Source organism: Halomonas denitrificans, assembly GCF_003056305.1.
GTDB classification, from domain to species: domain Bacteria; phylum Pseudomonadota; class Gammaproteobacteria; order Pseudomonadales; family Halomonadaceae; genus Halomonas; species Halomonas denitrificans.
Genome location: NZ_PYVX01000001.1, coordinates 675,366 through 787,282, shown reverse-complemented (window position 1 = coordinate 787,282; position 111,917 = coordinate 675,366). Strand labels below are relative to the sequence as shown.

The 111,917-nt window shown below is 69.2% G+C and carries 94 protein-coding genes, 8 tRNA genes and 1 riboswitch (2 of these 103 cut by a window edge); of the genes, 55 read left to right on the top strand and 47 right to left on the bottom strand.

Annotated elements, in window-relative coordinates:
- The 3 genes in view from C9F13_RS03525 to C9F13_RS03515 are tightly spaced (at most 8 nt apart) and all read right to left on the bottom strand, a layout consistent with a single transcriptional unit that may run on beyond the window.
- Positions 1-211 carry the 5' end (the start) of an MlaD family protein gene (locus tag C9F13_RS03525; protein ID WP_108444821.1) on the bottom strand. The gene continues 728 nt to the left of window position 1, outside the view, so only the first 211 of its 939 coding nucleotides appear in the window; its start codon is at positions 209-211; the stop codon falls past the left edge of the window.
- A gap of 2 nt (positions 212-213) precedes the next feature.
- Positions 214-1,026, bottom strand: a complete 813-nt coding sequence (locus tag C9F13_RS03520) for an ABC transporter ATP-binding protein (protein ID WP_108445341.1) — start codon at positions 1,024-1,026, stop codon at positions 214-216.
- Between the two features lie 8 nt (positions 1,027-1,034).
- Positions 1,035-2,195 (bottom strand): ABC transporter permease, encoded by a 1,161-nt coding sequence (locus C9F13_RS03515; protein ID WP_425432860.1) that lies wholly within the window; start codon positions 2,193-2,195, stop codon positions 1,035-1,037.
- 196 nt (positions 2,196-2,391) lie between these two features.
- On the opposite strand from C9F13_RS03515, the gene C9F13_RS03510 reads away from it, so the two are divergent.
- On the top strand, positions 2,392-3,945 hold the full coding sequence (locus C9F13_RS03510) for a phospholipase D family protein (protein ID WP_108444820.1): 1,554 nt from the start codon (positions 2,392-2,394) through the stop codon (positions 3,943-3,945).
- 25 nt (positions 3,946-3,970) lie between these two features.
- Here C9F13_RS03510 and C9F13_RS03505 read toward each other — a convergent pair whose 3' ends face one another.
- Positions 3,971-4,870, bottom strand: a complete 900-nt coding sequence (locus tag C9F13_RS03505) for an alpha/beta fold hydrolase (protein WP_108444819.1) — start codon at positions 4,868-4,870, stop codon at positions 3,971-3,973.
- Between the two features lie 227 nt (positions 4,871-5,097).
- On the opposite strand from C9F13_RS03505, the gene C9F13_RS03500 reads away from it, so the two are divergent.
- The 4 genes from C9F13_RS03500 (at position 5,098) to C9F13_RS03485 (ending at position 11,961) form a co-directional block, all read left to right on the top strand.
- A complete protein-coding gene (locus C9F13_RS03500; RefSeq protein ID WP_245888694.1) occupies positions 5,098-6,540 on the top strand; it encodes a TolC family outer membrane protein in 1,443 nt (480 codons plus the stop codon).
- A gap of 83 nt (positions 6,541-6,623) precedes the next feature.
- On the top strand, positions 6,624-7,877 hold the full coding sequence (locus C9F13_RS03495) for an efflux RND transporter periplasmic adaptor subunit (protein WP_108444818.1): 1,254 nt from the start codon (positions 6,624-6,626) through the stop codon (positions 7,875-7,877).
- Positions 7,874-11,065 carry an efflux RND transporter permease subunit gene (locus C9F13_RS03490; RefSeq protein ID WP_108444817.1) on the top strand — a complete coding sequence of 1,064 codons (3,192 nt, stop codon included), beginning with the start codon at positions 7,874-7,876 and terminating at the stop codon, positions 11,063-11,065. The genes C9F13_RS03495 and C9F13_RS03490 overlap by 4 nt, the downstream gene beginning before the upstream one ends.
- Before the next feature lie 209 nt (positions 11,066-11,274).
- Complete coding sequence (locus tag C9F13_RS03485) at positions 11,275-11,961, top strand: hypothetical protein (RefSeq protein WP_108444816.1); 687 nt, start codon at positions 11,275-11,277, stop codon at positions 11,959-11,961.
- Positions 11,962-11,979: 18 nt separating this feature from the next.
- Here the strand turns inward: C9F13_RS03485 and C9F13_RS03480 are convergent, their stop codons facing one another.
- Positions 11,980-12,603 carry a TetR family transcriptional regulator gene (locus C9F13_RS03480; protein ID WP_108444815.1) on the bottom strand — a complete coding sequence of 208 codons (624 nt, stop codon included), beginning with the start codon at positions 12,601-12,603 and terminating at the stop codon, positions 11,980-11,982.
- Positions 12,604-12,778: 175 nt separating this feature from the next.
- Here C9F13_RS03480 and C9F13_RS03475 point away from each other — a divergent pair, with 175 nt between their 5' ends.
- Complete coding sequence (locus tag C9F13_RS03475; RefSeq protein ID WP_108444814.1) at positions 12,779-13,810, top strand: succinylglutamate desuccinylase/aspartoacylase family protein; 1,032 nt, start codon at positions 12,779-12,781, stop codon at positions 13,808-13,810.
- A gap of 112 nt (positions 13,811-13,922) precedes the next feature.
- Here the strand turns inward: C9F13_RS03475 and dusA are convergent, their stop codons facing one another.
- Positions 13,923-14,918, bottom strand: coding sequence for a tRNA dihydrouridine(20/20a) synthase DusA (gene dusA / locus C9F13_RS03470; protein ID WP_108445338.1), 996 nt, complete (start codon positions 14,916-14,918; stop codon positions 13,923-13,925).
- Positions 14,919-15,080: 162 nt separating this feature from the next.
- Here dusA and C9F13_RS03465 point away from each other — a divergent pair, with 162 nt between their 5' ends.
- Complete coding sequence (locus C9F13_RS03465; protein WP_245888693.1) at positions 15,081-15,596, top strand: SOS response-associated peptidase; 516 nt, start codon at positions 15,081-15,083, stop codon at positions 15,594-15,596.
- 143 nt (positions 15,597-15,739) lie between these two features.
- On the opposite strand, the gene C9F13_RS03460 is transcribed toward C9F13_RS03465, so the two are convergent.
- Together C9F13_RS03460 and C9F13_RS03455 are read right to left on the bottom strand one after the other, a co-directional pair.
- A complete protein-coding gene (locus C9F13_RS03460; RefSeq protein WP_108444813.1) occupies positions 15,740-15,928 on the bottom strand; it encodes a hypothetical protein in 189 nt (62 codons plus the stop codon).
- A gap of 416 nt (positions 15,929-16,344) precedes the next feature.
- Positions 16,345-16,548: a cold-shock protein gene (locus C9F13_RS03455; protein WP_089847775.1), complete on the bottom strand. Its 204-nt coding sequence runs from the start codon at positions 16,546-16,548 to the stop codon at positions 16,345-16,347.
- Between the two features lie 304 nt (positions 16,549-16,852).
- On the opposite strand from C9F13_RS03455, the gene C9F13_RS03450 reads away from it, so the two are divergent.
- The 3 genes from C9F13_RS03450 (at position 16,853) to C9F13_RS03440 (ending at position 18,401) form a co-directional block, all read left to right on the top strand.
- Positions 16,853-17,092, top strand: a complete 240-nt coding sequence (locus C9F13_RS03450) for a hypothetical protein (protein WP_108444812.1) — start codon at positions 16,853-16,855, stop codon at positions 17,090-17,092.
- A 327-nt stretch (positions 17,093-17,419) separates the two neighbouring features.
- A complete protein-coding gene (locus C9F13_RS03445; RefSeq protein WP_108444811.1) occupies positions 17,420-17,743 on the top strand; it encodes a TraR/DksA family transcriptional regulator in 324 nt (107 codons plus the stop codon).
- 61 nt (positions 17,744-17,804) lie between these two features.
- Positions 17,805-18,401 (top strand): hypothetical protein, encoded by a 597-nt coding sequence (locus C9F13_RS03440; RefSeq protein WP_108444810.1) that lies wholly within the window; start codon positions 17,805-17,807, stop codon positions 18,399-18,401.
- A 4-nt stretch (positions 18,402-18,405) separates the two neighbouring features.
- Here the strand turns inward: C9F13_RS03440 and C9F13_RS03435 are convergent, their stop codons facing one another.
- Both C9F13_RS03435 and C9F13_RS03430 read right to left on the bottom strand, forming a co-directional pair.
- Complete coding sequence (locus C9F13_RS03435; RefSeq protein WP_108444809.1) at positions 18,406-18,993, bottom strand: helix-turn-helix domain-containing protein; 588 nt, start codon at positions 18,991-18,993, stop codon at positions 18,406-18,408.
- Positions 18,994-19,096: 103 nt separating this feature from the next.
- Positions 19,097-19,837: an SDR family NAD(P)-dependent oxidoreductase gene (locus tag C9F13_RS03430; protein WP_108444808.1), complete on the bottom strand. Its 741-nt coding sequence runs from the start codon at positions 19,835-19,837 to the stop codon at positions 19,097-19,099.
- Between the two features lie 158 nt (positions 19,838-19,995).
- On the opposite strand from C9F13_RS03430, the gene gltX reads away from it, so the two are divergent.
- From gltX to C9F13_RS03415, 3 genes are all read left to right on the top strand, one after another.
- Positions 19,996-21,477, top strand: coding sequence for a glutamate--tRNA ligase (gltX, locus tag C9F13_RS03425; protein WP_108444807.1), 1,482 nt, complete (start codon positions 19,996-19,998; stop codon positions 21,475-21,477).
- A gap of 57 nt (positions 21,478-21,534) precedes the next feature.
- A tRNA-Ala gene (locus tag C9F13_RS03420) sits at positions 21,535-21,610 on the top strand.
- A 38-nt stretch (positions 21,611-21,648) separates the two neighbouring features.
- Positions 21,649-21,724 (top strand) — tRNA-Glu (locus C9F13_RS03415).
- An 829-nt stretch (positions 21,725-22,553) separates the two neighbouring features.
- Here C9F13_RS03415 and gltA read toward each other — a convergent pair.
- Positions 22,554-23,840: a citrate synthase gene (gltA, locus tag C9F13_RS03410; RefSeq protein WP_108444806.1), complete on the bottom strand. Its 1,287-nt coding sequence runs from the start codon at positions 23,838-23,840 to the stop codon at positions 22,554-22,556.
- A 444-nt stretch (positions 23,841-24,284) separates the two neighbouring features.
- Here gltA and sdhC point away from each other — a divergent pair, with 444 nt between their 5' ends.
- The 9 genes from sdhC (at position 24,285) to sucD (ending at position 35,831) form a co-directional block, all read left to right on the top strand.
- The gene (gene sdhC / locus C9F13_RS03405; protein WP_211310892.1) at positions 24,285-24,662 is read left to right on the top strand and encodes a succinate dehydrogenase, cytochrome b556 subunit; all 378 of its coding nucleotides are present in this window, start codon (positions 24,285-24,287) and stop codon (positions 24,660-24,662) included.
- Entirely contained in the window at positions 24,656-25,003 is a 348-nt protein-coding gene (gene sdhD / locus C9F13_RS03400) for a succinate dehydrogenase, hydrophobic membrane anchor protein (protein ID WP_108444804.1), read from the top strand. Before sdhC ends, sdhD begins: the two co-directional genes overlap by 7 nt.
- A 3-nt stretch (positions 25,004-25,006) precedes the next feature.
- Complete coding sequence (gene sdhA / locus C9F13_RS03395) at positions 25,007-26,779, top strand: succinate dehydrogenase flavoprotein subunit (RefSeq protein WP_108444803.1); 1,773 nt, start codon at positions 25,007-25,009, stop codon at positions 26,777-26,779.
- Between the two features lie 12 nt (positions 26,780-26,791).
- On the top strand, positions 26,792-27,502 hold the full coding sequence (locus tag C9F13_RS03390) for a succinate dehydrogenase iron-sulfur subunit (protein ID WP_108444802.1): 711 nt from the start codon (positions 26,792-26,794) through the stop codon (positions 27,500-27,502).
- Positions 27,503-27,724: 222 nt separating this feature from the next.
- A complete protein-coding gene (locus C9F13_RS03385; RefSeq protein WP_108444801.1) occupies positions 27,725-30,553 on the top strand; it encodes a 2-oxoglutarate dehydrogenase E1 component in 2,829 nt (942 codons plus the stop codon).
- 42 nt (positions 30,554-30,595) lie between these two features.
- Positions 30,596-32,164 carry a 2-oxoglutarate dehydrogenase complex dihydrolipoyllysine-residue succinyltransferase gene (gene odhB / locus C9F13_RS03380; RefSeq protein WP_108444800.1) on the top strand — a complete coding sequence of 523 codons (1,569 nt, stop codon included), beginning with the start codon at positions 30,596-30,598 and terminating at the stop codon, positions 32,162-32,164.
- A gap of 49 nt (positions 32,165-32,213) precedes the next feature.
- On the top strand, positions 32,214-33,653 hold the full coding sequence (lpdA, locus tag C9F13_RS03375) for a dihydrolipoyl dehydrogenase (RefSeq protein WP_108444799.1): 1,440 nt from the start codon (positions 32,214-32,216) through the stop codon (positions 33,651-33,653).
- Positions 33,654-33,792: 139 nt separating this feature from the next.
- Positions 33,793-34,959 (top strand): ADP-forming succinate--CoA ligase subunit beta, encoded by a 1,167-nt coding sequence (gene sucC, locus C9F13_RS03370; protein WP_089847805.1) that lies wholly within the window; start codon positions 33,793-33,795, stop codon positions 34,957-34,959.
- Positions 34,959-35,831, top strand: a complete 873-nt coding sequence (sucD, locus tag C9F13_RS03365) for a succinate--CoA ligase subunit alpha (RefSeq protein WP_108444798.1) — start codon at positions 34,959-34,961, stop codon at positions 35,829-35,831. Before sucC ends, sucD begins: the two co-directional genes overlap by 1 nt.
- Before the next feature lie 68 nt (positions 35,832-35,899).
- Here the strand turns inward: sucD and C9F13_RS17755 are convergent, their stop codons facing one another.
- Complete coding sequence (locus C9F13_RS17755; RefSeq protein WP_157955159.1) at positions 35,900-38,098, bottom strand: cellulose binding domain-containing protein; 2,199 nt, start codon at positions 38,096-38,098, stop codon at positions 35,900-35,902.
- Positions 38,095-38,367, bottom strand: a complete 273-nt coding sequence (locus C9F13_RS17425) for a hypothetical protein (protein ID WP_157955158.1) — start codon at positions 38,365-38,367, stop codon at positions 38,095-38,097. The genes C9F13_RS17755 and C9F13_RS17425 overlap by 4 nt, the downstream gene beginning before the upstream one ends.
- A 59-nt stretch (positions 38,368-38,426) precedes the next feature.
- On the opposite strand from C9F13_RS17425, the gene C9F13_RS03355 reads away from it, so the two are divergent.
- Positions 38,427-40,163: a type I secretion system permease/ATPase gene (locus tag C9F13_RS03355; protein WP_170121122.1), complete on the top strand. Its 1,737-nt coding sequence runs from the start codon at positions 38,427-38,429 to the stop codon at positions 40,161-40,163.
- Entirely contained in the window at positions 40,160-41,482 is a 1,323-nt protein-coding gene (locus C9F13_RS03350; protein WP_108444797.1) for an HlyD family type I secretion periplasmic adaptor subunit, read from the top strand. Before C9F13_RS03355 ends, C9F13_RS03350 begins: the two co-directional genes overlap by 4 nt.
- 11 nt (positions 41,483-41,493) lie before the next feature.
- On the opposite strand, the gene gpgF is transcribed toward C9F13_RS03350, so the two are convergent.
- The 7 genes from gpgF to C9F13_RS03315 all read right to left on the bottom strand — a co-directional run bounded on the left by gpgF (position 41,494) and on the right by C9F13_RS03315 (position 49,170).
- Positions 41,494-42,522, bottom strand: coding sequence for a glucosaminyl phosphatidylglycerol flippase (gpgF, locus tag C9F13_RS03345; RefSeq protein ID WP_108444796.1), 1,029 nt, complete (start codon positions 42,520-42,522; stop codon positions 41,494-41,496).
- Positions 42,519-43,643, bottom strand: a complete 1,125-nt coding sequence (gene gpgS / locus C9F13_RS03340; protein ID WP_108444795.1) for an N-acetylglucosaminyl phosphatidylglycerol synthase — start codon at positions 43,641-43,643, stop codon at positions 42,519-42,521. Before gpgS ends, gpgF begins: the two co-directional genes overlap by 4 nt.
- Before the next feature lie 137 nt (positions 43,644-43,780).
- A complete protein-coding gene (locus C9F13_RS03335) occupies positions 43,781-45,721 on the bottom strand; it encodes an exoribonuclease II (RefSeq protein WP_108444794.1) in 1,941 nt (646 codons plus the stop codon).
- A gap of 131 nt (positions 45,722-45,852) precedes the next feature.
- Complete coding sequence (locus tag C9F13_RS03330; RefSeq protein ID WP_108444793.1) at positions 45,853-46,293, bottom strand: universal stress protein; 441 nt, start codon at positions 46,291-46,293, stop codon at positions 45,853-45,855.
- An 82-nt stretch (positions 46,294-46,375) separates the two neighbouring features.
- Complete coding sequence (locus C9F13_RS03325) at positions 46,376-47,449, bottom strand: TIGR01620 family protein (RefSeq protein ID WP_245888692.1); 1,074 nt, start codon at positions 47,447-47,449, stop codon at positions 46,376-46,378.
- The gene (locus tag C9F13_RS03320) at positions 47,446-48,840 is read right to left on the bottom strand and encodes a YcjX family GTP-binding protein (protein ID WP_108444791.1); all 1,395 of its coding nucleotides are present in this window, start codon (positions 48,838-48,840) and stop codon (positions 47,446-47,448) included. The genes C9F13_RS03325 and C9F13_RS03320 overlap by 4 nt, the downstream gene beginning before the upstream one ends.
- Positions 48,841-48,951: 111 nt before the next feature.
- Positions 48,952-49,170, bottom strand: coding sequence for a hypothetical protein (locus C9F13_RS03315; RefSeq protein ID WP_108444790.1), 219 nt, complete (start codon positions 49,168-49,170; stop codon positions 48,952-48,954).
- An 82-nt stretch (positions 49,171-49,252) separates the two neighbouring features.
- On the opposite strand from C9F13_RS03315, the gene C9F13_RS03310 reads away from it, so the two are divergent.
- From C9F13_RS03310 to C9F13_RS17420, 4 genes are all read left to right on the top strand, one after another.
- A complete protein-coding gene (locus tag C9F13_RS03310) occupies positions 49,253-49,801 on the top strand; it encodes a DUF924 family protein (protein ID WP_108444789.1) in 549 nt (182 codons plus the stop codon).
- A 112-nt stretch (positions 49,802-49,913) separates the two neighbouring features.
- Positions 49,914-50,156, top strand: coding sequence for a GlsB/YeaQ/YmgE family stress response membrane protein (locus tag C9F13_RS03305; RefSeq protein WP_108444788.1), 243 nt, complete (start codon positions 49,914-49,916; stop codon positions 50,154-50,156).
- Between the two features lie 93 nt (positions 50,157-50,249).
- Positions 50,250-51,317, top strand: coding sequence for an ion channel (locus tag C9F13_RS03300; RefSeq protein WP_108444787.1), 1,068 nt, complete (start codon positions 50,250-50,252; stop codon positions 51,315-51,317).
- A 173-nt stretch (positions 51,318-51,490) separates the two neighbouring features.
- Positions 51,491-51,634, top strand: a complete 144-nt coding sequence (locus C9F13_RS17420) for a hypothetical protein (RefSeq protein WP_157955157.1) — start codon at positions 51,491-51,493, stop codon at positions 51,632-51,634.
- Positions 51,635-51,652: 18 nt separating this feature from the next.
- On the opposite strand, the gene C9F13_RS03295 is transcribed toward C9F13_RS17420, so the two are convergent.
- From C9F13_RS03295 to C9F13_RS03285, 3 genes are all read right to left on the bottom strand, one after another.
- Positions 51,653-52,267, bottom strand: a complete 615-nt coding sequence (locus C9F13_RS03295; protein WP_108444786.1) for a hypothetical protein — start codon at positions 52,265-52,267, stop codon at positions 51,653-51,655.
- 363 nt (positions 52,268-52,630) lie between these two features.
- On the bottom strand, positions 52,631-53,923 hold the full coding sequence (gene gabT, locus C9F13_RS03290) for a 4-aminobutyrate--2-oxoglutarate transaminase (RefSeq protein WP_108444785.1): 1,293 nt from the start codon (positions 53,921-53,923) through the stop codon (positions 52,631-52,633).
- A 33-nt stretch (positions 53,924-53,956) separates the two neighbouring features.
- The gene (locus C9F13_RS03285; RefSeq protein WP_108444784.1) at positions 53,957-55,402 is read right to left on the bottom strand and encodes an NAD-dependent succinate-semialdehyde dehydrogenase; all 1,446 of its coding nucleotides are present in this window, start codon (positions 55,400-55,402) and stop codon (positions 53,957-53,959) included.
- Positions 55,403-55,605: 203 nt separating this feature from the next.
- Here C9F13_RS03285 and C9F13_RS03280 point away from each other — a divergent pair, with 203 nt between their 5' ends.
- The 3 genes from C9F13_RS03280 (at position 55,606) to C9F13_RS03270 (ending at position 60,160) form a co-directional block, all read left to right on the top strand.
- Complete coding sequence (locus C9F13_RS03280; protein ID WP_108444783.1) at positions 55,606-58,068, top strand: DUF1266 domain-containing protein; 2,463 nt, start codon at positions 55,606-55,608, stop codon at positions 58,066-58,068.
- A gap of 256 nt (positions 58,069-58,324) precedes the next feature.
- Positions 58,325-58,891, top strand: coding sequence for a C40 family peptidase (locus tag C9F13_RS03275; RefSeq protein ID WP_425432868.1), 567 nt, complete (start codon positions 58,325-58,327; stop codon positions 58,889-58,891).
- 9 nt (positions 58,892-58,900) lie between these two features.
- Positions 58,901-60,160, top strand: a complete 1,260-nt coding sequence (locus C9F13_RS03270) for an MFS transporter (protein ID WP_108444781.1) — start codon at positions 58,901-58,903, stop codon at positions 60,158-60,160.
- On the opposite strand, the gene msrA is transcribed toward C9F13_RS03270, so the two are convergent.
- Positions 60,082-60,714, bottom strand: coding sequence for a peptide-methionine (S)-S-oxide reductase MsrA (msrA, locus tag C9F13_RS03265; RefSeq protein WP_108444780.1), 633 nt, complete (start codon positions 60,712-60,714; stop codon positions 60,082-60,084). The two genes, C9F13_RS03270 and msrA, sit on opposite strands and share 79 nt — an antisense overlap.
- Positions 60,715-60,919: 205 nt before the next feature.
- Between msrA and C9F13_RS03260 the strand changes: the two genes are divergently transcribed.
- Positions 60,920-63,169 (top strand): FAD-dependent oxidoreductase, encoded by a 2,250-nt coding sequence (locus C9F13_RS03260; RefSeq protein WP_245888690.1) that lies wholly within the window; start codon positions 60,920-60,922, stop codon positions 63,167-63,169.
- On the top strand, positions 63,169-63,813 hold the full coding sequence (locus C9F13_RS03255) for a CDP-alcohol phosphatidyltransferase family protein (RefSeq protein WP_108444779.1): 645 nt from the start codon (positions 63,169-63,171) through the stop codon (positions 63,811-63,813). The genes C9F13_RS03260 and C9F13_RS03255 overlap by 1 nt, the downstream gene beginning before the upstream one ends.
- 117 nt (positions 63,814-63,930) lie before the next feature.
- On the opposite strand, the gene C9F13_RS03250 is transcribed toward C9F13_RS03255, so the two are convergent.
- Positions 63,931-64,413, bottom strand: a complete 483-nt coding sequence (locus C9F13_RS03250) for an FKBP-type peptidyl-prolyl cis-trans isomerase (protein WP_108444778.1) — start codon at positions 64,411-64,413, stop codon at positions 63,931-63,933.
- A 238-nt stretch (positions 64,414-64,651) separates the two neighbouring features.
- Between C9F13_RS03250 and C9F13_RS03245 the strand changes: the two genes are divergently transcribed.
- Positions 64,652-64,930 (top strand): hypothetical protein, encoded by a 279-nt coding sequence (locus C9F13_RS03245; protein ID WP_108444777.1) that lies wholly within the window; start codon positions 64,652-64,654, stop codon positions 64,928-64,930.
- A gap of 203 nt (positions 64,931-65,133) precedes the next feature.
- Here C9F13_RS03245 and C9F13_RS03240 read toward each other — a convergent pair whose 3' ends face one another.
- The 10 genes from C9F13_RS03240 to C9F13_RS03195 form a co-directional block, all read right to left on the bottom strand.
- The gene (locus tag C9F13_RS03240; RefSeq protein WP_108444776.1) at positions 65,134-65,601 is read right to left on the bottom strand and encodes an outer membrane lipoprotein; all 468 of its coding nucleotides are present in this window, start codon (positions 65,599-65,601) and stop codon (positions 65,134-65,136) included.
- Between the two features lie 268 nt (positions 65,602-65,869).
- Positions 65,870-67,468, bottom strand: a complete 1,599-nt coding sequence (locus C9F13_RS03235) for an isocitrate lyase (RefSeq protein ID WP_108444775.1) — start codon at positions 67,466-67,468, stop codon at positions 65,870-65,872.
- A 397-nt stretch (positions 67,469-67,865) separates the two neighbouring features.
- Positions 67,866-68,300: a GNAT family N-acetyltransferase gene (locus C9F13_RS03230; protein ID WP_108444774.1), complete on the bottom strand. Its 435-nt coding sequence runs from the start codon at positions 68,298-68,300 to the stop codon at positions 67,866-67,868.
- A 183-nt stretch (positions 68,301-68,483) separates the two neighbouring features.
- Positions 68,484-69,677, bottom strand: coding sequence for a cupin domain-containing protein (locus C9F13_RS03225; RefSeq protein WP_108444773.1), 1,194 nt, complete (start codon positions 69,675-69,677; stop codon positions 68,484-68,486).
- 84 nt (positions 69,678-69,761) lie between these two features.
- Positions 69,762-71,126 carry an adenylosuccinate lyase gene (purB, locus tag C9F13_RS03220; protein WP_108445336.1) on the bottom strand — a complete coding sequence of 455 codons (1,365 nt, stop codon included), beginning with the start codon at positions 71,124-71,126 and terminating at the stop codon, positions 69,762-69,764.
- A gap of 52 nt (positions 71,127-71,178) precedes the next feature.
- A complete protein-coding gene (gene hflD / locus C9F13_RS03215; RefSeq protein ID WP_108444772.1) occupies positions 71,179-71,820 on the bottom strand; it encodes a high frequency lysogenization protein HflD in 642 nt (213 codons plus the stop codon).
- On the bottom strand, positions 71,817-72,947 hold the full coding sequence (mnmA, locus tag C9F13_RS03210) for a tRNA 2-thiouridine(34) synthase MnmA (protein ID WP_108444771.1): 1,131 nt from the start codon (positions 72,945-72,947) through the stop codon (positions 71,817-71,819). Before mnmA ends, hflD begins: the two co-directional genes overlap by 4 nt.
- A 278-nt stretch (positions 72,948-73,225) precedes the next feature.
- Entirely contained in the window at positions 73,226-73,675 is a 450-nt protein-coding gene (locus C9F13_RS03205) for an NUDIX domain-containing protein (RefSeq protein ID WP_108444770.1), read from the bottom strand.
- A complete protein-coding gene (locus C9F13_RS03200) occupies positions 73,672-74,280 on the bottom strand; it encodes a pseudouridine synthase (RefSeq protein WP_425432858.1) in 609 nt (202 codons plus the stop codon). The genes C9F13_RS03205 and C9F13_RS03200 overlap by 4 nt, the downstream gene beginning before the upstream one ends.
- Before the next feature lie 140 nt (positions 74,281-74,420).
- Positions 74,421-76,658, bottom strand: a complete 2,238-nt coding sequence (locus tag C9F13_RS03195; protein WP_108444768.1) for an NADP-dependent isocitrate dehydrogenase — start codon at positions 76,656-76,658, stop codon at positions 74,421-74,423.
- A gap of 181 nt (positions 76,659-76,839) precedes the next feature.
- Here C9F13_RS03195 and icd point away from each other — a divergent pair, with 181 nt between their 5' ends.
- The 3 genes from icd (at position 76,840) to clpA (ending at position 81,088) form a co-directional block, all read left to right on the top strand.
- On the top strand, positions 76,840-78,096 hold the full coding sequence (gene icd, locus C9F13_RS03190; protein WP_108444767.1) for an NADP-dependent isocitrate dehydrogenase: 1,257 nt from the start codon (positions 76,840-76,842) through the stop codon (positions 78,094-78,096).
- A gap of 217 nt (positions 78,097-78,313) precedes the next feature.
- Positions 78,314-78,673, top strand: coding sequence for an ATP-dependent Clp protease adapter ClpS (clpS, locus tag C9F13_RS03185; protein ID WP_425432867.1), 360 nt, complete (start codon positions 78,314-78,316; stop codon positions 78,671-78,673).
- A 138-nt stretch (positions 78,674-78,811) separates the two neighbouring features.
- Positions 78,812-81,088 carry an ATP-dependent Clp protease ATP-binding subunit ClpA gene (clpA, locus tag C9F13_RS03180; RefSeq protein ID WP_108444766.1) on the top strand — a complete coding sequence of 759 codons (2,277 nt, stop codon included), beginning with the start codon at positions 78,812-78,814 and terminating at the stop codon, positions 81,086-81,088.
- A 143-nt stretch (positions 81,089-81,231) separates the two neighbouring features.
- Here the strand turns inward: clpA and infA are convergent, their stop codons facing one another.
- From infA to aat, 3 genes are all read right to left on the bottom strand, one after another.
- Positions 81,232-81,450, bottom strand: coding sequence for a translation initiation factor IF-1 (gene infA, locus C9F13_RS03175; RefSeq protein WP_040185975.1), 219 nt, complete (start codon positions 81,448-81,450; stop codon positions 81,232-81,234).
- A 135-nt stretch (positions 81,451-81,585) separates the two neighbouring features.
- Positions 81,586-82,326: an arginyltransferase gene (locus C9F13_RS03170; protein ID WP_108445334.1), complete on the bottom strand. Its 741-nt coding sequence runs from the start codon at positions 82,324-82,326 to the stop codon at positions 81,586-81,588.
- Between the two features lie 46 nt (positions 82,327-82,372).
- On the bottom strand, positions 82,373-83,107 hold the full coding sequence (aat, locus tag C9F13_RS03165) for a leucyl/phenylalanyl-tRNA--protein transferase (protein WP_108444765.1): 735 nt from the start codon (positions 83,105-83,107) through the stop codon (positions 82,373-82,375).
- 153 nt (positions 83,108-83,260) lie between these two features.
- Here aat and C9F13_RS03160 point away from each other — a divergent pair, with 153 nt between their 5' ends.
- Together C9F13_RS03160 and lolA are read left to right on the top strand one after the other, a co-directional pair.
- On the top strand, positions 83,261-86,482 hold the full coding sequence (locus tag C9F13_RS03160; protein WP_245888689.1) for a DNA translocase FtsK: 3,222 nt from the start codon (positions 83,261-83,263) through the stop codon (positions 86,480-86,482).
- Positions 86,483-86,597: 115 nt separating this feature from the next.
- Complete coding sequence (lolA, locus tag C9F13_RS03155) at positions 86,598-87,227, top strand: outer membrane lipoprotein periplasmic chaperone LolA (RefSeq protein WP_108444763.1); 630 nt, start codon at positions 86,598-86,600, stop codon at positions 87,225-87,227.
- A gap of 96 nt (positions 87,228-87,323) precedes the next feature.
- On the opposite strand, the gene C9F13_RS03150 is transcribed toward lolA, so the two are convergent.
- Complete coding sequence (locus C9F13_RS03150; protein ID WP_108444762.1) at positions 87,324-88,661, bottom strand: replication-associated recombination protein A; 1,338 nt, start codon at positions 88,659-88,661, stop codon at positions 87,324-87,326.
- A gap of 237 nt (positions 88,662-88,898) precedes the next feature.
- Between C9F13_RS03150 and C9F13_RS03145 the strand changes: the two genes are divergently transcribed.
- From C9F13_RS03145 to C9F13_RS03130, 4 genes are all read left to right on the top strand, one after another.
- On the top strand, positions 88,899-89,450 hold the full coding sequence (locus C9F13_RS03145; protein ID WP_108444761.1) for a hemerythrin domain-containing protein: 552 nt from the start codon (positions 88,899-88,901) through the stop codon (positions 89,448-89,450).
- A gap of 272 nt (positions 89,451-89,722) precedes the next feature.
- Complete coding sequence (gene murI / locus C9F13_RS03140) at positions 89,723-90,514, top strand: glutamate racemase (protein ID WP_108444760.1); 792 nt, start codon at positions 89,723-89,725, stop codon at positions 90,512-90,514.
- A 65-nt stretch (positions 90,515-90,579) separates the two neighbouring features.
- On the top strand, positions 90,580-91,686 hold the full coding sequence (trmA, locus tag C9F13_RS03135) for a tRNA (uridine(54)-C5)-methyltransferase TrmA (RefSeq protein ID WP_108444759.1): 1,107 nt from the start codon (positions 90,580-90,582) through the stop codon (positions 91,684-91,686).
- A 190-nt stretch (positions 91,687-91,876) separates the two neighbouring features.
- Positions 91,877-96,715 carry an NAD-glutamate dehydrogenase gene (locus tag C9F13_RS03130; RefSeq protein WP_108444758.1) on the top strand — a complete coding sequence of 1,613 codons (4,839 nt, stop codon included), beginning with the start codon at positions 91,877-91,879 and terminating at the stop codon, positions 96,713-96,715.
- A gap of 98 nt (positions 96,716-96,813) precedes the next feature.
- Here C9F13_RS03130 and mgtE read toward each other — a convergent pair whose 3' ends face one another.
- Positions 96,814-98,166, bottom strand: coding sequence for a magnesium transporter (gene mgtE, locus C9F13_RS03125; RefSeq protein WP_108444757.1), 1,353 nt, complete (start codon positions 98,164-98,166; stop codon positions 96,814-96,816).
- 253 nt (positions 98,167-98,419) lie between these two features.
- Here mgtE and C9F13_RS03120 point away from each other — a divergent pair, with 253 nt between their 5' ends.
- On the top strand, positions 98,420-99,445 hold the full coding sequence (locus C9F13_RS03120) for a quinone-dependent dihydroorotate dehydrogenase (protein WP_108444756.1): 1,026 nt from the start codon (positions 98,420-98,422) through the stop codon (positions 99,443-99,445).
- Positions 99,446-99,557: 112 nt separating this feature from the next.
- Here the strand turns inward: C9F13_RS03120 and rmf are convergent, their stop codons facing one another.
- The gene (gene rmf, locus C9F13_RS03115) at positions 99,558-99,764 is read right to left on the bottom strand and encodes a ribosome modulation factor (RefSeq protein ID WP_089847892.1); all 207 of its coding nucleotides are present in this window, start codon (positions 99,762-99,764) and stop codon (positions 99,558-99,560) included.
- 361 nt (positions 99,765-100,125) lie between these two features.
- Between rmf and rlmKL the strand changes: the two genes are divergently transcribed.
- Together rlmKL and C9F13_RS03105 are read left to right on the top strand one after the other, a co-directional pair.
- Complete coding sequence (rlmKL, locus tag C9F13_RS03110) at positions 100,126-102,357, top strand: bifunctional 23S rRNA (guanine(2069)-N(7))-methyltransferase RlmK/23S rRNA (guanine(2445)-N(2))-methyltransferase RlmL (protein WP_108444755.1); 2,232 nt, start codon at positions 100,126-100,128, stop codon at positions 102,355-102,357.
- Positions 102,354-102,713, top strand: a complete 360-nt coding sequence (locus C9F13_RS03105) for a glutaredoxin family protein (RefSeq protein WP_108444754.1) — start codon at positions 102,354-102,356, stop codon at positions 102,711-102,713. The genes rlmKL and C9F13_RS03105 overlap by 4 nt, the downstream gene beginning before the upstream one ends.
- An 18-nt stretch (positions 102,714-102,731) precedes the next feature.
- On the opposite strand, the gene C9F13_RS03100 is transcribed toward C9F13_RS03105, so the two are convergent.
- Complete coding sequence (locus C9F13_RS03100) at positions 102,732-103,013, bottom strand: hypothetical protein (protein WP_108444753.1); 282 nt, start codon at positions 103,011-103,013, stop codon at positions 102,732-102,734.
- Between the two features lie 117 nt (positions 103,014-103,130).
- On the opposite strand from C9F13_RS03100, the gene pdxB reads away from it, so the two are divergent.
- Positions 103,131-104,306 carry a 4-phosphoerythronate dehydrogenase PdxB gene (pdxB, locus tag C9F13_RS03095; protein WP_108444752.1) on the top strand — a complete coding sequence of 392 codons (1,176 nt, stop codon included), beginning with the start codon at positions 103,131-103,133 and terminating at the stop codon, positions 104,304-104,306.
- A gap of 81 nt (positions 104,307-104,387) precedes the next feature.
- Here pdxB and htpX read toward each other — a convergent pair whose 3' ends face one another.
- From htpX to msrB, 4 genes are all read right to left on the bottom strand, one after another.
- Positions 104,388-105,293 (bottom strand): protease HtpX, encoded by a 906-nt coding sequence (htpX, locus tag C9F13_RS03090; RefSeq protein ID WP_108444751.1) that lies wholly within the window; start codon positions 105,291-105,293, stop codon positions 104,388-104,390.
- A 113-nt stretch (positions 105,294-105,406) separates the two neighbouring features.
- The gene (locus C9F13_RS03085; protein ID WP_108444750.1) at positions 105,407-106,636 is read right to left on the bottom strand and encodes a pyridoxal phosphate-dependent aminotransferase; all 1,230 of its coding nucleotides are present in this window, start codon (positions 106,634-106,636) and stop codon (positions 105,407-105,409) included.
- A gap of 71 nt (positions 106,637-106,707) precedes the next feature.
- Positions 106,708-107,688 carry a ribosome biogenesis GTPase YlqF gene (gene ylqF / locus C9F13_RS03080; RefSeq protein WP_108444749.1) on the bottom strand — a complete coding sequence of 327 codons (981 nt, stop codon included), beginning with the start codon at positions 107,686-107,688 and terminating at the stop codon, positions 106,708-106,710.
- 92 nt (positions 107,689-107,780) lie between these two features.
- Entirely contained in the window at positions 107,781-108,182 is a 402-nt protein-coding gene (gene msrB, locus C9F13_RS03075) for a peptide-methionine (R)-S-oxide reductase MsrB (RefSeq protein ID WP_108444748.1), read from the bottom strand.
- Positions 108,183-108,376: 194 nt separating this feature from the next.
- On the opposite strand from msrB, the gene C9F13_RS03070 reads away from it, so the two are divergent.
- From C9F13_RS03070 to C9F13_RS03035, 8 genes are all read left to right on the top strand, one after another.
- A tRNA-Glu gene (locus C9F13_RS03070) sits at positions 108,377-108,452 on the top strand.
- Between the two features lie 24 nt (positions 108,453-108,476).
- A tRNA-Gly gene (locus C9F13_RS03065) sits at positions 108,477-108,551 on the top strand.
- Positions 108,552-108,593: 42 nt separating this feature from the next.
- Positions 108,594-108,669: transfer RNA gene (locus C9F13_RS03060), tRNA-Glu, on the top strand.
- Between the two features lie 39 nt (positions 108,670-108,708).
- Positions 108,709-108,783 (top strand) — tRNA-Gly (locus C9F13_RS03055).
- Between the two features lie 3 nt (positions 108,784-108,786).
- Positions 108,787-108,862 (top strand) — tRNA-Glu (locus tag C9F13_RS03050).
- A 27-nt stretch (positions 108,863-108,889) separates the two neighbouring features.
- A tRNA-Gly gene (locus C9F13_RS03045) sits at positions 108,890-108,964 on the top strand.
- A 178-nt stretch (positions 108,965-109,142) separates the two neighbouring features.
- Positions 109,143-109,236: riboswitch (TPP riboswitch) on the top strand.
- Positions 109,237-109,269: 33 nt separating this feature from the next.
- Complete coding sequence (locus tag C9F13_RS03040; RefSeq protein WP_108444747.1) at positions 109,270-110,046, top strand: 3-oxoacyl-ACP reductase; 777 nt, start codon at positions 109,270-109,272, stop codon at positions 110,044-110,046.
- Positions 110,046-111,365, top strand: coding sequence for an LLM class flavin-dependent oxidoreductase (locus tag C9F13_RS03035; RefSeq protein WP_108444746.1), 1,320 nt, complete (start codon positions 110,046-110,048; stop codon positions 111,363-111,365). Before C9F13_RS03040 ends, C9F13_RS03035 begins: the two co-directional genes overlap by 1 nt.
- Positions 111,366-111,437: 72 nt before the next feature.
- Here C9F13_RS03035 and C9F13_RS03030 read toward each other — a convergent pair whose 3' ends face one another.
- Positions 111,438-111,917 carry the 3' end of a sodium:solute symporter family transporter gene (locus C9F13_RS03030; RefSeq protein ID WP_108444745.1) on the bottom strand. Its footprint extends 963 nt past the window's final position, so the window shows 480 of its 1,443 coding nt (coding positions 964-1,443); the start codon falls outside the window, past its right edge; its stop codon occupies positions 111,438-111,440.

Here is a 111,917-nt window from a genome sequence, read left to right as displayed (position 1 = left end):
GCAGTCGCACCACGTCGCCGACCTCGATGCCGCTGTAGAGCACCGCACTGCCCTCGGAGAGGCCGCCGACGGCGCGGTTGAAGGCGATCTCGTACCAGGCGTAGTCGCGATCGACGCTCGACTTGCCGAGCCACAGGGCGAACAGCAGGGCGCTGCCCAGGGTGATCACCGTGAACAGCCCGATCAGCACGTGGTGGGCGCGGGGTTCCATGGTCAGGGCTCCTTCACCGGATGGGCCGCCCGCCGGGCGGCGCGGCCACGGGGGCCGTGGAAGTAGTCGTGGATCCAGGCGTCGTCGGTGGCCTCGACGGTGGCCAGGCGATCGGCGACCAGTACCCGCTTCTGCGCCAGCACGGCCACCCGGTCGCAGGCGGTATAGAGGGTGTCGAGGTCGTGGGTGACCAGGAAGACGCTCAGGCCCAGGGCGTCGCGCAGGGTCAGCAGCAGCCGGTCGAAGGCCGCCGCGCCGATCGGGTCGAGGCCCGCCGTCGGCTCGTCGAGGAACAGCACCTCCGGGTCCAGCGCGAGGGCGCGGGCCAGGGCAGCGCGCTTGATCATGCCGCCGGAGAGCGAGGCGGGGTACTGGCATGCGGCCTCGGCGGGAAGCCCGGCCAGGGCCAGCTTGACCCGGGCCAGGGCCTCGGCGTCGGCGCGGGGCAGCCCGGCATGCTCGATCAGCGGCACGGCGACGTTCTCCTCGAGGGTCAGCGAGGTGAAGAGCGCGCCGCGCTGGAAGAGCACCCCGAAGCGGCGCTCCAGTCGCGAACGCGCCGATGGGGAGAGCCGCTGGAGGTCCTCGCCGAAGACCTCGATGCGCCCCTCGGCCGGCCGCAGCAGGCCGACGATGCTGCGCAGCAGTACCGACTTGCCGGTGCCCGAGCCGCCCACTACGCCGAGGATCTCGCCGGGGTAGAGGTCGAGGTCGAGGGCCTCGTGGACGACGTGGCGGCCGAAGCGGTTGCAGAGCCCGCGCACGCGAATCAACGGCTCACCGTTACACGCCTCCTGAGGCCAGGATGTCTGCATCGATTCGCTCACCAACCCATCTCCATGAAGAAGAGAGCCGCCACGGCGTCGAGCAGGATCACCACGAAGATCGACTGCACCACGCTCGAGGTGGTGTGCTCGCCCACCGACTGCGCGCTGCCGCTCACCTTGAAGCCCTCCAGACAGCCGATCACCGCCACCAGGAAGGCGAACAGCGGCGCCTTGGCCAGGCCGACCAGGAAGTGGTTGAGGGGGATGTCGCGCTGCAGGATGGCGACGAACTGGAAGAGCGAGATGTCCAGCGCCAGGGCGCAGATCAGGGCGCCGCCGAGGATGCCGCTGAGCATGCCGACGAAGGTGAGGATCGGCAGCGTCAGCATCATCGCCAGCACCCGCGGCAGCACCAGCAGCTCGACCGGGTCGAGACCGAGGGTTCGCACCGCGTCGAGCTCCTCGTTGGCCTTCATGGCGCCGAGCTGCGCCGTGAAGGCGCTGGCGGTGCGCCCGGCGAGCAGGATGGCGGCCAGCAGCACGCCGAACTCGCGCAGGAAGGCGAAGGCGACCAGGTTGACCGTGTAGATGGTGGCGCCGAAGTCGCGGAGCACCGTGGCGCCGAGGAAGGCCACCACGGCGCCCACCAGGAAGGTCAGCAGGGCGACGATGGGCAGGGCGTTGAGGCCGGTCTGGTGCAGTTGGGCGACCACCGAGGTGAGGCGCCAGCGGCCCGGCCGCCAGGCGGTGGCGGCCAGGGTGGCGAGCACCAGGCCGATGAAGCCGAGCAGCTGGCGCTGCTGTTGGTAGAGACCCTCGACGCGCTGGCCGACCCGCGCCAGTCCCTCCCGCAGCGGCCGGCGGGGCGGGGACGCGGGGGCCGGGCGGTCGACCATGGCCTCGCCGAGCGTGCGCAGCAGGGCGCGGCGGGTCGCCGGTAGCTCCGGCGCCCAGTCGTCGATCGCGGCGAGACGCTCGGCGCCGGTCAGCTCCATCAGCAGCACCGCGCCGGCGGTGTCCAGGGCGGCCAGCGGCGAGAGGTCGAGCTCCCGGACGAACGGCTCGCGGCCCCTGGCCAGGCGCTCGACCTGGCGCTTGAGGCTCGCGTGGTGCGCAAGCGTCCAGTCGCCGCGGATGGCCAGGCGCTCGCCCTGGGCGTCGATCCGGCCGGGCTCGTCCACGGGCTTGGTCGCCGGGGCGGTCATCGGCTCGGGCATGGCAGCGGGGCGTTGGAGCGAGTCATGGTCTCCGATGGTATCAGGCCGTGAGGTGTTATATTAGCTTAACCCGTGTTTTGCTCGGTCGCCGGCCCTCCACGCGGTGACGACGGCGCGGCGAGCGGGTCCATGAGGCGTCGATCAACTACCATTATGGTCGCTCGCATGATTTCCACCGGCTGACAGGATCGACACGATGACCTCACCACACCCCTTGGCCCGCGTCCTCCTGTGGCTGGGCCTGCTGGCGCTGCTCGGCGGCTGTTCCCTGCCGGATCTGGAGGGACGGCTCGAATCCTCGGCGCTGGACGAGGCGCAGAGTCGCGACACCTCGCTGGGCGAGGCCCTGGCGCCCGCGGTCGACGCCCACCCCGGCCTGAGCGGCATCTATCCGCTGGACAAGCCCGTCGACGCCTTCGCGGCGCGCATGGTGATGGCGCATGCCGCCGAGCGCACCCTGGACGTCCAGTACTACATCTGGCACCCCGACACCACCGGCCTGCTGCTCTTCGAGGCCCTGCTCGAGGCCGCGGACCGCGGCGTGCGGGTGCGCCTGCTGCTCGACGACAGCGGCACCGGGGGGATCGATGAGGAGCTCGCCGCCCTCGCCAGCCACCCCAACATCCAGGTGCGGCTGTTCAACCCCTTCGTGGTGCGCACGCCCAAGTGGATCGGCTACCTGACCGACTTCTCCCGAGCCAACCGGCGGATGCACAACAAGTCCTTCACCGCCGACAACCAGGTCTCGGTCATCGGCGGGCGCAACATCGGCGACGAGTACTTCGGCGCCACGGGGGACGTGACCTTCTCGGACCTGGACGTGCTGGCCGTCGGCGAGGTGGTCGACGACGTCTCGCGCGATTTCGACCGCTACTGGAGCAGCGGCTCCTCCTATCCCGCCTCGAGCATCCTCCCGAGCGTCGGGCCGGAGGGGCGGGTCCGGCTCGAGCAGGCGGTGGCCGAGGCCATGCGCGACCCCGAGGCGGATGCCTACCTGACGGCCGTGAGCCAGACGGCGCTCGTGCAGAAGCTGCTGGCCAACGACCTCGGCCTGACCTGGGCGCCGGTGCGCATGCTCAGCGACGACCCGGCCAAGGGGCTCGGCGAGGCGAGCGGGCAGGGGCTGCTGAGCCATGACCTCACACTGATCTTCGACGACGCCGAGCGCACCGTCGCCCTGGTCTCTCCCTACTTCGTGCCGGCCAAGGCCGGCACCCAGGCCTTTAGCGACCTGGAGCGCGACGGGGTCGAGGTCGAGGTGCTGACCAACGCTCTGGAGGCCACCGACGTGGCCGCCGTGCATGCCGGCTACGCCAAGCGGCGCAAGGCGCTGCTCGAGGCGGGGGTCGAGCTCTGGGAGCTTAGGCGCGGCGCCCAGCACCAGGGGCGCAACCTGAGCGCGGGGCCGTTCGGCAGCTCAGGTGCGAGCCTGCACGCCAAGACCTTCTCCGTGGACGGCGAGCGCGTCTTCGTGGGGTCGTTCAACTTCGACCCGCGCTCGGCCAACCTGAACACCGAGCTTGGGTTCATCATCGAGGACCCGGAGCTCGCCCAGCGCATCGATGCCGCCTTCGACAAGGGGGTGCCGCAGAACGCCTACGAGGTGCGCCTGGACGCCGAGGGCGATCTCTACTGGCTGGAGCGTCGCGACGGCCAGGTGATTCGCCACGACGTGGAGCCCAATTCGGGGCCGCTGCGGCGCTTCGTGGTCTCGCTGATCTCGCTGCTGCCCGTCGACTGGCTGCTCTAGCGGCGTGGAGTTCGGCGCCGCGAGGCTAGCGCCCCAGGCGCGCCAGCAGGCGCTGCCACCAGGAAAAGCGCGCCGTCGCGGCGGCAGCGGGCGAGGAGGCCAGGAAGGCGGCGATGGGCGCGACCTGGTCGCGGCGATCGAGCATCGGCGCGTGCCCGCAGCCCGGCACCTCGTGGCTGACGAGCCCGGGCTGCGCCTCGGCCATGCGCGTCACGCTCTCGGCCTTGAGCAGCGGCGAGTGCCGGCCGCGCACGACCATCAGCGGGCAGCGGATCGCGGCCCAGTCGGCCCAGGTGTCGCGGGGCGTGTCATGGACGAATTGCTCGGCGATGCGTGGATCGAAGTGGTAGGTCCAGCTGCCGTCGGGCAGCCGGCGGGCGCTGCCCAGCGCCAGGCGGCGCCAGGCGTCGTCCCCGGCGATGCCGAAGCCGGTGTAGTGGCGCCTGAGCTCGGCCTCGAGCTCGCTGAAGTGGAGGAAGCGATGGGGTACGCCGAAGTAGCTGGCCAGCTCCGCCAGGCCCTCGGGCGCGAGCTCGGGGCCCACGTCGTTGAGCACCAGCCGTTCGATGCGTGCCGCGCTCTCCGGCTCGGCGGCCAGCAGCATGCCCAGCAGGCCGCCCATGGAGGTGCCGACCCAGGGCACGCGCTCGAGGCCGAAATGATCCATGACCGCGGCTGCTATGGTCATGTAATGGGCATATACGTAGTGGCAGGATGGCGTGGACGACCAGCTCGAGAGGCCGCGCCCCGGGGTGTCGGGGGCCAGGACCCGCCACTCGGGTCCGAGCTCCCGGGCGAAGTCGGCGAAGTCGCCGCCGTGGCGGGCCAGGCCGTGCCAGGCGATCAGGGTGCGGGGCGCCTCGGGGTGCCAGATCCGCACGGCGACCTCCAGCGTGTTCACCTTGACGAGTTCCAGGGCGTCCATGGGCGGGCTTCCTGAGCGGGGCCTGAGAGGGTGTCGACCGCGTCGCGGCCGGCCAGCGGGGGAGGCCGGCCCGGTGGCCCCGCCGATGGCGTTTGCTGCAAGGCAGCATAGCGGACGGCACCGTCCCGCGGCCAGTTTCCTTGGTCGTAGGCGAGGACGGTGGACTCGATCAACAAACATGCGACAATGTATGTAAATATCTTCATCACGACACCGAGGATCTACCGATGATGCGTCCCCGTTCCCTTCGCTGCACCGGCACGCGGCTCGCCCGCCGTGCGCTGCTGCCGGCTCTGGTGGCCGCGGCCTGCGCCACCCCGGTGCAGGCCGCGGACCTCCTGACCATCGCCCGCGATGCCATGCAGAACAACGCCGAGCTGGCCTCGGCCCGAGCCCAGACGAGCGGCGTCGAGGCGGGGCGGGACGTCCAGCAGGGCGACCTGCTGCCCCAGGTCGACGTCTCGGGCAACCTGACGCACAACCGCCAGTACGAGAGCCAGACTAGCGGGTTCCAGCCGGCCGGCGACGATGACTACAACGGCGCCAGCCTGACCCTGGAGGCGACCCAGGCGCTCTTCGATGCCCGCAACGCGCGGGAGGTCGACCGGGCCGAGCGCGAGATCGACCAGCAGCTCTACCGGCTGGCCGCCACCGAGCAGCAGGTGCTGATCGATGTCTCCACGGCCTACTTCGAGATCCTGCGCGCCTATGAGGTGCTCGAGGCGCGGCGCGCCCAGGAGCGGGCGATCGGCCGCCAGCTGGAGCAGGCCCGGGAGCAGTTCGAGGTGGGGCTGATCGCCATCACCGAGGTGGAGGAGGCCCAGGCGGCCTTCGACCAGGCGCGGGCCGAGCGCATCACCGCGCAGAGCAACCTGCAGGTCAGCTTCGAGGCCCTGGAGCGGCTGACCGGCCAGCGCTACGCCAGCATCGACTCGCTGGGCGAGGAGATTCCCATCGCGCCGCCCACCCCGAGCGATCGCGACCACTGGGTGGCGCTGGCCATGGAGAACAACCCACGGGTGCTGGCCAGCCAGGCCGGGGTCGAGGTCTCGCGCAGCGGAGTCGATATCGCCCGCGCGGATCGCCTGCCGACGGTCAACGCCTTCGCCAGCTACAACTACGCCGACGACGATCGGGACGCGATCGAGGGCCACACCTCGGCCAGCCAGGTGGGCGTCGGGGTCAACCTGCCGCTCTACACCGGCGGGCGCACCTCGGCCAGCATCCGCCAGAACACCTACCTGCTGGAGGCCAGCCAGTACGACTTCGAGTCCCAGCGTCGCGACACCGTCCAGCAGGTGCGCTCCTTCTATACCCAGGTCAGCAACGACGTCTCCACCGTGGAGGCGCGCGCCCAGGCGATCGTCTCCAACCAGAGCGCGCTGGACGCGACCCGCGCCGGCTACGAGGTGGGCACCCGTAACATCGTCGACGTGCTCAACGCCGAGCAGAACCTCTACAACGCCGTCGCCGAGCATGCCAGCGCCCGCTACGACTACGTGATCGACCTGCTGACCCTGCGCCAGCAGTCGGGGACCCTGGACGTGCCGGCGGTCGAGGAGGTGAACGCCTGGCTGGACGGCGGCAGCGTCTCCTTCACGCTGCCCGAGACGGCCGGATCGCGGGATGCGGTCATGGAGATCGGGGCGCCGCCGCGTCTCGAGGAGTAGCGATCGCTCCCGGAAAATTTACAAACATTCATGGATGAATGTAAAATTCATTCCCCCTCCGACGCGCCTAATGGAAAGCACCCATGACAACCTTCATCAAACGAGGCCGGGGCGGCCTGGTGGCCCTGGCCGCGGGCCTCGTACTCGCCGCCTGCGGCCAGCAAGAGACTCCCGAGCAGCAGGCGTCCGGCCAGAGTGACGCGCCCCCGACGCCCAAGCCGGTCATGGAGATGGCCCGCCAGGACCTGCCGCTCGCCAAGTCTTACCCCGCCAAGCTGCGCAGCGACGACGAGGTCACCCTGGTGGCCCGCGTCACCGGCTTCCTCGAGGAGCGCCACTTCGAGCCGGGCGATATGGTGGAGGAGGGCGAGAGCCTCTACTCCATCGAGCCGGACCTCTACGAGTCCGCCGTGGCCCAGCGCGAGGCCGACCTCGAGAGCGCCCGCGCCGAGCTCGCCCGCGCCCAGCGCGATGCCGCCCGCTTCCAGCAGCTGCTCAGCCAGAACTCGGTGAGCCGCCAGCAGGTCGACCAGGCCCAGGCCGACCTGAACGTGGCGCGCGCCTCGGTCTCCCAGGCCGAGGCGGCGCTGGCCAGCGCGCGCATCGACCTCGGCTATGCCGACGTGACCGCGCCGGTGGCCGGCATGATCGGGCTGAGCGAGGTCAACCTGGGCAACCTAGTGCAGCCGGGCACCCAGCTCGCCACCATCACGCCGCTGGACCCGCTGGAGGTTCGCTTCCAGCTGCCCCAGGAAGACGCCTTCGCGCTGCGTCAGCAGCTGCGCGACCAGCCCATCGATGCGATCACCGCCTGGCTCGACCTGCCGGGAGGCGTCGACGGCGCGGGCGAGCGCCTCGAGGGACACCTGGACTTCCTCGGCTCGCGAGTCGACGAGGCCACCAGCACCGTGCAGGCCACCGCGACCTTCGCCAATCCCGATGCCCGGGTGCTGCCCGGCCAGTTCGTCCGCGTGCACCTCGAGGGCATGAAGCGCTTCGACGTGATGGCGGTGCCTGAGATCGCGCTGACCCAGGGCCTCATGGGCCCCCAGGTCTTCGTGCTCGACGAGGAGAACAAGGCCCGGGCGCGCACCGTGCAGCTCGGCGAGATCGCCGGCCCCTGGCAGATCCTGCGCAGCGGCGTCGAGCCCGGCGAGCGGGTAGTGGTGGGCGACCCTGCCGGCCTGCAGCCCGGCACGACCATCGCGCCGCAGCCCTTCGAAGGCATCGGGCAGAACTCGGGAAAGCCCGCCGAGGAGGCCGCTGAGCAGGGTGAGCAGGGCGCAGAGGCGAGCGCCATGCCCACGGCCGACGCTGAGGGAGACGCCGGCCCATGAACTTCTCCAATTTCTTCATCAAGCGCCCGATCTTCGCGACGGTGCTGGCGATCATCCTGACGCTGATCGGGCTGATGAGCATGCGGGTGCTGCCCATCGAGCAGTACCCGAGCGTGGTGCCGCCCACGGTCTCGGTCAACGCCACCTTCCCCGGGGCCGACGCCGAGACCATGGCGCAGACCGTGGCGGCACCCCTCGCGGAAGCCATCAACGGCGTCGAGGACATGCTCTACATGACCTCGACCAGCGCCGACAACGGCTCGATGCAGCTGCAGGTGGCCTTCAATATCGGCACCGACGGCGACATCAACACCATCAACGTCAACAACCGGGTACAGGGCGCGCTGTCGCAGCTACCCGAGGCGGTGCAGGCCCAGGGCGTGACGGTGGAACTGAGCTCCAGCTCGATCCTGATGCTGGTGGCGCTGACCTCGCCGGACGAGGACTACGACCGCATCTACCTGCAGAACTACGCCACCCTCAACGTCCTGGACGAGCTGCGCCAGGTGCCGGGGGTCGGCGACGCCGAGGTGCTGGGTGGCGGCGAGTTCGCCATGCGCGTATGGATGGATCCGGACCGGCTGGCGCAGTACGACCTGACGCCCACCGAGGTCGCCGCGGCCATTCGCGCCCAGAACACCGAGGTGCCGGCGGGCAGCCTGGCCGCCACGCCGCAGTCACAGCCGCGCGCCTTCACCTACACCATCACCGCCGGGGGGCGCCTTTCCAGCGCTGACGACTTCCGCGAGATCTTCCTGCGTACCAACCCGGACGGCTCGGCGCTGCGCCTGGCCGACGTGGCGCGTATCGAGCTTGGCGCCTCGTTCTACGGTGTGGAGGCCCGGCTCAACGGCGGCACCATGGCGCCGATCATCATCAACCAGCAGCCCGGCGCCAACGCCCTGGAGACCGCCAAGGCAGTCGAGGACGTGATGGCGGAACTGGGGGACCGCTTCCCGCCGGGGCTCGAATATGTGGTGCCCTACGACACCACCCAGTTCATCGACGCCTCCGTGGAGACGGTCTTCCACACCTTCATCGAGGCCTTCCTGATCGTCGGCGTCATCCTGTTCATCTTCCTGCAGAACTGGCGCTTCACGGTGATCGCCATGTCGGTGGTGCCGGTCTCGGTGCTGGCCACCTTCGCTGGCTTCTACGCCTTCGGCTTCACCATCAACCTGCTGACGCTGTTCGCCCTGGTGCTCTCCATCGGCATCGTGGTGGACGACGCCATCCTGGTGGTGGAGAACGTCGAGCGGGTGCTCGGCGAGGACGAGGAGATCACCGTACGTCAGGCGACGATCCAGGCCATGAAGGAGGTTGGCGGGCCGGTCATCGCCACCTCGCTGATCATGGCGGCGGTGTTCGTTCCGGTGGCTTTCCTGGGCGGCTTCACCGGGCAGATCTACCAGCAGTTCGCGCTGACCATCGCCATCTCGGTGGGCTTCTCGGCGCTGATGGCGCTGACCTTCACCCCGGCGCTCTCGGCGATCTTCATCAAGCACGACCTGCACCGCCGGGAGACGACCCTGAGCCGCGCGCTGCGCACGCCGCTGCGCCTGTTCGATCGCCTGTTCGCGGGCATCACCGCGGTCTACATGTGGGTGGTCAAGAAGCTGGTGCGCTTCTGGGGGCTGGCGCTGCTGCTGACCGGCCTGGTAATGGGCGGCTCCTGGTGGCTCTATCAGGCCACGCCCTCGACCCTGGTGCCGGAGACCGACCAGGGGATCGTGCTCACCGCCGTGCAGCTGCCGGACTCCGCCTCGCTGTCGCGGACCCGGGAGTACATGGGTGAGCTCAGCGCGGCCATCGAGGAGATCCCGGGGGTGCGCTTCTCCTCGGCGGTGGCCGGCTACGACATCCTGTCGAGCTCGGTGAACACGGCCCGCGGGATCATGTTCGTGACCATGGACCCCTGGGCGGAGCGCGAGCTGACTGCCACCGACCTGATCGGTCGCATCATGCAGCTCGGCGCCCAGATCGAGGGCGGCTCGGCCATGGCCTTCAACATGCCGCCGATCATGGGGCTCTCGACCACCGGTGGCTTCACCGGCTACCTGCAGTCCTTCGAGGGCGCCTCGCCCCAGGAGCTCTTCCAGGCGTCGCTCAAGGTGATGCAGGCGGCCGGCGAGCATCCGGCGCTGAAGCAGGTGTTCACCACCTTCAACGTCAACGTGCCGTCCTTCCGCGCCGAGATCGACCAGCAGAAGGCGTTGAGCTACGGGGTCAGCCTGACCGACCTGAATGCCACCCTGTCCAATACCTTCGGCAACGGCTTCGTCAACTTCTTCAGCTATCAGAACCGCAACTTCCAGGTCTATCTGCAGAACCAGGAGGAGTTCCGCAAGACGCCCTCGGATGTCGCCAACGTCTTCGTGCGCGGCGGCAACGGCGAGCGCATCCCGCTCTCCGAGTTCGTGACCCTCGAACGCCAGACCGCACCGGCGGTGGTGACCCGCTTCGGCGTCTACACCGGCGCCCAGTTCCAGGGCGGCCCGGCGCCGGGCTACAGCTCGGGAGAGGCACTCGCCGCCATGGAGGAGATCGTCGCGGAAGAGCTCGGCGACGGCTGGGGCATGGGCTGGACCGGAACCGCCTACCAGGAGAGCCAGGCGGGCAGCGCGGCGACGCTGGCCATCGTCTTCGGCCTGCTGATGGTATTCCTGATCCTCGCCGCCCAGTACGAAAGCTGGTCGCTGCCGCTGGCGGTGCTGACCGCCACGCCCTTCGCCCTCTTGGGCGGGATCGGCGGCATCTTCCTGCGCGGCCTGGACACCAGCGTCTACGTGCAGATCGGCATCCTGGTGGTGGTGGGCCTGGCGGCCAAGAACGCGATCCTTATTGTCGAGTTCGCCGAGCTGCAGCGCCGGGAGATGGGCAAGTCGATCCGCGAGGCGGCGATCACGGCGGCGGAGCTGCGCTTCCGGCCGATCGTCATGACCTCCCTGGCGTTCATCTTCGGCACCCTGCCGCTGATGCTCGCCACCGGGGCGAGCGACACCAGCAGCCACCATATCGGCACCACGGTGGCGATCGGCATGGCCTCGGTGGCGATCCTCGGCAGCCTCTTCGTGCCGACCTTCTACGCGATGATCGCCGCGGTCTCCGCCCGGTTGCAGCGCACGCCGCAGCGGGACGACGACACGTCCGCAGAGACGGACGACGCCGCGCCGCGCGGCAACGCCTGATGCCGGCGTGAAAGGCGGGAGGCTAGGTCCCGCCGAACGCACAGGGGCGCCCCACGGGGCGCCCTTTTTTTACATCGATGACGACCGCCGTTTTTTATAAGGATGTGCGAATGCATCCTTGATTCGGATCAGGAACGGGCCCTCGCGATGGTCTAGGATGGGAGAAGAAGACTCATTCGTCGGCTAAGTATTATCGGGAGGTACGCCGCATGGATACCCTCATCGAGCTCGCCCTGAGCTTCCCCGTGGTGATCTTCGTCGCGCTGCTGGCGCTGGTCGCCGGCTACTGGCTGCTGGTGGCGCTGCGCCTGGCACCGGTCGAGCTCTTCGAGCACGACAGCCTGCGCAACGATACCCTGGCCAGCGCGCTGGTCTCGCTGGGGTTCATCGGCGTGCCGGTCTCGCTGTCGCTGACCCTGCTGATCGGCCTGGCGGGCCTGCTGACGCTGGTCGTGGAGCTCGCGGTGCTGCGCTGGCTGCCGCTGGGCTTCTTTCGCATCCCGCTGGGGATCCTGGTGATGTGGGGCGCATTCGCGCTGGCCTCACCGCTGGCGGCCTGGCTCTGCCAGCGACTGCATCGGCGGCTCCACCGGCGGCGCCCCGGCGGCCCGGAGCGCCTGCCGCGCTGCCTGCTCGGGGAGCCCGTGCGCCTCACCGCCGTGTCCGGCGACGAAGTGATGGCGGTGCTGGAGAGCGACCCGAGCCACGAGGTGCGCCTCGCCACCAAATCGGGTGACGCGCCACGGGTCGGGGAACATCGGGTGCTGGTGAAGTACCTGCCGCGAGACGGTCGCTACCGCGCCGTGCCCGAAGGCGACTACCTGGATGCCCGCACGCGACTCAGGCGGCTGCACCTGCTGCACGGCGCCAGCCAGCACAACGGTTCTTCGGCCTGAGGGGCCAGCACCTCGCGATCAGGCCGCCTTGGCCTGGTCGCGGCCGATCAGCGAAAGCTGGGCATCCACCAGGACCATGCCGCGCTCGTAGATGGAGTAGGCGTCGGGATCGCGCAGCCAGTCGTGGAAGAGGCCGCTGAGGATCGCCTGCACCAGGCGCGTGGCGATCTCGGGATCGAGCCCCTCCTTGAGCAGTCCCAGGCGGTGGGCATCGGCGAAGTAGCCGCCCAGCGCGTCCAGGCATTCGCCGGCCATCTCGGTCTGGATGGCGCAGGGATCGATATCGCCGAAGAATTCGCAGCGGTGGATCAGGATGGCGAGCACGCGCCGGTAGCGCGGCTGCTCGAGGCGCAGCAGGCTCTGCTGGAAGCCCAGGCGGACGGTCTCCAGCGGCGAGGCATGCGAGGCGCCGGTCTCCGCCACCAGCTCCTCGAAGGGCATGCGCACCCGGTCGAGCATGGCGCGAAAGAGGTCGGCCTTGTTCTTGAAGTGCCAGTAGACCGCGCCGCGGGTCAGGCCGGCGTGGCGGGCGATCTGTTCCAGCGAGGTACGAGCGACGCCATTATCGAAGAAGACCTCCTCGGCGGCGTCGAGCAGTGCCTCGCGAGTGGCTTCGGCTTCGGCCTTGGTGCGTCTGGCCATGGCGGGGCTCTCAAAGTGTCACGGTTTTCCATATTCTACCCGAGTGGCCCGCCTTTTACATTCATGTATGTATGGATATGTAATCGGCGGAGCGGGCCATCGGGCTCGTCTTCCACGGGCCAGGAGCGTATAAGAAACGCCTGAAAACACCGTTTCGTGATGCAAGGAGCGCCACATGGCCCGTTCCCCCTTCGAGATCGCCGGCACCAGGGTGGCGCCGGGATCGCGCACCCAGATCGACGTGCCCGTGGCGCGCCTCTATACCCACGCGCCGCTCTACATTCCCCTGGAGGTGGTGCATGGCCGGCAGTCGGGGCCGGTGCTGCTGGTCTGCGGCGGCATCCACGGCGACGAGATCAACGGCGTGGAGATCGTGCGCCGCCTGCTGCGCTCCAAGCAGCTCCAGGGGCTGCGCGGCACGCTGATCGGCGTGCCCATCGTCAACGTCTTCGGCTTCGTGCAGCACAGCCGCTACCTGCCGGATCGGCGCGACCTCAACCGCTGCTTCCCGGGCAGCGAGTCGGGCTCGCTGGGCGGCCGGGTGGCGGCGCTGTTCCGCGAGCAGATCGTCGATCAGGCCAGCCACATCATCGACCTGCACACCGGGGCGATCCATCGCACCAACCTGCCGCAGATCCGCGCCCAGCTCGTCCCCGGCGGCGAGACCGAGCGCATGGCCAACGCCTTCGGCGCGCCGGTGATCCTCAACGCCGACCTGCGCGAGGGCAGCCTGCGCCACTACGCGCAGAACCGCGGCATCCCGGTGCTCACCTACGAGGCGGGGGAGGCACTGCGCTTCGACCAGTGGGCGATCACCCCGGGGGTGAGGGGCGTGCTGCGGGTGATGCGCCGGCTCGGCATGCTGACCGGCGAGCATCGCCGCCGCCCGGTGCCGGCCGCCGAGGTGGCCAACGGCTCGAGCTGGGCGCGGGCGCCCATCGACGGCATCCTGCGCCCGAAGGTGCGCCTCGGCGCCCGGGTGGCCAAGGGCGAGCTGCTGGGGCGCGTGGCCGACCCCTTCGGCAACGCCGAGGGCGAGGTGCGCGCGGTGGCGGACGGCATCGTCATCGGCATGAGCCGACTGCCGCTGGCCAACGAGGGCGAGGCGCTCTTCCATATCGCCCGCTTCGACGCCATCGAGGAGGCCGAGAGCGCCATCGAGGACTTCCAGTCGAGCCTCGAGCCGCCCCCCGACGCACTCTACTGAGCGTCCCGGCCGCTCCTCTTCAATGTTGTGAGCCCCCATACGACCACGGCGCCGAGCGATCGGCGCCGTTTCGCGTTTCAGAGGGAGTGGCTCGGTGGCGAGGGCGGAGGCCTTAAGCCACCTCGGCCGTCTCGCATTCGGCGACCAGGCCCAGGGCGTCGTCGAAGACCTGCAGGCCCGCGCCCTCGCGATGGGCGTTCTCGGAGAGGTGGCGGCGGAACTTGCGCCCGCCCGGCTGGCCCTGGAAGAGGCCCAGCAGGTGACGGGTGACGTGGTTGAGCTTCGCCCCCTCGTCGAGGCGGCGGGCGATGTAGGGGCGCAGCGCGCGGGCCGCGGCGTGGCGGCTCTCGGCCGGGCCCGGCTCGCCGTAGAGGGCGGCGTCCACGCCGGCCAGCAGCCAGGGGTTCTGGTAGGCCTCGCGGCCGACCATCACGCTGTCGACGTGGTCGAGCTGCGCGCGGCACTCGTCCAGGGTCTTGATGCCGCCGTTGATGCCGATGTGCAGCTCGGGGCGGCTCGCCTTGAGGCGGTGCACCCGCGGGTAGTTGAGCGGCGGCACGTCGCGGTTCTCCTTGGGGGAGAGCCCCTCGAGCCACGCCTTGCGGGCGTGCACGATGAAGGTGTCGCAGCCGGCGTCGGCCACCGTGGCGATGAAGCGCGAGAGGTCGGCATCCTCGTCCTGGTCGTCGATGCCGATGCGGCACTTCACGGTGACCGGGATCGACACCGCCGCCTGCATGGCGCGCACGGCATCGGCGACCTTCTCCGGATGGCCCATCAGGCAGGCGCCGATCAAGTTGTTCTGCACCCGGTCGCTCGGGCAGCCGACGTTGAGGTTGACCTCGTCATAGCCCCACGCCTCGGCGATGGCCGCGCACTCGGCGAGCTCGCCGGCGTCGCTGCCGCCGAGCTGCAGGGCGAGGGGATGCTCGACCTCGTCATATCCCAGGAAACGCGAGCGCGGGCTGCCGTGCAGGATGGCGCCGGTGGTCACCATCTCGGTATAGAGCAGGGCGCGGCGTGTCAGGGTACGGGCGAACGCGCGGTAGTCGCGGGTCGTCCAGTCCATCATGGGGGCCACGGAGAAGGTGCGGTCGAGCGCTTGCATCGGCATCACGGGGGTGTCGGTCGGGATGGCGCATAGTCTACCAGCCCTGATCACTTTCTGCCCAACCCCGGGGCGATCGGCGGGCGCGCGCTTCGGGGGCAACGACACGGCAGGCTGCCGGCGGGTCTACAGTGAAGCAGAGTATCCGAATGCTGGTGATCCATGTGTGGTCGTTTCGCGCTCTACAGCGCCACGCCCCGGCTCTCCCGGGCCCTGCGCCTGCCGCTGGAGGCGGCCGGGGAAGTCGCGCCGCGCTACAACGTGGCGCCGGGCACCTGGATCACGGTGGTGCGTCATCCGAGCGATGACGCGCCGCTGTCGATGGACGAGGCGTGGTGGGGCTATCGGCCGCACTGGGCCAGGGAGGGCGCGCCGGAGCCGATCAACGCCACCGTCGAGAAGGTGGCCACCTCGAACTACTTCCGCGGGGCCTTCGCCCATCACCGCTGCCTCGTGCCGGCGGATGGCTGGTACGAGTGGCGGCCACTGGAGGGCAGTAAGCAGCCGTACTTCCTGTGCCGGGAAGATCGCGATCCGCTCTGGCTGGCGGGCATCTGGAGCGCTCGGCCGGACGGCAGGCCCGGCTGCGCCATCCTGACCGAGCCGGCCCGCGGCGTGGCGCACGAGATCCACGACCGCATGCCGGTGGTGCTGGACGAGACGAGCCTGGCGCCCTGACTCGACCCGCACCTGACCGACCGCGAGACGATTCGTGGAGTGGTGCATCATCTGGCGGCGGGGCGGATCATCCACTGGCCGGTGAGCCCGCGGGTGAACCGTCCCGATCAGGACGATGCGCAACTGATCGCGCCTCTCGACGCCTAGCCGATCCATTGCTCGTTGGCATGGCCACAGGCATGGCAGTGGATGTGGTAGCGCTTCTCCTCGAGCTTCCTCAGCGTGAACATCCTCCAGCGTGGTCCCTCCTCGGCGCGGATTTCGGAGGCCCCGCATGGGCACATCGTCACCCAGCGTCGCATCGGGGCCGGCATGATGGTGATCTCCGACATCGTCCAGTCCTCCCTGTTAGTCCCAACGGTACGCTCAGTGCCGGGGCGTGGATGTAGGCGATTGACGACGGGGGCTGTGCTGTAACGACGATGCCAACGGTGCGACGGGCGGACTGAAGGTCGGGTCCTGCCGGATGAACGGGCAGGGGCAAGCGAGGTTCAGGCAGGCTCCTTCGTCGTGTGCTTGGGCAAGCCAGGCGTCGCAATGGGGGGAGGGGCGAAGAGGGGGCTGCCGGTCAGGCGAGCCGGAGCCATGTGGACCGGCGTTGTCGTGCCAAGTCAGGCGGCCGGCCGCGGCCGGAGGAGAGAGGGTCGGCTCATGCGGGGGAATCGGACACGCAGAAACACCAAGGCCCGCGTCAGCGGGCCTTGATGCTCGTAGCCTTGCGGCTAGATGAGGTCTGTCTGATCGGAGATCAGATGGCTTCGATGTTGGAAGCCTGCAGGCCTTTCTTGCCCTGAACCACGTCGAAGGAGACCTGCTGGCCGTCCTGGAGGGACTTGAAGCCTTCAGCCTTGATTTCGGAGAAGTGGGCAAAGAGGTCATCGCCACCGTCGGTCGGGGTGATGAAGCCAAAGCCTTTTGCGTCGTTGAACCACTTAACAGTGCCAGTAGCCATGTCATGACTCCTTTCTTTGGCGCGATGCGCCGGATACGAAATTACCGGGTGTAGCCCCGAATGCTAGTGGGTAAAACAAGGGGATATAACCAGACAACCGAAAGGATTCGACTACTACTGACAATATGCATCTTGCTAACCAACTGGACACAAGGTGTCATGGTTGGCGGTCGGCGTCAACTCCCGTGGCGGCTCGCCGTGCAGTCGCCCGGCCGCCACGGGCCTGCCGGCCCTCGTGGGGCGAGTGTCGTCCATACTGGCCGTACGAAACCTCGATCGACATCCACGCACAGGAGGGGAAGCGATGAGCATCGATCTTACCGACCACCAGAGAGAGCTGCTGGCTCGTGTGCTGCAGCACGGCGGCGTGCTGGCCGCGCCCTTCGGCCATCCCGGCGACGACAGCCTGGAGGAGGCACTGCGGGAGGACATCGACGCCCTGGAGGCCGAGGGGCTGATCACGGTCGAGCGCCACCGGGGGAACGAGGCGCCCGATCGGCTGTCGTTGACCGAAGCGGGATACGACGCCCTGGACATGGCCTAGGGCGGAAGCCCGAAGATGCTCGACGCGCCGGGGCGTGATCCGCATCAGCGTCCGGGGCGGGAACGCTCTGCTATAAAGAAGGACTATCAAGGAAGGGCTATTAAGCAAGGGTCGATAAACAGGGTCGATCAACAAGGACCATCGAGCCGGGCCATCCGGCGGGCCATCCGGCGGGCCACCCATCGCGCTGCGCACGGCGAGCCCTCACGATGCCGGACGCCGAGCGGTGAGGGTGGCGACGCTCGGGGATAGGCCCGGACGATGGAAGCCGAGCGAGGCCGGCCGCCGAAGCCGGTGCGCTCACGACGCGAGGAAAGGAGAGCTGTCATGGCGGATCGCAAGCAGGAACTCGAAGCGTTGCGCGAGGAGCTGATCGAGCGGTTCGATCGCTACCAGGCCCACAAGGAGCAGAAGGGCGGTCCGCTGGACAAGGACACGGAGGACCAGTCGGCCGAGGTCGTGAATGACGAGGTCATCGAGGCCCTCCAGCAGGAGGCGGAAGACGAGCTGCGCCAGGTGCTGCATGCGCTGAAGCGCCTCGAGGCGGGGGAGGGCGACGCCTGCGAGCAGTGCGGCGAGCCCATCGGCGAGGGTCGGCTGCGGGCACTGCCCTACACGACGCTCTGCCGCGACTGCGCGGAGCGTTCATGAGCCTTCCTGTCAGGACCGGGAATGATAGTCTGGTCACTCATCGACGAGGCGGGAGGCGTGCATGACAGCGTGGTGTCGAGCGATCGGGGCAGGCGTGATGCTGATGTGGCTGGCGGGCTGCGGCGGCAGCGAGGAGGAGGCGGCGAGTGCGCCGGACGACCCGGAGCCGGTGGCCGAGATGGCGGAGCCGACTTCCGAGCCCGCGCCGGAGCCGACCCCCGCGGTGCCCCCCTTCGAGGAGCCGGTGACGATCGATGTCACCTCGCGCCTGGGCAGCGACCGGCGCCTGACGGTCGAGGGCGAGACCAACCTGCCCGCCGATACCCGCCTGCAGGTGCTGGTGGAGCGCGAGCTCAGCGGGGTGCGCTGGCGGGAGCGGGTGTCGGTGGCCGAGGGCGGCTTTGTGGCCGGGCCTTTCGGCCCCGGCAGCGGGTTGCCCGATGGCGACTACCTGGTGGTGGTCGAGGTGCAGGAGGGCAGCGTGCAGCCGGCAGCGGTGCGCGAGCGGCTGGGCGAGGAGAACGAGCACCTTCAGGGGCCGCTGGTCGAGCAGTCGCGTCACGGCCTGGGGCAGGTGGCCCGCTACACCAAGCGCTTCCTGATCGGCGATGAGACGCGCCGCACCCAGGATCGCGTGGAGGTGATGGAGATCGAGTAGCGGCTCAGAGCGGCTGGGCGCGCCAGTGCGCCACCAGCTTGCCGATCAGTCGGCAGCTGGGCGCGTAGGGGATGAGCTCATCGCTGTCCTGGCGCTGGAAGATCAGCTCCCCGGTGGGACCCTGGGTGACCCGCCGGATCGCCAGCTCGCCGTCGTCCTCGATCAGGTAGAGGCCGGGCTGGCGGAAGATGTCGCTGGTCGCGATGGCCACCAGGTCGCCCTCCATCAGGAAATCGAACGGCTCGCCCGGCGCGGGGGTTACCAGGTGGCAGTCGCCGTCCCAGCGCTGCCCGGGGACCATCTCGATCGGCAGCTCGATGACCCGCTGCTTGCCGTCCTGCCAGGGCAGCGGCAGCTGGCGGCGCAGGTAGAGCGGCGAGGCATGGGATCCCTCGTCCTCGAGCAGCCGCGACAGCGGACAGTTGAGCGCCTGGGCCAGGGCGACCAGGCGTTCATGGCCGATCTGCTTGATGGCGCCCGATTCCCAGTAGGAGATCGTGACGTCTGACACCCCGACCCTGCGTGCCAGGGCCGCCTTGTTGAGCTTGGCCTCCAGCCGAAGTTTCTTGATGCGCGGGCCGAGTGTTTCCATTACGTCATCCTATGGTCAAAAAGCGTCATGTGGATCTTCCAGGCTCGGGTTTTGCCGAGCAATAACGAGGATCAACGGTAATTCTGCCCTAATCCCCGCCGCGTCACCATGCCACCCGCTCGCCGGCCCAGTCGAGGAAGATGCCGCTCTGGTCGGGCGTGCAGGTCTCGAGCACGGTGAGCAGCCGCTCGGCCACGAAGGCCGGGGTGAACAGCTTGCCCTCGGGCACCCGGGCTTGGAAGGGCGCCGAGAGAGGCGTGTCCGTGGTGCCGGGATGCAGGCAGGCGATCGCCGCCTGGGGATTGAGGCGGCGCAGCTCCACGGCGGCGGTCTTCATCAGCATGTTATGGGCGGCCTTGCTGGCCCGGTAGGCGTACCAGCCGCCGAGTCGATTGTCGCCGATGGAGCCGACACGCGCCGAGAGGCTGGCGAACAGCGCCGGATGGCGCCCCTTGAGGTTCGGTTGCAGCGCCTTGAGCAGCAGCGCCGGGGTGATGGCGTTGACGTGGTAGAGCCGGGCCATGGCGTCGGCGTCCAGGTCGTCGAGCTTCTTCTCCGGGCCGATGCCCAGGCGTTCGTCGTGCAGCATGCCGATGGCGTTGAACACCAGGTGCACGGGGGCGCCGTCCAGGGCGCGGGCCAGGGCCGCGCCGTCCTCCTCGGTGGTCAGGTCCAGGGCGAGGGCGTCGACTCGGGGATCCGGGTGCGGATGGCCGCCGCGGCTGACGGCGATCACCCGGCCGGGGCGGCCGCTCTCGAGCAGGGCGTCCACCACGGCGCTGCCGATGCCGCCGGAGGCGCCGGTGACCACGGCGGTGAAGTCGTCGGGGAGTCGCGTGAGCATGGCATTCCTTGTTTGCCGGAGGTCGGGTTCAGCGTGGACCGCGCCGCCGGGGAATGATTCCCGGCCACGGCTGCCCGGCGCTGGCCAGGTGCGTATAATGCGGCCATTCGCCCGCCATGTCAGGGCGGCCTCCCTCCATCGACAGGACCTAGGACGACATGACCGTACGCACTCGCATCGCGCCGTCACCCACCGGCGACCCTCACGTGGGCACCGCCTATATCGCCCTGTTCAACCTCTGTTTCGCTCGCCAGCACGGCGGCCAGTTCATCCTGCGCATCGAGGACACCGACCGCGCGCGCTCGACGCCCGAGTCCGAACAGATGATCCTCGACTCCCTGAGCTGGCTGGGGCTCGAGTGGGACGAGGGCCCCGACGTCGGTGGCCCCCACGGCCCCTATCGCCAGAGCGAGCGCGGCGACATCTACGGCGAGTACGCCCGCCAGCTGATCGCCTCCGGCCACGCCTTCAAGTGCTACCGGACCAGCGAGGAGCTCGACGAGCTGCGCGAGGCGCGCAAGGCGGCCGGCATGCACCTGGCCCTGAAGCCCGCCGACCTGGCGCTTCCCGCCGAGGAACAGGCGCGTCGCGAGCAGGAGGGCTGGCCCTACGTGGTGCGCATGAACGTGCCCGCCAGCGGCACCTGCGTGGTCGAGGACATGCTGCGCGGGGTGATCGAGGTGGACTGGGCCCAGGTGGATGCCCAGGTGCTGCTCAAGTCCGATGGCATGCCGACCTACCACCTGGCCAACGTGGTCGACGATCACCTGATGGGCATCACCCACGTGCTGCGCGGCGAGGAGTGGATCAACTCGGCGCCCAAGCATCAGCTGCTCTATGAGTACTTCGGCTGGCAGATGCCGGTGCTCTGCCACATGCCTCTGCTGCGCAACCCGGACAAGTCGAAGCTCTCCAAGCGCAAGAACCCGACCTCCATCAACTACTATCGGCGCATGGGCTTCCTGCCCCAGGCGGTGACCAACTACCTCGGCCGCATGGGCTGGTCGATGCCCGACGAGCGCGAGAAGTTCAGCCTCGACGAGATGATGGCCCACTTCGACATCCAGCGGGTCTCGCTGGGCGGTCCGGTGTTCGACCTCGACAAGCTCACCTGGCTCAACGGCGTCTACATCCGCGAGGACCTCGACGACGCGGCGCTGCTCAAGGCGCTGATGGAGTGGGCCTTCAACGAGGAGTACGTCGGCCAGATCCTGCCCCAGGTGCGCCCCCGTGTGGAGACACTCTCCCAGGTGGCACCGCTGGCCGGGCACTTCTTCTCGGGCCTGCCCGCGATCGCGGAGGAGGATTTCGATGCGGTGAAGCTCTCCCGCGAGGAGCTGCTGAAGCTGCTGCAGTTCCTGGTGTGGCGCTTCGAGCTCGTGCCGGCCTGGCACAAGGTGGCGCTGCTTGGCGAGGTCAAGGCGCTGGCGGCGCACTTCGAGCTGAAGATGAAGGCCTTCCTGGCGCCGGTGTTCATCGCCGTCACCGGCTCCTCGTCGAGCACCTCGGTGATGGACGCCATGGCGATCCTGGGCTCCGACGTGACCCGGGCGCGGCTGCGCCACGCCATCGAGGTGCTGGGCGGCGTCTCCAAGAAGCAGGCCAAGCGCTTCGAGAAGGAATTTCGCGAACTCGCGTGATTTCCTGTTGACGAAGGCGGGGCTTATCAGTAACATACGCCCCGTCTTCGAGAGAACGGGGCCTTAGCTCAGCTGGGAGAGCGCGACACTGGCAGTGTCGAGGTCAGCGGTTCGATCCCGCTAGGCTCCACCATCGACTCAGATGGCAGTCATCTCTTCGCAAGACGTTGCGTCCCATTCGTCTAGTGGTCTAGGACACCGCCCTTTCACGGCGGTAACAGGGGTTCGAACCCCCTATGGGACGCCACCTCCGATCTTTCCCCCTTAATACTTTCTCATGACCAGCCGGCTATCTAGCCTGCCTGGCTACTTTCGTCGTGTCTGCCGTACCGGTTCCTTCCGGGTGGCGAATCGTGCCGATTTCGACGCGAAATCTCCTTGACTTGTCCACGTGGTCCGCCTAGGGCGACAGAGCTGTGCATAGGCGCGGTGCCAACCCGCTTGGTTGCTGGCTTTCTTATATAAGTCTTTTATTTCAATGACTTACAGTAGGTCAAAAATTGACCAATCTAAGGCGGTGCCGCTATTCATGGCGTTCCAGCGACCTTTTTGAGAGGTTGTGAACAGGGTTATCCACAGAATGTGTGGAAAACGGGCGACGCCCCGGTGGAGGCGCAAGTCGGAGGGGAAGTCAACCTGAAGTGATGAGAATTCTAGTTCTCTGGTATCAGGGTGGTGGGGCCCGCCGCGCACGCCGAGAAGCGTCGTCGCCTGCGGCAGGGGAGAGGTAGGGCTTGTTCCGTCGAGCGCCTGAGCGGGGTCTCTCGAGGCGCCCTGGGCGGCTCGCCTGCCGGAGGTCCGCTGTCGGCCCCGGGCGGCTTTCTCGGGGCTCTCCTGCCGGCCCTGTTGTGTCGGTGCCTGGCTATCTGCTGATGCCCAGTCGACGGGCTGGCGTGGCGCTCTTGCGCCCTGGTGGCGGGCGCGCCTCGGCGCGACACCTTGGCCGATGCGCGCTGCCCGCTGCCCGTGCATGGCGCGCCCGTCAGCGCTGTCGTGCGTTGGGCGCTACTTGCGCGCAATCAAAAAGGCCGCCCCTCGGGGCGGCCTCTTGCGGTGTCGACGGTAGCGCTCGCGGCTCAGCTGGCCGGGTAGTCGCGCTTGTCGTGACCGGTGTAGAGCTGGCGCGGGCGACCGATCTTGTAGCTATCGCTGAGCATCTCGTGCCAGTGGGAGATCCAGCCGATGGTGCGCGAGACGGCGAAGATCACGGTGAACATGTTCTTCGGGATGCCCATGGCCTTGAGGATGATGCCGGAGTAGAAGTCGACGTTCGGGTAGAGCTTGCGCTCGATGAAGTACTCGTCCTCCAAGGCGATCTGCTCCAGGCGCTTGGCGATCTTCAGCTGCGGGTCGTCGGCGAGGCCCAGTTCGGCCAGCACCTCGTCGCAGGTCTCCTTCATCACCTTGGCACGCGGATCGAAGTTGCGGTAGACACGGTGACCGAAGCCCATCAGCTTGAAGGGGTCGTTCTTGTCCTTCGCCTTGTCGATGAAGCGCTGGATGTTCTCCTCGGAGTCGTCGCCGATCTCGTCGAGCATGTTCAGCACGGCCTCGTTGGCGCCGCCGTGGGCCGGGCCCCAGAGCGCGGCGATGCCGGCGCTGATGCAGGCGAAGGGGTTGGCGCCGGTGGAGCCGGCCAGGCGCACCGTGGAGGTGGAGGCGTTCTGCTCGTGGTCGGCATGGAGCATGAAGATGCGGTCCATGGCCTTGGCGTAGACCGGGTTGATCCGGTACTCCTCGCACGGGTTGCTGAACATCATGTAGAGGAAGTTCTCTGCATAGGTCAGGTCGTTGCGGGGATAGTTGAACGGCTGGCCGACGTTGTACTTGTGGGACATCGCCGCGAGGGTTGGCATCTTGGCGATCAGGCGCACGGCGCTGATCTCGCGGTCTTCCTGCTTGGTGATGTCCAGATGGTCGTGATAGAAGGCGGCCAGGCCACCGACCACGCCACACAGGATCGACATCGGGTGAGCGTCGCGGCGGAAGCCCTTGAAGAAGTTGATGATCTGGTCGTGGACCATGGTGTGGTTGGTCACGCGCGACTTGAAGTCTTCGTATTGCGCGTCGTCGGGCAGCTCGCCGAACAGCAGGAGATAGCAGGTCTCGACGAAGTCGGAGTGCTTGGCCAGCTGGTCGATCGGGTAGCCGCGGTGCAGCAGCACGCCGTTGCCACCGTCGATGTAGGTGATCGCCGACTGGCAGGAAGAGGTGGCCATGAAGCCGGGGTCGTAAGTGAAGAGGCCTTGGGCGCCGAGGCCGCGGACGTCGATGACGTCGGGGCCCAGGGAGCCGGAGTAGATCGGCAGGTCAATCGGATTGTCCAGGCCGTCTACCGTCAATGTCGCTTTCCTGTCAGCCATAACTGGCCTCCTCTCGAGTTCATGGGGGGACGATATTGGGTTATTTCGCTGCAGGTGCCGGCGAAAAGGTTCGCCCACTATAGAAGCGTCCTCGAGATTGTCAATTCCACCATTAGGCGCCCATGGCTGTACATTTGCTATTATCTTGAAATAGATTTGTACAATAAATGGTGCCGTGCACCATTGTCAGGCGCGAGGGTTCCGGTCAACGCCCCGGACCCCGGGTCAGACCGCGCCAAGGCCGATAACTCGGCCTTCCACCATGGTCGACCCGGCCCTGGGTTCATTTGTCATGAAAGGGTGATGACCCTATAATCTCAGCGCGCGACTGGCAGGAGTCGGTGGTCGTGTCCAACTCGGCCACGATCGTGTCCCTTCCCGTAACCACCGCCCGCTCGGGCCTTGTCGGACGAAGAAGAGCGGGCCAAGAGAGTGTGTAGAGCCGTGAATAGCAAACGACCCGTAAATCTGGATCTGTCCACGATACAGTTCCCCCTTCCCGCCCTGACGTCGATCGCCCACCGCATCACCGGCGTCATCCTCTTCATCGGCCTGATCTTCGCCTTCTGGGCGCTGGACGCGTCACTGTCCTCGCCGGCCGGCTTCGCCGCCGTCAGCGATGCCCTGGCCCATAACTTCCTGGCCAAGCTGGTCGCCTGGGGCTTGCTCTCCGCGCTGGCCTTCCACTTCGTGGCCGGCATCAAGCACCTGCTGATGGACATGGATATCGGCGTGACCCTGGAGGGTGGCGTCAAGAAGGCACAGATCACCGTGGTGGTGAGTGCGGTCCTGATCATTCTGGCTGGAGTCTGGGTATGGTAACCAACATCACGAACTTCGGGCGCAGCGGCCTCTCCGACTGGCTGCTGCAGCGCGTCTCTGCCGTCATCCTGGCGCTCTACTCTCTCTTCATCGTCGGTTTCCTGCTGTTCAGCCCGGGCCTCGACTACGCGGCCTGGAGCGGTCTGTTCGCCCAGACCTGGATGCGCATCTTCTCGCTGCTGGCCTTCATCTCGCTGGCCGCCCACGCCTGGGTCGGGCTGTGGACCGTGACCACCGACTATCTCAAGCCGACCGGTATTCGCATCGGTACGCAGCTCATCATCATCCTGGCCATCTTCGTGTTCCTGGTCTGGGGCATCACCGTTCTGTGGGGAGCCTGATTCATGTCCAACATGCGTAGCCTGTCTTTCGACGCCATCATCATCGGCGGCGGCGGCGCCGGCCTGAGGGCCGCCCTGGAGCTGGCGAAGTCCGGCAAGAAGACCGCCGTGCTCTCCAAGGTCTTCCCGACCCGCTCGCACACCGTCTCCGCCCAGGGCGGCATCACCTGCGCCATCGCCTCCGCCGATCCGAACGACGACTGGCGCTGGCACATGTACGACACCGTCAAGGGCGGCGACTACATCGCCGACCAGGACGCCTCCGAGTACATGTGCTCCGAGGGCCCCAAGGCGGTCTTCGAGCTCGAGCACATGGGCCTGCCGTTCTCCCGCTTCGACAACGGCCGCATCTACCAGCGTCCGTTCGGCGGCCAGTCCAAGGACTTCGGCAAGGGCGGCCAGGCGGCACGCACCTGCGCCGCGGCCGACCGTACCGGTCACGCCCTGCTGCACACGCTCTACCAGAACAACCTGAAGAACAACACCACCTTCCTCAACGAGTGGTACGCCGTCGACCTGGTCAAGAACGCCAACGGCGACGTGGTGGGCTGCATCGCCATGGACATCGAGACCGGTGAAGTGGTGCACGTGAAGTCCAAGGCCACCGTCATGGCCACCGGCGGGGCCGGGCGCATCTTCGCCTCCACCACCAACGCCCTGATCAATACCGGCGACGGCATCGGCATGGCGCTGCGCGCCGGCTTCCCGATGCAGGACATGGAGATGTGGCAGTTCCACCCGACCGGCATCTACGGCGCAGGTACCCTGGTGACCGAGGGCTGCCGCGGCGAGGGTGGCTACCTGGTCAACAAGGACGGCGAGCGCTTCATGGAGCGCTACGCGCCCAACGCCAAGGACCTGGCCGGCCGCGACGTGGTCGCGCGCTCCATGGTCATGGAGATCCTCGAGGGCCGCGGCTGCGGCGAGAAGGGCGACCACGTCTACCTCAAGCTGGATCACCTCGGTGAGGAAGTCCTCGGCAAGCGCCTGCCCGGCATCGTCGAGCTCTCCAAGACCTTCGCCCACGTCGATCCGGCCAAGGAGCCGATCCCGGTGGTGCCGACCTGCCACTACATGATGGGCGGGATCCCGACCAACGTGCACGGCCAGGCGATCATGCAGGACGCCGACGGCAACGACCAGATCGTCAACGGCCTGTTCGCCTGCGGCGAGGCGGCCTGCGTGTCGGTCCACGGCGCCAACCGCCTGGGCGGCAACTCGCTGCTCGACCTGGTGGTCTTCGGTCGCGCGGCCGGCATGTTCATCGAGGGCGCACTCAACGAGGGCATCGAGTACCTCGAGGCCTCCGAGTCCGACGTCGAGTCGGCGATGAAGCGCATCACCCGCTGGAACGAGTCCGAGAGCGGCGAGACCGTGCCCGACCTCAAGCGCGAGCTGCAGGACATCATGCAGACCTCCTTCGGCGTGTTCCGCGAGGAGAAAAACATGGTCGAGGGCGTCAAGCGCCTGGAAGAGCTGCGCGCCCGGATCGACAACGCCTACCTGCCGGACAAGTCCAGCACCTTCAACACCGCGCGCGTCGAGGCGCTGGAGCTGGACAACCTGATGGAAGTGGCCGAAGCCACCGCCATCGCGGCCCTGGAGCGCAAGGAGAGCCGTGGCGCCCATTCCCGCTACGACTACCCGGATCGCGACGACGTCAACTGGCTGAAGCACTCGCTCTACTTCCCGGCCGAGAAGCGCCTGGGCAAGCGCGACGTCAACTTCGCGCCCAAGACCGTCGAGATGTTCGAGCCGAAAGTCCGCACCTACTAAGGGGGAGTCACGATGTCCAAGCTTCAGGTATCCCTGTACCGCTACAACCCGGAAACCGACTCCGCGCCCTTCATGCAGGAGTTCCAGGTCGACACCCAGGGTCGCGACCTGATGGTGCTCGACGTCCTGCACCTGGCCAAGGAGCAGGACAACGGCCTGGCCTACCGTCGCAGCTGCCGCGAGGGCGTGTGCGGCTCCGACGGCATGAACATGAACGGCAAGAACGGCCTGGCCTGCATCACCCCGCTCTCCGAGGTGGTCAAGGGCAACAAGCTGGTGCTGCGCCCGCTGCCGGGCCTGCCGGTCATCCGCGACCTGGTGGTCGACATGGGGCTGTTCTACAAGCAGTACGAGCGCATCCAGCCGTACCTGCAGAACGACGACCCGGCGCCGGCCATCGAGCGCCTGCAGTCGCCGGAAGAGCGTGACAAGCTCGACGGCCTCTACGAGTGCATCCTGTGCGCCTGCTGCTCGACCTCCTGCCCGTCGTTCTGGTGGAACCCGGACAAGTTCGTCGGTCCGGCCGGCCTGCTGCAGGCCTATCGCTTCCTCGCCGACTCGCGTGACGGCGCGACCCGCGAGCGCCTGGCCGAGCTCGAGGACCCGTTCTCCGTGTTCCGCTGCCGCGGGATCATGAACTGCGTCGCGGTCTGCCCGAAGGGGCTGAACCCGACCCGCGCGATCGGCAAGATTCGCGAGATGCTGCTGGCCGATGCCACTTAAATCGTGGCGTCCAGCTTGTTATCATGTGCACCGCTCTCGGGCTGCGGCAAGCTGCCGCAGCCGAGTCCGGTGCGGAGCGTGATGTAAAGAGCCGGTGCCCTGGGCACCGGCTCTTGACCATGGAATTCAGGATGCTCTTCCTCCGGCAGAGCATCAGCGATGTCGATACGGTCGAGTCGTGTCGGCGCCGATACCACCCCATCAGTGCAGGGTGACCAAGAGATGCAACAAGGCATAATGGAGTTGATGTGGCGCTCCTCCCACGTGAGTGGCGGCAATGCTCACTATGTGGAAGCGCTCTACGAGCAGTACCTCGATGACCCTTCCGCCGTTCCCGACGAATGGCGCCAGTACTTCGACGAGTTGCCGCGACCCGAGGGCGGGGCCAGCCAGGACGTTCCCCTCACCCCGGTTCGCGACCAGTTCTATCAGCTGGGCCAGCAGCGTCGTACTGCGCACGTCGCCGCCGAGAGCGGGGAGGGAAAGAAGCAGGTCAAGGTACTCCAGCTGATCAACGCCTACCGCTTCCGCGGGCACCAGAAGGCCGACATCGACCCCCTCGGCCTGCGCAGTCCCACCCCGGTTCCCGACCTCGATCTCTCCTTCCACCAGCTCTCCAAGGCGGACCTGGACACCGAGTTCCAGACCGGCTCCTTCTTCATGGGGCTGGACAAGGCGCCGCTGAAGGAGATCGTCGCGGCGCTGGAGCAGACCTACTGCCGTTCCATCGGCTGCGAGGTCATGCACATCGTCGACACCGAGGAGAAACGCTGGCTGCAGCAGCGCTTCGAGTCGGTGCGCAGCGCCCCGAACTTCAGCCCCGACGTGCGCAAGCACGTGCTCGAGCGGCTGACCGCCGCCGAGGGCCTGGAGAGCTACCTGGCCTCCAAGTACCCGGGCACCAAGCGCTTCGGCCTCGAGGGGGGCGAGTGCTTCATTCCGATGATGGACGAGCTGATCCAGCGCGCCGGCAGCTACGGCACCAAGGAAGTGGTCATCGGCATGGCCCACCGCGGGCGCCTCAACATGCTGGTCAACATCCTCGGCAAGAATCCCTCCGAGCTGATCGACGAGTTCGACGGCAAGAAGGTGATCGAGCGCGGCTCCGGTGACGTGAAGTACCACCAGGGCTTCAGCTCGAACGTCATGACCCCGGGGGGCGAGGTCCACCTGGCGCTGTCGTTCAACCCCTCCCACCTGGAGATCGTCGCGCCGGTGGTCGAGGGCTCGGTGCGGGCCCGCCAGGATCGCCGCAACGACCCGGTCGGCGACAAGGTGCTGCCGATCAACGTCCACGGCGACGCGGCCTTCGCCGGCCAGGGCGTGGTCATGGAGACCTTCCAGATGTCGCAGACCCGTGCCTACCGCACCGGCGGCACCCTGCACATCGTGATCAACAACCAGGTCGGCTTCACCACCTCGCACCCGCAGGACTCGCGCTCCACCGAGTACTGCACCGACATCGCGAAGATGGTCCAGGCGCCGATCTTCCACGTCAACGGCGACGACCCGGATGCCGTGCTGCACGCCACCCAGGTGGCGCTGGACTACCGCCAGCAGTTCAAGAAGGACGTGGTCATCGACCTGGTCTGCTATCGTCGCCGCGGCCACAACGAGGCCGACGAGCCGTCCGGCACCCAGCCGATGATGTACAGCAAGATCAAGGACCATCCGTCCTCGCGGACCCGCTACGTCGAGCGCCTGGTCAAGGAGGGGCTGCTCTCCGATGACGACGCCAAGGCGATGATGGAGAAGTACCGCGACGACCTGATGGCCGGCAACCATGTGGCCAACGCCCTGGTGCAGAAGCCCAACAAGTCGCTGTTCGTCGACTGGACGCCCTATCTGGGCCACGAGTGGAGCGGCCATGCCGACACCCGGGTCGAGATGAAGCGCCTGCAGCGCCTCGCCGGCAAGATGTGCGAGATCCCCGACGGCGTGACCGTGCAGCGCCAGGTGGCCAAGATCTACGAGGATCGCCGCAAGATGCAGGCCGGCGGCATGGCCATCAACTGGGGCTTCGCCGAGACGCTGGCCTACGCCACGCTGCTCGACGAGGGCCACCCGATCCGCCTCACCGGCCAGGACGTGGGTCGCGGCACCTTCTCCCACCGCCACGCGGTGGTGCACAACCAGAAGGACGGCAGCGTCCACGTGCCGCTGCAGCACATGGCCGACGGCCAGCCGCGCTTCACCATCCACGACTCCTTCCTCTCCGAGGAGGCGGTGCTGGCGTTCGAGTACGGCTACGCGACCACCGCGCCCAACGACCTGGTGATCTGGGAAGCCCAGTTCGGCGACTTCTTCAACGGCGCCCAGGTGGTGGTGGACCAGTTCATCTCCTCCGGCGAGACCAAGTGGGAGCGTCTCTGTGGCCTGACCATGCTGCTGCCCCACGGCTACGAGGGGCAGGGCCCCGAGCACTCCTCGGCCCGCCTGGAGCGCTTCCTGCAGATGTGCGCCGAGCACAACATGCAGGTCTGCGTGCCGACCACCCCGGCGCAGATCTTCCACCTGCTGCGCCGCCAGGTGATCCGTCCGCTGCGCAAGCCCTTGGTGGTGATGTCGCCCAAGAGCCTGCTGCGCCACAAGTCGGCGACCTCGAGCCTCGAGGAGCTGGCCGAGGGCAACTTCCAGATGGTGCTGCCCGACCAGGGCAACCTCGAGGCGCAGAAGGTCGAGCGCATCGTGCTGTGTGCCGGCAAGGTCTACTACGACCTGGCCAACTGGCGCGACGAGAACGCCCGCGACGACGTGGCCATCCTGCGCATCGAGCAGCTCTATCCCTTCCCCAAGGAGGAGCTCCTCGCCGCGATCCAGGACTACACCAACGTCACCGACGTGGTCTGGTGCCAGGAAGAGCCGCTCAACCAGGGCGCCTGGTACTCGAGCCAGCACCACATGCGGGCCGTGGCCGACCTGCTGCGCGACGGCCTGGGCGGCAAGCTCAAGTTCGCCGGTCGCCCGGCATCGGCGGCTCCCGCGGCGGGCTACATGTCCGTGCATACCGAACAGCAGCGCCAGCTGGTGGAAGACGCCTTCAATCTGTGAGGCGTCCCACCGGGACGAGAGAGAACATACAAGGGATACGACATGGCTACCGATATCAAGGCACCCACCTTTCCGGAATCCGTTGCCGAAGGCAGCGTGGCCGCCTGGCACAAGAAGCCCGGCGACAGCGTCGAGCGTGACGAGCTGATCGTCGAGATCGAGACCGACAAGGTGGTGCTCGAGGTCGTGGCTCCCGAGGCCGGCACCCTCTCCGAGGTGCTGGTGGAAGAGGGCGACACCGTGGAGTCCGAGCAGCTGCTGGGTCGCCTCGGCGCGGGTGAGGCCAAGGGCGAGACCCAGGACGAGACCAAGGACGAGGCGCCGGCTGACAGCCAGGACGCGCCGAAGCGCGAGGCCAAGGCCGAGGCGCCGGCCGCCGGCGGCAAGACCCACGAGGTCAAGGCCCCGACCTTCCCCGAGTCCATCCAGGAAGGCACCGTGGCCAGCTGGGCCAAGCAGGTCGGCGAGGAGGTCAAGCGCGACGAGGTGCTGGCCGAGATCGAGACCGACAAGGTGGTCCTCGAGGTCGTCGCCCCGGCCGACGGTGCGCTCACCGAGATCCAGGCCGAGGAGGGCAGCCAGGTGACCTCCGAGCAGGTGCTGGCCACCTTCACCGAGGGCGCCGGCGGCGGCTCCAAGCCGGCCACCACGGGCGAGGAGAAGCCGGCGGCCTCCGCCGATGACGGCGCCAGCGACGAGAAGGTCGGTGGCAAGATCCTCGCGCCGGCCGCCCGCAAGCTGGTCGCCGAGCATGACGTCGACGTCGAGAAGATCGAGGGTACCGGCAAGGGTGGCCGGATCCTCAAGGAGGACGTGCAGAGGGCCGTGAAGGACGGCAGTGCCAAGAAGGCGGCCAAGCCGGCCGGTGGTGCCCAGGCCGCCGCCGCGGCGGCCCCGGTCGTCGAGGGCGAGCGCCCCGAGAAGCGCGTGCCGATGAGCCGCCTGCGCCAGACCATCGCCAAGCGCCTGGTCCAGGCCCAGCAGACCGCCGCCATGCTCACCACCTACAACGAGGTGGACATGAGCGCGGTGATGGAGCTGCGCGCGCAGTACAAGGAGACCTTCCAGAAGGCCCACGACGTCAAGCTCGGCTTCATGGGCTTCTTCGTCAAGGCCGCCTCCGAGGCCCTCAAGCGCTTCCCGGACGTCAACGCCTCCATCGACGGCACCGACATCGTCTACCACGGCTACCAGGACATCGGCGTGGCGGTCTCCACCGACCGCGGCCTGGTCGTGCCGGTGCTGCGCGACACCGACAGCATGAAGATCGCCGACGTCGAGAAGGGCATCGTCGACTTCGGCAAGCGGGCCCGTGACGGCAAGCTCGGCATCGACGAGATGCAGGGCGGCACCTTCACCATCACCAACGGCGGCACCTTCGGCTCGCTGATGTCGACGCCGATCCTCAACCCGCCGCAGACCGCGATCCTGGGCATGCACAAGATCCAGGAGCGTCCGATGGCCGTGAACGGCAAGGTCGAGATCCGCCCGATGATGTACCTGGCCGTCTCCTACGATCACCGCATGATCGACGGCAAGGACGCGGTCCGCTTCCTGGTGACCATCAAGGAACTGCTCGAAGACCCGGCACGCCTGCTGCTCGACATCTGATTCGCGAAGCCGGCAACGTCTTCCAGCAACAAGCCACAAAGGAGCCAACATGGCTGACAAGTTTGATGTGATCGTGATCGGCGCGGGCCCCGGCGGCTACGTGGCCGCCATTCGTGCCGCCCAGATGGGCCTGAAGACCGCCTGCGTCGAGAAGTGGATCGGCAAGGAAGGCAAGGTCGTGCACGGCGGCACCTGCCTCAACGTGGGCTGCATCCCGTCCAAGGCGCTGCTCGAGGCCTCCCACAAGTTCGTCGAGGCCAAGCACGACTTCGACGACATGGGCATCCAGGCCGGTGACGTCACCATGGACGTCAAGAAGATGATGGCCCGCAAGGACAAGATCGTGAAGAACCTGACCGGCGGCATCTCCGGTCTGTTCAAGGCCAACGGCGTCACCGCCATCGAGGGCACCGGCAAGGTGACCGGCAACAAGCAGGTCGAGGTCACCGACCGCGACGGCAACGCGACCACCTACGAGGCCGACAACATCGTCGTGGCCGCCGGCTCCGTGCCGGTCGAGATCCCGCCGACCCCGCTGAAGGAAGGCCTGGTGGTCGATTCCACCGGCGCCTTGGAATTCCAGGAGACCCCGAAGCGCCTGGGCGTGATCGGCGCCGGCGTCATCGGCCTGGAGCTCGGCAGCGTGTGGAACCGCCTGGGCTCCGAGGTCACCGTGCTCGAGGCCATGGACAGCTTCCTGCCGATGGTCGACGGCCCCGTCGCCAAGGAGACCCAGAAGCTGCTCAAGAAGCAGGGCCTGGACATCAAGCTGGGCGCGCGCGTGACCGGCTCCGAGGTCAAGGGTGAGGAAGTCGTCGTCAAGTACGCCGACGCCGACGGCGACCAGGAGATCACCTTCGACAAGCTGATCGTCTGCGTCGGCCGCAAGCCCTACACCCAGGGCGTGATCGCCGACGGCGTGGGCGTCGACACCGACGAGCGCGGCTTCATCCACGTAGACGACCAGTGCCGCACCAGCGTGCCGGGCGTCTACGCCATCGGCGACTGCGTGCGCGGCCCGATGCTCGCGCACAAGGCCTCCGAAGAGGGCATCATGGTCGCCGACATCATCGCCGGCCATAAGGCCGAGATGAACTACGACGCCATCCCCAACGTCATCTACACCTTCCCCGAGGTGGCGTGGGTCGGCATGACCGAGCAGGACGCCAAGGCGGCCGGCATCGAGGTCAAGGTCGGCGCCTTCCCGTTCGCGGCCAGCGGCCGGGCCATGGCCAACAACGCCACCGAGGGCATGGCGCGCATCATCGCCGACGCCGAGACCGATCGCGTGCTGGGCGTGCACATCGTCGGCCAGCATGCCGGCGAGATGATCGCCCAGGGCGTCATCGCGCTCGAGTTCGGCTCCAGCGCCGAGGACCTGGCGCTGACCTGCTACGCGCACCCGACCATGTCGGAAGCGGTGCACGAGGCGGCGCTGGCCGTCGAGGGCCATGCCATCCACATGGCCAACCGCAAGAAGAAGAAGTAAGGACAACAAGCGCCACCGCCAGGTGGCGCATCGCTTCCGACCATGTATCGGAAGCGAACGGTGGTGACACGCTGCCCGCCACCCCGAGGCGTCGGGCCGTGTCACCGTTCGAGTCACATGCAACCAATGGCATGAATCGATGAACCTTCACGAGTATCAGAGCAAGCAGCTGTTTGCCGATTACGGCCTGCCGGTGTCCAAGGGCTTCGCCGTCGACACCCCCGAGGAGGCCGCCGAGGCCTGCAAGAAGATCGGTGGCGACATGTGGGTGGTCAAGGCCCAGGTCCACGCCGGTGGCCGCGGCAAGGCCGGTGGCGTCAAGCTGATCAAGGATCCGGAAGAGGCCAAGACCTTCGCCGAATCCTGGCTGGGCAAGAACCTGGTGACCTTCCAGACCGACGAGAAGGGTCAGCCCGTCACCAAGATCCTGGTCGAGACCTGCACCGACATCGCCAACGAGCTCTATCTCGGCGCCGTGGTCGATCGCGGCACCCAGCGCGTGGTCTTCATGGCCTCCACCGAAGGCGGCGTGGAGATCGAGAAGGTCGCGGAAGAGACCCCCGAGAAGATCCTCAAGGCCGAGATCGACCCGCTGGTCGGCGCGCAGCCCTACCAGGCGCGTGAACTGGCCTTCGCCCTGGGCCTCGAAGGCGCCCAGGTGAAGCAGTTCACCAAGATCTTCCTGGGCCTGTCCAAGCTGTTCCACGACAAGGACCTGGCGCTGCTCGAGATCAACCCGCTGGTGGTGACCGACGAAGGCAACCTGCACTGCCTCGACGCCAAGATCGGTCTGGACGGCAACGCCCTCTACCGTCATCCGGACCTGCAGGCGATGCGCGACCCGTCCCAGGAAGACGCGCGCGAAGCCGAGGCCGCGGCCTGGGACCTCAACTACGTGGCCCTGGACGGCAACATCGGCTGCATGGTCAACGGCGCCGGCCTGGCGATGGGCACCATGGACATCGTCAACCTGAACGGCGGCAGCCCGGCCAACTTCCTCGACGTGGGCGGCGGTGCCACCAAGGAGCGCGTGGCGGAAGCGTTCAAGATCATCCTGTCCGACGACAACGTCAAGGCCGTGCTGGTCAACATCTTCGGCGGCATCGTGCGCTGCGACATGATCGCCGAGGGCATCATCGGTGCCGTCGAGCAGGTCGGTGTCAACGTGCCGGTGGTGGTGCGTCTGGAAGGTAACAACGCCGAGCTGGGTGCCGAGAAACTGGCCTCCAGCGGTCTGAACATCATCGCTGCTACCAGCCTGACCGATGCGGCTCAGCAGGTCGTCAAGGCAGCGGAGGGCAAGTAATGAGCATCCTGATCGACAAGAACACCAAGGTCATCTGCCAGGGCTTCACCGGCGGACAGGGGACCTTCCATTCCGAGCAGGCGATCGCCTACGGCACCCAGATGGTCGGCGGCGTGACCCCGGGCAAGGGCGGCCAGGAGCACCTGGGCCTGCCGGTGTTCAACACCGTCAAGGAAGCCGTCGAGCAGACCGGCGCCGAGGCCAGCGTGATCTACGTGCCGGCCCCGTTCTGCAAGGATTCCATCCTGGAAGCCGCCAACGCCGGCATCAAGCTGATCGTCTGCATCACCGAGGGCATCCCGACCCTGGACATGCTCGACGTCAAGGTGAAGTGCGACGAGCTGGGCGTGCGCCTGATCGGCCCGAACTGCCCCGGCGTGATCACCCCGGGCGAGTGCAAGATCGGCATCATGCCGGGCCACATCCACAAGCCCGGCAAGGTCGGTATCGTGTCGCGCTCCGGCACCCTGACCTATGAAGCCGTCAAGCAGACCACCGATCACGGCTTCGGCCAGTCCACCTGCGTGGGCATCGGCGGCGACCCGATCCCGGGCTCCAACTTCATCGACATCCTCGAGATGTTCGAGAAGGACCCGGCGACCGAGGCGATCGTGATGATCGGCGAGATCGGCGGCACCGCCGAGGAAGAGGCCGCGGCCTACATCAAGGAGCACGTCTCCAAGCCGGTGGTCTCCTACATCGCCGGCGTGACCGCGCCTCCGGGCAAGCGCATGGGCCATGCCGGGGCGATCATCGCCGGCGGCAAGGGCACCGCGGACGAGAAGTTCGGCGCCCTCGAGGCGGCGGGCGTCAAGACCGTGCGTTCCCTGGCCGAGATCGGCGATGCCCTGAAGGTCGCCACCGGCTGGTAAGCCGCGACACCTTCAGCATCGAAAAGGGCACCCTCGGGTGCCCTTTTTCGTGGGCGCCCGGTGGCGTGTCAGCCGGCTATCTCCTCGACGCTGGTGTTGCCCAGCCCCAGGACCTGGACGTCCAGGGCCTCGCCCGAGGCGTCCTGGGCGCTCATCTCGGCGGGCAGGGCGTCTTCGCCGTACGCCTTGAAGGCAAAGCGCCAGCTCTCTCCCGGGGCGAGGGTCAGCTCGCCGTCGTCCCGGACCCGGTAGCCTTCGGACCCCTCGAGGAGATCGCCGTTCCACAGGGTCTCGATCTCGGCGGGCAGATCGAAGCCCAGCTCCGGGTCGATGATGTCGTCATCCGAGACGTTCTCGACGAAGAGCTCGGCCACGTAGCCCGAGGACCACTGGCTGGTGAGGTTGCCGCTGACCAGAAGCTCGGCGTCGTCGTCCAGCAGTGCCGGCCTTGCTCCCCCCTTGCCGAGGATCTCCAGGGGCTGGCCGTCCTCGGTGCGGGCCGCGAGGTGGGACGGTGGCGTCTCGTCCCCGTAGGCCTTGTAGGAGAAGCGCCAGCTCTCCCCGGCGGCGAGCACGCCGTCGCTGTCGTCCCGCACCCAGTAGCGGTCGGCCTCCCGGGTGACGTCGCCGTTCCACAGGGTGTCGATCGTGGCGTCCAGCGCGAAGCCTATCTCCGGGTTGAGGATGTCGTCTGCGGAGACGTTCTCGACGAACACCTCGGCGACATGGCCCGAGGACCAGCTGCTGGTGACCTGGCTGGTGATCTTCAGGGCCGGGTCGTCGCCGCCACCGCTGAGGATCTCCTCGGGGCGGGGCATCGCCATGGGTGTGCCCTGGAAGGCGTTCCCCGAGGCGAGATGCAGGGTGGTGCCGTCGCCGAAGACCGCGAACTCCATGTCGGTGAGGGTGTCGTGGCTGCCCTGGCCGGTGATGATGACTCCCTGCTCGGCGAACTGGATCTGGTGGTCCGCGTAGTCGCCGGTGTAGCGGGCCGTGTCGATGCCCTGGCCGCCGTCGAGCGTGTCGGTGCCGTCGTACCAGTCGTCGCCGGGCCCGCCCTGGAGGACGTCATCGCCGCGCCCTCCCGACAGGGTGTCGTGGCCCAGGCCGCCATGGAGGTAGACGCCGTCGTCGGAGCCCTGGACCTCGTCACCGCGCCGTGAGCCGATCAGGTAGTCGAAGACCACCTCGTTGGCCTCGGGATCGGTGGGGGCGCCGAAGCTCTCGCCGTCCCGGTTGACGTAGAGCGCCGCTGACAGGGCGTCGGCATCCGGGTCCCGGATGGAGCTCAGGACGCGGACGCTGTTGTCGTGATCGCGACCGCCGTGGAAGTTGATGTCGCGGTCGGTGGCGACGATCTGGACCTCGTTGCCCATCGAGGAGCGCCAGGAGGCGAAGACCAGGCTGTGGCGCATGCCGCTGTCCTCGAGCCCGGTGAATTGGCCGTCGTAGCTCTCGTGCAGCTCATAGGCATAGCCGTTGCCGCCGCTCCCCTTATTGAAGGCGCCATGGGCCTCGATGTTCTCGGCGACGGGGTCCAGGGTCTTGGAGAAGCGAAAGGCGGTGGAGGGACCGTCATGGACCTGGATATCCGCGAGGTCGCTGTTCACCGTGCCTTCCAGGTAGAGCGCCCGGTAGTGGGTCAGGTCGTCCTCGGTGTTCGAGAAATCGCCGGCATCGGCCTCGCCGAGCTCGAAGCCGACGCTGAAGCCCTTCAGGCCGACGTTGTCCACCGTGTCGAGCCGCTCCACCTCGGCCGTGCCCGACTGGAAATCGAAGCGGACACCGCGATCGAGGGTGACCTCGTTGCCCTCGATGGCGACGACCTTGGCCATGCTGGTGCGCAGTTCCGCGTTCTCCACCTTGCGCCAGCCGCTGTCGCCGATCTCGTCGAGGAAGGCATCGTCGTTGTCCTGCCAGATCCGCAGGGTGTCGCCGACGGCTATCTCCTGGGTGTCGTGCAGCGTCAGGCGTCGTGCGCCCTCTGCGGCGTCGGCGGCAAGCGCCCCGAGGTCGGTGTTCTCGCTGCCATCCACGTGGATCGCGTAGTCATCGTTTCGCGACAGGGCCGTGTCGGTGAAGGTCAGTCGCGTGTCGTCGCTCCCCGCGCCCACCAGGGAGACGTCGGAGCGGTCGATGGTGATGGCGTCGTCGAACCTGAAGTCGCCGGCGGCGAGCTTCACCGTCGTGTCGGGCGCCGCCTCACGGATCAAAGCCTCGAGTTCCTCGGCGGTGATGTTCGTGTCAACCTCGATGGTTGAGCTCATGCAATGCCTCCTTTGCGTCTTGATTCTGCGACACCATTTTCGGCCGATATCGCCGGATTTCCTGGGATGATTCTTCGAAAATCCGATTCAATGATGTCGTCGATCAGAGACGGTTTTGGCAGGTTGAAGATGGAGATGGTGGCGGTTAAGGTGCCGCACATTCCGTGATAAGACACGGCTTTTTCAGTGTTATACACGGCGTCGAAAGGCGTCAACGGCGCGCCGGCAATGCCCCGGAACAGGCGCGGGTGACGGTCGACGATCGGCATGTCGGAAGCAGGGAGGTGGCGGGATGCCGGGGCGCAACGCCTGGTGTCCGGATAGCGTTATGGCGTCTGACTCGAACACCACACTGCGGCGTGCGCTTGGCAGCTGTCGCGGCTCCCTGCTCTGGGTGGCCGGCTTCAGTTTGTGCCTCAACCTGCTGATGCTGACGCCGGCCCTCTACATGCTCCAGGTCTACGATCGTGTGATCACCACCGGCAGCGAGGAGACCCTGCTGCTGCTCACCTTGGTGGTGGTCTTCTTGTTCCTGGTGGTCGGCGGCCTGGAGTGGGTGCGGGCGGGCATCCTGGTCCGTCTCGGCAACCGCCTCGACGCCTGGGTCAACGAGCCGCTCCATGCGGCGATGTTCCGGCGGAGCCTTCGCCATCCGGGCGGACAGGCCGCCTGGCCGCTGGACGACCTGGCGACCCTGCGCCAGGGACTGGCCGGGGGAGGGCTGCTGGCCTTCTTCGATGTGGCCTGGGTGCCGGTCTATCTCGCCCTGCTGTATCTGTTCGATCCCTGGTTCGGCGCCTTTGCCAGCCTCGCCGGGGTCATCCTGGTGACGCTGGTCGTGGTCAGCGACAGGGCCACGCGGGGGCTGCTGGACGAAGCGGGACGCGAGCAGAGCCGGGCCCGGGAGCTGACCGCCGGCAACCTGCGCAATGCCGAGGCGCTCGAGGCGATGGGCATGCGCTCGAGCATCGCCGCCCCCTGGCTGGTGCGCCATCGGGCCAGCCTGTGGCTGCAGTCCCGGGCCAGCGACCGGGCGGCCATGCTCTCGAGCCTGACCCGGGCCCTGCGCCTGCTGCTGCAGTCGCTGATCCTGGGGCTCGGCGCCCTGCTGGTGATCGAGGAGCGCATCACCCCGGGGATGATGATCGCCGGCTCGATCCTGCTGGGCCGGGTGCTGTCGCCGGTGGATCAGCTGGTCGGCAGCTGGCGCGGCATCGTCGGGGCGCGCGCCGCCTACCGTCGCCTCGAGAGGGTGCTGCGCGATCAGCCGCCCGCGACGCCGGCCATGTCGCTGCCGCCGCCCGCGGGCCGGTTGGCCCTGGAGGCCGTGACAGCCGGCGCTCCCGGAGGGCAGCGGCCCGTGGTGACCGACATCGACCTGCGCCTCGAGCCCGGCGAGCAGCTCGGCATCATCGGCCCCAGCGCCTCGGGCAAGTCGACCCTGGCGCGGCTGGCGTTGGGCGTCTGGCCGGCCTGGGACGGCTGCGTGCGCCTGGATGGCGCGGATATCGCCCGCTGGGATCGCGAGGCGCTGGGCCCCCACCTCGGCTACCTGCCGCAGGACGTCGAGCTGTTCAGCGGCACCATCGGCGAGAACATCGCCCGCTTTGCCAGCGTCGATGGCGACCGGGTCATCGAGGCCGCCCGCCGCGCCGGCGTGCACGAGATGATCCTGCGGCTTCCTGATGGCTATGACACCCGCATCGAGGCGAGCGGCGGGGTGCTCTCCGCCGGTCAGCGCCAGCGCATCGGCCTGGCCCGTGCGCTCTACGGCAAGCCTGCCCTGGTCGTGCTGGACGAGCCCAACAGCAACCTCGATCATCGTGGCGAACGGGCCCTCGCCGGGGCCATGGACGCCCTGCGGCAGGAGGGCGTCACCCTGCTGGTCATCAGCCACCGCACGGGCGTGCTGCGCCGGGTCGACCGCCTGCTGGTGCTGGAGGGCGGACGCGTGCGGCTGTTCGGTCCGCGGGACCGCGTGCTGGCGCGAATGGCGGGACGCGATGGCGAGGGGAGCGCCCGAGAGGTCGCGCGGCGCCCGTCCGGCCAGGGAGAGCGCTCATGAGGCCCGCTTCGGCCGGCGCGTCTTCCCGGCGGCCGCCGGTCGGCGACCGTCGCCATCGCGGCCTTGGGCTGGTGCTGGTGCTGGTCTGCCTGGGCGGTTTCGGCGGCTTTGCCGTCACGGCCGAGCTCGCCGTCTCGGTCATCGCCCCGGGACGGGTCACGGTCGCCTCCGCCAAGAAGACGGTCCAGCACCTCGAGGGAGGCATCGTCCGGCGGCTCGAGGTCGAGGAGGGCGATCGCGTCGAGAAGGGCGAGCCGCTGCTGGTGCTGGATGACACCCGGGTCGAGTCGCGCCTGCAGATCGCCCGCTCCCAGTACCTGATCAACCGCGCGGCCGAGGCCCGCCTGATGGCCGAGCAGGCCGGCCAGGAGACGCTGCGCTTCCCCCCCGAGCTGCGCGATCCCGGGGAGGCGCGGCTGGAACAGCTGGTGGCGGTGCAGCGCGGCCTCTTCCATGCCCGCCGGGAGGCCCTCGACGGGGCCCTGGCCTCGCTGGACCAGCAGACGGAGCAGCTGCACCGGCGCATCGAGGGGCGCGAGTCGATGATCCGGGTCAGTCGCGAGCAGCTGGCCTCGCTGCGCGAGGATGCCGAGGCCTACCGCTCGCTGTTCAAGGACGGCCTGGGCGACAATCGCCGCCTGCGCGAGCTGGAGCGGGAGATCCTGCAGTACCAGGGTGAGATCGAGCAGCATCGCACCGAGATCGCCCGCCTGCGCTCCCGGATCAGCGAGAACGACCTGCAGAAGCGGGTGCGCGTCCAGGAGTTCCGCCAGGAGGTGGGGGAGCGGTTGCGCGAGACCCGGCGGCAGATCGCCGACGCCGAGGAGCGCCTGACGGCGCTGCGTGACCAGCGTCGCCGCACCACCCTCACGGCGCCGGTGGCGGGGACGGTGGTGGGGCTGGCGGTGCATACCCGGGGCGCGGTGATCGCGCCGGGCACCACGATCCTGGAGATCGTCCCCCGGGGCGAGGCCCTCGTCGTCGAGGCGCGGGTCGCCGACCGGGACGTCGATCATGTCTACCCGGGGCAGCCTGCCGAGATCCGCTTCAGCGCCTTCAACCGAGGGCGCTCGCGGGTCATCGAGGGCACCGTGCGGCGGGTCTCCGCCGACAGCTTCGTGGACGAGGCCACGGGGGAGCGCTACTACGAGGTGCGGGTTCGGGTGAGCGAGGACGAACGAAAGACGATGCCCGAGACGATGCGCCTGATGGCCGGCATGCCGGCCGAGGTCCACCTGCAGACCGCCAGCCGGACGCTGGCCAGCTACCTGGCCAAGCCGGTCACCGACATGCTGGCCCGGGCCCTGCGCGCCGACTGAGGCGCCCGGGATCAGGCCCTGCGCCGGGCATGACCCCGTCGCAGCGCGCGGCCGAGCAGGACCAGGAAGATCGGCGCCCCGGCGAGCAGGTAGAGGTGGTAGCTGACCAGGCGCCAGATCACCACGGCGGCGGCGGCCTGGTCGCGCGCCATCAGCGGCATCAGCAGGGCGCCGACGCTCAGCTCGGCGGTGCCGGCGCCGCCGGGCAGCACGCTGAACTGGCTGGCCGCCATGGCCAGCATCTGCACCACGAAGGTCCAGGCCCAGTCGTCCAGCGCCGCGCCCTGGCCGGCGATGCCGAGAACGGCCAGATAGAGCAGGCTGTAGCGCAGCAGCCAGTGCAGGCCGCAGAGCGCGAAGATCGCCGCCAGCACCCGCGGCGGCAGGCGCAGGGTGGCGATCAGGGTGCGGCGACCGCTCAGCAGCTGGCGGGCGATGCGACGCCGCCGCCCGGGGCCCGGCCAGGAGAGCCAGGGGCGGCCCCGCAGCAGCCAGGGCAGCCCGGCCAGTATCGCGCCCAGGCCGAGCAGCAGCAGGCCGAGGCCGAGCAGCGCGGCGCCGATCAGCGTGCGATGCGGCCAGTCGATGGCGCCGACCAGGGTCGCGACGACCAGCAGCGCGAGCATCAGGGCGAAGAACAGCAGGTCGCAGCACTGATCGACCAGGTAGATGGCCGAGGCCCGCGCCGGAGGATAGCCGCGCCGGGCCAGCAGCAGCAGGAAGGTGGCGGCACCGCCGGTCCCTCCCGGCGTGGCGCACAGCGCGAACTTGGCGGCCATCTCGAGGGCCAGGGCGCCACGCTGCCCCAGGCGCCCGGCGCGCCCCGCGAGCAGCAGCCGCCAGCGGGCGGCATTGAGGTTCCAGCACAGCACGGCGATGCCGACCATCAGGGCCAGCAGGGCGCCGGGGAAGTCGCCGAGCGCGCCGAGGGTTCCTCCGCCGCCCAGCCACCAGGGCACCAGCAGAGGTGCGAGCAGCGCCAGGCCCAGCAGGCCCAGGTGCCGCCAGCGCCAGGCGATCGCGGCGGCGGGCCCGGTCATGCCCGCTCGGCACGCCTGACGGTGGCACCGGGCACCCCGCCGACCAGGCCGGCGTAGTGACGGCACAGGTCGTCGATGACCTGCTCCCAGTGGAAGTGGCGCTCCACGTGGCGTCGCGCGTGGCGACCCATGGCGGGGGGATCGTTGAGGAAGAGCTCCCGCACGGCGCGGGCCATGTCGTCGGGGTCGCCGGGGCGGCAGAGAACCCCGGCCCCCAGCGGCACGTACTCCCTGAGCGCACCCGCCCGGGCCGCCACCACCGGCACGCCGCAGGCCATCGCCTCCTGGGCCACCAGGCCGAAGGTCTCGCGGGTGCCGGCATGCAGCATGGCATCGGCGCTGGCCAGTGCCCGGGCCACCTCGGTGGGAGGGCAGTAGCGGGGCACCACGCTGACGTTGCCGGGCGCCCGGCTCGGCATGCCGGGCCCCATCAGCAGCAGGTGATACGCCTCCCCCAGACGGGCCATGGTGGCCAGCAGCACGTCGACGTGCTTCTCCGGGGAGTGGCGCCCGGCGAAGACCAGCAGGCGCTGGCGGCCGTGCACGCCGAGCGCCCGGCGCAGCGCCGGGTCACGACGGCGGGGATGGAAGGCCTCCAGGTCGACGCCCAGCGGCTGCACCCGCACCCGCTCGACGCCCCAGTCGGCTAGGCGCTCCGCCATGGCGGTGCAGGGCGCCAGCACGCTGTCGAAGCGGCCGTAGAGCTCGCCCACGTAGCGCTGCAGGCGGCGGCGGACCGCGGCCCCGAAGCGGTCGCCCATCAGCCGCGGCAGATCGGAGTGGAAGAAGCCCACCGTGGGCACGCCCAGGGCCTGTCCGGCCTCCACGGCGGCCCAGGCGGTGACGTAGGGGTCGCCGGCCTCGATCAGGTCGGGGGCCATCGCCATCAGGGCATCGCGCCAGGGACGGCGGCGCAGCGGCAAGCGATAGCCCTGGCCGAGGGGAATTCGCGGGGCGGGGAGGGTATGCACCCCACCCAGGGCGCCGCGCTCGGCGCCGGGCACCAGCAGGCTGCCGCGCAGCCCCGGCCGGGCGGCCAGCACGCGCCGCTTGGCCTCGAGGTAGGTGCGCACCCCGCCGCTGGCGGGCGCGTGGAACATGGTGACGTCGACGATGTGCAAGGAGCCCTCCCGGCGCTGGCGTGCCCTGCCAGCCTAGGGCCCTCCTGCGACAGTTTTGCGACAGCGCAACGCAGCACGGCGACCCGAGGGTCGCCGTGCTGCGCGTCGCCTGGCGGGTCATGCCCGCCGGGAGGGGGTCAGACCGCGGGGCGGCCGACCAGCGAGCGGGTCTCCTCGCGGGCCTCGGTGAGCGCCACGCGGATGACGTCGCCGAGCTTGAAGCGCTCCTCGCCCTCGATCTGGATGCGGCCGTCCTTGTCGTCGATTGCCACCTTCTTGCGGTCGCTGTGCATCAGCGGTGCCGGGATGAAGGCGGTGGCGCCGTTGGCGGTCAGGCGCACCCGCATGCCGCCGCGGTTGATGGCGATGATCTCGGCCTCGAAGGTCTCGCCGGCCTCGGCCGCGGGCGTCAGGTAGCGCACGTAGAGCCAGTCCTTGACGTCGCGCTCGGCCATGCGGTTGAGCCGGCGACGCTCGGTGAGCTGCTCGGTCAGCGCCTGGCTGGCCTCGGCCGGAGCCTGCTCGCCCTTGAGCACCCGCTTGATCAGGCGGTGATTGACCATGTCGCCGTACTTGCGGATCGGCGAGGTCCAGGTGGCGTAGGCGGCCAGTCCCAAACCGAAGTGCGGGCCGGGCTGCGCGGACATGCTGGTGAAGCCCTGGAAGCGGCGCAGGCGGGCGTCGAGCCAGGCGTCGTCGCGGCCCTCGAGCTCACGCTTGAGCTCGGTGTAGCGGGAGAGCTCGGTGAGCTGCTCGTGCTCCACCTGGATGTCCTGCTCGGCCAGGAACTCCTGGGCGGCCTCGGCCTTCTCGGGCTCGAAGGCGCGATGCACGTTGAAGATGCCGTGACCGACGTGCTCGGCGAGCAGGTGCGCGCAGCAGGCGTTGGCGGCGATCATCGACTCCTCGATCATGCGGTTGGCGATGCGCCGATGTTCGGTGCGGATGTCCAGCACGTTGCCGGCCTCGTCCAGGTCGAAGACGAAGTCGGGGCGGTCCTTGAACACCAAGGCGTGGGCCGCGCGCCAGGCGCTGCGCGCCTCGGTCATGGCCGCGAGGGCCTTGAGCTGCTCGCCGATCGCTTCCTCCGGCGCCCAGTCGCCCTGGCCCTCGAGCCAGTCGGAGACCCGGTCGTAGGCTAGCTTGGCGTGGGAGCGGGCGGTGGCGGCGAAGAAGCGGTAGTCGCCGAGGCTGCCGTCGGCGCCGATCTCCAAGGTGCAGGCCAGCACCGGCCGGTCCTGGTCCTGCCACAGCGAGCAGAGGTCGTCGGCCAGCTGCTCGGGCAGCATGGTGACGTTCTGGCCCGGCAGGTAGACGGTGAAGGCGCGGGTGCGCGCCTCGAGGTCGGCGGCGTGCCCCTCCTCCACGTAGGCGGTGGGGTCGGCGATGGCCACGGTCAGCGACCAGCCGCCGTCCTCGCGGGGGCGGATGCGCAGGGCGTCATCCATGTCCCGGGTCTTCTCGCCGTCGATGGTGAAGAAGGGCTCGGCGGTCAGGTCCTCGCGCTCGAGGCCCTCGTCGCGCAGCGGCCAGTCGTCGCCGGCGTCCGGGCACTCCTGCTCCAGCGCGTGGCGCGCCAGGGTCACGCGCCACGGCACGGCGGGGTCGTCGGTCTTGGCCACCAGCTCGTCGATCTGGGTGAAGAAGGCGCGATCGTCGGGCTTGAGGGGGTGGCGCACCAGGCGGGCCACCACCCAGTCGCCGTCGGCGATGCTCGCCTCGTCGAGGCTGCGCTTGATGCGCGCCTTGAGCGGGGTGTTCATCGAGGGGTGATCCGGGATCACCGCCAGGCGACCGTCGCGCTTCTGCACGCGGGCGATGAAGCGCTCCATGCCGGTCTCGATCAGGGTATCGGGCTCCACCGACTTCTTGTCGCCCTCCTCGTGGAGGACGGCCGCGACGCGATCGCCGTGCAGCACCTGCTTCATGGCGGGGGGCGGCACGAAATAGGAGTCACCGTCGTCGGTCTCGAGGAAACCGAAGCCCCGGTCGGTGGCCTTGATCACGCCCTCGACGCGAGGGGTGTTGTCGCGGATCTGTTGCTTGAGCTGAGCAAGCGCCGAATTGTTCTGCAGCATGGTCACGATCGGTTGGCGAGTAGGGGGGCCACTATACGGATTCGTGCCCCCGCCGCCAAACGCCGTGGGGCGAGCCCACGGCGAATCAAGCGCTTGCGTCGAGCCCGCCGCGTGCGTCGCGCCGTGCTGCCTCAGCGCACGGTGATCACGCTGCAGTCGGCGGCGTGGCCGACCTTGTGGGAGACGCTGCCGACGATCAGTCCCTTGAGGTCGCCCAGGCCCCGGCTGCCCATGACGATGGCGTCGACGTCGCGCCGCCGCGCCTCGTCGAGGATGGTGCGGGTCGGGTCGCCCTGGGTGATCATCGTCTCGACGTGGCCGATGCCGGCGTCGCGGGCGGCCTGCTCGGCGCGGTCCATGACCTGGCGGCCGGCCGCCTCGAGTTCGGCCTCGGAGGCCTTGAGGTCGACGGCGCCGACGCCCCAGACCATCAGCGTCTCATGGGCGAGCCGCTCGGGGATATGCAGCAGGATCAGTGCCGCCTGCTCCTGCTGGGCCAGCTGGCAGGCCACGTCCAGGGCCTTCTTGGCGTGCTCGGAACCGTCGATGGGCACCAGAATGGAGTGGAACATGACGCGTACCTCCGGGCGAAGACGAGAGTGGGCTACCTACCGCTGAGCCTAGCCCTCTCTCGGAGGGGTGTCATGACCCGGATCAAGGATCGCGGGGCTTCTCCCCGGGGCGCGGTTCGCTGGCCTCCAGGCGCCTCAGCTGGCGCCACAGGTCGCGGCGCAGGTCGGCGAGGCGAGGCGCCTCGTCCGGGGCGAACGCGAGCGGGCGCGCCAGGCGCTGGGTGCGCAGCCCCAGCCGCGCGCCGAGCAGCCCGATGCCGAGCCCCTGGGCGGCGCGGGTCGAGAGCTTGCCGGCCAGGTTCATCGTCAGCATCTCCATGCTGGCCTCGCCGGCGATCTCGCTGGCGCCGGCGAAGGCCATCTGGTAGAGCACGCTGCGCAGCAGCCGCAGGCGCGCCGCGTAGCCGAGCTCTAGACCGTATAGCCGACACAGCCGGTCGACCATCGCCAGGTGACGCCAGGCCACCAGGGCCATGTCGACCAGGGTCAAGGGGCTCACCGCCACCATGATCGCCGTCTCGCCGGACATCCGCGAGATCAGCCGGCTCGCCTCGCGATCCCGGGGGGCGAGCAGGTGGTGGTCGAGCAGGGCCTGAACGTCGCGCCCGTCGTGGTGGGGCTCCCGGGCCGCCAGGAAGGCCTGCCAGTGGGGGTGGTCGTCGTCCAGGGCCAGGTCGCGCCGCAGCCGCTCGGCGAGTGCCTGCGCCTGGGTGGGGGTGGCCTCGGGCAGCGCGGCGAGGCGCTCGCGCAGCTTGGCGTGGCGGGTCAGGCGGCGCAGGCGAGCGAGCTCGCGCGTTAGCGCCGCGCCGCCGAGCCCGATGGCCAGCAGCAGCAGCAGGCTCCAGGCGCCGGCCAGCCAGTCGCCGCCGAGGCTCGCGGCATAGAGGGTGTGGCCGGCCTCCAGCGCGCCCAGGCCCAGGCTTCCGCCGAGCAGCGCGACGAGGCCCCAGCGGCGCTTGCGCGGGCGCATCAGGCCCGCCTCCAGTGCCTGCGTCTCCCGCCGCGCCTGGGGATCCGGCGCGGCCGGCGGTTGGCTCGGCGCCGCGTGATCGAACTGTCGGCCGGGTTGCGGGTCGGCGGGGGGCGCGTCGTCGTGGGCCTCGTCGAGGGAGAAGTGCTCCCCCGGGCGCGGGTCGGGCTCGCGGGGCGACATCATGGCAGCTTGTCTCCGATCAGCCAGTCCAGGGCGGCATCCATGCGGATGTGCGGTAGCGGCGTGCCGGGCTCCCGGGGCAGCGGGCGAAAGGCGGTGAAGGCGAAGCCCTGGCGGGACCAGAAGTCGGCCCGGGGCAGGCGCGCGGGCACCTCGCCGGGAAACAGCAGCCGCGACTCGCCGTCCAGCGTCGTGCCGCGCAGGGCCGGCGAGCGCTGTCCCTGGTGGTGGACTTCGCGGTTCTCGGTGGCGCGAATCGCCGCCAGCGACAGGGCGCGCACCGGCACATCGGCGAAGCGCAGGTCCTTGAGCGGCTCGGCCAGCAGCGCCTCGAGCAGGGCGACCAGGCGGCCATGCTGCTCCGGGGTGACGTGGTCGGCCTTGGTGGCAGCGATGGCCAGGCGGTCGATGCGCGGCGCGAAGAGGCGGGTGAGCAGGCTGCGCCGGCCGTAGTCGAAGCTCTGCATCAGCCGCGACAGCGCCCGGGAGAGATCCTCGAAGCGCTCGGCCCCGGCGTTGAGGGCGCCGAGCACGTCGACCAGCACGATCTGGCGATCGAAGCGCCGGAAGTGCTCGCGGTAGAAGGGGCGCACGATGTGCTGCTGGTAGTGGCGGAAGCGCCGCGCCAGGGTGGCGTAGAGGCTCTCGGCCGGCAGGGCGGCGAGGGCCTCGCGGTCGGCCTCGGCGATGCCGGGCAGCGGGAAGAACTGCAGCACGGGTGCGCCCTCGAGTTCGCCGGGCAGCAGGAAGCGCCCCGGCTGCAGGTCGGCGAAGCCGGCCTCGCGGGCGGCCTTGAGCCCGCTGGCGTAGCGCTCGGCGATCTCGGCCAGGCGAGCCTCGTCGACCTCCTCGGCGGGATCGAGGCCTTCCACCGCCGCCCGCCAGTCGGCGAACAGGGCGGCGCGCTCGCTGCCGCCGTCGTGGCGCTGGGTCTCGCTCCAGCTCAGGTAGTCGTGGTCCAGCAGCGGCAGGTCGAGCAGCCACTCGCCGGGATAGTCGAACAGGTCCAGGGTCAGCTGGCGGGTCTCGCCGCCGAGCAGGCCGCTGCGCGTGGGGCGATAGCGCAGGGTCAGGCGCAGCTCGCTGATGCCGCGGGTCGGTTCGGGCCAGCGCGGCGGCTGCGCGTCCAGGGCCGCCATGGCCTGGTCGTAGGGGAAGCGCGGCACGCCCAGGTCCTGCTGCTGGACCCGGCGGGCGCCGAGCAGCCGTCCCTCCCGGGCGGCCGGCATCAGGTCGAGGCGCGCCTCCAGGCCGGCGTGGCGGAGCTGGGTGACCAGCGAGGTGAGAAAGGCCGTCTTGCCCGCCCGCGACAGGCCGGTGACCGCCAGGCGCAGCTGGCGGTCGCGGCCGCGCTCGAGCAGGTCTTGGAGGTCACGGGGCAGGGAGGGGCGCATCGGGCATCCTGGCAGGTGATTGACGTCGCCCTAATGTGCGGGTCGCGACGGCGACTGACAAGGGACGGTGCGACGAAACGACGCCGCCCGGGGCGGGGCGGCATCGGCGGGCTAGCGCGGCGGCATCGACCCCACCGGGACCGGCTGGACCAGCCCGAACAGCTGCAGCAGCAAGGGGGTGGCGGCAATCACGAACCCCAGCACCGCCAGACCGCGACCGAGCACGCGCCGCTCCGGGCGCCGGGCCAGGGTCAGCCCCCCGATGCAGATCAGCAGGCCGAGGATGTTGAAGACATAACCGAGCATCTGCAGCAGTTCGAAGGTGGTCATGGGGCTCCCTTGTGGTGGGTGAGAAGGGGGACGGCTACCCTCTGATGGTATCAGCTTCGTCCCGGTGCATGAGGAGGATCCCATGGAGGAGCGTCGTCCCGAGACGGTGATCGACTTCTGGTTCGGGGAGCTCAAGCCCGCCCAGTGGTTTCGCAAGGACGCGGGCCTGGACGCCGAGATCGCGCGGCGCTTCGATCCGCTGCTGACGGCGGCCGGCCGCGGCGAGCTGTGGCAGTGGCGGGCCTCGGCCCGGGGGCGCCTGGCCGAGGTGATCGTGCTCGACCAGTTTCCGCGCCATATCCATCGCGGCTCAAGGCTGGCCTTCGCCTGGGACCCGCTGGCCCTGGTGCTGGCCCAGGAGGCCGTCGCCCACCAAGCGGACCGCCTGCTCGACGTGCCCTGGCGCGCCTTCCTCTTCATGCCCTACATGCACAGCGAGTCGCTCGTCATCCACGACGAGGCGCTGCGCCTGTTCGCCCAGCCAGGGCTCGAGGAGAACCTGCGCCACGAGCAGCGCCATCGTGACGTGCTCGAGCGCTTCGGTCGCTACCCCCATCGCAATGCCGCGCTGGGGCGCGACTCGACGCCCGCTGAGCGCGCCTTCCTCGACCGGCCCGGGTCGAGGTTCTAGCGGCCGAGTCCGACGGGACCGGCACGTCGGGCTTTTCTCTCGCGCGCCGCCGAGGCACCATCGAGTCCTCAAGACCGATCGGGTCATCCCGCAGAAAAAAGGAGCGTGTTCCATGGGTATCATCGCCTGGCTGATCATCGGGGGCCTGGCCGGATGGATCGCCGGTCATATCATGCGCGGCGGCGGCTTCGGCCTGCTCGGCAACATCGGCGTCGGCGTGGTCGGCGCGGTGGTCGGCGGCGGGCTCTTCAACCTGCTGGGCCTGCATGCCGGTGGCTTCGTCGGCTCGCTGGTCACCGCCATCGTCGGCGCCGTGGTGCTGCTGTGGGTCATCGCCAAGGTCAAGAAGGCCTGACGCGCCTGCCGCCCGGCCGGGTCTGCTCGAGGGACCCGCCTGGCGGGGTGATCAACATGGCCCTGCTCGGCGGGGCTATCGCAAGGGACCCGCATGTACGTACTGAAACGCCTCGGCGCCGTGCTGATCCGCGGCATCGCCGACATGGGCTGGGGGGTGCTCGGCCTGCTGCTGCTGGTCTATCTGCTGCTCGCCTGGATCGGCCTCACCCTGGCCGGCGAGACGGCGCTGGTCGCCTCGCCGACCGCCTTCCTCTACTACATGGTCGTCACCACCTCCACCGTCGGCTACGGGGACGCCTCCCCGGTGACGCGGGGCGGTCAGCTGATGGTCGTGTTCTTCATCATTCCGGTGGGGATCGGGCTCTTCGCCACCCTGCTGGGCAAGGCCTCCGCCTCGGTGATCTCGCAGTTCACTCGGCGCCTCAACGGGGAGCAATCGATCGTGCAGAAGGACCATATCGTCATCGTCGGCTACAACGCCTACACCGCGTCGCTGGTCGATCAGGTGCGCGAGGAGGCGCGGCCGGGGCAGGTGGTGGCGCTCTGCGTCGGCGCCGGCGCCCCGTCCCGCAACCCCTTTCTCGAGCAGGGCGTGGAGTACTTTCGCGCCGCCTCCCTGTCGGACGAGACGCTCTACGAGCGGGCGGCGGTCAAGGACGCCTCGCTGGTGGTGGTCGACGTCGAGGACGACAGCGAGACGAACCTCGTCTGCATGTACCTCTCGGCGCTGGTCGATGCGCGCTGCCGGATCACCGCCTACGTGAAGAACCAGATGGTGGGCCGGCTGCTCGAGACCCACTGTCCCACGGTGAACGTGATTCCCTCCCTGCACCAGCAGATGCTGGTCAAGGCCGCCGTCGATCCCGGCAGCGAGGAGGTCATGCGCCTGCTGGTCGATGCCGACCAGGCGCAGACCCAGTACTCGACCCGCCTGGCGGGACTCCCGGAGCCCGTGTCGGTGGCGCGGGTGACGAGCCGCCTGCGTGCCCGCTGCCGCGCCTCGCTGATCGCGATCCGCCAGGGCGAGGCGCCCTATCCGGTGCTCAACCCCGACGACGACGAGCTGCTGGCGACGGGGGACGAGGTCTTCTATATCGCCGGGCGCCGGATCTCCGCCGAGGAGATGGCCGATCACCTGGCCGCCGAGCCGTCGAGCTAGGCGAAGGGGCGGGAATCGCCCGCGCTGGCGGCGGTGCCTCCTGCGAAACCGAGACGGGGGAAGAATTATCTACGACCTAAGTCGTAGGAAAGCGGCCGGTTCGGGGTATAATGAAAAATGCTTCCATATATATTAACGATCACCGATGGGCCGGTTCGGCCCGGGAACCGCCAATGACCGCCTTGCCCCTGACCCCCGTGTGGAATCACCTCCTCTCCCCCCGCGCCCTGCGCATGGCGCGCCGCCGCCGTGCCGGCGAACGCGCCGCGAGCCTTCAGCGTCGCCACGCCGCGCTGAGGGCGGGCGTCGCCTGCTGATCGCCGGCGCGCCGGGCCTCACCCCTTGGGCGTGGGCAGGATGCGCCGGTAGCGATCCAGGCAGCGATCCAGCCAGTCGCCCTCCAGCACGACCTCGCCGGCCGCGGCGGGCAGCCGGACCTCGAGCAGGAAGAGGCCGTGACGCTCGCTGCCGGCCGCGGCCAGCTGGCGGCCGAGCCGCCCGGCGAGATCCGACGGAAGGGACTCGGCGCGCCGCCAGGTGAGCCGCAGGGCCCCTCGCTCGTCCAGGTACTGGAAGCGCGCCGCGTCCTTCAGCACCGCCATGCCCCCCTGCACCAGTCCCTGGGAGAGGCTCTCCAGGGTGCGATAGCCCGGGGCGCCGGCGGCCCGGCAGGCGTGGCCACCCTCCACGTAGCAGCGCTCCCGTTCATCGGGATCCTCCGGCCAGCGGCCGCCGCGGCGCCGCTCGGGCGTGGCCACGAAGGGCACCACCACCGGCACGGCCGGCGTGCCGTCGTCGAGCCTCGTCATTCGCTCGGCGAGCACCCCGTGGGGGAGCTGACCCTTCAGCCAGCGGTAGTCGCAGGCCTGCTGGATCCGGGCCCGGGCATCCTGGGCGGTGTGATGGGCGCCCTGCAGGGAGCGCAGCAGGGAGAGAGTTCTGAATAGCACGCCATGACCTCACGTTGGACGCCATCATCTTCCCGACCGGGCGGTGGCCTGGCAAGCGTCTCGTCCTCCAACGAGAGGCGCCGGGGACCGGTCGAAGGGGAGGTCCCATGCCAGGGGGGAGAAGCATCGCTTCGAACGGGCTGGCCATGGATGGCCAGCACCGGTCCTGCAAGCGGAGCGGGACGCGTGAGCGCCGCAGGGCATCGGTAGCGCCCAAGGAGGGGGTTACAGCGCCTCCCCGATGGTCCGACAGTTCGGGACCTGTCCCCGGATTAGCCTCGAGTGACGTGACTGGATTCGCCGGGCCCAACCAGCACCGCCCGGCTCAGGGCCGGGCGGTGAGGTCGGGCGGGGTCGCCGGGATCAGGCGGTGGCGGGCTGGCCGACCAGCTCCTTGAGGGACTCCTCGACGATGGCCAGGCCCTCTTCCAGGATCTCGTCCTCGATGGTCACCGGCATCAGGAAGCGGATGGTGTTGCCGTAGAGGCCGCAGGAGAGCAGGATCAGCCCCTTCTCGCGGGCCTTCTTGCACAGCGCGGCGGCGAGGTCGGCGTCCGGCGTGTGGGCGGCCTTGTCGGTGACCAGGTCGATGGCGGCCATGGCCCCCATGTTGCGACCGTTGTCGACGCAGTCGAAGTCCTGCTGCCACTGGGCGAAGCGCTTGGCCAGCTTGTCGCCGAGCGCCTGGCTCTTGCCGAGGATGTCCTCCTCCTCGAACACCTCGAGCACCGCCAGGGTCGCCGCGCAGGAGACCGGGCTGCCGGTGTAGGTGCCGCCCAGCGAGTTGCCGCCGGAGGCGTCCATGACCTTGTCGGTGCCGACCACGGCGGAGATCGGCATGCCGTCGGCCATGCTCTTGGCCATGGTGATGATGTCCGGCTCGACGCCGCTGTGCTCGATGGCAAACAGCTTGCCGGTGCGCCCGAAGCCGGACTGCACCTCGTCGATGATCATCAGAATGCCGTGCTCGTCGCAGATCTCGCGGATCGCCTTGAGGAAGCTCGCCGGCGCCGGGTAGAAGCCGCCCTCGCCGAGCACCGGCTCGAGCACGATGGCCGCGGTGTCCTTGGGGTTGGCGTCGGTCTTGAGCGCCATCTTCAGGCCGCGCAGGGCCTCGTCCTCGCTGACGCCGTGGTAGGGCACGGGGTAGGGCGCGCGGAAGACGTTGCCCGGCATGGTGCCGAAGTCGGTGGCGTAGGGGGCGACCTTGCCGTTCATCGCCATGGTCATGAAGGTACGGCCGTGGTAGCCGCCGTCGAAGCAGATGACGTTGTTCTTGCCGGTGGCCGCGCGGGCGACCTTGACCGCGTTCTCCAGGGCCTCGGCGCCGGAGTTGGCGAGCATCACCTTGGCATGGCCGCGCACCGGGGTGACCTGGCTGAGCTTCTCGGCCACCTTCACGTAGCCCTCGTAGGGCATCACGGTCTGGCAGGTGTGCATGACCTTGTCGAGCTGGTCCTTGACCGCCTGGACTACCTTGGGATGGCGATGGCCGATGTTGAGCACGCCGATGCCGCCGGCGAAGTCGATGATGCGGTTGCCGTCGGCATCCCAGATCAGGGCGTTCTCGGCGCGGTCGGCGAACTGGGTGGCCGGGCTCGCGGCACCGCTGGCCACGTAACGCTGCTTGAGGTCGTTGAGCTGTGCGTTGTTCATGGGTCCTGACTCCTTGTTAGACGCTGCGGGCGATCAGAGGCCGCCGACGCAGACGTATTTTAGTTCAGTGTACTCATCCAGGCCGTGGCGCGACCCTTCGCGTCCCAGGCCCGATTCCTTCACGCCACCGAAGGGGGCAAGCTCCGTGGAGAGAATGCCCTCGTTGATCGCCACCATGCCATACTCGAGCCCCTCCATCACATGCCAGATGCGACGATAGTCGCGGGCGTAGAAATAGGCGGCGAGGCCGAACTCGGTGGCGTTGGCCATGGCGATGGCCTCCTCGTCGGTCTCGAAGCGGAAGACCGGGGCCAGCGGGCCGAAGGTCTCCTCCCGTGCCACGCGCATCGCGTCGGTGACGTCGGCGATGATCGTCGGCTGGAAGAAGGTCCCGCCCAGGGCGTGGGGGGCGCCGCCGCACACCAGGCGTCCGCCCTTGTCGAGGGCGTCGGCGATGTGGGTCTGCACCTTGTCGACGGCGGCGGCGTTGATCAGCGGGCCCTGCACCACGCCCTCGTCGAGGCCGTTGCCCACCTGGAGCTCGGCGACCCGCGCGGCGAGCTTCTCGAGGAAGGCGTCATAGACCCCGGCCTGGACCAGCAGGCGGTTGGTGCACACGCAGGTCTGGCCCGAGTTGCGGAACTTGGAGGCCACGGCGCCCTCGACGGCGGCGTCCAGGTCGGCATCGTCGAAGACGATGAAGGGCGCGTTGCCGCCGAGCTCCATGGAGGCCTTCTTCACCGTGCCGGCACACTGGGCGAGCAGTTTCTTGCCGACCGGGGTGGAGCCGGTGAAGGAGATCTTGCGCACCCGCGGGTCGGTGGTCAGCACCTCGCCGATCTCGGCCGGGCGGGAGGCGGTGACCACGTTGATCACCCCGGCCGGGAAGCCGGCCTCCTCGGCGAGCCTGGCCAGCGCCAGGGCGGTCAGCGGCGTGGCCTCGGCGGGCTTGATCACCACCGGGCAGCCGGCGGCGAGCGCCGGGGCGCACTTGCGGGTGATCATGGCCAGCGGGAAGTTCCAGGGGGTGATGGCCGCCACCACGCCGATCGGCTCGCGGAACACCAGGATGCGCTTGTCCGCGCCATGGCCGGGCAGGGTCTCGCCGGCCACGCGCTTGGCCTCCTCGGCGTAGTACTCCACGAAGGCGGCGCCGTAGGCCACCTCGCCGCGGGACTCGGCGAGCGGCTTGCCCTGCTCGAGGGTCATCAGTCGCGCCAGGGCCTCCTGGTGCGCCATGATGCGATCGAACCAGCCGCGCAGCAGGGCGGCGCGCTCCTTGGCGGGCTTGGCGCGCCAGGCCGGCCAGGCGGCCGCGGCGGCGGCGACGGCCTCGCGGGCCTGCTCGCCGGTGAGGTCCGGAACCTCGGCGAGGTGCTCGCCGGTGGCGGGGTTGGTCACGGCGAAGCGGCGGTCGCCGTCACGCCACTGGCCGGCCACGAAGGCCTTGTCGATCAGCAGCTCGGGATGGGCAGACATCAGGGTTCCTCGTGTGTTGATCATCTTGTTTGACGAGTGTGCATTATTTAAAACATGTCGCCAAGCCCGCGTCCAGCGCGTTTTTCTCGCGCGACGCCGCCACGGCCATCGGCGCTGGCACGGCTTTCCGGTACACTATGCCGCCGACTTGCTGCGCTTGGCAGCACTGCACGTTCCTGTTCCGGATGATGGCGAGGTGAGCCTTGGTCGATCCCCTTAATGCCTGGTGGGCCCAGCAGCTGGTGCTGTGTGACTGGGCCTTCGCCCCCGATCCCCTCACGGTGGAGGCCGAGACGGCGGTCGCGCGCCTCGCGGCGCTGGGCGTCGTCGACCGCGGGGAACTGGGCTGGTGCCTGCTGGAGACCCTCGGCACCGGGGGCCACCCCGATCCGGCCCGGCTGCTGGCCGGCCTCGAGGTCATCGCCCTGGCCGGCGGCGCCGGCTGGCTGTCCGAGGCGCGCGCCCGCGGCTGGGCCCAGCGGCTGGCCGAGGAGATCTCCGCCCACCACGCCAGCCTCGACGCCTGGCTGTCGGCGCTGCTGCACGCTCGCAGTGCCGAGGGCTGGGTGCGCGGCGACGACGGCTTCTATGAGGCCTGCGAGGCGCTGGCGGCCCTCGAGCATGACGGCGCCGGGGTGACCTGGGAGATGCTGCAGGAGTGGCTCGCCCACCACCCCCGGGAGGCGGCGCTGTGGCCGGCGGCGCCCGAGCATCAGGTGTGGCGCCTGCGTGCCGCCTTCTCGCCGGTGCTCGAGCTCCCGGCCGGCGCCCAGGACTGGCAGCGGCTCGAGGCCTGGCTCGACGAGGCGTGGCAGATCCGCGATCGCGACGACCTGGTGCGCAGCCTGCTGTGGCTGGCCGCCCAGGGCGACCGCCATGGCTGGGACCTGGACGCCTCGCGCCTGCTCGAGGCGGACGGCGCGGCGCGCCGGCAGTGGCAGGACGCGCTGGACGGGGGCGAACGCGACTACGGCCGGGTGCTGCTCGGCTTCCTCGATCGCGGCGAGCCCCTGGAGTGGGCCGCCTGGGACTGGCTGCGGCTGGTCGACCTAGCCTGGGCCGGGGCCTGCCTGGGCTGGCTCGATGAACAGGAGGCCCAGGACTTCGCGCACCACGGCGCGGACCTGCTGCTGCGCCGCTACAGCGACTGGACGGCCCTGGCACGGGCCTACCAGCGCGGCCGCAGCCTGTTCGACGGGCGCAACCTGCTGCCCGCCCTCGAGGCCGACTGGTCGCTGCTGCTGCAGTCGCCGGTCAGCCCCTGGAAGACGCCCCTGCAGGGGCTGGTCGCCGAGGCGCTGATCGAGGAGTCGCGGGACGCCCTGCGCGGCTGGCGCCGCGATCCCCGCCACTGGGTGCTGGCGCTGGCGGCGGTACGCGAGCCCGAGTTCGCCGCCCGCCAGGGGGCGCTGCCCGCGCTGCCGGCAGCGCGGCGCGAGGAGGCGCGGCACTATCTGACCGAGACCCTCGACCTGCATGCCGACGAGGGCGTCGAGGCGCTCTCCCGCTACTGGCTGCCGGCCCAGGCCCATCACCTCAACCAGCTGGCCGCGGACGCCGCCCACGGGGCCCTGCCGGCGGCCGAGACCCCCTTCGGCCATGCGCTGCCCAAGGAGCTGGCCGGCCGCGACGGCCTGAAGCAGGCCAGCCGCCACGCCGCGACGATCCATATGGCCGAGAAGTTCGCCTTCCACCTGCAGATGGCCATGGACAGCGGCGCCTTCGATGCGACCCGCCTGGCCGCGCTGGCGCGCGCCCTGCAGGGCTCGCTGTGCCGCTTCTATCCCGACGCCCGGCGCCTGCTCAAGGCCTGGGCCCAGTGGGAGAGCCTGCTCCCCGAGCCCGAGCAGCCGCCGATGGTCGCCGAGATCCGCTGGCACCTGGAGGATCCCGGCAGCCTCTTCCACTGGCTCGACTGGCAGGGCGGGGAGTGGCGCGAGCCCGGGCCGCGGCCGACGCTCGCCCACTTCACGGCCATGGCGCTGGTCGGCCCGCTCAACAGCCCGGCCTGGAGCCTGCCCCAGCCGGAGAGCGAGCGCGAGTGCGCGGCGATCCGCGAGTGGGTCGACGGCCACTACGCCCTGCACGGCGCGGCCGAGCTCACCGAGTTCCTCGACTACCTGATCGAGGCGGGCGACCGCCAGGAGTACCAGATCAACTACGCCCCCTACACCCTCAATCGGGGACGGCTGGCCTCGGAGATCGCCATCCTCGAGAGCGACGAGTGCAGTGAGGAGGAGGGCGCCCACCTGCTGCGCCTGAAGCGGGTGCGGGACGATGAGGACGGTTGCAACGACGTCGACCTGGCGGCCTGGGACATCGCCCAGGCGGTGGACCTGGCCATCGCCGGCCGCCAGCTCGGCTGGCTCGAGCAGGGCGCCTTCCTGCGCCTGCTCGAGCGCGCCCACGCCCTGGCCAGCGAGCACTACGCGGGCTGGGAGGAGTATGCCCGGGGCCTGCACGCCGGCTTCTCCTTCTTCATGGGCGAGACCCCCGAGCGCGAGAGTTTCCTGGCCGGGTTCCGCCAGGCGCTGGTCTCCTGGCTCTCCGGCGCCCCCCCGCTGGCCGGCGCCTGGGCCAGCCTCGACTTCCCCGGGGCGCGACCGCGCCACTGGGCGCCGCTGCATATCGATACGCTGCCGGGCGATCATCGCACCCTCCACTGAGGGCTCGCCCTGCGCCGCGCCTTTGGTTTATAGTCGGCTCGGCGCCGCGTCGCGGCCGGGCCTTCCCCCCGCCGCGCGCCGCCGAGAGGCCGCTGTGGCAGTGTCCCCGATGCCTGGAACACTGCCACAGCGACAATCCGCAGGAGCCGAGGGGCGCACCGCATCGCAGAAGCGAAGGCGGCTCCAGGAACGAGGTCGTTGCAGGATGCTGGACACTCGCGCGTGTCGTGTGGGAACCCTTGGGGTCGCCTTGCTGCTGCTGGCCGGCTGTGCCGCGCCGGGGCCCAGCGATCCGCCGCCGGTGGGCGACTATTTCGCCCGTGACCTGCCGGGCCTGCCCGGTGGCCCCCGCATGTCACCGGTGGACAACCCCATCCTCGAGGCCCGTGGCCTTAGCCATCCGCCTCCGCGGCTGATCCGTCGCGCCCTGCTGGCGCAGCACGAGCGCTGGGTCGGCACCCCCTACCGGCTGGGCGGGGAGAGCCCCCGGGGCATCGACTGCTCGGCGCTGGTCCAGAACATCTTCAGCGACACCTTCCGCTTCGACCTGCCGCGCACCACCGGCGAGCAGGTGCACGAGGGGCTCGAGGTCGAGCGGGACGCCCTGCGCCCCGGGGACCTGGTGTTCTTCCGTCCCCCCGGCGCCTATCGCCACGTCGGCATCTACGTCGGCGAGGGGCGCTTCCTGCATGCCTCCACCTCCCGGGGCGTGATGATCTCCGATCTCGACAACCGCTACTGGCGCCGCTACTTCTGGCAGGCGCGCCGGACCCTGGAGCCGGTGCTGCTGGCCCAGCGTCTCGACGTCCCGGGCGAGGGCTGAGCGGGCGGCATGATCGCGGCGCGCACCCCCGCCTGGTGGCGCACCACCCTGGCGCTCTGCCTGGGCTCCTTCCTGGTCTTCATCAACCTCTACGCCCCCCAGCCGCTGCTGCCGGCGCTGCGCGACGCCTATGGCGTCTCGACGCTGGCCAGCAGCCTGATCATGTCCGTCGCCACCCTGGCGCTGGCCGCCTCGCTGCTGGTGTTCGGCCCGCTCTCCGACGCCATCGGCCGCGGCGCCATCATGCGCCTGACCCTGCTGGCGTCCGGCCTGCTCTCCCTCGCCCTGGCGATGGCGCCGAGCTTCGAGGCGCTGCTGGCGCTGCGGGCCCTGCAGGGGTTCGTGCTGGGCGGCCTACCGGCGGTGGCCATCGCCTGGATGGGCGATGAGTTCGAGCGCCCGGCGCTGCTCTCGGCGGTGGGGCTCTACATCGGCGCCAACTCCCTGGGCGGCATCGGCGGGCGGGTGGTCGGCGGCGCGGTGGCCGAGGTCGGCGGGGCCTCGGCGAGCTTCCTGGCGGTGGGGGCGGTGACGCTGGTCGGGCTGGCGCTGTTCTGGAGGCTGCTGCCGCCGGCCCGGGGCTTCACGCCGCGGCCCTTCGCATGGCGCGACGCCCTGGCCGACCTGGGCGCGCACCTGGCGACGCCGCGACTGCTCGGCGCCTACCTGCTCGGCGGTCTCAACTTCATGATCTTCATCAACCAGTACAGCTACCTCACCTTCCGCCTGGCCGAGGCGCCGTTCGGGCTGGGGGCGAAGCTCCTGGGGCTGATCTTCCTGACCTACCTGGGCGGGACGCTCGGCTCGTCGCTCTCGGGGCGCCTGGCCACGCGCTGGTCGCAGCCGGCGTGCATGATGCTGGGGATCGGGCTCCTCGCGCTCGGCACCGCCCTGACCCTGGCCGGGTCGCTTTCCTGGATCATTGCCGGGCTCTCGCTCAACGCCTTCGGCTTCTTCCTCGCCCACTCCATGGCCTCGAGCTGGGTGGGGCGCCACGCCCGCCGGGCGCGGGGCAGCGCCTCGGCGCTCTACCTGGTGTTCTACTACGGCGGGGCGAGCCTCGGCGGCCTGTGGCTCGAGCCGTTCTGGCGGGGCGCCGGCTGGCTCGGGGTGGCGCTGGGCTCGTGGCTGGTGCTGGGGATTACCCTGGCGCTCGCCGCCTGGCTGTGGCGAGGCGAGCGCCGGGAGGCTCAGGGTGCCGCGCTGGCGCTCGCCTCCTCGCCCCAGACCTCCTCGAGCCGGTCGTCGCGACCGCAGGCCGACTTGTAGAAGTTGTAGCGCACTCGGTTCTCTGCGTAGTAGTTCTGGTGGTACTCCTCGGCCGGGTAGAAGGCGTCGAAGTCGCTGATCTCGGTGGCGATCTCCCGATCGAAGCGCTCGGCGACGGCCGCCTTGCTGGCCTCGGCCAGGGCGCGCTGCTCGGCGTTCATGGGAAAGATGGCGCTGCGGTAGGAGGCGCCCTTGTCGCAGAACTGGCGATCCACCGCGAAGGGATCCACGTTGCGCCAGAACACGTAGAGCAGGGTCTCGTAGTCGACGCGCTCGGGGTCGTAGTCGACCTTGACCGCCTCGGCGTGGCCGGTGCCGCCGGCCACGACCTGCCGGTAGGTCGGGTTCTCGGTGTGGCCGCCGGTATAGCCCGAGGTGGTGGCGGTCACGCCCTCGACCTTGTCGTAGGCCTCTTCCACGCACCAGAAGCAGCCGCCGGCGAAGACCGCGCTGGCCGTCTCGGCGCTGGCCGGGGCGGGGCTTCCCAGCAGGAGGGCGGCCGGCAGGGCCAGCAGAGCCAGGGGCCGCAGGGGAAGGGAGGAGGGCAGATTCATGGGTGGCTCCGTTGGTGAGAGGTGTTAGATTGGAGGCTATCGATCGCTCAGGGTTCCGTACAAGCCCTGTTCAATAATATCCGCAGTGTAAGGGACCCCCGCGTTGCGGCGACAGAGTCGCGTGGCCGAGCCCGGCGCCCGTCCGGTACGGGCCCCCTCCGCCGTATCGACGTGACCCTGACACTCTCTCGACCAGGAGCCTCCCTTGACCCGACGACGCCTGATCCTCGCGGCCGTGATCGCCCTGCTGGTGGCGGCCTATTTCCTCACCGGTGCCGACGAGGTCCTGACGCTCAGCAACCTGCAGACCGAGCAGGCGCGCTTCCGGGCCTGGCTGGCCGATGACCCCCTGACCGTCGCCGGCGGCTTCTTCCTGATCTATGTGGTCATCACCGCGGTCTCGCTGCCCGGGGCGACCCTGCTGACGCTGCTCGGCGGGGCGCTGTTCGGGCTCGGCTGGGGGCTTCTGCTGATCTCGTTTGCCAGCAGCCTCGGGGCGACGCTTGCCGCGCTGATCGCCCGCACCCTGGCGCGCGAGCCGCTGGAACGGCGCTTCGCCACCCAGCTCGAGCGCATCAACACCGGCATCGAGCGCGAGGGGGCCTTCTACCTCTTCACCCTGCGGCTGATCCCGCTCTTTCCCTTCTTCGTGATCAACCTGGTGATGGGCCTGACCCGCATGCGGCTCACCACCTTCTACTGGGTCAGCCAGCTGGGCATGCTGCCCGGCACCGCGGTCTACGTGAACGCGGGCCGGGAACTCGGCCAGCTGGAGTCGCTGGCCGGCATCCTCTCGCCGGGCCTGATCGGCTCCTTCGTGCTGATCGGCCTCTTCCCCTGGCTGGCCCGGGGCCTGGTGGCCGTCGGCAAGCGCCGCCGGCTGGCCCGCCGCTTCGCGCGGCCGTCCCGCTTCGACCAGGACATCGTGGTGATCGGCGGCGGCTCGGCGGGGCTGGTGGCAAGCTACATCGCCGCAGCGGTGAAGGCGCGGGTGGCGCTGGTCGAGCGCGACCGGCTGGGCGGCGACTGCCTCAACACCGGCTGCGTGCCCTCCAAGGCCCTGATTCGCGCCGCCCGCCTCACCCGTGAGATCCGCGAGGCGCCGCGCTACGGCGTCACCGCCGGCGAGCCGGAGGTGGACTTCCGCGCGGTGATGGAGCACGTCCACCGGGCCATCCGCGAGGTGGAGCCCCACGACAGCCGCGAGCGCTACGAGGGGCTGGGCGTGGAGGTGATCGAGGCCGACGCCATCCTCGACGACCCCTGGCGGGTGCGCATCCGCCAGGGCGAGACCGAGCGGGTGATCACCACCCGCCACGTGATCATCGCCAGCGGGGCGCGTCCCCGGGTGCCGCCGCTGCCGGGGCTCGAGGCCATCGAGGTGCTCACCTCGGACAACCTCTGGCAGCTCGAGGCGCTGCCCGAGCGGCTGGTGGTGCTGGGCGGCGGCCCGATCGGCTGCGAGCTGGGCCAGAGCTTCGCCCGGCTGGGCAGCCGGGTGTCGATGGTGGAGATGGGCGAGCAGCTGCTGCCCCGGGAGGATCGCGACGTGGCCGGCGAGGTCGAGGCGCGGCTCGCCGAGGAGGGCGTCGCGGTGCGCCTCGCCACCCGGGCACGGCGGGTGCTGCCCGACGACCACGACGGCCACCTGCTGGAGGTCGAGCACCGGGACGAACACGGTGAGGCACACCTCGAGCGGCTGCCCTTCAGCCACCTGCTGGTGGCGGTGGGACGCCAGGCCAACGTCGAGGGGCTGGGCCTCGAGGCGCTGGGAGTCGAGACCCGCGCCGACGGCACCCTGGCCGTGGACGAGACGCTGCAGAGCGTGCTGCCCAACGTCTGGGCCTGCGGCGACGTGGCCGGTCCCTACCAGCTGACCCACGCCAGCGCCCACCAGGCCTGGCACGCCACGGTCAATGCGCTGTTCGGCGAGCTCAAGCGCTTTCGCGTGAGCTACCGGGCCCTGCCGGCGGTCACCTTCACCGAGCCCGAGGTGGCCCGCGTCGGCCTCAACGAGCGCGAGGCCAAGCGTCAGGGCGTGGCGGTCGAGGTGACCCGCTACCCGCTGAGCGAGCTGGACCGGGCCATCGCCGAGGGCCAGACCCAGGGCTTCATCAAGGTGCTGACCGTGCCCGGGCGCGATCGCCTGCTGGGGGCGACCATCGTCGGCCCGGGGGCGGGGGAGATGCTGGCCGAGTTCACCCTGGCGATGACCCAGGGCATCGGGCTCAACAAGCTGCTCGGGACTATCCACCCCTATCCGACCCACAGCGAGGCGGTGAAGGCGACGGCGGGCGTGTGGAAGAACGCCCACAAGCCTAAGCGCCTGCTGGGCTGGCTGGAGCGCTACTTCGCCTGGCGACGCGGCCAGGCGGAGGAGACCGCCGCCGAGCCGGCCGCCGATGACGCGGCCGCGCCCTCGGCCGAGCAGGCGACCGGGAAGGGGGGGCGGTAATGTTCGATCGCTGGACCATGCCCCTCACCCAGGCGCCGCTGACGCGCCTGGCCCAGGGCCTCGCGAGATGGCGGGTGCGCCCCGACCAGGTGACGGTAACGGCTTTCCTGGTCGGCATGCTGGCGCTGCCGCTGCTGGCCCTGGAGGCCTACCTGCCGGCGCTGGTCGTGATCCTGCTCAACCGGCTGGGCGACGGGCTCGATGGGGCGCTGGCCCGGCTCCTGGGCCGGGCCAGCGACGCCGGCGGCTTCCTCGACATCGGCCTGGACTTCGTCTTCTACGGCGCGGTGGTGCTCGGCTTCGCGCTGGCCGATCCGGCCGCCAACGCCCTGGCGGCGGCCCTGCTGCTGTTCGCCTTCATCGGCACGGGGACCTCCTTCCTGGCCTTCGCCATCATGGCCACCCGCCACGGCCTGGAGCGGCCGCGTTTCCAGCAGAAGGCCTTCTACTACCTGCACGGGCTGACCGAGGGCACGGAGACGGTGCTCGCCTTCGTGGTGTTCTGCCTCTTCCCCGAGCAGTTCGCGCTGCTCGCCACGCTGTTCGCGGCGGCCTGCCTGGTGACCACCGCCACCCGGCTGTGGGGCGGCCACCGCACCCTCAAGGCCTTCGAGGCGGAGGACAGGGAGTCGGTCGACCGCTAGGGTCGCGATCACAACGGGCGAGGGGCCGAAACGACGAAGGGGGCAGCCACTGGCTGCCCCCTTCGCGTCGTCTCATGCCGGATCCGCCGTCGGGCGAGGCATGATTCGGTGCCGCGATCAGTGCTCGTGACCGCCCTCACCGTGGACGTGGCCGTGCTCGACCTCTTCCTCGCTGGCCTCGCGGACTTCGGCGATCTCGACGTCGAAGTTCAGGGACTGGCCGGCGAGCGGGTGGTTGCCGTCGACGGTGACGGTGTCGCCCTCGACCTGGGTCACGGTGACCATCAGCGGGCCGCCCTGGGTCTGCGCCTGGAACTGCATGCCCGGCTCGACGCTCTCGACGCCCTGGAAGGCGTCACGCGGCACTTCCTGCACCAGCTGGGGCTGGATCTCGCCGTAGCCTTCTTCCGGAGCCACCTGTGCCTGGAGCTTGTCGCCCGCCGCGCGGCCTTCCAGTTGCTTCTCGAGGCCCGGAATGATGTTGCCGGCGCCGTGGAGGTAGGTCAGCGGCTCGCGGCCTTCCGAGCTGTCCAGCACTTCACCTGCGTCGTTGGTCAGGGTGTAGTGAAACGCGACAACGGAATTCTGCGCAATCTGCATTGATGAACCTTTCGGTGAGTGCATGTGGCTAACCATGGTAACGCGCCGATCAAGCGGCTGTCAGGGGCATCGAGGAAATTCAGGATGCGCCCGGCGAGCCTGAGCGGCATTCACCCTGGCGCGTTGACCGGCCCGCCGTCGGGTGACTTTCGGACTGTTGCGTGGTCTATCGGGCAGGGATACCCTTGCAGGTCACGATTTCTGCCCCTTTTCGTTCGCCCCTTTCCTGGAGAATGCCATGACCCCGATCCTGATCTGGCTGATTGCCTTCGCCGTCGTCCTGACGCTGCTGCTCAAGCGCTGGGATGCCTCGATCAACCGCGGGCTCGATGGGCTGCTGCCCGCCGTGCTGCGCAGCGAGGACGACCGCTGGGTCTGGTGTCCGGCGCTGGCGGTGCTGGTCGCCACCGCCGTGGTGCAGCCGGTCGACCTGCTGCTCACCCTGATCGTTATCGGCGTGCTGGCGCTGATCGGCGCCAAGCTGGCCTGCTGGGTCATGAACAAGGTGCAGCACTGAGGCCTGGCGCGGGCGAGGCGTTTCCGCCGAGGCGCTCGCCCGCACGGTCGAGTTGATGTAGCAGACCCGACGCAAGAAAAAAGGCCCGCGGAGCGCTCCGCGGGCCTTTTTCGTGCGGGTCTTGTCGTCCGGGCGTGGTCACCCTGGTCCGATGCCGGCCGGCCCGAGGCGTGGAGACCGGGCCGGCCGTGACGTGACCGTCCTCAGTAGGGGGCGACGCTGGCGCTGGCGCCGCTGCCGATGATGCGCACGCGCTGGCCCACCTGGAAGGCCTGGTCGGCCTTCTGGACGATGACCACGTTCTGGCCGTTGTCCTGGCGGATCTCGATCTCCCAGGCCGGGATCAGGTTGCTGGACTCCTCGAGCCGGGAGCCGGCCACGCTACCGGCGATCACCCCGGCCGCGGTGGCGAGGGTGCGGCCCGAGCCGCCGCCGACCTGGTTGCCCAGCAGGCCACCGATCACCGCGCCGCCGCCGGTGCCGATCAGCCCGCCGGCCCGGCTGTCGGCCTGGATCTGCACCCGACGCAGGGCGGTGATGGTGCCGAAGGTGACGGACTGGGCCGCCTTGGCCTGGTTGCCGCTGTAGACGTTGCCGGAGTAGGGCGCGGTGTTGGCGCAACCGGCCAGCGTCAGGACGCCCAGGGCGAGAACGGGAAGAAGGCGCTTCATGAGGAGATCTCCTTGATGTCCTTGAGGAACACTCGGCCGTGCGGGCAAGGCCATAGGTTAATGGACAGTGTTCGCTAATGAGTCTACCCACCGCGAGGGGGCTTGGCCAGGGGGCCGGCCGTGATGGTGGGAGTGTAGCGCCGGGGGAAGGCGAGCAGTATGCAAAGATTCGGGATGCAAAAGGGGAGGCCGTGATGGCCTCCCCGGAATCAGGGCCGAGCGGCGGCGATCGACCCGGGCGATGCTCCCGGCGATCGGCGCCGAGTCCTCAGCCGAACTGGTTCATGGTGTTGTCCTTGCCGCCGGCCTTCAGGGCCGCCTCGCCGTGGAAGAACTCCTTGTGGTCGTCGCCGATGTTGGAGCCGGCCATGTCCTGGTGCTTGACGGTGGCGATGCCCTCGCGGATCTCCTTGCGCTGCACGCCCGCCACGTAGGCCAGCATGCCCTCGTCGCCGAAGTAGCCCTTGGCCAGGTTGTCGGTGGACAGGGCCGCGGTGTGGTAGGTCGGCAGGGTGATGAGGTGGTGGAAGATGCCGGCCTCGCGGGCGCCGTCGCGCTGGAAGTTGCGGGTCCACTCGTCGGCAAGCTGGCCGAGCTCGGTCTCGTCGTACTTGGCGTTCATCAGGTCGGCGCGGTCGTAGGCGGAGACGTCCTTGCCCTCCTGCTCCCAGGCATCGAAGACCTGCTGGCGGAAGTTCAGGGTCCAGTTGAAGGACGGCGAGTTGTTGTAGACCAGCTTGGCCTCGGGGCAGACCTCGCGGATGCGGTCGACCATGCCCTTGATCTGGCCGACGTGGGGCTTCTCGGTCTCGATCCACAAGAGGTCGGCGCCGTTCTGCAGGCTGGTGATGCAGTCCAGCACCACGCGGTCCTCGCCGGTGCCCGGCTTGAACTGGTAGAGGCCGGAGGCCAGGCGCTTGACCTTGACCAGCTTGCCGTTCTGCTTGATCACCACGTCGCCGTTGTCGATGTCGGAGGCGCTGGCGATCTCGTCGCCGTCCAGGTAGCTGTTGTACTGGTCGCCCAGGTCGCCCGGCTCGTTGGTCACGGCGATCTTCTGGGTCAGGCCGGCGCCCAGGGAGTCGGTGCGGGCGACGATCACGCCCTCTTCGACGCCGAGCTCCAGGAAGGCGTAGCGCACGGCGTTGATCTTGGCGATGAAGTCCTCGTGGGGCACGGTGACCTTGCCGTCCTGGTGGCCGCACTGCTTCTCGTCGGAGACCTGGTTCTCGAGCTGGATGCAGCAGGCGCCCGCCTCGATCATCTTCTTGGCCAGCAGGTAGGTCGCCTCGGCGTTGCCGAAGCCGGCGTCGATGTCGGCGATGATCGGCACCACGTGGGTCTCGTGGTTGTCGATCTTGGCGATCAGCTCCTCGGCCCGCTGCTCGTCGCCGGCCTTCTTGGCCTCGTCCAGGTCGCGGAACAGGTGGTTCAGCTCCCAGGTGTCGGCCTGGCGCAGGAAGGTGTAGAGCTCCTCGATCAGCGAGGGCACGCTGGTCTTCTCGTGCATGGACTGGTCGGGCAGCGGGCCGAACTCGGAGCGCAGCGCGGCGACCATCCAGCCGGAGAGGTAGAGGTAGGAGCGCTTGGTGGTGTTGAAGTGCTTCTTGATGGAGATCAGCTTCTGCTGGCCGATGAAGCCGTGCCAGCAGCCCAGCGACTGGGTGTACTGGGAGCTGTCGGCGTCGTAGGCGGCCATGTCCTCGCGCATGATCTTCGCGGTGTAGCGGGCGATGTCGAGGCCGGTCTGAAAGCGGTTCTGAACCCGCATGCGGGCGGCGTGCTCAGGGTTGACGTTGTCCCACTTGCCCTGCTGGGCTTCGCGCAGTTGAGCCAGTGCCTTGAGTTCGTCTTTGAATGTCGTCATGGGGCCATCCTTCAGGTCGGAGTGGAAGCTCGCGATCGCAACGGTCCGCTGCTGCGTGTCGCCAAGGTCGTCGCCTGCTGCATCATTCGGCCAAGCCCGCTGATTCGGTAAAGCCTTATGCTGCACCTGCGAAGTGTCTTCAGGTTCCATCAGGACCGCGGGCTTGTCTCTACGGCCTTGGTCGAACCCTGGCGAGGGGGAAGGGAGGGGCTCATGCGCCGCTGTCGCCGCCGATCGACGGCCCTGCCTCCCTCGCCATGGCTTCCACTATGGCCCCGCATGACGGGCGTTCACCATTCCCCCTTGGGGGCAGGAGGGGTTGTAGCTCGACTACAGGAAGGCGGCGGGTACCGCCTTTCGTGTAGTCGAATGCCGGGAAGGGGATGGCGGGAGGGGCTCAATCCGCGAGCGGGAGCTGCATGTTGCGGTGCGGAATGCCGGCGTCGAGGAACTCGCCGCCCTGGGCCTCGAACCCCAGCCGCTCGTAGAAGGCCAGGGCATGGGTCTGGGCGGCGAGCTCCACTCGCGGATGGCCGTCGCGGCGGGCGGCCTCGATGGCGGCCCGCATCAGGGCCACTCCGACGCCGAGGCCGCGCGCCTCGGCGAGCACCGCCACCCGGCCGATGTGGGCGTCGGGCAGCAGGCGCGCGGTGCCGACCGGCCGGCCGTCCTGCAGGGCCAGAAAGTGGCGGCAGACGCCGTCGCGCCCGTCCCACTCCTCCTCGATGGGCACGCGTTGCTCCTCGATGAAGACGACCCGGCGGATCTCGGTGGCCTCGGGCCCGAGTCTCTCCCAGCTACCCTCGTGAATCTCCAGCTTGGCTTTTTGCATGTCATCCCTTCCCATGCTCGGGGCTGATCCGGCGGCAGGCCCCGGGGCGCCGGACCGTCGAGGAGGCGCCATGAATACTTCCCTGTAGGCTACCGACGCCATCCCTGGCGTAGGACCTCCTCTTCTGCCTGCCCCCGGCGCCCCTCGCGTGACACTAACGAACTGATGTCCACTTTCTACTTGCTACTGCTCTTCGAACTCGTCGGGCCAGGCGAGGCTGCCGGCGTCGCGCAGGGCGGCGAGCAGCGCGGGCGCCTCGTCGAAGGCCAGCAGCGACGCGTCCAGGGGGGCATCGGAGGCCAGGGCGCGGGCCAGCGACAGAGCGCACACCACGCCATCGCCGTCGGCGAACAGGGTCGCCCGGGTCTCGTCCAGGGCGCGCCAGGCGAAGCGCGAGCCGGGGCTGCGCACCAGGAGCTCGCCCTCCTGTAGTGCGGCGACAAGCTCCTCGGGCGCGGTCGGCGTCTCGGTGGGCACCAGCTGGTCGACGTACTTGGGCTGGGTCATCACCCGGCCGAACCACTGGGCCATCTGAACCGGGTCGTCGAGGGTCTCGAGGATCAGGGATCGCATGCGGGCCAGGGCGGCATCGTCGAGCTCGGCGGGGTCCGCCGGGGGCGCCATGCCGGCGTCGCCGTAGCGGATCGAGGCCGGCAGCTGCTCGCCGAGGTAGTCGGCGAAGGAGGTGATGGCCTCGTCCGCCGAGGGGGCGCGAAAGCCCACCGAGAGCGTCAGGCAGTCGTCGGACTGGCTGACGCCGTGGTGGGCCCAGGCGGGCGGCAGGTAGAGCATGTCGCCGGGCTCCAGCACCCAGTCCTGGCCGGCCTCGACCTCGAAGGTCTCAAGGATGCGCAGGTCGATGCCGTCGAGGATCGGGGCGTCGTCGGACACCTTGCCGCCGAGCTGCCAGCGGCGGGTGCCACGGCCCTGGAGCAGGAAGACGTCGTACTGGTCGACGTGGGGGCCGACGCTGCCGCCGGGGGGCGCGTAGCTGACCATGATGTCGTCGAGGCGCCAGCGCGGCAGGAAGGTGAAGTGCTCGAGCAGGGCGGCGACCTCGGGGACGTAGTGGTCCACGGCCTGCACCAGCAGGGTCCAGTCGCGCTCGGGGAGCCGGGCGAAGGTGGCCTCATCGAAGGGGCCGTGGCTGACCTGCCAGGGGCGCTCATTCCCCTTTGCATCGCGGCCATGCTCCTCGACCAGGCGGGCCTCGATGCCCTCCTCGCAGGCCAGGCCGGCGAGCTCCTCGGGGGCGAGGGGGCACTCGAAGTCGGGGAAGGCGCCGCGGATCAGCAGCGGCTTGCGCTGCCAGTGGTCGCGCAGGAAGTCGGCGGCAGAGAGGCCGCCGAGCAGGGTGAGGGGGTGATCTGGTGACATGGTCTCGCGCTCGCGAAGGGGTGAAACGGCGACAGGCGCCGTCGGGCGCCTGTCGGGATACTAGCATGTGGCTGGCTCGGCGCCTTACAGCTTGCGCGCCTGGGCCTCGGCGTTGCCGATGTAGCTGGCCGGGCTGAGCGCCTTGAGTTCGCTCTTCACCTCGGCGGGCAGCTCGAGGGTGTCGATGAAGGCGGCGAAGCCGGTCTGGTCGATGCGCTTGCCGCGGGTCAGCTCCTTGAGCTTCTCGTAGGGCTTCTCGATGCCGTAGCGGCGCATCACGGTCTGGATCGGCTCGGCGAGCACCTCCCAGCTGTTGTCGAGGTCCTCGGCCAGGCGCGCCGGGTTGGCCTCGAGCTTGGAGATGCCCTTGAGCGAGGCCTGGTAGGCGATCATGCCGTAGGCCAGGCCCACGCCGAGGTTACGCAGCACCGTGGAGTCGGTGAGGTCGCGCTGCCAGCGGGAGATCGGCAGCTTCTGGGCCAGGTGGCCGAGCACGGCGTTGGCGAGCCCCAGGTTGCCCTCGGAGTTCTCGAAGTCGATCGGGTTGACCTTGTGGGGCATGGTCGAGGAGCCGATCTCGCCGGCCACGGTCTTCTGCTTGAAGTAGCCCAGCGAGATGTAGCCCCAGACGTCGCGATCGAAGTCGATGAGGATGGTGTTGAAGCGGCACACCGCGTCGAACAGCTCGGCGATGTAGTCGTGGGGCTCGATCTGGGTGGTGTAGGGGTTGAAGGTCAGCCCCAGCCCCTCGACGAAGCGCTGGGCATTGGCCTCCCAGTCCACCTCGGGGTAGGTCGCGAGGTGGGCGTTGTAGTTGCCCACGGCGCCGTTGATCTTGCCGAAGATCTCGACCGCCTCGATCTGCTTGAGCTGGCGGCGCAGGCGGTAGGCGACGTTGGCCATCTCCTTGCCGAGGGTCGTCGGGCTCGCGGTCTGGCCGTGGGTGCGCGAGAGCATCGGCTGGGCGGCGTGCTCCTCGGCCAGGCGGGCGACCTCGTCGGCGACCCGGTGCATCATCGGCAGCAGCGCCTTGAGGCCGTCGGTCAGCATCACGCCGTGGGAGAGGTTGTTGATGTCCTCGCTGGTGCAGGCGAAGTGCACGAACTCGGTGACCGCATGCAGCTCCGGCTGGTCGGCGATCTTCTCCTTGATGAAGTACTCCACCGCCTTGACGTCGTGGTTGGTGGTGCGCTCGATCTCCTTGATGCGCTCGGCGTCGGCCAGGGAGAAGTCGCGCAGCAGGGCCTCGAGGTGCGCGGTGGCCTCGGCGGAGAGCCGCGGTACCTCGGTGATCTGCGGGTGCTCGGCGAGGCACTCGAGCCAGCGGATCTCGACGATGACCCGGGCGCGGATCAGGCCGAACTCGCTGAAGTGCTCGCGCAGGGCGGCGGCCTTGGACTCGTAGCGGCCGTCGACGGGAGAGAGGGCGGTGAGGGCGGAGAGGGGCAGGGGAGCGGCTTGCATGGGTCGGGTTCCGGTCACGGGGGTGGTAAAAAAAGGATCAGCCCAGCTGGTCCAGGGCTTTCTTCAGGGCGCCGCGCTGGAAGACCAGCTTCCAGCGCCGGCCCCCCTGCTGATGCCAGAGCAGGGCGAAGCGGATGCCGGCAAGCAGGATGGCGCGCACGCGCTCCGGCATCATGCGGCTCTGCAGCAGCGACGGGTCGCCCTGGACGACGATGCGCGTCTTGAGCGTCGAGAGCGTCTCCTGGTAGGCCTCGCCGAGGCTGGCGATGACGTTCTCATGGGTCTCGCCGAAGTGCTCGGCCTGACCCTGGATGCGGGTCAGGCGCGTCCCCAGGTCGTCCATCATGGCGTCGTTGCCGCGCAGCTGGTTCATCAGCATCAGCAGCGAGAAGCCGTAGCGCAGCACCACCGGGTTGACCTGCTTGCGGCCGACCACGCCCTCGAGCACCTCGAGGCCCTGGCGCAGATTGTTGGGGTGGCCGCCGTAGATCGCCTCGAAGCTCTCGGGGTTGGTGTCCAGGGTGGCGCGGATCAGGGTCTCCCAGGCGCGCTGGTCGACCTGGCCGGTGCGGGCCAGCTCGTCGACCAGGTGGGCGGCCTGGAAGACCCCGGCCAGCGCCAGGGCCTGGCGGGCGGCCGGGGTCTCGGGGGCGCGGTGGATCGGGGTCGAGGCGGTCATTGGCCGGGCTCCGTGGCGTTCCAGGTGGCGCGGATCACGCCGCCGCCCAGGCAGATCTCGCCGTCGTAGAGCACCAGCGACTGTCCCGGCGTCACGGCGCGCTCGGGGTCGTCGAAGCGCACTTCGACGCCGCCGTCCTCCCGGGTGCGGAAGGTGCAGGGCACGTCGGCCTGGCGGTAGCGGGTCTTGGCGGTGAGGCGGCCCTCGGCGGCGGGGGGCTCGCCGGCCACCCAGTCCATGGCCTCGGTGGCCAGGCTGTCGGTGTAGAGCAGCGGGTGGTGCTTGCCCTGCACGGCGACGAGCACGTTGCGCTCGAGGTCCTTGGCGGCCACGTACCAGGGTGCGTCGGGGTGGTTGGGCAGCCCGCCGATGCCGAGCCCCTGGCGCTGGCCCAGGGTGTAGTACATCAGGCCCATGTGCTCGCCGATCACCTCGCCCTCGGGCGTCTCGATCACGCCGGGCTGGGCGGGCAGGTACTGCTTGAGGAAGTCGCTGAAGCGGCGCTCGCCGATGAAGCAGATGCCGGTCGAGTCCTTCTTGCGCGCGGTGACCAGGCCGTGGCGCTCGGCGATGGCGCGCACCTCGGGCTTCTCGAGCTCGCCCACCGGGAAGAGGGTGCGCGCGATGGCGGCCTCCGGCACGGCGTGCAGGAAGTAGCTCTGGTCCTTGTTGGGATCGAGGCCCTTGAGCAGCCGCGGGCGTTCGTCGCCATCGAGACGGCCGCGGACCTGCCCTTCACGAACATAGTGGCCGGTGGCGATCTTCTCGGCGCCGAGCATCTCGGCGTACTCGAGGAACACCTTGAACTTGATCTCGCGGTTGCAGAGGATGTCCGGGTTCGGGGTGCGGCCCGCCTGGTACTCGGCCAGGAAGTGCTCGAAGACGTTGTCCCAGTACTCCGCGGCGAAGTTGGCGGTGTGCAGCCGGATGCCGAGCTTCTGGCAGACGGCCTCGGCATCCGCCAGGTCCTCCTTGGCGGTGCAGTACTCCGTGCCGTCGTCCTCGTCCCAGTTCTTCATGAACAGGCCTTCGACCTCGTACCCCTGCTCGAGCAGCAGCAGGGCGGACACGGAGGAGTCGACGCCGCCGGACATGCCGACGATCACCTTGCCTGTGGTGGCGGTCATGGGCGCCCTCGGAATCGGTGTGACGTAAATGGGGCGCGATTATACATGATGTCGGCGTCCGGCGCCGAGCCGGGTCTTGCAAGCGCCAGCGCTATCGCTCTCGGCTGATCCGTCGACAGGTCTGCGAGGGGGCGCTGTGAACCCTTCCCTGGGCGCTACCGACGCCATCCATGGCGTAGGACCCCCTCTTCGACCTGTCCCCGGCGCCCTAGTCAGCCCCAACGGCGATTGCCCTCTTCTAGAACGCAAGGGCCTGTGAGCTCCCTTGCCCCTTGCCCCTACCTTTCGTGAATCACGTCCATGGGATAGAAGCGGCTCGCCAGTGCATCGCGGATGCGCCGCATCACCAGCGGGCTTCTCAGGCGCCCCTCGCGCTCCAGCGCCTCGAGCTCCTCGAGGGTCAGCCAGTGCGCGGCGAGGATGGCAGGATCCAGCTCGTTGCCGAGGTGCGCCAGCGCCATGCCGAAGAAGCCGTGGCTGTGGAAGGTCGCGCCGTCCGGCGCGTGGTAGACGTACATGCCGAGGTAGTCGGTGATGCCGACCTGCCAGGCGGTCTCCTCGCGCAGCTCGCGCAGGGCGGCGTCGCGGACGCGCTCGCCGGGCTCGAGATGGCCGGCGGGCTGGTTGAACAGGGTCTCGGGCCCGCCGCGGTCCTCCTCGACGACGAGGAAGCGGCCGGCGCGTTCGACCACGGTGGCCACGGTGACGTAGGGCTGCCAGCGGCTCATCGCCTGCCTCCTTTTCCTCGGTGTCGCCGCCCCGCCGCGGGCTTGCGCGGGGCATGCAGGGTCTCGCGGCGCCACTCGCCGGGGGCCAGGTCGTCCAGCCGCCAGGGCCCGATGGCCATCCGCACCAGGCGCAGGGTGGGGTGGCCGACGTGGGCGGTCATGCGCCGCACCTGGCGGTTGCGCCCCTCGGTGATGGTCAGCTCCAGCCAGGTGGTGACCGGGTGGCGCCGGGCGTCCAGGGGCGGGTCGCGCTCGGGCAGGCCGCTCTCGGCCAGGCGACGCACCTTCGCCGGCCGGGTGCGCCCGTCCTTCAGCTCGACGCCGTCGCGCAGCGCCCGCAGGGCGTCATCGTCGGGGACGCCCTCGACCTGGACGCGATAGGTCTTCGGCTGCTTGTGGCGCGGGTGGCTGATGCGGTGGATCAGCTCGCCGTCGTCGCTGAGCAGCAGGAGCCCCTCGGAGTCGTAGTCGAGGCGGCCGGCCGGGTAGATGCCGGGCACGTCGATGGCGTCGGCCAGGGTGGCGCGGCGCTCTCCCTCGCCGCTCGCCCGGTCGGTGAACTGGGAGAGCATGCGGTAGGGCTTGTTCAGCAGGTAAAGGTTCATCGTAGCCATCCACTATACCGAGCGTCCGACACCACGCAATGCCCGGTGCCGTAACGCAGCGGCTCCCGTCCGCCAGGGGCGGACGGGAGCCGGAAGGACCGTCTCTAAAGGGCGGCGGGGCGCCGCCCTCGGGCGCTGCCTCAGGCCTGGGCGACCAGCGCCAGGGCCTCGTTCAGGGTCTTGCTGGGGCGCATGACGCCGCGTGCGAGCTCGGGGTCGGCATGGTAGTAGCCGCCGATGTCCACCGGATGGCCCTGCACGCCGTTGAGCTCCTCGAGGATGGTCGCCTCGTTGGCCGTCAGCGTCTCGGCCAGGCGGGCGAAGAGCCGCTTGAGCTCGGCATCCTCGTCCTGGGCGGCCAGGGCCTGGGCCCAGTAGAGGGCGAGGTAGAAGTGGCTGCCGCGGTTGTCCAGCTCGCCCGCCTTGCGGGAGGGCGACTTGTTCTGCTCGAGGAACTCGCCGGTGGCCTTGTCCAGGGCGTCGGCCAGCAGGGCCGCGCGGTCGTTGCCGAACTGCTTGGCGAGGTGCTCCAGGGAGGCGCCCATGGCGAGGAACTCGCCGAGGCTGTCCCAGCGCAGGTGGTTCTCCTCGATGAGCTGCTGCACGTGCTTGGGCGCGGAGCCGCCGGCGCCGGTCTCGAACATGCCGCCACCGGCCATCAGCGGCACGATGGAGAGCATCTTGGCACTGGTGCCGAGCTCCAGGATCGGGAACAGGTCGGTGAGGTAGTCGCGCAGGATGTTGCCGGTCACCGAGATGGTGTCGAGGCCGCGCACGACGCGCTCGAGGGTGTAGCGCATGGCCCGGACCTGGGACATGATCTTGATGTCGAGGCCCTCGGTGTCGTGCTCCGTGAGGTAGGCCTGGACCTTCTTGATCAGCTCGTTCTCGTGCGGGCGGTAGGGATCGAGCCAGAAGACGGCCGGCATGCCGGAGTCGCGGCAGCGCTCCACGGCGAGCTTCACCCAGTCGCGGATCGGCGCGTCCTTGACCTGGCACATGCGCCAGATATCACCCTCCTCGACGGTCTGGGAGAGCAGCACCTCGCCGGTCTCCAGGTCGGTGATGTTGGCGACGCCGTCCTCCGGGGCCTCGAAGGTCTTGTCGTGGGAGCCGTACTCCTCGGCCTTCTGGGCCATCAGGCCGACGTTGGGCACGGTGCCCATGGTGGCGGGATCGAAGGCGCCGTGCCACTTGCAGAAGTTGATCATCTCCTGGTAGATGCGGGCGAAGGTCGACTCCGGCATCACCGCCTTGACGTCCTTGAGGCGGCCGTCGGCGCCGTACATCTTGCCGCCGGCCCGGATCATGGCGGGCATCGAGGCGTCCACGATCACGTCGCTGGGCGAGTGGAAGTTGGTGATGCCGCGCGCCGAGTCCACCATCGCCAGTTCCGGCCGCTGGTCGTGGCAGGCGTGCAGGTCGCGGATGATCTCCTCGCGCTGGGTCTCGGGCAGGGTGTCGATCTTCTCGTAGAGGTTCGCCATGCCGTTGTTGACGTCGACGCCCAGCTCGTCGAACAGCGCGCCGTGCTTCTCGAAGGCGTCCTTGTAGAAGATCTTCACGCAGTGGCCGAAGACGATGGGGTGCGAGACCTTCATCATGGTCGCCTTGACGTGCAGGGAGAACATCACGCCGGTCTTGCGCGCGTCCTCGATCTCCCGCTCGTAGAAGTCGAGCAGCGCTTTCTTGCTCATGAACATGCTGTCGATGACCTCGCCTTCCTGCAGCGCGACCTCGGGCTTGAGCACATGGGTCTGGCCGCTCTTGGCGATCAGCTCCATCTTGACCTTGCGGGGGCGATCCAGGGTCATCGACTTCTCGCCATGGTAGAAGTCGCCGCCGTGCATGTGGGAAACGTGGCTGCGCGAGGCCTGGCTCCACTCGCCCATGTGGTGCGGGTACTTGCGGGCGTAGGCCTTGACCGCCTTCGGCGCGCGGCGGTCGGAGTTGCCCTCGCGCAGCACCGGGTTGACGGCGCTGCCCTTGACCTTGTCATAGCGCGCCTGGATATCGCGCTCCTCGTCGTTCTTCGGCTCGTACGGGTACTCCGGCAGGGCATAGCCCTGGCCCTGCAGCTCCCGGATGGCCTCGTGCAGCTGCGGCATGGAGGCGCTGATGTTGGGCAGCTTGATGATGTTGGCTTCCGGCGTCTTGGCCAGGGCGCCCAGTTCGGCCAGGTGGTCCTCGACGCGCTGGCCCTCGGCCAGGTAGTCGGGGAACTGCGAGAGGATGCGTGCCGCCAGGGAGATGTCGCGCGTTTCCACTTCGATGCCGGCTGCGTCGGTGAAGGCGTCGATGATCGGCAGCAGCGAGTGGGTCGCCAGCGCAGGCGCTTCATCGGTGAACGTGTAGATAATCTTCGGCGTTGTGGGCATGGGACGTTGATCTCTCTGGTCGCTGCGGTGGCATGGAGTGGGGGTGCCAGGCACGGGCGCCCCGGCGGATGGCGGCGAGTCTAGCAAGATTGTCGACAAGTGTCCCGCGAAGCTTACCCACGGTGAGGGTGAGTGCTACACTCCGGGCTCCACTGAACAGACCAACAAAGGGGAGTTCGCAATGGGGTTCAACAAGATCGTCGTTCCTGAGAGTGGCCAGAAGATCACCGCCAACGCCGACAACACCCTGAACGTGCCGAACAATCCGATCATCCCGTACATCGAGGGTGACGGCATCGGCGTCGACGTGACCCCGGCGATGATGATCGCCATCGATGCTGCCGTGGAGAAGGCCTACGGCGGCGAGCGCAAGATCCACTGGATGGAAGTCTACGCCGGCGAGAAGGCCACTCACGTCTACGATGCCGACACCTGGATGCCGGAGGAGACCCTGGAGGCGGTCAAGGATTACGTGGTCTCCATCAAGGGCCCGCTGACCACGCCGGTGGGCGGCGGCATCCGTTCCCTGAACGTCGCCCTGCGCCAGAAGCTCGACCTCTACGTCTGTCAGCGCCCGGTGCGCTGGTTCGAGGGCGTGCCGAGCCCGGTCAAGAAGCCGGGTGACGTCGACATGGTGATCTTCCGGGAGAACTCCGAGGACATCTACGCCGGCATCGAGTGGAAGGCCGGCACCCCGGAGGCCGACAAGGTCATCAAGTTCCTCCGCGAGGAGATGGGCGTCACCAACATCCGCTTCCCCGAGAACTGCGGCATCGGCGTCAAGCCGGTCTCCGTCGAGGGCACCAAGCGTCTGGTGCGCCAGGCCCTGCAGTACACCATCGACAACGACCGCGAGTCGCTGACCCTGGTGCACAAGGGCAACATCATGAAATTCACCGAGGGGTCCTTCAAGGACTGGGGCTACGAGCTCGCCAAGGAGGAGTTCGGTGCCGAGCTGCTCGACGGCGGTCCCTGGATGACCATGAAGAACCCCAAGACCGGCAAGGAGATCGTCATCAAGGACGTCATCGCCGATGCGATGCTGCAGCAGATCCTGCTGCGTCCGGCCGAGTATGACGTGATCGCCACCCTGAACCTCAACGGCGACTACCTCTCCGACGCCCTGGCGGCGGAAGTGGGCGGCATCGGCATCGCGCCGGGCGCCAACATCTCCGACACTACCGCCATGTTCGAGGCCACCCACGGCACCGCGCCCAAGTACGCCGGCCAGGACAAGGTCAACCCGGGCTCGCTGATCCTCTCCGCCGAGATGATGCTGCGCCACATGGGCTGGACCGAGGCCGCCGACCTGGTGCTCAAGGGCATGGAGAAGGCCATCTCCAAGGGCGAGGTCACCTACGACTTCCATCGCCTGATGGACGATGCCAAGCTGCTGAAGTGCTCCGAGTTCGGCCAGGCCGTCGCCGACAACATGTAATCGCGTTGCCGAACCCGGGGCCCCCGTCCGCCGCCAGGCGGGCGGGGGTCCTTTGCGTTCGGCTGTTCCCATCCCACCATGGTGATGAACCCTGCCGGCGCGGCGGCGTCCAAACACGGTTGAGATGATCGCCGCGCGCGGCTTGTCGAGATGGATAGTGGCTCTTATGTTCAGTAGAGACGATGAGATGATGGGGCGAGCGTGGCAGGCCTTCCCGATGGCCGGCATGACGCGACCCCCGGGGCCGGAAACCCCCGGCCCCGGGGGCGCCGAGCAAGAGGATGGCGACCTGGCGGTGCAGCCTGCCGACCCGGAGGTGGCGCGTCCCTCCATGTACAAGGTGGTGCTGCACAACGACGACTTCACCCCCATGGAGTTCGTGGTCGAGGTGCTGCAGACCTTCTTCCATATGGACAGCGAGACGGCGGTGCAGGTCATGCTGACCGTTCATACCCGCGGCAAGGCGACCTGTGGCGTCTTTACCCACGACATCGCGGAAACCAAAAGCCATCAGGTCAATCAATATGCAAGAGAGTGTCAGCATCCGCTGCTGTGCGACATCGAGGCAGCGGACTGAGCGGCATGGTCGAGGAGGGTGTGCGAGGGGTAAGCGTTGACGGGAGACTTGCAACGGTGCCGTTTGTACCCGAATGTTGATGATGCCGGACCATGAACGATCCGACGCGAAGCCCTGAGCGGCGAGAAGGGGACTGCCATGCTGAGTAAAGAACTTGAACTGACCCTGAACACGGCTTTCACCGTGGCTCGCTCCAAGCGCCACGAGTTCATGACCGTGGAGCACCTGCTGCTGGCGCTGCTCGACAATGCCTCGGCGGCGGACGTGCTGCGCGCCTGCGGGGCCAACCTCGACAAGCTGCGGTCCGACCTGCAGGACTTCATCAATTCCACCACGCCGCTGATTCCCGAGGACCAGTCCGATCGGGAGACGCAGCCGACCCTGGGCTTCCAGCGCGTGCTGCAGCGCGCGGTCTTCCACGTCCAGTCGTCCGGCAAGAGCGAGGTCACCGGCGCCAACGTGCTGGTGGCGATCTTCTCCGAGCAGGAGAGCCAGGCGGTCTACTTCCTCAAGCAGCAGAACGTGGCGCGGGTCGATGCCGTCAACTACATCGCCCACGGCATCTCCAAGGTGTCCGGCCACGGCCAGAGCCCGGCCTCGCCCTCGCCCGAGGCCGAGGAGGCCGAGGAGGGCGGCGCCGAGACGGGCTCTAACCCGCTGACCAGCTACGCCACCAACCTCAACGAGCAGGCGAGGATGGGCAAGATCGATCCGCTGATCGGTCGCGACCACGAGCTCGAGCGTGTGGTGCAGATCCTGGCACGGCGGCGCAAGAACAACCCGCTGCTGGTGGGCGAGGCCGGCGTCGGCAAGACCGCCATCGCCGAGGGGCTGGCCAAGCGCGTCGTCGAGGAGGACGTGCCCGAGGTGATCAGCGACGCCGTGGTCTACTCGCTGGACATGGGCGCGCTGCTGGCCGGCACCAAGTACCGCGGCGACTTCGAGAAGCGCCTCAAGAACCTGCTGGCCGAGCTGCGCAAGCAGCCCAACGCCATCCTGTTCATCGACGAGATCCACACGGTGATCGGCGCGGGTGCCGCCTCCGGCGGGGTGATGGATGCCTCCAACCTGCTCAAGCCGCTGCTCTCCTCGGGTGAGCTGCGCTGCATCGGCTCCACCACCTTCCAGGAGTATCGCGGCATCTTCGAGAAGGACCGCGCCCTGGCCCGGCGCTTCCAGAAGGTCGACGTGCTGGCGCCCTCGGTGGAGGACACCACGCGGATCCTCAAGGGGCTGCGTTCGCGCTTCGAGGAGCATCACCAGCTGAAGTACACCGACGCGGCCCTGGAGAGCGCGGCGCGGCTGTCGGACCGCTACATCAACGACCGTCACCTTCCCGACAAGGCCATCGACGTGATCGACGAGGCGGGTGCCCACCAGCGGCTGCTGCCGCCGGAGGTGCGCGTCGATACCATCGACGTGGATCAGGTCGAGGCGGTGGTCGCCTCCATCGCGCGGATTCCGCCGAAGAGCGTCTCCAGCTCCGATCGCAAGCTGCTGGCCAACATCGACCGCGACCTCAAGATGCTGGTGTTCGGCCAGGACGAGGCGATCGATAGCCTGGCCGCGGCGATCAAGCTGTCCCGGGCCGGCCTCAAGTCGCCGGACAAGCCGGTGGGCAGCTTCCTGTTCGCCGGCCCGACCGGGGTGGGCAAGACCGAGGTGGCCCGCCAGCTCTCGCACATCATGGGCATCGAGCTGGTGCGCTTCGACATGTCCGAGTACATGGAGCGCCACACCGTGTCACGGCTGATCGGCGCGCCTCCCGGCTACGTCGGCTACGACCAGGGCGGGCTGCTCACCGAAGCGATCACCAAGCAGCCCCACTGCGTGCTGCTGCTCGACGAGATCGAGAAGGCGCACCCCGAGGTCTTCAACCTGCTGCTGCAGGTGATGGATCACGGCCGCCTGACCGACAACAACGGCCGCGAGGCGGACTTCCGCCACGTGATCCTGATCATGACCTCCAATGCCGGGGTCGAGCAGGCCACGCGGCGCTCCATCGGCTTCCAGAGCCAGGACCACTCCACCGATGCCATGGAGGTGATCCGCAAGACCTTCTCGCCGGAGTTCCGCAACCGCCTGGACGGCATCATCCAGTTCCACGCCCTGCCCACCTCGGTGGTGCGCAACGTGGTGGACAAGTTCCTGGTGGAGCTCCAGGCGCAGCTCGACGAGAAGCGGGTCCAGCTGGACGTCGACGACACGGCGCGGGAGTGGCTGGCCGAGAAGGGCTACGATCCCGACATGGGGGCACGCCCGATGGCGCGCCTGATCCAGGAGAAGCTCAAGAAGCCGCTGGCCGAGCTGATCCTGTTCGGCGAACTCGCCGAGCACGGTGGCGTGGTGCACGTCAGCGTGGAGGACGGCGAGCTGCACCTGGCCACGGAGTCGGAGCTGGCCGACGCGCCCTGACGCGGGTCAGGATCGGCGACACCAGCACAGCGCCCTGTCTTCGGACGGGGCGTTGTTCGTTCGGGCAGGGAGCGAGAGGAGGTGGCGGACGCGAGGCGGCCGGCACTCGAGCGACGTCCGGGCCCTGGCGGCCCGATCGGCGCTCAGCGGGCGCGGTAGACGATACGGCCCTTGGACAGGTCGTAGGGGGTCAGCTCGACCTTGACCTTGTCGCCGGTCAGGATGCGGATGTAGTGCTTGCGCATCTTGCCGGAGATGTGGGCGGTCACCACGTGGCCGTTCTCGAGCTCGACGCGGAACATGGTGTTGGGAAGCGTATCGACGACGACGCCTTCCATTTCGATATGGTCTTCACGTGCCATATAGGCGGTTCCTCGCTGATGATGACAAAAAACAGGCGGCGCGATGTCACGGCCCGGCCACCCGTGTCGACAGGATAGCGCGATATTGTGCCGCATGCCGCCCGTCAAGGCAAAGGAACCCTGGCCCGCCGTCGCCTATCGCGTCGTGATCAGGCGTCGCCAGTGGCGACCGTCGAGCATCTCCAGCGGCTGGAAGGCCTGCTTGTAGGCCATCTTGCGGCACTCGCGGATCCAGTAGCCGAGATAGACGTGGGGGAGCCGCTGCTCGAGGGCGCGGCGCACCAGCCACAGCACGGCCAGGGTGCCCAGCGAGCGGCGCTCCAGATCCGGCGACGGATCGAAGAAGGTGTAGATGGCCGAGAGGCCGTGCTCGAGCTGGTCGAAGGCGGAGACCGCCACCAGCCGGCCGTCGAGGCGGAACTCCAGCAGCCGGGCGTAGGGCTGGTCGAGGGTCAGGAAGGTGCGGTACTGCTCGTGGCTCGGCGGGTACATGTCGCCATCGGCGTGGCGGGTCCTGACGTAGTGCGCATAGAGGGCGTAGTGCTCGGCATCGAAGAGCGCGGGGCGCACGTGCAGGCTGAGGTCGGCATTGCGGTTCATCAGCTTGCGCTGGGTGCGGCTCGGCGAGAACTCCTCCACCGGGATGCGCACCGAGATGCAGGCGTTGCAGGCGTCGCAGTGGGGGCGATAGAGGTGGCGGCCGCTGCGGCGAAAGCCGAGCAGCGCCAGGGCGTCGTACACGCCCGGTCCCGGCGCCTCCTGGGGGTCGAGAAACAGCGTGGTCGCCTCGCGCCCGGCCAGATAGCTGCAGGCGTGGGGCACGGTCAAGAAGAAGCGCAGGTCCCTGACCGGCTGTCGGGGGGCGTTGCTGCTCAAGGCGGCCATCTCCTCTGCATCGTGCTTCCGGGAGTCCCCGGCCCGGTCATCCTGCGGTGCCGATCGTCGTGAAGGACCAGGTGGGTGCCGGCGCGTTCGACGCGGCTTCCCGGCGGCCATGCACGGGCTCACCCAGCCACTGATCAAGATAGTCGATGAACTCGCGGCGGGCGATGTCCCGGGCGCCGAGGCTCGCCAGGTGATCGGTGTGCATCTGGCAGTCGATCAGCCGGCCGTCGCCGGCGGCCATGGCGCGGGCCAGCTGCACCAGGGCGACCTTGGAGGCGTCGGGCGCCCGGGAGAACATCGACTCGCCGAAGAACACCGGTCCCATGGCGATGCCGTAGAGGCCGCCGACCAGGGTGTCGTCATGCCACACCTCCACGGAGTGGGCCGCCCCCAGGGCGTGCAGCCGCGCGTAGGCCTCCCGCATTGCGTCGGTGATCCAGGTGCCAGGCTGGCCGTCGCGCGGCGCCGCGCAGGCCGCCATCACCGCTTCGAAGGCACGGTCGGCGGTGACGGTGAAGCCGGCGTTGCGCAGCCGCTTGGCCAGGCTTCGCCGCACGCGGATCTCGCCGGGTACCAGCACCATGCGGGGATCCGGGCTCCACCAGAGGATCGGCTGGTCGTCGCCGAACCAGGGAAAGATGCCGTGGCGATAGGCGGCCAGCAGCCAGGCCGGGGTCAGGGCGCCACCCGCGGCGAGCAGGCCGTCGGGGTCGCGCAGCGCGGACTCGACGGGGGGGAACCGGACGTCGTGGGCGGGGAGCCAGGGCAGCATGGGATCTCTTTCTCGTGGGCGGCCTGTCCAGTCTGCCGCGCCCCGGGACAGGGCTCAAGGCGTGCCGGCCCCTGTGATGGTGAGCGCTTGCTCGGTATGATTGATGCCCATGACATCCGCAACACGCCATGTGGGCGCAAGGGAGGTGGCCGCTTGAGTGTCAAGAAGAGGTCCTCGTCGCGTCGGGCGACGGCGGCGAATGCCAGGGAGACGGCCAAGCGCTTTGGCTTGCGGCTGCAGGGTGCGACCCGCGAGGGCGTGGTGATCCTGCTGCTGGCCGCCTGCGTGTTCCTGCTGCTGGCGCTCTACAGCTTTCGCAGGGACGACCCCGGCTGGTCGAGCAGCGGCCCGGAGACCGAGGTCGCCAACTGGATGGGCGCCATCGGCGCCTGGCTCGCTGACGTGCTCTATTCGCTGTTCGGCGTCAGCGCCCTGTGGTGGCCCGGCATGCTGGGATTCGCCGCCTGGTGGCTGATCCGCTCGCGTCAGGTGCGCTTCGAGTGGGATCCGACCGCCCTGGCGGTGCGCTGCGGGGGGCTGGTGCTGCTGCTGCTGGGCACCACCACCCTGGGCGCGCTGCACTTCTACCGTCCCGACGGTCCCTTGCCCTACTCGACGGGCGGCATCCTCGGCGAGGGGCTGGTCGGTGCGCTGCTGCCCCTGGTGGGGGCGGGCGGTACCGGCCTGCTCTCCGTGGCGGCCATGCTCTGCGGCTTCCCCCTGTTCACCGGGCTCTCCTGGTTGACGGTGATGGACGAACTGGGCCGGCGCAGCCTGCTGGGGTGGCGCTGGGTGGTCGACCGCTTCGGGCTGTCGCGGGAGCGACGCGCCGAGCGGCGCGATCCCGACCAGCAGGCCCGCGATAGCAAGGCTGCCGAGGCGCCGGCGAGCGACGCCGAGACCGAGGCGCGCGCCCCCTGGTGGCGGCGGCTGGGGCGCGGCCGCTCCCGGGAGGAGGCCCCGGTGCTGGCGACCGATCCCGGCTTCGGCGACGACGGCGAGACCGATATTCCCTGGGAGGTGCCCGCCCGCACGCCCTCGGCCAAGCGCCCCGAGGCCGCCTACACGGCGCGCATGGCCCAGGAGCCGCGGGTCGACGTCACGCCCCCCGAGACGCCCCGCCGCGAGTCGCCGCCGAGCGCCTCCGCCGAGGGCGCGGCGTCCGAGCCACCCCGTGCGCCACGCGAGGAGCCCGCCGTGCAGGCCTCGCCGGCGCCCGCCGAGCCTCGCGAGCAGGGTGAGCGTCACGCCACGCGAGACCAGGCTGCCGAGGCGCCCAGTGCGCCGCGTCGGCCCGAGACCATCCCCGAGCCGGTGCTGCCCGATGACGACGAGGTGATGCCGGCCTGGCAGGGCCCGGCGCTGCGGGCGCAGCGCGACGACGAGGCGGAGCACCGGGACGCCCCCCGCGAGGCGTCCGGTGCTCTAGAGGACGACGCCGACGAGATCGACGCGCCCCCCGTGGCGCGCGCCTCCTCGGGGGCCTCGCCACACTCGCCTGCGCGCGACTCCCGACGGCAGGAGCCGCGGCTCGCCGACTGGCAGGGCGACGATGGCGAGTTCGACGAGGAGGGCACGGAGCCATACCTCGCGCCCCAGGCGAGCCGCGAGCCCCGTGAGGCGCCGCATGCCCCGACCGAGACGACGCTGCGCCGGGATCCCGGCGTGGCGCCCCCGGAGCCCGCCGAGGAGGAGGACGAGCCGGCCATGGGCGGCGTCGACCGCGCCCTCGAGGACGATGTGCCCCGGGTGGCGAGTGCCGAGCAGGCCCGGGAGGCCGCCGAAGAGCCCGAGGGGCCGGCGCTGTGGACCGTGGAGCACCTCCAGAACCAGCGGCCGATGTTCGACGACCTGCCGGAGCCCGACGGGGAGCTGCCGAGCCTGCGCCTTTTGACCCCGCCGGAGCCCCAGCAGCGCAACTACTCCGAGCAACAGCTCGCCGAGATGGCCGAGCTGCTCGAGACGCGGCTGCGCGAGTACGGGGTGCGGGCCGAGGTGGTCGACACCTGGCCGGGGCCGGTGATCACGCGCTTCGAGATCAAGCCGGCGGCCGGGGTGAAGGTCTCCAAGATCAGCAACCTGGCCAAGGACCTGGCGCGCTCGCTGATGGTCAAGAGCGTGCGGGTGGTCGAGGTGATCCCCGGCCGGCCGACGGTGGGCATCGAGATCCCCAACCCGCACCGGGCGATGATCCGCCTGCGCGAGGTGATCGATTCCGACCGCTACCAGCACGAGGCCTCGGCGCTGACCCTGGCCCTGGGCCAGGACATCGGCGGCGGCCCGGTGGTCGCCAACCTCGGCAAGATGCCCCACCTGCTGGTGGCCGGCACCACCGGCTCGGGCAAGTCGGTGGGCGTCAACGCCATGCTGATCTCCATGCTCCTCAAGGCGACGCCCGACGAGGTGCGCATGATCATGGTCGATCCCAAGATGCTGGAGCTGTCGGTCTACGACGGCATCCCGCACCTGCTGGCGCCGGTGGTCACCGACATGAAGGAGGCGGCCAACGCCCTGCGCTGGTGCGTCGCCGAGATGGAGCGCCGCTACAAGCTGATGGCCGCCATGGGCGTGCGTAACATCGCCGGCTTCAACGCCAAGCTCGACGAGGCCGAGCGCGCCGGCGCCCAGGTGGCCGACCCGCTGTGGGAGCCCCAGCCCTGGGAGATGCACCAGGCGCCGCCGGTGCTCGAGAAGCTGCCCTACATCGTGGTGGTGATCGACGAGTTCGCCGACATGTTCATGATCGTCGGCAAGAAGGTCGAGGAGCTGATCGCACGCCTGGCCCAGAAGGCCCGGGCCGCCGGCATCCACCTGATCCTCGCCACCCAGCGCCCGTCGGTGGACGTGGTGACCGGTCTGATCAAGGCCAACATCCCCACCCGCATGGCCTTCCAGGTCTCCTCCCGGGTCGACTCGCGCACCATCCTCGACCAGGGCGGCGCCGAGAACCTGCTAGGGCACGGCGACATGCTCTACCTGCCCGCCGGTTCCGGCATGCCGACCCGCGTGCACGGCGCCTTCGTCGACGATGACGAGGTGCACCGGGTGGTCGAGGACTGGAAGCGTCGCGGCGAGCCGGAGTACATCGACGAGATCCTCTCCGGCGGCGTCTCCGCCGAGGCCCTGGCCGGCCTCGAGGCCGAGGGGGGCGGCGGTGGTGACGGCGACGCCGAGCAGGACGCGCTCTACGACGAGGCGGTGGCCTTCGTCACCGAGAGCCGCCGCGCCTCCATCTCGGCGGTCCAGCGGCGTTTCAAGATCGGCTACAACCGCGCCGCGCGCCTGGTCGAGTCGATGGAGATGGCCGGCGTGGTCTCCACCATGGGCACCAACGGCGCCCGCGAGGTGCTGGCGCCGCCCCCGGTGAGCGACTGAGGCGCCGCCAATCATGCAGCAATGATGGAAGCCCCGGCGGGGGTGCAACCCGTCGGGGCCTCGCCGGTCCGAATGGCAAGATGTCAGGATGGACCCGTCCAGGGAGACAGAGACGATGAGCATCAAGAAGACCCTCGCCGCGCTGACCCTCACGCTGGCCGCGCCGCTCTCGGCGCTGGCCAGCGAGGGGGCCGATCGCCTGGCCTCGCTCCTCGAGCCGCTCAAGACCTATGCGGCCGACTTCGAGCAGCAGATCCTCGACGGCAGCGGCCAGCGGCTGCAGGAGGCGCGCGGCCGCATCTGGCTGTCGCGGCCCGGCAAGTTTCGCTGGGAGGTCGAGGCGCCCTACGAGCAGCTGGTGGTCTCCGGCGGGGAGGAGGTGATCCTCTACGACCCCGACCTCGAGCAGGCCACGGTGCAGCCGCTCGATCAGCGCGTGACCCATACCCCGGCCCTGCTGCTCTCCGGCAGCGCCGACGAGCTGACCGACAGCTACGAGGTCACCCGCCAACAGCAGGGCGCCAGCGAGACCTTCATCCTGGTGCCGAAGGATCCCGACACCCTGTTCGAGGAGCTCAAGATGACCTTCCGCGGCGAGGCGCTGGCCATGCTGCAGATGACCGACAGCACCGGGCAGCGCACCGCCATCGGCTTCGACAACGTGCGCATGAACGAGCGGCTGGAGCCCGGCCGCTTCGACTTCGTCATTCCCGACGGTACCGACGTGATCCGCGAGTCGCCGTGACGCGCCGGCCGCGACTCGGCCGCGCATGAACGAAGCCCCCGCCGGACCTCACGTCCGGCGGGGGCTTCTTTCATGGGTCCGTCGTGGGCGCGGGCGTCAGGCGTCGCCGTCCGCCTCGGCGTCCCGCTGCGTCCGCCAGGCCATGATCTGGGCGTAGCGCTTCTCCTGGCCGTGGTCGGTGGGCTGGAAGAGCGGGCGGCGGGGCACCTCCTCGGGCCAGCAGTCGTGGGCGCTGCCCGCCGGGTAGCCGTCGGGCTCGTTATGCGCGTAGCGATAGCCCTCGCCGTGGCCCAGGGACTCCATCAGCTTGGTGGGGGCATTGCGCAGGTAGGTGGGCACCTCGAGCCGCGGCTGGGAGGCGGCGAGCTCCTTGGCCTGCTTCCAGGCGCGGTCGATGGCGTTGCTCTTCGGCGCCACTGCCAGGTGGATGGCGGCGTGGGCGATGGCCCGCTGGCCCTCGTAGTCGCCCAGGCGCAGGTAGGCGTCCCAGGCCGCCATGGTGAGCGGCAGGGCGCGCGGGTCGGCGTTGCCGACGTCCTCCGAGGCGATGGCCGCCAGGCGCCGGATCACGTCCAGCGGGTCGCCGCCGCCCTGCATGAAGCGCGCCATGTAGAGCAGGGCGGCGTCGGGGCGCGAGGAGCGGATCGACTTGTGGATCGCCGAGAGCAGGTCGTAATAGTGGTCGCCCTGCTTGTCGAAGGCGCTGGCGGTGTGGCCGATCACGTCCTCCAGCGCCTCCCGGGGCAGGCGTTCGCTGTCCCCCTCGGCCAGCGTGAAGTCGCAGGCGGTCTCCAGCAGGCCCAGCGCCCGGCGAGCATCGCCGGCGGCGGCGCGGGCGAGCAGCTCCAGCACCTCCTCGTCCACCCGGATCCGCCGGGCGCCTAGGCCGCGGGTCTCGTCCGCCAGCGCTCGCCGCATCACCTCGACGAGCTCGGCCTCGTCGAGGGACTTGAGCACGTGGACCCGGGCCCGGGAGAGCAGCGCCGAGTTGACCTCGAAGGAGGGGTTCTCGGTGGTGGCGCCGATCAGCGTCAGCAGCCCCGACTCCACATGGGGCAGCAGGGCGTCCTGCTGGCTCTTGTTGAGGCGGTGGATCTCGTCGAGAAACAGCAGGGTGGGGCGCTCCCTGACCTGGGCGTCGCGGGCGCGATCGACCGCGGCACGGATCTCCTTGACCCCGGCCATCACCGCCGAGAGGTGCTCCAGGTGGGCGCCGGAGACCTCGGCGAGGATCTCGGCCAGGGTGGTCTTGCCGGTGCCGGGCGGCCCCCAGAGGATCATCGAGCGCACCACCCCGCTCTCGGCCATGCGGGCCAGCGGCTTGCCGGGCCCCACCAGCGCCTGCTGCCCCACGTAGTCCTCGAGGCGGCGCGGGCGCATGCGATAGGCCAGGGGAGCCGCATCATCGGCGGCGTGGCGCTGGAAGAGGTCCATGTCTGACTCCTTGGCGCGTGGCTGCTAGAGTGGATGTGTCGTCGCAGGCAATACGACCTTGGACGACAGGCAAGATTCGCCTCGAGGGGCTAGCCTGAGGCAGTCTGCTCTACTGGAGTGCCTTATTCGCCCGGTGAACCCGACGCGCCGTGGCGAATCCAATGTTGATACGCCTCTGCCCCATACGTCTTCTGATCCACCGCTCGTGTCCCTATCGCCATGGAGGAGATTACCGCCATGTCCAAGCTGAACCAGTTGCGTCAGGATCATGCCAACATGGCGCGCATGTTGCACGTTCTGCAGCTCAAGCAGAAGACCCTGGCCCAGGGGGAGCGCCCCAACTTCCAGCTGGTCAGGGAGGTAGTGGACTACATCCTCGACTACCAGGAGGGGTTCACCCGGCCCCTGGAGAAGGTCTGCAGCGAGCGGCTCAAGGAGCTGGATCCGTCGAGCGCCGAGGTCACCGAGCAGCTCGCCAAGGATTATCGCGCGCTGAAGGCCCGGCTGCACCGCCTCTCCGACGACCTCGACATGATCCTCATGGACTCGGTCGTGCCGATGGACAAGTTCTCCGAGGACCTCAAGTCCTACCTGGAGAGCCACCGCGCCTATCTCCGGGAAGAGCGCGAGAAGCTTTTCCCGCTGATCCGCAAGAACTTCAGCGACGAGGACTTCAAGGCGTTGCAGGATGCGCTGCCGGAAGGTGCTCAGGACCAGGTCGCGCGCCTGGAGGAGGCCTACCCCGAGCTCTACCACGAGCTGCGCGACGCCCCCGTGCCCGAGACCTGAGGCCGGCCATCCCCACGGGACCTCCTCGGCGGGCTCCCGGTTCGCGACGAGCGCCTCCCGGCCACGCGCTGGCCTGGTCAGGAGCCTGCCTGGGCTCCCTACGGGCTCAGGTATCCCACGGAATGCCTCGCCGCCTCGGCTCGGCCGCGACTCTGGGGTAGAATGGCCGGCATCGTTTCCGGCCGTCTCCCCGTCATGCCTCTTCGTCTCGCCCAGATCCCATCGCTGTCGCCTTCGTCGCCACCGTCGCCCCCGGCGGGAGCGTCCGGCTGATGGCGGCCCCGATCCTGGTCTTCGATTCCGGCGTGGGCGGGCTCTCGGTGGTGCAGGCGCTGCGCCACCGTCTGCCCGGGGCCGCCCTGGCCTACGCCTGCGATAACGCCATGCTGCCCTACGGGCGGCGCGAGGACGCCTGGCTGGTCGAGCGCATCCAGGCGGTCTGCCAGGCGGCGGTGGCGGCCAGCGGCGCCCGGGCACTGGTGGTGGCCTGCAACACGGCCAGTACCCTGGCGCTGGATGCCCTGCGCGCGTGCCTGGCCATCCCCGTGATCGGCACCGTGCCCGCCATCAAGCCGGCCGCCGCCGTGAGCGCCACGCGCCATATCGGCCTGCTGGCGACCAGCGCCACCGTGTCGCGCCCCTATACCCTGCGGCTGATCCACGACTTCGCCGCCGACTGCCGCATCACCCGTGTGGCCGCCGATGCCCTGGTGGGCGAGGCGGAGCGCCTGGTGGTCGGGGAGGCGCCAGACCCCGCGGCGATTCGCCGGGCGCTGGCGCCCCTTTGGGCGGCTGCGTCGGCCGGCGAGCCGGCCCTGGATACCGTGGTGCTGGGCTGCACCCACTTTCCGCTGCTGCGCCGTCAGCTGGTCGAGGCGGCCCCCCGCGAGGTGGCCTGGATCGACTCCGGGGAGGCCATCGCGCGCCGCGTGGCCCAGGTCGTGACGGCCCCCGATCGCGACCGGTCCGCCGGGCCGAGCTTCGTCACGGCCGGCGACGAGCGACTGGCCAGGGGGCTGGCCGCCTTCGGCTTCGCCCCGCCGCGGACGCTCTACCCGGCCTGAGCCGTCCGCGTTTGCTTCTTCTTCTTCGCCCCCATTCATCACCGACCGTCATCACAGGAGCCGCCGTGGCCATTCCCGTCGTCGACCCCGCCCGCTATGACCAGCAGCTCGAGGCCAAGCGCGAGCGCATCACCCGCGACTTCGCGCGTTTCGCGCCGCCGGCGCTGGAGGTCTTCCCCTCGCCGCCGAGCCACTACCGCCAGCGCTGCGAGTTTCGCCTCTGGCACGAGGGCGACGATCTCTTCTACGCCATGTTCGAGGTGGATCCCGAGGACCCCAAGAACAAGACCGTGGTCCGCCTGGACGAGTATCCGGTGGCCAGCCGGCAGATCAACGACCTGATGCCGCGCCTGCTCGACGCCCTGCGCGACAACGACCTGCTGCGCCGGCGCCTCTTCCAGGTCGAGTTCCTCACCACCCTCACCGGCGAGGCGCTGGTGACGCTGATCTACCACCGCCGGCTCGACGAGGCCTGGGAGGCCGAGGCGCGGGCCCTTCAGGAGAGGCTCGGCATCATGATCATCGGCCGGGCCCGCAAGCAGCGCCTGGTGCTCGCGCGCGACCACGTCTGGGAGCGCCTGGCGGTGGGTGACGATACGCTGGTCTACCAGCAGGTGGAGAACAGCTTCACCCAGCCCAACGCCGAGATCTGCCGGTCAATGCTCTCCTGGGCGCGGGACGTCACCCGGGGTAGCCAGGAGGGCGACCTGGTGGAGCTCTACTGCGGCAACGGCAACTTCACCGTAGCGCTGGCCGGCAACTTCCGGCGGGTGCTGGCCACGGAGATCTCGCGCACCTCGGTGGCCAGCGCGAAGATCAACCTCGAGGCCAACGGCATCGATAACGCCGAGGTGGGGCGCATGTCCGCCGAGGAGTTCGCCCAGGCCCTCAAGGGCGAGAAGGGCGGTCGCCGGGTGAGCGAGATGGCCCTCGACGACTACGCCTTCTCCACCGTGCTGGTGGACCCGCCCCGGGCCGGGCTGGATGAGGCGAGTTGCCGGCAGCTCAGCGAATATGAGCGCATCGTCTATATTTCATGCAATCCCGAGACCCTGGCGGAGAACCTCGAGACGCTGACCCTTACCCACGAGATTCACCGCTTCGCGCTCTTCGACCAGTTTCCCTGGACCCACCACTGCGAATGTGGGGTCCTGCTGGTGCGCCGAGACTGATTCGACCTTGGTCGAAGAATCGCCGGGGTTGTCAAGCGGCGATGCGTAACCGACATGCTCCATGAGCGAAGAGGCATGTGGTTGGGGGCGGCTCGGGAAGTGACGTAAGCTGGACGGCGATGCGGCCAGGAGGCCGCCACGTCAAGTTCTCCCGGCCGCTCCCGGCGGCCGCTGGCAGCCGAGGTGATGGATGCAACATGTCTCACACGAGGAGACCCGCGAGGATCTGCTCAAGCAACTCGAGGAGCGGCTGCAAGGCCGTCTGGACGAGGACAAGGCCGCCCAGGTCCATGCCTTCGCCCGCCACTTCTATGCCACGATCCCGCTCGATGACCTGGCCGATCGCCGTCTCGACGACATCTATGGCGCCACGCTCTCCGTGTGGCACTTCCTGCAGCACTTCGATCCCGCCGATCCCAAGGTGCGGGTCTTCAACCCCGACTTCGAGCAGCATGGCTGGCAGTCCACCCATACCTTCATCGCCGTGCTGCATGAGGACATGCCCTTCCTGGTCGACTCGGTGCGCATCGAGCTCAACCGCCGCGGCATGACCGTGCACGCCATCCACAACGCCGTGCTGGCCACCCAGCGCGACGGCGAGCATCGCCTGGAGCGGGTCGCCCCGACCAAGCAGGCCGATGCCCCGGCCAACCGCGAGTCGCTGATCGCCATCGAGGTGGATCGCCACTCCGACCCGGCAGTGCTCGAGGAGATCGAGGCCAGCCTGCAGGAGGTGCTCCGCGACGTGCGCACCGCGGTGGCCGACTTCGAGCCGATGCGCGACCAGGCCCGGGCGGCCCTGGCCGAGCTCAAGGCCTCGCGCCCCGAGCAGATCAAGGCCGAGGACCACGCGGAGGCCACGGCCTTCGTCGAGTGGCTGCTCCACGACAACTTCACCTTCCTCGGCTACGACGAGTACGTCGTCCACGAGGAGCAGGGACGTCAGCGCCTGGATCGGGTCGAGCAGAGCGAGCTCGGCGTCTTCCGCCTCGACCAGCCCCGCTACCAGGAGCGCATCCGCACCGATCAGGGCGTCGAGGGCGACCGCTTCGTGCTGGTGCCCCAGCTGCTGTCGTTCGCCAAGAGCGCCCACCACGCGCGGATCCACCGCCCCACCTATCCCGACTACATCTCCATCGATCGCTACGACGATCAGGGGCGGGTGATCGGCGAGCGGCGCTTCCTGGGCCTGTTCACCGCCACGGTCTACAACGAGTCGCCGCGCAACGTGCCGATCCTGCGCCGCAAGCTGTCCACGGTGATGGACAACTCCGGGTTCAATCCCAAGGGCCACAACGGCAAGCACCTGCTGCACATCCTCGAGGTCTATCCCCGCGACGACCTGTTCCAGATCGACACCGACGAGCTGACGCAGACGGCGCTGGGCATCCTCGACATGCGCGAGCGGCGCCGGGTGCGGCTGTTCATCCGCGAGGACCGCTCCGGGCGCTTCTACTCCTGCCTGGCCTTCGTGCCGCGGGACGTCTTCTCCACCGAGCTGCGCCAGCGCATCCAGCACCTGCTGTGCGAGGAGCTCGACGCCACCTTCGGCGACTTCAACACCTACCTCTCCGAGTCGGTGCTGGCGCGCATCCAGTTCATCCTGCGCTTCAAGGGCGACCGACCCACGGAGTACGACCTGCGCCGCCTGGAGGCCAAGCTGGCGACCCTGGCGCGCAACTGGCGCGACGACCTGCAGGGCGCGGCCATCGAGGGCTTCGGCGAGGAGCAGGCCAACCTGCTGATGGACCGCTTCCGCGACGCCTTCCCGGCGAGCTACCGCGACGACTTCTCGGCGCGCACCGCGGTCTATGACCTGCAGCACATCAGCGAGCTGGACGACGGCGCCCCGCTGGCCCTCTCCCTCTACCGCCTGGTGGAAGAGGAGGGCAGCGGCGTCAACCTCAAGCTGTTCCACCGCGGCCGGCCGATCCCGCTCTCCGACGTGCTGCCGATGATGGAGAACCTCGGGCTGCGCGTGATCGGCGAGCGCCCCTACGAGGTGCAGGCCAGCGACGGCTGCTACTGGATCCATGACTTCGACCTTGAGCACCACACCAGCAACGAGGTCAATCTCCAGGAGATGCGCGCACCCTTCATCGAGGCCTTCCAGCGCATCTGGATCGGCGAGGCGGACAACGACCCGTTCAACCGGCTGATCATCGGCGCCAACCTCGACTGGCGCGAGGTCGCGATGCTCAGGGGCTATGCGCGCTACCTGAAGCAGATCCGCTTCGGCGTCTCCCAGGACTACATGGCCACCACCCTGGTCAACCATCCGGAGATCACCCGCGAGCTCGTCACCCTGTTCGAGCTGCGCTTCGATCCCAGCGAACGCCCGCCGGAAGGCGAAGAGGAGGCCTGCACCGCGCGCATCCTGACACTGCTCGACGACGTCGCCAGCCTCAACGACGACCAGCTGCTGCGCCGCTACATGGAGATGATCCAGGCGACCCAGCGCACCAACTACTACCAGACCGGGCCCGACGGCCGGCAGAAGGACTACATGGCCTTCAAGCTGGAGCCGGCCCGCATCACCGGCATGCCCAAGCCGCGCCCGGCCCACGAGATCTTCGTCTGCTCGCCGCGGGTCGAGGGCGTGCACCTGCGTGGCGGCAAGGTCGCCCGCGGCGGGCTGCGCTGGTCCGACCGCTTTGAGGACTTCCGCACCGAGGTGCTGGGGCTGGTCAAGGCGCAGCAGGTCAAGAACGCGGTGATCGTGCCGGTGGGTGCCAAGGGCGGCTTCGTCTGCAAGCGGATGCCCGAGGGCGCCGATCGCGATGCCATCCAGCAGGAGGGCATCGCCTGCTACAAGACCTTCATCCGCGCCCTGCTCGACGTCACCGACAACCGCGTGGGCGGCGAGATCGTGCCGCCCAGGGACGTGGTGCGCCACGACGATGACGATGCCTACCTGGTGGTGGCCGCCGACAAGGGCACCGCGACCTTCTCCGACATCGCTAACGAGATCTCCGCCGAGTACGGCCACTGGCTGGGCGACGCCTTCGCCTCGGGCGGTGCCAACGGCTACGACCACAAGAAGATGGGCATCACCGCCAAGGGCGCCTGGGAGTCGGTCAAGCGCCACTTCCGCGGCCTGGGGCTCAACACCCAACAGGACGAGTTCTCGGTGGTCGGCATCGGCGACATGGCGGGCGACGTCTTCGGCAACGGCATGCTGCTCTCCGACAAGATTCGCCTGGTGGGTGCCTTCAACCACCTGCACATCTTCGTCGACCCGAATCCGGACGTGGCGGCGAGCTTCGCCGAGCGTCAGCGCCTGTTCGACCTGCCGCGCTCCAGCTGGCAGGACTACGATGCCGCGCTGATCTCAGAAGGCGGCGGCATCTTCAGTCGCGCCGCCAAGACTGTGCCCATTTCCCGGCAGATGAAGGCGCTGTTCGGCATCAAGGAGGACAAGCTCTCGCCCAACGAGCTGATCCGCGCGATGCTCAAGTCGCAGATCGACCTGCTGTGGAACGGCGGCATCGGCACCTACGTGAAGTGCAGCGAGGAGACCGATGCCCAGGTCGGCGACAAGGCCAACGACGGCCTGCGCATCGACGGTCGCGAGCTCAACTGCCGGGTGGTCGGCGAGGGCGGCAACCTCGGCCTGACCCAGCGGGGCCGCATGGAGGCCGCCGCCAAGGGCGTGCGGGTCAATACCGACTTCATCGACAACGCCGGCGGGGTCAACTGCTCCGACCATGAGGTCAACATCAAGATCCTCATCGACGAGGTGGTCAAGCGCGGCGACATGACCGAGAAGCAGCGCAACAAGCTGCTCGCCGACATGACCGGCGAGGTCTCGGACCTGGTGCTCAAGGACAACTATCGCCAGACCCAGGCGCTGGATCTCGCCGAGCGCCTCTCCAAGCAGGGCATCGGACCCTTCCGGCGCTTCATCAGCGAGCTGGAGGCGGCCGGCCAGATCGACCGCGAGCTGGAGTTCCTGCCCGACGACGAGCAGCTCCAGGAGCGGGCCGCCAACGACCAGGGCATGCTGCTACCCGAGCTCTCGGTGCTGATCTCCTACGCCAAGAGCGTGCTCAAGGGCGACCTGATCGCCTCGGACGTTCCCGACGACCCGACCATCGTCAAGTTCGTCGAGCGCATCTTCCCGAAGGTGCTGGTCGAGCGCTACCGCGACGAGGTCTACGAGCACCGGCTGACCCGCGAGATCGTCGCCACCCAGGTGGCCAACGACCTAGTCGACCACATGGGCATCGTCTTCGTGCGCCGGCTGATCGACTCCACCGGCGCCGACCGGGCGGCGATCGCCCGGGCCTACGTGATCGCCCGCGACAGCTTCCAGCTGCCGCGCCTGTGGGAGCAGATCGAGGCGCTGGACAACCAGGTGGCGAGCGCCGTGCAGTACGACATGATGCTCGACCTGATGCGCATGCTGCGCCGCGCCACCCGCTGGTTCCTGCGCAACCGCACCGGCATGAGCACCCAGGAGGCGATCGACTTCTTCGCGCCGCGCCTGGCGCAGCTGCAGGAGCAGATCGGCAAGCGCCTGCGGGGCGAGGAGCACGAGGCCTGGGAGGCCCGTCGCAAGGCGCTGGTGGAGGCCGGCGTGCCGGAGGCGCTGGCCGCCACCGTGGCCGCCGCCGGCAGCCTCTATGCGGCGCTAGGCATCATCCAGACGGCGCGCCAGACCCAGGAGAAGCCCCAGCGCGTGGCCGAGGTCTTCTACGAGATCGGCGACCGCCTCGAGCTGCCCTGGATGATCCAGCAGATCACCGAGCTCAAGGTGCGCGACAGCTGGCAGGCCCAGGCCCGGGAGACCTTCCGCGACGACATCGACCGCCAGCAGCTGGCGCTGACCACCAGCGTGCTCGGCATGGAGAACGGCGCCAAGGACTCCACCGAGCGGGTCAGCCAGTGGCTGACGCTCCACCAGGGCATGCACCAGCGCTGGTGCCGCCTGGTCGAGGAGGTGAGCAGCGGCACCCACGGCGGCTTCCCGCTGTTCGCGGTCGCGGTGCGCGAGCTGGTCGACCTGGCCGAGAGCAACCGTGCCTGATCCGTCCCATCGCGCCTGATGTTGCCAGGCCCTGAAGACACGAAACCCCGCCAGCGGCGGGGTTTCGTGCGTCTGGGAGGCGCGTCTCGCGCGGGCGTCTAGAGCAGGAACACGGTGGCGAGGCCAAGGAAGGACATGAAGCCCACCACGTCGGTCACCGTGGTCAGGATCACCGAGCCCGACAGCGCCGGGTCGATGCCCGCGCGCTTGAGCAGCAGCGGGATGACGATGCCGGCGATGCCGGCCGCCAGCATGTTGATGACCAGCGCGGCGGCGATGATGACGCCGATGGCGACGCTTTCGAACCACACCACCGCCAGCACGGCCACCACCAGCGACCACAGCACGCCGTTGAGGGCGGCGATGCCGATCTCCTTGCGCAGCAGCCACTGGCTGTTGGTGCGGCTGATCTGCCCGAGCGCCAGGCCGCGGATCGCGAGAGTCAGGGTCTGGCTGCCGGCGATGCCGCCCATGCTGGCGACGATCGGCATCAGCACTGCCAGGGCGACGATCTGGTCCAGGGCCGCCTCGAAGCGGCCGATCACCCAGGCGGCCAGGAAGGCCGTCAGCAGGTTGATGCCGAGCCACACGGCGCGGCGCTTGGCGCTGGGCATCACCGGGGCGAAGAGGTCCTCCTCCTCGTCGAGGCCGGCCATGTTCATCAGCGCCTGCTCGGAGTTCTCGCGGATCACGTCGACGATGTCGTCGATGATGATGCGCCCGAGCAGCAGGCCCGATTCGTCGACCACCGGGGCGGAGGTCAGGTCGTGGGTCTGGAAGAGGGTGGCCACGTCGGTCGACTTCATGGTCACCTGGATGCTGTCCACCTCACTGTCCATCAGGTCGGCCACGGCCATCTCGGGGTCGTTGGCGACCAGCCGCGCCAGCGGCAGCACGCCGACGAAGCGGCCGTCGCGGTCCACCACCATCAGCAGGTGGGTGTTGTCGGGGACGGCCTCCTTCCAGCGCAGGAAGCGGCGTACCGTCTCCAGGCTGACGTCGGCGCGCACGGCGATGGTGTCGGTGCGCATCAGGCGCCCGGCGCTGTCCTCCTCGAAGGAGAGGGTCTCCTGGAGGCGCGAGCGCTGCAGCGCGTCCATGGAGCGCAGCATGTCTGCGGCGACCTGCTGGGGCAGGTCCTCGAAGATCTCGGCCAGATCGGTGGTGTCCAGGCCGGTCGTGGCGGCGACGATCTCGGCATGGTCCATGTCGTCGATCAGGGTGCCGCGCACCTCGTCGTGCACGTGCAGCAGCACCTCGCCGTCGATCTCGCCCGGCACGCGCTCCCACAGGCGGATGCGCGCCTCCGGGGGCAGCGACTCCAGGAGCAGGGCCACTTCCGCGGGCTCGAGGTCGGAGAGTACATCGTCGACCTCCTCCAGTTGCTCCTTTTCCAGCGCCAGGTGGATCCGCGACAGGCGGTGCTCGAGTGTCTCGGTGGTATCGGTCATGGGCGCTTCCTGGCAATGGTGCATCGAGGCGGGCGAGCCGCCTCGCGGTGTCCTGAGTTGGGAACTCGTGAGCGTCCAGTAGAGCACAAATGGCGCGGATGATGGAGCCGTGACCCGCCGCGCCGACCGCTCGGGTCCCGTTGCGGGCGCGTCGTCTCGCGGCGGCGGGGCTGGTATACTCTCGCCCCGCTGCCGCCGCGCCGTCGGCGGCCTCGCCCCAGCCCCCACCGCTCGTCACCGTCCAGGAGCCGCCATGTACTCGCTTGCCCGTTCGCTGCTGTTTCGTCTCGATGCCGAGACCGCCCACGGCATGGCGCTCTCCGCCCTGGACCTGGCCGGCCGCGCGGGCCTGGCCGCGCGACTGGGCGGGGGCCGGGTCGAGGACCCGGTCGAGGTGATGGGGCTGCGCTTTCCCAATCGGGTGGGCCTGGCCGCCGGGCTCGACAAGAACGCCGACCACCTCGATGCCCTGGGGGCGCTGGGGTTCGGCTTCGTCGAGGTGGGCACCGTGACGCCCAAGCCCCAGGACGGCAACCCCAAGCCGCGGCTGTTCCGGCTGCCGGAAGCCGGCGCCATCATCAACCGCATGGGCTTCAACAATGCCGGGGTCGACCACCTGGTGGCCCGGGTCAAGGCGAGCCGCTACGACGGCGTGATCGGGATCAACATCGGCAAGAACCTGACCACCCCGGTGGAGCAGGCGGTGGACGACTACCTGGCCTGCCTCGGCAAGGTGCACGCCCATGCCCACTACATCGCGGTGAACATCTCCTCGCCCAACACCCCGGGGCTGCGCAACCTGCAGTTCGGCGAGCACCTCGATGCGCTGCTCGGGGCGCTGCGCGAGGAGGGGCGCCGGCTCGATCGCGAGAGCGGGCGGCGCGTGCCCCTGGCGGTCAAGATTGCCCCGGACATGAGCGCCGACGAGGTCGGGCTGGTGGCCGCGGCCCTCGAGGCCAACTCCATCGACGCGGTGATCGCCACCAACACCACGATCGCCCGCGAGGCGGTGGCGGGACTGGCCCACGCCGACGAGCAGGGCGGGCTCTCCGGGCGACCGGTGCTCGAGCCCTCCAACGCGGTGATCCGCGAGCTGCGCCGACGCCTGCCCGACATGCCGATCATCGGCGTGGGCGGCATCGACAGCGGTGAGGCGGCGCTGGGCAAGGTGGCGGCCGGGGCCGATCTGGTGCAGCTCTATTCGGGCTTCATCTATCGCGGCCCGGCGCTGGTGGGCGAGTGCGCCCGGGCGCTCCGGGACCGTTCGGGCCAGGCCTGAGGGGCGGGCGGCATGAGCGGCACCCGCGCACGAAAAAGCCCATGGCAGGGCCATGGGCTTGAGGGGTTCGTCGTCATCACCGACGATGGATTGATGACCCGGGGAGTCGGGGTCACACCACCATGGGGTTCTTGTGAATGCCTGAGACACCCGTCATGCCGGACCATTGATCCCCACGACCTTCACGCCAACCGCTCATCCAGTACTCGCGTAGATTGATATCCTGGCTGGGACACTCATCGCGGGAACGACCCGAGAGACCCGCCTTGTACCCATGAACATAGGCACGCTGGAAGCGATCACGTTTCTGTCGTTTCATTGGACTACCTCTTGATGAAGGTACCGACGAGAACCCGGTCTCGAGACCGGATTCGTTTTGCTCGGGAGGCGTCAATCGTGGCGCGACCAGCGTGTTGTTCATGCACTGTATTGCTCATGTTCATCGAAGATCCCTTTCTGCGAAAACATGCCGTGCAAAACACGCCGTGAAGGTTCAAGCCGTGCGAACACGGCAGCGCCAAGACACTCCACCCGATGACAGGAACGCATGCGTCATTCAGTAGCTACTCAGTCATTGATAGCCCAAGATGACGACGATTGTCGACTGATGATTTGTAACAAGGCGTTCACCTGATCGTCACGCCACCATGCCGGCCTGACGCCGCGCCGATGGATATGCCATGACCGAACCGCAAGCTCCGCACACCCTCAACTTCCTGGCGACCTGCCCCAAGGGCATCGAGCTGCTGCTGGCCGACGAGCTGGCGGCGCTGGGCGCCACCCCCGGCAAGACCACGGTGGCCGGGGTGTTCTTCCAGGCCAGCCTCGAGACCGCCTACCGCGCCTGCCTCTGGTCGCGGCTGGCCAACCGGGTGGTGCTCTGCCTGGCCCGGGAGGAGGGCATCGAGACGCCCGAGGCGCTGCGCGCCGCCGCCGCGGCCATCGACTGGCGCGACCACCTCGCCCCCGGCAAGACCCTGGCCGTGGATTTCCACGGCCGCGCCGAGGCGATCCGCCACACCCGCTTCGGCGCCCAGACCGTGAAGGACGGGGTGGTGGATCGCCTCCACGCCGAGGCGCGGCCGCGACCCGATATCGACACACGCAGCCCCGACCTGCGCCTCTATGCCCACCTGCACCGCGGCCGGCTGACCCTGGGGGTGGACCTCTCGGGGGACAGCCTGCACCGCCGCGGCTATCGGCGCGACGTCGGCCATGCCCCGCTCAAGGAGAACCTGGCCGCCGCCCTGCTGGTGCGTGCCGGCTGGCCGGCGCTGGCCAAGGAGGGCGCGCCGCTGGTCGACCCGCTGTGCGGTGCCGGCACGCTGCTGATCGAGGCCGCCCTGATGGCCGCCGACATCGCCCCGGGGCTCGCCCGCGAGCGCTTCGGCTTCCACGGCTGGGCCGGCCACGACGAGTCCTGCTGGCGCGAGCTCAGGCGTGAGGCCGAGGCGCGGGCGAGCATCGGGCGCAAGCGCTGCCGCTCGCGGCTGTACGGCTTCGACGAGAGCCCCCCCGCGCTGGCGGCGGCCAAGGCCAACGCCATGCGCGCCGGCGTGCCGGCGCTGATCGAGCTCGAGGGCGCCGCCCTGACCGGGCTTTCGCGCCCCGAGGGGCTGCCCGACACGCCCCGCGGGCTGGTGATGACCAACCCGCCCTACGGCGAGCGCCTCGGCGAGCTGCCGCAGCTGGTGTCGCTCTACGCCCAGCTCGGCGAGCGGGTCAAGGCGGCCTTCCCGGGCTGGCGGCTGGCCGTGTTCACCGCCAACCCGGACCTGGGGCACCGCATCGGGCTGCGCGCCCACAAGCACTACTCGCTGAAGAACGGCCCGCTGGACGCTCGGCTCCTGCTGATGGCGATTCCCGAGCGGGGCGAGGGCGATGCCGCGGGGCAAGGCGAGGGAGCGGGCGACGCCGCCAAGGCGCCCCCGGCACGCTCCGAGGGCGCGCAGATGTTCGCCAATCGCCTGGAGAAGAACCGCAAGCGGCTCAAGAAGTGGCTCAAGAAGAGCGGCGAGCCGTGCTACCGGCTCTATGACGCAGACATGCCGGAATACGCCCTGGCCATCGACGTCTACGGCGATCGCGTGCACGTGCAGGAGTACGCGCCGCCCCGCTCCGTGGATGCCGCCCAGGCCCAGAAGCGCCTCTTCGAGGCGCTTGGCGTGATCCCCGAGGTGCTCGGCATCGACTCTAGTCGCGTGGTGATCAAGCGCCGCGAGCGGCAGAGCGGCAAGGAGCAGTACCGCAAGCAGGCGGCCAGCGGCGAGCGTTTCGAGGTGCGCGAGGGGCAGGCGCGGCTGTGGGTCAACCTGCGCGACTACCTGGACACCGGCCTGTTCCTCGATCACCGGCCGGTGCGGCGCATGCTCGGCGAGATGGCCGTCGGCAAGCGCTTCCTCAACCTCTTCTGCTACACCGCCACCGCCACCGTGCAGGCGGCCCTGGGGCCGCAGAAGGAGGGCGCCGAGCCGGGCGGCGCCAGCGAGAGCGTCAGCGTCGATCTCTCCAACACCTACCTGGAGTGGGCGCGGGACAACTTCGCCCTCAACCGGCTCGACCCGAGCCGCCACCGGGTGGTGCGCGACGACTGCCTGCGCTGGCTCGAGACTGCCGGCGGCCAGTTCGACCTGATCTTCATGGATCCGCCGACCTTCTCCAACTCGAAGAAGATGGCCGATACCCTGGACGTGCAGCGCGATCACGGCCGGCTGGTGCGCCTGGCCATGGCGCGCCTGGCGCCCGGCGGCACCCTGGTGTTCTCCAACAACCAGCGGCGCTTCAAGCTCGATGCGGACCTGGCCGAGCAGTACCGGGTCGAGGAGATCTCGGCGAAGACGTTCGATCCGGACTTCACACGCCGCCCGGACCTGCATCACTGCTTCCTGATCCGCCACCGGGAGGACGCATGATCCGCCTGAGGCTCTACACCACCCTGGGGTGTCATCTCTGCGAGCAGCTCGAGGCGCTGCTCGCGACCCTCTGCGCCGTGCCGTACCGCCTCGAGCGGGTCGAGATCAGCGACGATGACGCCCTGGTCGAACGTTACGGGGTGCGCATTCCGGTGCTGGTGGACGAGGTGGGGGAGGAGCTCGACCGCGGCATGCAGCCCGAGCGCCTGGCCGCCTGGCTGGCGGCGCGGGGCTGGCGGGACGAGGCGGCCTGGCAGGGGCTGCAGCGTCGGCTGAACGGCGAGGCGCCGCCCGGGGAGACGGCGAGGGCGGCGCAGGGCGCGACCCTGCGCGGCGGGCGTCGCTACCTGGGGTGAAGAGCGGGCCGAGCGCGCCTAGAGCGAATCCAGCAGCGAGAGCTGGCTGACGGCGTCGCGCCCCTCGGCGCTCTCGGCCTCCACCTCCAGCACCTTGCTAAAGCCGCGGGAGCTGAGGATGGTGGCCTCGTCGGCCAGCCACATCATCGCCTGGGCGTGGTCGTCGGCCAGGCGATGCTTCAGGCCGCCGAACTGGGTGCCGATCTGGCCCCAGGCGCGGCTGAAGATCCAGTCGCCGAACATGTCCTGATGGACATGCACCAGCACATAGTCATGGTCGGTTTCCCAGCGGACGATCACGGCAGCTCCAGAGGTGGCGGGCGGCGCGCTCGGCGCCGCCCGGTTGGCGTATGGCGGTATTGTAAGGGCTTGGGCACACTGAACAAGTCGCAGCGCTGTGGAAGTCAGGAGTCCCCCATGAAAATCGTCGTCGATGCCAATGTTCCCGCCGCCGAGGCCTGCTTCGGCGCCCTGGGCGAGGTGATCCGCGTGCCGGGGCGCGAGATCGTCCCGGCCACCCTCGCCGCGGCCGATGCCATGGTGGTGCGCTCCATCACCCGGGTCGATGCGGCGCTGATCGCCGAGGCGCGGCGCGCGGGCTCGCCGCTGCGCTTCGTCGGCACCTGCACCATCGGCACCGATCACGTCGACCAGCGGGCCCTGGCCGATCACGGCATCGCCTTTGCCAGCGCCCCCGGCTGCAACGCCGAGGCGGTGGTCGACTATGTGCTGGCAAGCCTCGCGACCCTGGCCGAGCGCCACGACTTCCGGCTCCTCGAGCGCCGCGTCGGCATCGTCGGCGTCGGCAACGTCGGCGGGCGGCTGCTTTCGCGGCTCACCGCCATGGGCATCGACTGCCTGGCCTGCGACCCGCCCAGGGTGGAAGCAGAGGGCATCGAGGCCGAGGACCTGGCTCGCTTCCACGATCTGGACACCCTGATCGACGAGTGCGACGTGCTCTGCCTGCACACGCCGCTGGTGAGCGAGGGGCCCCACGCCACCCGTCACCTGCTGGATGCCCAGCGCCTCGCGGCCCTGGCCCCGGGCACGCTGCTGCTCAATGCCGGGCGCGGCGACTGCGTCGACGGCCGGGCGCTGCGCCAGCGCCTGGCGGGGCAGGGCGATATCACGGCGGTGCTCGACGTCTGGGAGCAGGAGCCGGCCATCGATGCCGCCCTGGCCGATCTCGCCGAGATCGCCACGCCGCACATCGCCGGCTACAGCCTGGACGGCAAGCTGCGCGGCACCCATCACATCTACCGCGCCCTGGCCCATCACGTCGGCCTGCCGGCGCGCCTGAGCCTCGATGACCTGGCGCCGCCGCCGCCGGTGGCGCGGCTGGCCCTCGACGGCGGCCTCACGCCCGAGGAGGCGCTGCGGCTCTGCCTGCGCGCCGTCTATGATCCGCGCCGCGACCACGACGGCCTGCACCGCGAGGCGCGCCGCCAGGGCATGGCCAAGGGCTTCGACGGTTGCCGGGCCCGCTACCCGCTGCGTCGGGAGGCCGCCTCCCTCGAGATCGCCCTGTGCGACGGCGCGCGGGAACTGCAGCCGCTGCTCGCAGGTGCGGGCTTTCGGATCGCCGCCGGCTGAGGACGGCCCTGGCCCCAACGACAGCAGGCCCGCCGAATGGCGGGCCTGCTGTCGTTTTCGGAACTGCTGTGCGAAGCCAACTCACTGCCGGTAGGCGGCTTCCTTCAGCGCGCGGATGCGATCGTCCAGCGGCGGGTGGCTGGCGAACATCCGCTCCATCAGCGAGCGCGTCTGGCCCTTGGTGATGGCCATGGCCCGCAGTGTATCCGGCATCTGGTCGGGCATCTCGGTCTCGGCCTTGAGCCGTGCCAGGGCATTGATCATGGCGCCGCTGCCGGCGAGCTGAGCGCCGGCGCTGTCGGCCCGGTACTCCCGGAAGCGCGAGAACCAGGCGACGATGGCCGAGGCGATCAGGCCGAAGACGATCTCGGCGACGATCACCACCGCGAAGTAGCCCATGAACCCGAGGCCGCCCTCGCCGTCGCTGCGACTCTTCAGGAAGCCGTCGATCAGGTGGGCGACCACCCGAGCGAAGAACATCACGAAGGTGTTGAGCACCCCCTGCACCAGCGCCAGGGTCACCATGTCGCCGTTCGCGACGTGGCCGATCTCGTGGGCCAGCACCGCCCGCACCTCCTCGGGGCGCATGCGGTTGAGCAGGCCGGCCGAGACCGCCACCAGGGCGTCGTCCTTGTTCCAGCCGGTGGCGAAGGCGTTGGACTGCTGGGCAGGGAAGATGCCCACCTCCGGCATCTTGATGCCGGCCTCGCGGGCGAGCTCACCCACGGTATCGAGCAGCCACTGCTCGGTGGAGTTGCTGGGCGATTCGATCACCACGGTGCCGGTCGAGCGCTTGGCCATCCACTTGGAGATGAACAGCGAGATCATCGAGCCGGCCATGCCGAAGATGAAGCAGAAGATCAGCAGGGCATTGAAGTTCATGCCCTGGGCGTTCAGGTAGCTCTCCACCCCCAGCAGGCGCAGGGTGATGCTGGCCACCAGGATCACCGCCAGGTTGGTGCCCAGGAACAGCAGGATTCTCATCATTGCCGGAACTCTCCAGTCATCGTCAGGGGTGCCGCAAAACGCGGCATGCACAAGCTGTTGCTTAGATACGGGCTGGCCCGTCGGGTTTCAAGCGGCGGGCCGGATCGCTGCGGCTACTGGCGATAGCGCGACAGGAAACGCGCGAAGCGGTCCAGGGCATCCTCGAGCTGGTCGGCCCAGGGCAGGGTGACGATGCGCACGTGATCGGGCTCGGGCCAGTTGAAGGCCGTGCCCTGGACCAGCAGGATCTTCTCCTGCAGCAGCAGGTCGAGCACCAGCTGCTGGTCGTCCTGGATGTTGAAGACCTTCGGATCGAGCTTCGGGAATGCGTAGAGCGCTCCCTTGGGCCGGGTGCAGCTGACCCCGGGAATGGCGTTGAGCTTCTCGACGGTGATGTCGCGCTGGGCGAGCAGGCGCCCGCCGGGCAGGATCAGGTCGTTGATCGACTGGTAGCCGCCCAGCGCCGTCTGGATGGCGTGCTGCGCCGGCACGTTGGCGCACAGGCGCATCGAGGCCAGCATGGTCAGCCCCTGGATGAAGTCGGCGGCGCGCTGCTTGGCGATGTTGCCCGAGAGGATCATCCAGCCGCTGCGGAAACCGGCGCAGCGGTAGCTCTTGGAGAGCCCGTTCATGGTCACCACCAGCTGGTCATCGCCGGCCAGCGCCCCGGTGGAGACGTGCTCGACCCCGTCGTAGAGGATCTTGTCGTAGATCTCGTCGGAGAACACCACCAGGTCGTGCTCCCGGGCGATCTCGAGCAGCTCGCGCACCACCGCCGGCGGGTAGACGGCGCCGGTGGGATTGTTGGGGTTGATGATCACGATGGCCCGGGTGTGGGCGGTCACCTTGGCGCGGATGTCGTCCATGTCCGGCGCCCAGTCGGCCTGCTCGTCGCACCGGTAGTGCACGGCGTGGCCGCCCGAGAGGTTGGCGGCGGCGGTCCACAGCGGATAGTCCGGGGCCGGGATCAGCACCTCGTCGCCGTCGTTGAGCAGCGACTGCAGCGCCATAACGATCAGCTCCGAGACGCCGTTGCCGATGTAGATGTCCTCGATGCCGACGCCGGGGATCTCCTTGCGCTGGCACTCCTGCATGATCGCCTTGCGCGCCGAGTAGAGCCCCTTGGAATCGCAGTAGCCCTGGGCGGTGGGGAGGTTGCGCATCACGTCCTGGAGGATCTCCTCCGGCGCCTCGAAGCCGAACGGCGCGGGGTTGCCGATGTTCAGCTTGAGGATGCGCTGGCCTTCTTCCTCCAGCCGCTTGGCGTGCTCGAGCACCGGGCCGCGAATGTCGTAGCAGACGTTCTCGAGCTTGTGCGATTTGCTGATCGGGGGGGTATCCATGGGCGCTGAATCCAGTGATGTCCGTGTGCCGCCTCTGGCGGGCGGTCGTTGTTCGTCGGCGTCGCCTGCGATTATGCGGGCTCGGCCTCGTCGCCACCATCCTCGCGGGGCGCGTCTCCCGGTTCCGGCTCCGGTTCCGGCTCGGGCGGGATGTCGGCCGGGGTCTCCAGGGTCAGGCGGCCGAGCTTGCCGTCGCGCAGCTCGTGGAGCAGCACCTCCGCGCCGCGGTGCAGGTCGACCTCGCCGCCGGCGCGCAGGCCGCCGCGCTTTGACGCGATCTCGGTGAGGATGGCATGGCCGTCGTAGCCGCACAGGGCCAGCAGGTCGACCCGCGCGGGGCCGTCGGCGTCCACCTGGTCGGCGTCGGGATGCGCCGTGTAGGCCGGCAGCGACTTCAGCTTGTAGCGCGCGCTGAGCGCCTCGGGATAGCGCCGAGCCAGCTCGGCGGCGGCGACCACGGCGACGTCGACGTAGTCGATGGCGGTATCGCGGATGGCGCCGCTCGCCGCCAGGCGGTGGGCACTCGCCTGGTCCTCGATCTTCGGCCACAGCACCCCGGGGGTGTCGATCAGCGCCACCCGGCCGCCGATGCGCACCTTCTGCTGGCGCTTGGTGACGGCGGGCTCGTTGCCGGTCTTGGCGATGGTGCGCCCGGCCAGGCCGTTGATCAGGGTCGACTTGCCGACGTTGGGAATGCCCATGACCATCACCCGCACGTCGCGGTCGGCGCGCACCTGGCCGGCCAGCTCGTGGCACAGCTTCGGGATGCGCTTGAGCTCGCGGGCCTTGGTGGTGGTCACCGCCAGCGCCCGGGTGTCGGCCTGGGCGTCGAAGAAGGCCGTCCACTCCCGGGTGCGCTCGGGGTCGGCGAGGTCGGCCCGCGAGAGGATCTTGAGCACCGGCTTGTGGCGGGTCAGCTCGGCGAGCATGGGGTTGGCGCTGGAGTAGGGCAGACGGGCGTCGAGCACCTCGATCACCACGTCGATCTCCGGCAGCGCCTCGAGGATCTGCCGTCGCGCCTTGTTCATGTGTCCCGGAAACCAGCCGAGCATCGAGCCTCTCCTGCGTGAGCGTGAATAAAAACGGCCGCCCATCATAGCAGATGGACGGCCGTCGCCGAGCGGGGCGGTCGCGGGGCGCGCGGCTACTCGCCGGCGTGGAACTCGATCGCCACCGAGTTGATGCAGTAGCGAAGCCCGGTGGTCTCCGGCGGGCCGTCGGGGAAGACGTGGCCGAGGTGGGCGTCGCAGCGGGCGCAGGTCACCTCGGTGCGCTGCATGCCGTGGCTGGTGTCGGTATGCTCCTCGACGCACTTCGGCGTGAAGGGGCGATCGAAGCTCGGCCAGCCGCAGCCGGCATTGAACTTGTGCTCGTTCTCGAACAGCGGCGCGTGGCAGCACACGCAGTGGTAGATGCCGTGCTCGTCGCTCACGTGGTACTTCCCGCTGAAGGCCGGTTCGGTGCCCTTCTCGCGGGTGACGCGGTACTGCTCCGGCGTCAGCTGCTCACGCCACTCGGCGTCGCTCTTGTGAATCTTGCTGCGCATGGCCTCTCTCCTCATTGCGTCGTGGAACCGGCGGCAGGCTCGGCGTCTCGCCCTCATTCTGACATCTCCCCGGGCGGGGGTTTCCAGTGCTGCCCTCCGACAGGTCACGTGATATCAACGAGCGGCGACAGGCGCTTGACACTCCCCGGGGGCGTCGGTAATATTCGCCGCACCTCGACGAGGCGAGCCAATGCGTCCCATTCGTCTAGTGGTCTAGGACACCGCCCTTTCACGGCGGTAACAGGGGTTCGAACCCCCTATGGGACGCCACTCGATTCGTTAAGGTACCGGAGTGCGGGAATAGCTCAGTGGTAGAGCATCGCCTTGCCAAGGCGAGGGTCGCGAGTTCGAATCTCGTTTCCCGCTCCATCTTCCTTTCGAGGAAGGTAGTAGTTTGAAGGTAAAAATTGCGTCCCATTCGTCTAGTGGTCTAGGACACCGCCCTTTCACGGCGGTAACAGGGGTTCGAACCCCCTATGGGACGCCACCTTCGACTTCCGGTGGCAACACAGTGCGAGAAGACCAAGCGGGAATAGCTCAGTGGTAGAGCATCGCCTTGCCAAGGCGAGGGTCGCGAGTTCGAATCTCGTTTCCCGCTCCATGCGTCCCATTCGTCTAGTGGCCTAGGACACCGCCCTTTCACGGCGGTAACAGGGGTTCGAACCCCCTATGGGACGCCACTTCTCACAAGCACGCCCTCCAGATCAGCGGGAATAGCTCAGTGGTAGAGCATCGCCTTGCCAAGGCGAGGGTCGCGAGTTCGAATCTCGTTTCCCGCTCCATAAGACTCCAGTATCTCCCCGGTCAGGCCAAGGCTCGCGTCACGAGCTGGAGCGCCAGCCCGGTCGAATCTCGTTCCCCGCTCCATAAGACTCCAGTACTTCTCCGGTCAGGCCAAGGCTCTGTCACGAGCTGGAGCGCCAGCCCGGCTGTTGCTGCCTGACTGAATGCGCTATGGTGGCCCGAGACACGGGGTGCGGCCACGGCCGCTGAGATGATACCCGTCGAACCTGATCCAGTTCACACTGGCGAAGGGATGTCGGCCGGCTCCAGTGCGGCGCCCTTTGCCGCGCACCAAGGAGTCCTCATGGCCGTTTCCTCTCTCCCCCTCGACCAGCAGGTCGTGCTCGTGACCGGCGGCGCTCGCGGTCTCGGCGCCCGCCTGACCCGGGCCTTCCTCGACCAGAGCGCCCGCGTTGTGGTCAACTACTACCAGAGCCGCGAGGCCGCCGAGGCGCTGGCGAAGGACGCGCCGGAGCGCGCCCTGGCCGTCCAGGCCGACGTGCGCGAGCCCGAGGCGGTGAAGGTGCTCTTCGAGCAGGCGCGCGCCCATTTCGGCGCCCCGATCACCACCGTGGTCAACAACGCCCTGCCCGAATTCACCTTCAACGGCGACGCGCGGCCCGACGCCGACACCCTCGACTGGGCACACCTCCAGCAGCAGCTCGAGGGCGTCAACCGGGGCGCGCTGAACACCATCCAGGCGGCGCTTTCCGGCATGCGCGAGCAGGGCGGCGGGCGGATCATCAACGTCGGCACCAACCTCTTCCAGAATCCCGTCGTGCCCTATCACGACTACACCGCCGGCAAGGCCGCGCTGCTCTCGCTGACCCGCACCCTCGCCAACGACCTGGGGCCCGACAACATCACCGTGAACATGATCTCCGGGGGCCTGCTGCGCACCACCGATGCGTCGAGCGCGACCCCGGAGGCGGTCTTCGAGCTGATCGCGCAGAACACCCCGCTGCGCCGGGTGACCACGCCGGAGGAGTTCGCCGACGCGGCGCTGTTCTTCGCCTCGCCGTGGGCGAGGGCGGTCACCGGCCAGAACCTGATCGTCGACGGCGGACTGGTGAAAGGGTGATGAAACCGCGCAACCCCGACGAAAAGCTGCACCTCAACCTGTTCGTGATGGGCGCCGGCCACCATCGCGCGGCCTGGCGGCACCCCGACTCCAGCGCCGAGCGGCTCGGCGACATCGCCTACTACGAGTCCCTGGCCCGTACCGCCGAGCGCGGCAAGCTGGACGCGGTGTTCTTCGCCGACGGCATGAGTGCCGGCAGCGTGGAGGACGGCTTCAACTGGCACCTCGAGCCGCTGACCGCGCTCTCCGCCATGAGCCGGGCCACCCGGCACATCGGGCTGATCAGCACGCTCTCCAGCACCTTCTACACCCCCTTCCACGCGGCCCGGCTGGTGGGCTCGCTGGATCACATCTCCGGCGGACGCGTGGGCTGGAACGTGGTGACCTCGATGTTCGACAGCGAGGCGCGCAACCACGGCTACCCGGCCATGCCCCCGCATGCCGAACGCTACGCCCGGGCCGAGGAGTTTGTGCAGACGGTGCTGGCGCTGTGGGACAGCTGGGCCGACGACGCCATCGAGCGCGACCACCATGGCCGCTATGCCGACCCGGACAAGGTGCGCCGGATCGACCACCACGGCGAGCACTTCCTGGTGGACGGGCCCCTGAACCTGCCGCGCCCGCCCCAGGGCCACCCGGTGCTGGTGCAGGCGGGCGCCTCCTCCCAGGGGCGCGATCTGGCGGCGCGCTACGCCGAGGCAATCTACGCGGTCGCCTACGACCTCCCGACCGCCCAGGGCTACTACCGGGACATCAAGTCACGGGTGGAAGCGGCCGGGCGCACCGCGCCGGTGCCCATCCTGCCGGGGCTCGTCACCTACGTCGGCTCCACCATGGCGGAGGCCAGGGCCAAGCAGCGCGAGCTGGACGAGTGCCTGCCGGTGGCGGCCTCGCTGCGCCAGCTTGGGCTCTTCATCGAACAGGACTGCAGCGACTGGGAGCTGGACGCGCCGGTGCCGCGGCTGCCGCCGCTTGCCGAGTTCCGCGGCCCCCAGGGGCGCTACGCCACCATCCTGCGCATCATCGAGACCGAACGACCGACCCTGCGCGAGCTGCTGGGGCGGCTCGCCGCCGGCGGCGGCCACTGCACCATGGTCGGCACGCCGGAGAGCATCGCCGACGAGATGGAACGCTGGTTCCACGGCCGCGGGGCGGACGGCTTCAACCTGATGCCGCCGTCGCTGCCCGGCGGCATCGAGGACTTCGTGGACCAGGTGGTGCCGGCACTGCAGCGCCGCGGGCTCTTCCGCGAGGCGTACACCGCCACCACGCTGCGCGGCCACCTGGGCCTCGAGCGCCCGGCGGGCCGACGCCTCTAGCGATTCGCTCACGGCGCCCCAAAAAGCAAAACGCCCCTCGAGAGGGGCGTTGTCGTCTGGGGCGGGGGGTGCTCAGCCCTCGAAGCGTCGCGCGCCGGCGCTCAGCGCCGCGAAGTCGAAGCGCTGCTTCGCCGGCAGCAGCGCCAGCAGCGCCAGGCCCGTCACGACCGGCATGAAGGTGGCGAGCAGGAAGGACTCCATCAGGGTGGTCAGGGCATCGCCCGGCGCCGGGAAGAGGGTGAGGCCGGCGATCAGGCCGCTGACGGTAGCGAGCACCGCGGCGCGTCCGTCGAAGCGGCGGTTGAACAGCCCGAAGAACACCGGGAAGGCCGCCGCGCAGCACAGCAGGTCGGCCAGCAGGAAGAGGTAGAGCACGCTGTAGCCCTGGGCGGCGACGAAGGTCACCGGCAGCGCCAGCAGCAGGATCAGCCAGCGCGACAGGCGCATCAGCCGCTGGTCGCTGGCACCGGGCAGCAGGCGCCCGCCGTCGACGGCGATCATGCTCGAGGCGGCGCTCAAGGTGGTGTCGGCGCTGCTCATGACCAGCGCCAG

What these genes read in the sequence shown, in the direction of transcription:
- C9F13_RS03520 (WP_108445341.1), bottom strand. Translation starts at nt 1,026, where the DNA reads ATGCAGACATCCTGGCCTCAGGAGGCGTGTAACGGTGAGCCGTTGATT.
- C9F13_RS03515 (WP_425432860.1), bottom strand. Translation starts at nt 2,195, where the DNA reads ATGCCCGAGCCGATGACCGCCCCGGCGACCAAGCCCGTGGACGAGCCC.
- C9F13_RS03510 (WP_108444820.1), top strand. Translation starts at nt 2,392, where the DNA reads ATGACCTCACCACACCCCTTGGCCCGCGTCCTCCTGTGGCTGGGCCTG.
- C9F13_RS03505 (WP_108444819.1), bottom strand. Translation starts at nt 4,870, where the DNA reads ATGGACGCCCTGGAACTCGTCAAGGTGAACACGCTGGAGGTCGCCGTG.
- C9F13_RS03500 (WP_245888694.1), top strand. Translation starts at nt 5,098, where the DNA reads ATGATGCGTCCCCGTTCCCTTCGCTGCACCGGCACGCGGCTCGCCCGC.
- C9F13_RS03495 (WP_108444818.1), top strand. Translation starts at nt 6,624, where the DNA reads ATGACAACCTTCATCAAACGAGGCCGGGGCGGCCTGGTGGCCCTGGCC.
- C9F13_RS03490 (WP_108444817.1), top strand. Translation starts at nt 7,874, where the DNA reads ATGAACTTCTCCAATTTCTTCATCAAGCGCCCGATCTTCGCGACGGTG.
- C9F13_RS03485 (WP_108444816.1), top strand. Translation starts at nt 11,275, where the DNA reads ATGGATACCCTCATCGAGCTCGCCCTGAGCTTCCCCGTGGTGATCTTC.
- C9F13_RS03480 (WP_108444815.1), bottom strand. Translation starts at nt 12,603, where the DNA reads ATGGCCAGACGCACCAAGGCCGAAGCCGAAGCCACTCGCGAGGCACTG.
- C9F13_RS03475 (WP_108444814.1), top strand. Translation starts at nt 12,779, where the DNA reads ATGGCCCGTTCCCCCTTCGAGATCGCCGGCACCAGGGTGGCGCCGGGA.
- dusA (WP_108445338.1), bottom strand. Translation starts at nt 14,918, where the DNA reads ATGCAAGCGCTCGACCGCACCTTCTCCGTGGCCCCCATGATGGACTGG.
- C9F13_RS03465 (WP_245888693.1), top strand. Translation starts at nt 15,081, where the DNA reads ATGTGTGGTCGTTTCGCGCTCTACAGCGCCACGCCCCGGCTCTCCCGG.
- C9F13_RS03460 (WP_108444813.1), bottom strand. Translation starts at nt 15,928, where the DNA reads ATGTCGGAGATCACCATCATGCCGGCCCCGATGCGACGCTGGGTGACG.
- C9F13_RS03455 (WP_089847775.1), bottom strand. Translation starts at nt 16,548, where the DNA reads ATGGCTACTGGCACTGTTAAGTGGTTCAACGACGCAAAAGGCTTTGGC.
- C9F13_RS03450 (WP_108444812.1), top strand. Translation starts at nt 16,853, where the DNA reads ATGAGCATCGATCTTACCGACCACCAGAGAGAGCTGCTGGCTCGTGTG.
- C9F13_RS03445 (WP_108444811.1), top strand. Translation starts at nt 17,420, where the DNA reads ATGGCGGATCGCAAGCAGGAACTCGAAGCGTTGCGCGAGGAGCTGATC.
- C9F13_RS03440 (WP_108444810.1), top strand. Translation starts at nt 17,805, where the DNA reads ATGACAGCGTGGTGTCGAGCGATCGGGGCAGGCGTGATGCTGATGTGG.
- C9F13_RS03435 (WP_108444809.1), bottom strand. Translation starts at nt 18,993, where the DNA reads ATGGAAACACTCGGCCCGCGCATCAAGAAACTTCGGCTGGAGGCCAAG.
- C9F13_RS03430 (WP_108444808.1), bottom strand. Translation starts at nt 19,837, where the DNA reads ATGCTCACGCGACTCCCCGACGACTTCACCGCCGTGGTCACCGGCGCC.
- gltX (WP_108444807.1), top strand. Translation starts at nt 19,996, where the DNA reads ATGACCGTACGCACTCGCATCGCGCCGTCACCCACCGGCGACCCTCAC.
- gltA (WP_108444806.1), bottom strand. Translation starts at nt 23,840, where the DNA reads ATGGCTGACAGGAAAGCGACATTGACGGTAGACGGCCTGGACAATCCG.
- sdhD (WP_108444804.1), top strand. Translation starts at nt 24,656, where the DNA reads ATGGTAACCAACATCACGAACTTCGGGCGCAGCGGCCTCTCCGACTGG.
- sdhA (WP_108444803.1), top strand. Translation starts at nt 25,007, where the DNA reads ATGTCCAACATGCGTAGCCTGTCTTTCGACGCCATCATCATCGGCGGC.
- C9F13_RS03390 (WP_108444802.1), top strand. Translation starts at nt 26,792, where the DNA reads ATGTCCAAGCTTCAGGTATCCCTGTACCGCTACAACCCGGAAACCGAC.
- C9F13_RS03385 (WP_108444801.1), top strand. Translation starts at nt 27,725, where the DNA reads ATGCAACAAGGCATAATGGAGTTGATGTGGCGCTCCTCCCACGTGAGT.
- odhB (WP_108444800.1), top strand. Translation starts at nt 30,596, where the DNA reads ATGGCTACCGATATCAAGGCACCCACCTTTCCGGAATCCGTTGCCGAA.
- lpdA (WP_108444799.1), top strand. Translation starts at nt 32,214, where the DNA reads ATGGCTGACAAGTTTGATGTGATCGTGATCGGCGCGGGCCCCGGCGGC.
- sucC (WP_089847805.1), top strand. Translation starts at nt 33,793, where the DNA reads ATGAACCTTCACGAGTATCAGAGCAAGCAGCTGTTTGCCGATTACGGC.
- sucD (WP_108444798.1), top strand. Translation starts at nt 34,959, where the DNA reads ATGAGCATCCTGATCGACAAGAACACCAAGGTCATCTGCCAGGGCTTC.
- C9F13_RS17755 (WP_157955159.1), bottom strand. Translation starts at nt 38,098, where the DNA reads ATGAGCTCAACCATCGAGGTTGACACGAACATCACCGCCGAGGAACTC.
- C9F13_RS17425 (WP_157955158.1), bottom strand. Translation starts at nt 38,367, where the DNA reads ATGCCGATCGTCGACCGTCACCCGCGCCTGTTCCGGGGCATTGCCGGC.
- C9F13_RS03355 (WP_170121122.1), top strand. Translation starts at nt 38,427, where the DNA reads ATGGCGTCTGACTCGAACACCACACTGCGGCGTGCGCTTGGCAGCTGT.
- C9F13_RS03350 (WP_108444797.1), top strand. Translation starts at nt 40,160, where the DNA reads ATGAGGCCCGCTTCGGCCGGCGCGTCTTCCCGGCGGCCGCCGGTCGGC.
- gpgF (WP_108444796.1), bottom strand. Translation starts at nt 42,522, where the DNA reads ATGACCGGGCCCGCCGCCGCGATCGCCTGGCGCTGGCGGCACCTGGGC.
- C9F13_RS03335 (WP_108444794.1), bottom strand. Translation starts at nt 45,721, where the DNA reads ATGCTGCAGAACAATTCGGCGCTTGCTCAGCTCAAGCAACAGATCCGC.
- C9F13_RS03330 (WP_108444793.1), bottom strand. Translation starts at nt 46,293, where the DNA reads ATGTTCCACTCCATTCTGGTGCCCATCGACGGTTCCGAGCACGCCAAG.
- C9F13_RS03325 (WP_245888692.1), bottom strand. Translation starts at nt 47,449, where the DNA reads ATGATGTCGCCCCGCGAGCCCGACCCGCGCCCGGGGGAGCACTTCTCC.
- C9F13_RS03320 (WP_108444791.1), bottom strand. Translation starts at nt 48,840, where the DNA reads ATGCGCCCCTCCCTGCCCCGTGACCTCCAAGACCTGCTCGAGCGCGGC.
- C9F13_RS03315 (WP_108444790.1), bottom strand. Translation starts at nt 49,170, where the DNA reads ATGACCACCTTCGAACTGCTGCAGATGCTCGGTTATGTCTTCAACATC.
- C9F13_RS03310 (WP_108444789.1), top strand. Translation starts at nt 49,253, where the DNA reads ATGGAGGAGCGTCGTCCCGAGACGGTGATCGACTTCTGGTTCGGGGAG.
- C9F13_RS03305 (WP_108444788.1), top strand. Translation starts at nt 49,914, where the DNA reads ATGGGTATCATCGCCTGGCTGATCATCGGGGGCCTGGCCGGATGGATC.
- C9F13_RS03300 (WP_108444787.1), top strand. Translation starts at nt 50,250, where the DNA reads ATGTACGTACTGAAACGCCTCGGCGCCGTGCTGATCCGCGGCATCGCC.
- C9F13_RS17420 (WP_157955157.1), top strand. Translation starts at nt 51,491, where the DNA reads ATGACCGCCTTGCCCCTGACCCCCGTGTGGAATCACCTCCTCTCCCCC.
- gabT (WP_108444785.1), bottom strand. Translation starts at nt 53,923, where the DNA reads ATGAACAACGCACAGCTCAACGACCTCAAGCAGCGTTACGTGGCCAGC.
- C9F13_RS03285 (WP_108444784.1), bottom strand. Translation starts at nt 55,402, where the DNA reads ATGTCTGCCCATCCCGAGCTGCTGATCGACAAGGCCTTCGTGGCCGGC.
- C9F13_RS03270 (WP_108444781.1), top strand. Translation starts at nt 58,901, where the DNA reads ATGATCGCGGCGCGCACCCCCGCCTGGTGGCGCACCACCCTGGCGCTC.
- msrA (WP_108444780.1), bottom strand. Translation starts at nt 60,714, where the DNA reads ATGAATCTGCCCTCCTCCCTTCCCCTGCGGCCCCTGGCTCTGCTGGCC.
- C9F13_RS03255 (WP_108444779.1), top strand. Translation starts at nt 63,169, where the DNA reads ATGTTCGATCGCTGGACCATGCCCCTCACCCAGGCGCCGCTGACGCGC.
- C9F13_RS03250 (WP_108444778.1), bottom strand. Translation starts at nt 64,413, where the DNA reads ATGCAGATTGCGCAGAATTCCGTTGTCGCGTTTCACTACACCCTGACC.
- C9F13_RS03245 (WP_108444777.1), top strand. Translation starts at nt 64,652, where the DNA reads ATGACCCCGATCCTGATCTGGCTGATTGCCTTCGCCGTCGTCCTGACG.
- C9F13_RS03240 (WP_108444776.1), bottom strand. Translation starts at nt 65,601, where the DNA reads ATGAAGCGCCTTCTTCCCGTTCTCGCCCTGGGCGTCCTGACGCTGGCC.
- C9F13_RS03235 (WP_108444775.1), bottom strand. Translation starts at nt 67,468, where the DNA reads ATGACGACATTCAAAGACGAACTCAAGGCACTGGCTCAACTGCGCGAA.
- C9F13_RS03230 (WP_108444774.1), bottom strand. Translation starts at nt 68,300, where the DNA reads ATGCAAAAAGCCAAGCTGGAGATTCACGAGGGTAGCTGGGAGAGACTC.
- C9F13_RS03225 (WP_108444773.1), bottom strand. Translation starts at nt 69,677, where the DNA reads ATGTCACCAGATCACCCCCTCACCCTGCTCGGCGGCCTCTCTGCCGCC.
- hflD (WP_108444772.1), bottom strand. Translation starts at nt 71,820, where the DNA reads ATGACCGCCTCGACCCCGATCCACCGCGCCCCCGAGACCCCGGCCGCC.
- mnmA (WP_108444771.1), bottom strand. Translation starts at nt 72,947, where the DNA reads ATGACCGCCACCACAGGCAAGGTGATCGTCGGCATGTCCGGCGGCGTC.
- C9F13_RS03205 (WP_108444770.1), bottom strand. Translation starts at nt 73,675, where the DNA reads ATGAGCCGCTGGCAGCCCTACGTCACCGTGGCCACCGTGGTCGAACGC.
- C9F13_RS03200 (WP_425432858.1), bottom strand. Translation starts at nt 74,280, where the DNA reads ATGAACCTTTACCTGCTGAACAAGCCCTACCGCATGCTCTCCCAGTTC.
- C9F13_RS03195 (WP_108444768.1), bottom strand. Translation starts at nt 76,658, where the DNA reads ATGCCCACAACGCCGAAGATTATCTACACGTTCACCGATGAAGCGCCT.
- icd (WP_108444767.1), top strand. Translation starts at nt 76,840, where the DNA reads ATGGGGTTCAACAAGATCGTCGTTCCTGAGAGTGGCCAGAAGATCACC.
- clpS (WP_425432867.1), top strand. Translation starts at nt 78,314, where the DNA reads ATGGCCGGCATGACGCGACCCCCGGGGCCGGAAACCCCCGGCCCCGGG.
- clpA (WP_108444766.1), top strand. Translation starts at nt 78,812, where the DNA reads ATGCTGAGTAAAGAACTTGAACTGACCCTGAACACGGCTTTCACCGTG.
- infA (WP_040185975.1), bottom strand. Translation starts at nt 81,450, where the DNA reads ATGGCACGTGAAGACCATATCGAAATGGAAGGCGTCGTCGTCGATACG.
- aat (WP_108444765.1), bottom strand. Translation starts at nt 83,107, where the DNA reads ATGCTGCCCTGGCTCCCCGCCCACGACGTCCGGTTCCCCCCCGTCGAG.
- lolA (WP_108444763.1), top strand. Translation starts at nt 86,598, where the DNA reads ATGAGCATCAAGAAGACCCTCGCCGCGCTGACCCTCACGCTGGCCGCG.
- C9F13_RS03150 (WP_108444762.1), bottom strand. Translation starts at nt 88,661, where the DNA reads ATGGACCTCTTCCAGCGCCACGCCGCCGATGATGCGGCTCCCCTGGCC.
- C9F13_RS03145 (WP_108444761.1), top strand. Translation starts at nt 88,899, where the DNA reads ATGTCCAAGCTGAACCAGTTGCGTCAGGATCATGCCAACATGGCGCGC.
- murI (WP_108444760.1), top strand. Translation starts at nt 89,723, where the DNA reads ATGGCGGCCCCGATCCTGGTCTTCGATTCCGGCGTGGGCGGGCTCTCG.
- C9F13_RS03130 (WP_108444758.1), top strand. Translation starts at nt 91,877, where the DNA reads ATGCAACATGTCTCACACGAGGAGACCCGCGAGGATCTGCTCAAGCAA.
- mgtE (WP_108444757.1), bottom strand. Translation starts at nt 98,166, where the DNA reads ATGACCGATACCACCGAGACACTCGAGCACCGCCTGTCGCGGATCCAC.
- C9F13_RS03120 (WP_108444756.1), top strand. Translation starts at nt 98,420, where the DNA reads ATGTACTCGCTTGCCCGTTCGCTGCTGTTTCGTCTCGATGCCGAGACC.
- rmf (WP_089847892.1), bottom strand. Translation starts at nt 99,764, where the DNA reads ATGAAACGACAGAAACGTGATCGCTTCCAGCGTGCCTATGTTCATGGG.
- rlmKL (WP_108444755.1), top strand. Translation starts at nt 100,126, where the DNA reads ATGACCGAACCGCAAGCTCCGCACACCCTCAACTTCCTGGCGACCTGC.
- C9F13_RS03105 (WP_108444754.1), top strand. Translation starts at nt 102,354, where the DNA reads ATGATCCGCCTGAGGCTCTACACCACCCTGGGGTGTCATCTCTGCGAG.
- pdxB (WP_108444752.1), top strand. Translation starts at nt 103,131, where the DNA reads ATGAAAATCGTCGTCGATGCCAATGTTCCCGCCGCCGAGGCCTGCTTC.
- htpX (WP_108444751.1), bottom strand. Translation starts at nt 105,293, where the DNA reads ATGATGAGAATCCTGCTGTTCCTGGGCACCAACCTGGCGGTGATCCTG.
- C9F13_RS03085 (WP_108444750.1), bottom strand. Translation starts at nt 106,636, where the DNA reads ATGGATACCCCCCCGATCAGCAAATCGCACAAGCTCGAGAACGTCTGC.
- ylqF (WP_108444749.1), bottom strand. Translation starts at nt 107,688, where the DNA reads ATGCTCGGCTGGTTTCCGGGACACATGAACAAGGCGCGACGGCAGATC.
- msrB (WP_108444748.1), bottom strand. Translation starts at nt 108,182, where the DNA reads ATGCGCAGCAAGATTCACAAGAGCGACGCCGAGTGGCGTGAGCAGCTG.
- C9F13_RS03040 (WP_108444747.1), top strand. Translation starts at nt 109,270, where the DNA reads ATGGCCGTTTCCTCTCTCCCCCTCGACCAGCAGGTCGTGCTCGTGACC.
- C9F13_RS03035 (WP_108444746.1), top strand. Translation starts at nt 110,046, where the DNA reads ATGAAACCGCGCAACCCCGACGAAAAGCTGCACCTCAACCTGTTCGTG.